Source organism: Mesorhizobium album (genome assembly GCF_033977205.1).
Taxonomy (GTDB): Bacteria; Pseudomonadota; Alphaproteobacteria; order Rhizobiales; family Rhizobiaceae; genus Mesorhizobium; species Mesorhizobium album.
This window is the reverse complement of the sequence record NZ_JAVIIW010000006.1, coordinates 1-108,427: the sequence shown is the minus strand read 5'-3', so window position 1 is coordinate 108,427 and position 108,427 is coordinate 1. Positions and strand designations below refer to the sequence as shown.

Genomic DNA, 108,427 nt, shown 5'->3' with positions numbered 1-108,427 from the left:
CTTCTTCGGCAGCATAGCGCTGACGATCCTGCCGCCGATCTTCGGCCAGAAGATCGGCCCCGGCCGCTATCGCTGGCTCGGCATGACCTTCGAGCCGGGCCGCCGGTCCTCCGGCGGTGGCGGCTGGTCGTCGGGTGGCGGAGGTTGGTCCTCCGGCGGCGGTGGCGGCGGATTCTCCGGCGGTGGGGGATCGTCGGGCGGCGGCGGCTCTTCGGGAAGCTGGTGAGGGACTATGGCGACGCGACCGATCAGCCCTGAGGATCATGAGCGCATCGCCGATGCGATCCGTAGCGCCGAGGCAAAGACCGACGGCGAAATCTACTGCGTTGTGGCGCAATCCAGCGACCGCTATTTCTTTGCGGCCGCTTTCCTGGCGACGATCGGCATGCTCGTCGCCAGCCTCGTCGTCGCTTACGGGCTGGAGACGTGGTGGCTGACCATACGGCTGCCGCATTTCGTTCTGGCCGAGCTGCTGGCACTGGCATCTGTGCTTGCCCTGCTGCGGCTGTGGCCGGGCCTGCGCATCCATTTTGTGCCAAGACGGCTGCGCTACCAAGCGGCGCATGCCAATGCGCTGAGGCAGTTTCTCGCCCGCAACGTCCACCGCACCCAGGCCCGCACAGGTGTGCTGATCTTCGTCTCGATCGCCGAGCGCTATGCCGAGGTGGTCGCCGACAGCGGCATAGATGCCAAGGTCGGCCAGCATGTCTGGGACGGCGTGGTGCGGGACCTGACCCGGCACGCCGGCGACGATCGCCTCGCCGACGGTTTCGTCAAGGCGATCGAATCGGTCGGCGCGGTGCTTGCCGAACACTTCCCCGTTACCGCCGGCGACATCAACGAGCTGGACGACCACCTCGTCGAAATCTGAGAAAACCTGGCTCGCGGTTGCGCATGTTCGGCTGTGCGAAAGCCCGGCCGCGACAGTGCGGACTCTTTGCAAGCGTGCGAAGCGGGTCTATGGTTAACAAATCATGAACACGCTGACGATCGACATCCGGAAAGCCGACCTTCGCGACGCAAACGCCATCGCCGAGGTGCACCAGGAGGCATGGCGCGGCGCCTATTCGGGCATCATTCCGCACCGCACCCTGACGGCCATGATCAACCGCCGCGGTCCCGACTGGTGGGCGAACGCGATTCGCAAGGCGGCAACCGTTCTGGTGATTGAGATCGGCGGCACGATTGCCGGCTATGCCACGATCGGCAAGAACCGCGCCCGCGAGCTCAGGCAACAGGGAGAGATCTACGAGCTTTACCTGCGCCCGGAATATCAGGGCATCGGGCTCGGCAGCCGGCTGTTCAAGGCGGCGCGGACGCGCCTTGCAGACCACGGGCTCAGAGGCCTGGTGGTGTGGGCGCTGGAAGACAATTACAATGCGCTCGCTTTCTATGCCGGCAATGGCGGCCGCGACGTCGCCGAAGGCGTTGAGGTCTTCGAGCAGAAGGCGCTGAAGAAGGTTGCCTTCGTCTGGGAATGACGGGCGCCGCCTAAGGCGCGTCGCGGTGACTCGCCTTAGGTCTTTGTTTGATGCATGTCGTTCTCCCAAAACCGCTGCGCTTTTTTTGGGCGACATGCATCAGGTTACAATCCATCACAAACTGTGCGCTTCCACTAGCGCTCAGCACCATTCGCCGCATTGCACCATGACGCGTGTCCCGCTATCGGTCTCGCAAGATTGAGAGGGATTTGAGCCATGCGTATCGAAGCCGTGCCCACCGGAAAGAACCCGCCCGAGGACATCAACGTCATCATCGAGGTGCCGATCGGCGGCGAGCCGATCAAGTACGAGATGGACAAGGAGGCCGGCACGCTGTTCGTCGACCGCTTCCTCCACACCTCGATGCGCTACCCCGGCAATTACGGCTTCGTGCCGCACACTTTGTCGGGCGACGGCGACCCGATCGACGTGCTGGTCTGCAACACGCGCGCGCTGGTGCCGGGCTGCGTTATCAATGTACGGCCGATCGGCGTCTTGATCATGGAAGACAATGCCGGCCAGGACGAGAAGGTGATCGCGGTGCCCTCGCCGAAGCTGACGCTGCGCTACGAGAACGTCACCGAATACACGCACCTGCCCGAAATCACCCGCCAGCAGGTGCAGCATTTCTTCGAGCACTACAAGGACCTCGAGCCCGGCAAATGGGTCAAGATCGAGGGCTGGCACGATTCCAAATATGCCAAGAAGATGATCGTCGACGCGATCGCGCGGGCCAAGGCAGCCAAATAGGCTAATTGTCCACCCGGCCGAAGTCGGGGACGTTGCCGATCACCTCGCGCTTGTCCTTGCCGCAGGCGAAACCCTTCGCCTTCTCGTCGGCGAGCTTGCGCGCCAGGTCGTTGGCCTGAGGATTGCCGGTGGCCAGCACAAGGCCGACAGTGCAGCCTTCATGTTCCTCCGGCTGCGCCACCTTGGCGACGACCAGCACCTCGGTCGGCTTGTTCTCGTCTTCGGGATTGCTGACCGAGCGGCGATGGATCACGGCGAAGGGGATGGCGACATCGCCTTTCGTCTCGATGCGCCACTCGACCTTGGGTCCTGAGGAATTGAGGGCGGAGAAGCTTTCCCACACCGCGGTCATGTCGTCGGGGGGAAAACCGTAATAGACGGATTCGCGGGCATCGTCGTAGCCGACCAGCACCGGGTAGCCGCGATAGCCGGAGCAGGCGAGGCTCGCCCAGTCGCCGTCGCCTTCTTGCGCCTGCGCATAGGTTACGCAGTCCTTCTTCCAATCGAGATCGGTGTAGGCGCTGGAAATGTCGCCGGCATGCGCCGCCTGGCAAAAGCCGGCGAAGGCAAGCGGGATCAGAAGCGCACGCATGGCGACCGTCTCCGGTGGAAGGCGCCTGAGCGTACCGTCAATCCCTATTTCTTCAAGCTGGCTTCGATCAGGAGGTCGGCATTGCGGGCGACCGATGCCGCCGGGCCGCCGAGGCCGAAGAGCTGGCCGCTGATATAGGCGCCCTCGATGAGGAGCAGCAGGCCGTCGCCGAGCGTGTCCGAGTCTGCGGCACCCATCGCCGCCGCCATGGCGCGCAGGCGCCGGCGCAGCTCCTGCTTGTTGGCCTCGCTGACGACGCGCGCCGGATGACCGTGTTCGGGATATTCGACCGCCGCATTGGTCATGCCGCAGCCGCGATAGTCCGGCCTCTGCGTGCGTCTGCCGACGCGGGTGAGGAAGGCGATGATCTGGGCGCGCGGGTCACCCGGATGCGCGTCGACGGCTTGGTCGAAACGCTCCCAGAATTCGCGGTCGTATTGGCGCAGATACGAGGCCGCGAGCTCGTCCTTCGACGGAAAGCTGCGGTAGAGGCTGGGCTTGGTGACGCCGGCGCGCTTGACGATCTCGTCGACGCCAATCGCCCGGATGCCCTCGCGATAGAACAGGTCGCGCGCCACACCGAGGATCTTGTCGGCAGCCTTGCGCGCCGGCGCGGCGGGAGCCTCGTTCGTCGACGCTTCAATTTTATTGTCCGATGGCATTCAACAAACTCGCTTGACAATGTTACTGACCGGTACGTATGTATGGGACCATCCATTTGCAACGTACCGGTCAGTAACATGATAGCCCAGTCCCGCCCGTTTGGCCAGCGCTACGCTTTTGTCGTCGTCGCCGTCATCTTCTTCTGCCTGCTGATCGCCGCGGGACTGCGTTCCGCGCCCTCCGTCATGATGCTGCCGCTGGAGGCGAGCTTCGGCTGGCGCCGCGACGTGATCTCGATGGCCGCCGGCGTCGGCATCCTGCTTTATGGCCTCACCGGTCCGTTTGCCGCCGCACTGATGGAGCGCATCGGGCTCCGCCGCACGCTGCTTGCCGCGCTGCTCATCATGTCGGGCTCGACCGCGTTCAGCCTGCTGATGACCGAGCCGTGGCATCTCTTCATCACCTGGGGCGTGTTTTCCGGCATCGGCTCGGGCGCGGTGGCGAGCGTGCTTGGCGCCACGATCGTCAATCGCTGGTTCAAGACCAATCGCGGCCTGATGATGGGTCTGATGTCGGCTTCGAGCGCCACGGGCATGCTGGTGTTCCTGCCGCTGATCGCCTCGCTGGCGCAGGCCGGCGGCTGGAAGCCGGTGGCGATCGCGGTGGCGATCGCAACCGCAGCGCTCGCGCCGATCGTCTTCCTGCTGGTTCCGGAGCGCCCGGCCTCCATCGGCCAGGTGCGTTACGGCGCCGACGCCGACGACGTGCCGCCGGTGTCGCCCGCCTCGCAGGGCAATTTCCTGACGCATACGCTCAACACGCTGCGCCGGGCAGCCGGTACCCGGGTGTTCTGGTATCTCTTCGCCACCTTCTTCGTCTGCGGCTTCACCACCAACGGTCTGGTCGGCACGCATCTCATCGCCTTCTGCGGCGACATGGGCATCGGCGAGGTGCAGGCGGCCGGACTGCTCTCCATGATGGGCGTCTTCGACCTGATCGGCACGACGCTGTCGGGCTGGCTCACCGACCGCTTCGATCCGCGCAAGCTGCTTGGCGTCTATTACGCCGTGCGCGGCCTGTCGCTGATCTACCTGCCCTATTCCGGCTTCTCGGCGGTCAGCCTGATCATCTTCGCCGTGCTCTACGGGCTCGACTGGATCGCCACCGTGCCGCCGACGCTGAGGCTCGCCAACGAAGCCTTCGGCGACCGCAGCGGGCCGATCGTGTTCGGCTGGATCGTCGCCGGCCACCAGGTGGGCGCGGCGGCGGCGGCTGCCTTCGGCGGCACCATGCGCGAACTGCAGGGCAATTACGAGCTGGCCTTCCTGATCGCCGGCATGACGGGCATTGCCGCGGCCTGCATCTCGCTGCTCATCAACACCAGCCGGCCGGCGTTCGATCCGGAGCCGCAGGCGGCTTGAGCGGTTTCTTCCCCTCTCCCCCTCACATGAGAGGAGAAGGGGGAGCTTGCCACGGGTCCTTCACCCGCGGCCAGATCGGCCGGTTCAGCTTCTTGTAATCCGTGACCGCGGGATTGCTCGGATACGAGCTCGGCGCTGTGACATAGATGATCTCGGCGGCGATCGGCGCGAAGCCGGCGTAGAAATGGTTGGTCGACTTGACCAGCAGGATGTCCTTGGCCAGCGGATCGATGCCGATATTGGAAAAGATGTCCGGCTCGAAGGTCTGCGTGCGGTTGGTGTTGAGGATGACATCGACCTCGGTGCCTTCGATACGGACCACTGCTGACGGCCCCAAGGTCACCCGGCTCGGCCCAAAACTTTGCCAGCCTTCGCTGACGGCCTTCAGCACCGTGACGCGCGCATCGATCGGCTCTCCGGCCTGCGGTCCAGCCTTGCCGCCGAAGCGCAGATCGATGACCGCGCCCTCGCCGGCGGCATGACAGAATGTCACCGCGATCGGATCCCAGATGGTGGCGACGCCGACTTTGCTGATGCCGCGCTTAAGCAACTCGCGCAGCACGATGGTGCCGTCGCCCGGCACGCCGCCGCCCGGATTGTCCCAGATGTCGGCGATCACCGCCGGCTTGTCCTTGTGCCCGGCGCGCACGGCAAGCGCCCGCTCGATGCCGGCCGAGGCGGACAGCATCGTCATCGCCGTCTTTTCGCGTAAGTCATAGAGCTCGCGCCCCAGCGTCTCGGCGAGCCGGTCGCCCTTTTCCTTGTCGTTGTCGGTGATGACCAGCATGCGTGTGCCCATCTCTGGCACGTCGGCGGCCATGAAGCCGTGGATGACCGAGACCGACAGCACGCCGTCCTTGCCGTGCAGCGCTTTGATTTTGTCGACAAACGAACGCATCGGCTCGCGGCTGGTGGGCAGCACCTGGATCATGCGGCAGTCGAAGGTCGAGATGACCGGCTTGATCTCGCCGCGCGCCGCCGCCAGGCCGAGCTCGACGACATGCTCGCCGCGCTCGTAGAAATCGGTGTGCGGGAATTCGAGGAAATAGGCCATGATGTCGGACGCCGCCACGCGCTTCGGCGTCAAATGGCTGTGCGGATCGAACTCCGAAGCGATCACCACCTTCGGCCCCACGATGCTGCGCACGCGCTCCAGCAGATCCCCTTCGCAATCGTCGTAGCCTTGCGCCACCATCGCGCCATGCAGGCCGAGGATCACAGCCTCGACCGGCAGCGCTTCCCTTAGCTGGCCAAGAATCTCGTCGCGCAGCGCCTCAAAAGTCTGCCGTTGCACCAGGCCGCCCGGTTCCGCCCAGGTGGCGGTACCTTCGATGACGGTCAGGCCCTCGGCTGCGGCGTGCCGGCGCAGCGCCACGATCGGCGAAGAGCACAACGTCGGCGTCTCCGGATGCTTGCCGGGGCCCGCATAGAAGGCCATCTCGAACGAGGCCCGGTCGGTCGGCACCGGCGAGAAGGTGTTGGTTTCCGTCGCCAGCGAGGCGGTGAAGATGCGCATGAAACCTCCGTTTTTGGGGAAATTGTTTTGTTTTTCGCAGTTCCGGAGGGAATTCCGCGACGCACTTTCCTGGAATTGCTATTTGACGGCCCCAAGCGCCAGCCCGCGGACAAGGTAGCGCTGCAGCCAGATGAAGAGGATCGCCACCGGCAGGGTCGCAAGCAGCGTAGCCGCCATGACATGGTGCCATTCGATCGTATAGCGGCCGGCAACCAGCGAGAAAACCTGGATCGGCAGCGTGTAGCTTTCCTGGCTGCGCAGCATGGTGAGCGCCACCACGAACTCGTTCCAGGCGTTGATGAAGGTGAAGATCGCCGTCACCGCGATCGCCGGCAGGCAGAGCGGCAGGAATACCTTGCGCAGCGTCAGCCAGCGGCCGGCGCCCTCCATCCAGGCCGCCTCCTCGAGATCGCGCGGAATGGTGTCGAAATAGCTCTGCAGCATCCAGACTGTGAAGGCGACGTTGAAGGCCATGTAGATGAAACCGAGCGCCGTGGTGCTCTCGACCAGGCCCCAGGCGGCCATCAGCCGGAACAGGCCGAGCACCAGCACGATCGGCGAGATCATCTGCGAGATCAGCAGGAATTGGCGGAACGCGCCGTAACCGCCGAAGCGGAAGCGCGACATGGCATAGGCCGCCGGCACCGAGATCAAGATGGCGCCGATTGTCGCCAACGCCGAGACGTAGAGCGAGTTGACGAGCGCCTGGCCGAAGCCGGTCGCCACCCACATGTCGGCAAAGTTCGACCAGCGGAACTCGCTCGGCCACCAGGTCGGCGAGAGCACTTCCGGCCGCGGCTTGACCGCGGTGAGGAACATCACCGCGAAGGGAAAGATCGTCACCACGATCAATGGCGCAAGCAGCAGCCAGGCGATGATCGTGCGTCTCAGCTTGCCGTTTTTCATACGCGCTGCTCCCGCATGGCGAGCCGCACATAGATCATGGTGAAGATGAGCAGGATGACGAACATCACCAGTGACACCGCGGAAGCCTCGCCCAGTTTGCCGATGCGGAAGGCGAGCTTGTAGAGATGCGTGACCAGGATGTCGGTGGAGTTCGCCGGCCCGCCCTGCGTCATCACCCAGATGATCGGGAAGGAGTTGAAGACGTAGATAGTGTTGAGCACGATCGCGATGTTGATGAAGGGTTTTAGGAGCGGAAAGGTGATCTCGCGGAACTGCTGGAACGGCATTGCGCCTTCGAGCGCCGCCGCCTCATAGAGATCGTCGGGGATGGACGACAGGCCGCCGAGGAAAATCGTGGTGGTGAACGGCACCGTCACCAGGATGCCGATCAGCACCTGCATCGGGAAAGCAGTTTCGGCGCTTGCCAGCCACTGGATATTCTGGCTGATCAGACCGAGCTTCATCAGCGCCGAGTTCAGCATGCCGCTTTCGCCGTTGAGCGCCCAGCGCCAGACCACCGCCGTCATGGTCAGCGACACCGCCCAGGGCAGCATGATGATGACGCGGGCAAGCCCGCGGCCGTAGAAGTCCGTATTGAGGATGATCGCCACCGGGATCGACAGAAGCAGCGCGCCGCCGACCACCAGCACGGTCCAGAGGCCGGTGCGCCACAGCGCCGCGACAAAATCCGGATCGGCGGCAAGCGCCGAAAAATTGGCCAGGCCGCTGAAGTCGCGCAGCTGGCCAAAGCGATTCACATCATGCGTCGAGATCTGGACAAGGTCCCAGACCGGCCAGAAGATCACCACCGCCGCCAGGAACAGGCTGGGAAGCGTCAGCAGATAGGGCAGGATCCGGCTTTGCATCGGCTGGCTTGTACCGTGTTGCGGATAAATATCAGTGGCAGTGGCATCGGTGCTCAAGGCACGTCCCCGCATTTGAATTCCTCGCCAGCGTTTGCGCTGCCCCTCACCTGCCTGCCGGCATCCTCTCCCCGTATAGTGACGGGGAGAGGGACGCAGTCGCCGCCGATTTCGCCAATCGCCAACGTGGCAGGAAATGCGCCAGCGTTGCGGCCAGCCCCTTTCTCCTCGTCACTATACGGGGAGAAATGCCCGGCAGGGCAATCAGGGGCGGCGCCGACATCGACGATTTGTCCTTTGTCCGGAGAGATTGCTCTGTCGGTCTTTGCCATTGCCGCGGAGAACCGCTGCATACCTTTTTAATAGATGTGGCGCGTTAATGGATGTGGCGCGCCCCGACGGGGTGGGGCGCGCCACGGGGCGCAGGGAGTGACGCCCTATTTCTTCAGCACCCCATTGGCCTTGGCCGCGGCATCCTTCAGAGCGGCTTCCGGCTCGGCGCTGCCGAGATAGATCTTCTGCATGGCATCCGAAGTGATCTGGGCGATCTCTTCCCAGCCCGGGATGACCAGCGCGAAGCGCGCGTCTGGCAGCAATGCGGTGAAGGCGGCGAGGTCGGCGTTGTTGACGTAATAGTCCATCTTCGCCTCTTCCTTGTTCACCGGCAGGAAGCCTTCGCCTTGCGTGAACTTGGCGCGCTGCTCCTTGGTGAACAGGAAGTCGAGCAGCTTCCAGGCCTCGTCCTTGTTCTTGGAGTTCTTGAACATGATGATGGAGTCGGTGACGCCATAGGTGCCGCGCGCGCCCGTCGGTCCGGCCGGGATGGCGGCGACGCCGTATTTCAGCTTCGGCGCCTCTTCCTTGATCTGGTTGGACAGGAACGGCGCGGTGATCATCATGCCGACCTTGCCCTGCTTGAACAGGTTCTGCACGTCCTCGCGGTTGTTGGAGGTCACACCGGGTTCCGTCAGGCCCTCGTCGATCATCGACTTGTAGAGCTTGGCGGCCTCAAGCGCGCCGGGCGTGCCGAGACCGGATGTGCCGTCCTTGTTCAGGATCTCGGTGCCGAAGGACCACATCGCGTAATAGTAATAGACGTCGGTCTCGATCTCCTTGCCCTGCATGCCGAAGCCGAAGGCGCCCTGCGCCTTGATCTTGCGCGCATCCTCCTGCAGCTCGGTCCAGGTGGCCGGCGGCTTGGCGATGCCGGCCTTCTCGAACAGCTCCTTGTTGTAATACATGGCGCGCGCCGAGGCGGCGATCGGCAGGCCGTAGGTGTGGCCGCTCATCACCGACGGCTGCAGGAAGGTGTCGATGAAGCGGTCCTTGAACTCGGGGGTGATGTAGCTGTCGAGCGGCTCGGCAACATCCTGCTGCACGAAGTCGATCAGCCAGCGCGTGCCGATGATCGAAAGGTCGGCATTGGTGCCGGCGGTGATGTCGGTGGTGAGCTTCTGCAACAGCACATCCCACGGCACCACCTCATATTTGATGGTGATGCCCGGATTGGCGGCCTCGAATTCCTTCTTCACCTCCTCGAAATAGGGGCCGGTCTTGGCGCTGTATTCGGCGACGGTGACCCGCACCTCGCCCGCATCGGCCGGTGCGGCAAGCGCCAGCATGCTCATTCCGGCCAACAGGCCGACAGTCCATTTCGCAAGGCTCATCTGATCTCTCCCATTGATGCGCATTCGCGCCTGGCCCCGGTGGGCTCAGGATTATGTGACTTTCCTACATTATCCATCATTTTGCGCCACGCAAGCAGTTTATCATGTTGCTTAATTACATTTCGTTGGGTAGCGTACCGTCACCTGTCTGACATTGCGGAGGAGCGCGCGCCGTGGTTTCAAAGGCCGATTTCGAGGGCAAGACGGTCATCGTCACCGGCGCCGGCGGCGGCCTCGGCTCGGCGATCGTGGCGCTTCTGGCCGAGCGTGGCGCGCGTGTCGTCGGCTGCGACCAGTCGGCCGAAGCGCTGGCGAGCCCCCTGATCGCATCGCGCCACGTCTTCAACCTGCTCGACCGGGTTTCGATCGAAGCAGCGATCCCGGCCCTGCTCGACAAGGACGGCGTCCCCGACATCCTGATCAACAATGCCGGCTGGACCCGCGCCGAGACGATTGAGGCGCTGACGGCGGACAAAATAGAGCAGGAGCTCGACCTCAACCTGACCGGGGTGATGAATTTCGCCGATCCGCTGATCAAGGCGATGGCCGGGCGCGGCTCGGGCAGCGTCGTCTTCATCTCCTCCGTCAACGCCATCGCGCATTTCGGCAATCCGGCTTACGCCGCGGCCAAGGCCGGCATCAACGCCTATGCCAAGGCGATTGCCGTCGAGCTCGGCCGCAGCGGCGTGCGCGCCAATGTCGTCTGCCCGGGCTCGATCCGCACCGCCGCCTGGGACCATCGCCTGGCCAAGGATCCCGAAATCCTCGGCCGATTGAAGCGGCTCTATCCGCTGGGACGCATCGTCGATGCGTCGGAAGTGGCCGAAGCTGTGGCTTTCCTTGCCTCCGACCGCGCTTCCGGCATAACTGGCGCGGTGGTGCCGGTGGACGCCGGACTGACGGCCGGCTACCTGCCTTTCATCGACGACATATTGGGAGCGTGACCATGACCGATGTCCTGTTTCGCAACCTGTCGAAATCCTTCGGCCAGCACCGCATTCTCGAGGACATCAACCTCGAGATCAAAAGCGGCGAGTTCGTCGTGCTGGTCGGCCCGTCGGGCTGCGGCAAGTCCACGTTACTGCGCATGCTGGCGGGGCTCGAGACAATCACCTCCGGCGACCTTATCATCGGCGGCACGCGCGCCAACGACCTGCCGCCGCAGAAGCGCAACATCGCCATGGTGTTCCAGTCCTATGCGCTGTTCCCGCATCTGAAGGCTTCCGAAAATATCGGCTTCGGCCCGAAGATCCGAGGCGAAAGCCGCGCGGCGATCGACGACAAGGTGAAGAAGGCCTCCGGCGTGCTCAACCTCTTCTCCTATCTCGACCGCTATCCGAGGCAATTGTCCGGCGGCCAGCGCCAGCGCGTCGCCATGGGCCGCGCTATCGTGCGTGAGCCTTCGGTCTTCCTCTTCGACGAGCCGCTCTCCAATCTCGACGCCCAGCTTCGCGTGCAGATGCGCACCGAGATCAAGGCGCTGCATCAGCGGCTGAAGTCGACCATCGTCTACGTCACCCACGACCAGATCGAGGCCATGACGATGGCCGACCGCATCGTGGTGATGGACCGCGGCCGCATCCAGCAGGTCGGGCAGCCACTGGAGCTTTATGATAAGCCGGCAAACAAGTTCGTCGCCAGCTTCATCGGCTCGCCGTCGATGAGCTTCGTTTCCGGCGCGCTGAAGACCGCGGACGGCAAATCGTGGTTCGAGACCACGGGCGGCGGCCGGCTGGCGCTTGACGGCAAGGATTCCTCGCGCGGCGACACGGTCGAGGCCGGCATCCGCCCCGAGCATTTCATCATCGGCGCAGCGGACGACGCGATCGCTATCGACGTCGACGTGGTGGAGCCGACCGGCTCCGAAACCCATGTCTATGGCTCGGTCGGCGGCGACACGGTGCGGGCCGTATTCCGCGACCGGCTGCGAGTGAAGCCCGGCGACCGGCTGCCGGTGACCGTCGAGGCGCGCAACATCCACCTCTTCGACAAGGCGACGGGCCTGCCGCTGTGAACGAGCAGACATGAAGACAGCAAGATGAAGACGCCAGCCGACATCATCACCCGCCTGCAATTGATCTCGCAGGACGGCACCAAGTCGGACCGCCGGCTGGCGGGCTTGGTACTTTCCGACCTCGATTTCGCCTCCAAGGCAGCGATCTCGGAGATTGCCGCGCGCGTCGGCGTCAGCGAGCCGACGGTGACCCGCTTCTGCCGCAATCTCGGCTGCGAGGGCCTGCGCGATTTCAAGTTCTATCTGGCGCAGGCGATCGCCATCGGCGGCCAGTATCTGTCACCGGAGCCGCTGAGCCGCGATGCGCGCGAGCAGCGCATCGCTTCCGCCATCACCGAGGCGGCGATCGCCGCCATCCAGCGCGCCAGCGAAAACCTCGACATGAGCGTGCTGGTGAGTGTGGCCGCCCGCATCGCCGGTTCCGGCAATATCCTCTGCATCGGCTCCGGCGGCATCTCCTCGATGATGGCGACCGAGATGCAGAACCGGCTGTTCCGGCTGGGCCTCTCGGCGCTTGCCCAGACCGACGGCCAGCTGCAGCGCATGTATGCCGCCGTCGCGACGCCGGAAACCACACTGGTCGCCTTCTCGGTCTCCGGCTTCGCGCGTTCGGTGATCGAGGCGGTCGAGGTCGCGCAGCAATATGGCGCGGCGACCGTCGCCATCACCGCGCCGGACTCAGGCCTGGCCAAGGTCGCCGATACGGTGATCCTGCTGCAACCTTTCGAGGACGGCAACATCTACAAGCCGACCTCGTCGCGCTACGCGCTGCTTGCCATCCTCGACATGATCGCCACCGCGGTGGCCGAATCGCGCGGGCCGAAAGTGCTGGAGAACCTGCGCCGCATCAAGCAGAGCGTGAACACGCTGAAGGTTGATGATCCGAAGCTGCCGCTGGGCGATTGAGCATTTCGCGCCCATGCAGTCGCCAGCCGACTCCGTCGACCATCTTGTCTTTCAATATTAGCTGAGTCTAATGTGAGTTGAGGGTTGATTGGAGGACGATCATGCCGGGTAAAACAGCCTCATTCCCAATGCCGGATGGCGTGTTCAACGCGCTACCTGACCAGGCTAAAGGCCACCTGCCGCCAGCCGCCTTCGATGCGGCCCTTGCAGCGGTAGTTCCGGATCATCCTGCCGCCGGCGATCACTTTGCGCCTCATGCGGACGTCACTCTACCGGCCGATGCGACGAGCGCAATTGACCAACACGGCGCCCACATTCCCGGCTTCGTGACAGACTGGTTGCTATAACCAGCCAGACCTAGCGGTTTTTCTCGTCAGTGCCCGCCGCGCCTCAGGCGGCGGAGCGTAGTCATCTGCGGTCCGCCTCGGCATTTTGCCATAGCGGGGTCTGCCAAATAGCGCCCTCCCGCAAACGGGGGAGGTGAGCCGGCGATAGTCTAATGGATGCGATCTCAGCTGCCGGAAAGTGCCTCGACACTTTTCGCCAACTCAACCGCATCGCCCCGGATACGCAGCGTCTTCAGCCGCGCCGTCCCCCCGGCAATGACTGAAACGGCTGACGACGGAACACGCAGCGCCTTTGCGATCATCCTTTCCAGCGCCGTGTTGGCGGCGCCGTTCTCCGGCACGGCGCGCACACGCGCCTTGAGGTGGCTGCGCCCGTCGGCGGCCGTCTCGACGCCGTCGATCCGGTCCAACGCGGCTTTCGGCGTCAGCCGCACGAAAAGGTCGATGCCGTCGCTGCGCGGGCGAAACGGCGCGCTCATCGACTGGGCTCAGACGACCAGCGACAGCACGGTCGTCAGCAGGAACTGCCGGATGAAGAAGATAATCAAAAGAAGGATGATCGGCGAGATGTCGATGCCGCCAAGATCGGGCATGAAACGGCGGATCGGCCTGAGCGCCGGCTCGGTCAGCCGGTAGAGCATGTTGGCGACGGTGTCGACGAACTGGTTGCGCGAGTTGACGACGTTGAAGGCATAGAGCCAGGAAAAGATCGCCGAGGCGATGATGATCCACCAGTAGAGGTCGAGCGCCATGACGATGGTTTGAATGAGGGCGATCATGCCGGTCTCCAAATTGTCGCCGACATGTAGCCATTGCGCGCCGAACCGGCAAGGCCCGCCGGTCTCGGAGCATCGCGTCAGGCCAACCGTTTCGCCTTGACAGCAAACGACCGCGACCGATAAAAGCCGATCCGCTGGAACGGGGCTGTAGCTCAGCTGGGAGAGCGCATCGTTCGCAATGATGAGGTCAGGGGTTCGATCCCCCTCAGCTCCACCAGCCGAATTTTTTGCGAGCCGCCGCCGTGCCGGCTCCGCCCGCCGCTGCGAACACCCTTGCATCTCAGGATGGCCCGGAAATCACTTTTGTTTTCCGCCGCATAAGATTCGGTGCGCCAACGGCGCCAACTCTCCCCTGCTGACAATCGGTCCAGACTCCTCGGCGGCAAGACGTTCTTGAACTGTGACTTTGCCAAGTCCGAATGGCGGGATGCGCCAGCTCCGGAGGCCAGGAGCGGAGCGATCATGAATTTTCGCTGAATGGAGCCTTCAGCCTCCGTTCCGGGCCACCCTCCTACAAAGGGATCGTCAACTGCGGTCCCCTGCCGCATCGAAGGAGAAGTCCCATGACCCGTTCATCAATCATCACCGCAGCCCTTGCCGCCGTCGTCGGCTTCGCGACCATCGCGCCCGCCCTGGCCAACGACGTGAACATCGAACAATATGGCTGGCGCAATTCCGCAGGCGGCGCCCAGCATGGCTACCGCAACCGCATCCATTTCCACCAGGATGGCCGCTTCAACAGCGCGATCGGCCAGCAATATGGCCATCGCAACCTGTCGGTGATCGGTCAGCAGGGCGTCAACAACTACGGCGCGACCTATCAGTACGGCAACCGCAACGCCGCGGGCATTGGCCAGTTCGGCTCGAACCACACCGCGATCCTGACGCAGGACGGCAACGGCAACATCGCCGCCGGCGTTCAGGTCGGCCACGGATGCAACGCCGACGTCGGCCAGGGCGGCAGCGGCAATGTCGCCGCCTTCGTTCAGGACTGCCCCTGAACCGTGGACGGCCGGCAACGGTGTTGCCGGCCGCCATCCTGACAAGGCGAGGAGATCACCCATGACTAGACTGGACAAGCGAAAGACAGTGGCATCGGCCACGCTCCTGGCCGTGATCGCCGCCGGCGCCGCCGGCGCGACGGCCGGCAAGGATGGCTCGAGTTCCGGGCCGCTGCGATGCGAAATACGAGATACGATTGAAGGAGACGCCATCCTTATTGAGCCCATCGTATATGCCGACAAGGGCACCAACGGCACCTACACGGTCAGCGTCTCCGGCGGCGGCACGTCCGGCTCCGCCAACATCCGGCAGGGCGGCGCCTTCGAAGCCCGTGCAGGCAATCCGGCGTCACTCGGCCGGATGAGCCTGGGAGCGAATGGCGCTGCCTACGAGGTCAAGCTGAAAGTGACCGCCGGCGGGACTAGCGTCAGCTGCGTCAAGCAGGTGCCCGGCGCGACTTGAGCGCCGGCTGTCCCGGCCGATCGAAAGGAGGGCCCCGGGCGACCGGGGCCCTCCTTCATTTCCGGGAAGGCTGACCGCCCCAGTCTTGAACGGCTGCTGAACGACCCCTTCCGTCACGGTTCAGCTTCGCTGTGCAATTGTGGCTCATCAAATGATCGAAGCCACAAGGAGAGGCATCATGAACCGCCAGATCGCAAAGCTCGTCCACGCCACCGCGCTCGCCGCGGCCATCGGCTTGCCCCTTGTTGCCGTACCGGCAAAGGCGGGCGGTTCGATCGGGTTTTATTACTCGCCTCGGACGACCCGCGACGCGCGTGCGCTCGATCTCGGCCTGCGCGCCTTTTCGGTCTATCGCGGACTGCGCAACGGTGCCCACATCCGGCAGCTCGGACGAAACAACCGCGCCGGCATAGGTCAGGACGGTGCCGGCAACCTCGGCATAATTCGACAGGAGGGCAGCGGACATTCCGCTACCTTGCGGCAGGACGGCAACGACAATTCCTACGGCATTTTCCAGTTCGGCAGAAACACCGACGCCAACGTCGCGCAGGCTGGCAACGGGCAAAGCGGAGCGGCCGTGCTGTTCGGCTGGTAGGCGTGAAACCGCGGGTTGCGGATACGGGGACGGCCGTCCGGCCACGTATCCGCAACCGATGATCGGTTACAGCCCGCGAGGCCTGCAAGCGGCCCCCGCAAAACGCAGGCAGCTTTTTCGGCCTCAGAGAGCCTCAATTGTCCCAATCATCCCAATTGTCTTCATCCTGCGGCGGATCGTTGGGAATGACCCGGATAACCGGCCGCGGACGCTGATAGCGCCAGTAATACTCGTCCGGCTGCGGTTCATAGGTGCGGTAGATCTGCCGGTAGTGGTGCTTGGGCTTCCAATACATATGCTTCTTGTGCGGCCGCACGCAGTAGCCGTCCTCGGTCAGGTACGCGCATGTCACATGCGCTTCTTGAACCAGACCGTCTCTGTCCGGCATAGCGATTATTGGCGCCGCCTGCACCGCAAACGTCGGCGCCAGCATGGCCCCGGCAAGGGCAAGAACAGACAATTTCATCGACCTCTCCATAGTCTCCAGGTTCGGGCCGGAAGAACCCCCGGATTGGGGACGATTTGGGGCGGCCGGTGATCACTTTGATTTTCCGCCGCACATATAAGCGTTAGATCATGTTCTCATGCCGGCATGCTCAAAGCCTTGCCCTTCAGGCCTGAAGCTTTCCACGCCATCCCCGCGAAACAGACGGCGCATGAGACCGCAGGCCATTCCTTCCAAAGGCCGCAAGAATATGGGTGCTCCCGCGAGGCCTCGGCTGACCCCACTCACCTAGAGACGGCCGTCGCCTTATGACCGCGTTGGCGCGCATAGGCCACGCAGGCATCAACCGTGCTGACACAGAGCGCGTCGCGGCTGTTCGGCAGATTGTTGTCGCCCGCATAGGCGACCTCGGCGACATGCCCGCCGACCATGCGAATCTGCGTGTTGCAATAGCCGCCAGGCGCGACATTGACGGATCCGCCGACGGCGGGGATGGCGCCCACGCCCAAAGTCGGCACCGCGATATTGAGATTACCGCGCTGCACGGTGCGCTGATAGGTCCAGATCTGGCTGGATGGGCCCACGTCGGCCGTCGCGGTCGGAAAGCCGGCGCACATGCGAATATCGGCCTCGCTGAGGCCGACCATCTCCTTGCGGGCGGCGGCAGTGGTGGCATCCTCTTGCGCGACCCGCGACGTATCGTCGGGGATGACGCAGGAAGACAGGATTGAGACGCCCGCGGGCAGAAGAAGGGCGAGCTTTCGAATACGGAAAGATGTCATGCCGACTGTCGGATTTCGCGAGCCCCAGACGCCCTTCTCACAGCTAGGCAACCAGGCGATCGAGTCAACCGGACGGCGCTCACGAAAACTTCAGACCGCGGCATTGCCAGGCAAATTCACACCACCCGGAAATAGCTCGTCATGCCGGTCTTCTGGTGCTCGATGATATGGCAGTGGAGCAGCCAAATGCCGGGATTGTCGGCGACGAAGCCGAGTTGAACCTTCTCGTCGGGCTGGATGAGATAGGTGTCGGAGACGACCGGCAGGACCTGGCGCGTCGAGGACGACAGCACCTTGAAGCTCATGCCGTGCAGGTGGATCGGGTGCGCGTGCGGGGTGAGGTTTTCCATGTCGATGACGTAGCTCTTGCCGAGCTTGAGCTCGGCCAGCGGCGTGGTCGGGTCCGGCGTGTCACCCGGCCACGGCACCTTGTTGATGGCCCAGAAACTGTAGCCGAGCGAGCCGCAGATGCTGTCCACCGCGACGTTCTCCGCCGTGGCGCTGAGCGCCAGCGGAATGTGCTGCGCACCGGCGAAGTCCACCACCGCGACCGGATTGGCCTCCAGATCGCCAAGGTCGCGAAGATCGCGCTTGAGCGACTTCCCGACCGAACGCAGCGTCGTGAGAATCTTGGGCTTGGTGCCCCGCACGTCCCGCAGACTGACGATCGCGCCTTCGTCGTCGGGCATGCGGATGGCAAGCTCCAGCCGTTGGCCGGGTCCGAGTTGCAAGGCGTCGGGCGCGAAGCGCTGCGGCACCGGATTGCCGTCAAGCGCGATGACCGCAGCCTCCGCGCCGTCGACGCGGAAGGCATAGATGCGGGTGACGTCGGTGATGGCGGCCCTCAGCCGCACCAGGCCGCCGGCCGGCGCGTCATATTGCGGCTGGTCAAGCCAGTTGGCGGTGCGCACGGTGCCATAGGTGCCGGCTCTCGCCGCATCGCGCGGCCGGAACTGTTCGATGAACTGGCCGTCGTCGCCGAGCCGCCAGTCGCGCAGGTTGATCACCACTTCGGAATCGAATTGCGGATCGCTCGGGTTCTCCACCACGATCACGCCGGTCAGCCCGTGGCCCATCTGCTCCAGCGTGTTGCAGTGCGGGTGGTACCAGAAGGTGCCGGCGTCGGGCGGCGTGAAGGCGTAATCGAAATGGTCGCCCTGATAGACATAGGGCTGGATCAGAAACGGCACGCCGTCCATCTTGTTCGGAACGCGCATGCCATGCCAATGGATCGTCGTCGGATCGTCGATGCCGTTGATCAGCCGGGCCGCGAACGGCTCGCCCTTTCTCATCCTGACGACCGGCGGCATGCCGGCCTCGCCATAGGTGAGCACGTTCTTGGTCGGCGCGCCCGCCATCAGCTCAGCCTGAATGCTGGCGGTCCTCAGCACCATTGGATCGGGCACGGGTGCGGCCAGCCCGGCCAGCTTGCCGACAGTCGAGGCACCGATGCCGGCGAGGCCAGCGGCAGCGGTGGCTTTGAGAAGATTGCGTCTCGTGAGTACCGTCATCTAGCTTCCAGCGGGCAAGTATCCCCGGGGCAGTTCACAATAGGGTGAGCCCCTCAGGCGCCTATCACCATCCGTCTTCGCAGCCTAGTCCCGCAGGCTGAAGACGAATGGCGCCGTGCGGGTGACGCGCTGGCCGAGCTCCGCCGGCGGCGCCGGCACCGACGCGCCTTGCAGCGCGCCGAGCGCTGCGCGATCGAGATCCGCATCACCCGATGACCGGGCCAGCCTGGCGGAAACCACCCTGCCGGAGGTATCCACCGTGAAAGTCACGTTGGGCGTGCCTTCGGCCCGCCTGGATTTCGCCGCGCTCGGGTAGCGTGTGTGACGCCTGATCCATGCCTGCAGGCTGGCATTCCACCGCGACGGGGCGATGCTGGATCGCGGCGCCGCGTCGGAAGATTGCGGCGCCGCTGCCTTTGCTCCGGCCTTGGCATCGATGCTCGCGGTCGTCACTGCTTTGGGCGGCTCGGCCCTTTCCTTCCTTGGCCGCTGCTTCGGCTTCTCGACCGGTTTTTTTTCGGCCTTCTTCTTGGCCTCGACGGGCTTGTTCGCCTTGACATCCGTCTCAACCGGCTTTGGCTGCGGAATGACGACGTCAGGCGCAATCGCTTCGACAGGGTCAGGAACGACCTCGTCCAGCTGGGGTTGCTCGCTGAGCGCCGGCACGGTCGGCTGCGCTGGCGCGGCCTGCTCGACTGCTTCTGCCTTGTCGGCGTCGACCGATTGTTCGGTGACAGGCTCGGCCTTTCCCACAACCGGCGCCGGGTCGGTCGCCGGTTTCACTTCACTGACGGTTTCCGTCTCCTCGACCGTGTCCGGCCGGTCGGGCGTCACAGTGTCCAGCATGACTGCTTCTTCCGGCACGGCAGGCGCGATCACCAGCGGCGCCATCTCGACCGCGAGCGCCGGCGGCCGGCCGCCGCCCGGCGCCTCGGAGAAGCTGAGGTTCTGCACCGCATAGGCGACCGCCACATGCCCGGCGAAGACAATCGCGGCTGCACCCGCCCACAAACCGCCATCACGCAGGCCGAAGCGCGGCTGGCGGATTCCGGACATGACAGCGGCCGCCGTCACTGGCCCGTGCTCCCGCCTGTCGATGTCGAGGCGCTTCCGCCGGGGGTCGGGGCTGCGCCTGCGGGAGCCGCGCCGCCGGCGCCCGATGCCGTCTCGAGGCCGACCAGCGCGACCTTGAGATAGCCGGCCACGCGCAGCAGGTTCATCACCTCCATCAGATCGCCGTAGCCCACCGTCTTGTCGGCGCGCAGGAAGACGGGCGCCTGTTTGTCGCCCTTGCTGCGGCTGTCGAGCACCGCGGCTAAAAACGGACGCGGCACACTGTCATTGCCGATCGCCAGGGTCAGGTCGGCTTTCAGCGTCAGGAACAGCGGCGTCTCCGGCCGCGGCGCCGGCGTCGCCGTCGATCCCGGCAAATCGACATTGACATCGACGGTCGCAAGCGGAGCCGCGACCATGAAGATGATCAGCAGCACCAAGATGACGTCGATGAACGGCGTGACATTGATCTCGTGGCTTTCCTCGAGATCGTCGCCAGCCGTTTCGCAAATCCGCGCCGCCATGGCGTGCTACTCCGCCGCCATTGCCGTTGCCGGCGGCACCGTGCGGAAGTCGAGATCGCGGCTGACCAGCCGCTCGACGCCCGCCGAGGCATCGGCGAGGATTTGTTTGTAGCCGGCTATCGATCGCGCGAAGACGTTGTAGATGACCACCGCCGGGATTGCCGCCACCAGGCCCATCGCGGTGGCGAGCAGCGCTTCGGCGATGCCCGGCGCCACCACCGCCAGGTTGGTGGTCTGCGCCTGCGAGATGCCGATGAAGGCGTTCATGATGCCCCAGACGGTGCCGAACAGGCCGACGAAGGGCGCCGTCGAGCCGATGGTCGCCAGCAGGCCGGTGCCGCGCGACATGCTCCGCGCCGCCGCCGCCTCGATGCGCGAGAGCCTGGAAGCGACGCGCTCCTTCAGGCCATCGCCCGACGCATGATCGAGCGCGCCGGCCGACAGCGCGCGCTCTTCCTCCGCCGCCCGCACCAGCAGCACACCGGGGCCGTTGCTGTGGCCAAGCGCACGGCCGGCCTGCATCAGCGTCGCGGCATTGCCGATGGCAACCGCCGCCCGGCGCGCACTCAGCTTGCCGCCGAGGATCTCCAGCGATTTCGCGAGCCAGATCGTCCAGGTGACCAGCGAGGCGAAGGCAAGCCCGACCATCACCACCTTCACCACGATATCGGCATTCATGAACATGCCCCAGGGCGAGAGGTCATGCGGCAACGTGAGCGCAATGGCCGAATGGGGCTCGCCGCCGGCCGACGCGTTCTCGGCCGGCTGCACGCCCGGGTCCGCCGGTGGATTGGCGGAGGAAACGGCGGGCGCTTGCACAGCCGGTGTCGCCGACGGCTGCGCCGGCGCCTGTGCGGCCGGCGCCGCCGATTGCTCTTGCGCCATGGCAGTTCCGGTTGAAAGGATGGGGCCGGCCGAAAGAATGAGGGATGCGGCCAGCACCGCAGAGAGAGAGTTCCGGGACATGGCTCGTCCTCGCTTCATCATTGCACGTAACCGATGGGCTGGCCGCTGACGGGGTGCCTGAGCACGCCCATCTCGACGCCGAAGAAGCTCAAACGATACCGGCCCGAGCAGCGTGCGCTCGCCGACGGCAAAGCGCACCGCCTCGACATGGAAGGCTGTCTGGGCAACGGTTCCAGTCAACATCCGTCTCCAAGCGACCGCAGCCTGGGCTGTCGCCGAGCGGCCATTGACGGCCTGACTATGAAACATGAGTTTCATAGTCAACTATAAAGATGACTTGATCGATCAACAAATCGCCATGACGGCTGGAGCGCTGTGCGCTCTGGACGACTGCGCCGTCGCTGAGCCACCATGCTGGCCGGCAACCGAGGCAGCAGACGATGATCAAGGCGACACCTTTCGACTTCCCATATGACGGCCGGCTGATGCCGCAACACACAGCGCTGCTCGTCATCGACCTGCAGGAGGATTTCCTGTCGCCGACGGGCTACTTCGCCAGGAAAGGCTACGACCCGTCGCCGCTCAGGGCGATCCTGCCGGCGGTGAACCGGCTGATCGCAGCCGCCCGCGCCGCCGGCCTCGCAATCGTCCACACCAGGCAAGGCTACCGCGCCGACATGGCGGACATGACGCCTTACGAGAAATGGCGCCGCAAGCGGGCGGGACTGGACGGCACCGACATCCTGCTGCGCTCCAGCCCGGGCTTCCAGATCGTCGCCGACATAGAAGTCAGGCCCGAGGACATCGTCGTCGACAAGACCTGCAACGGCGCCTTCACCTATACGGATCTGGAACTGGTGCTGCGGGCACGGGGAATCACGCATCTCCTGTTCACCGGCTGCGCCACCGATGTCTGCGTGCACACCACCTTGCGCGAGGCCTGCGACCGCAATTTCCAGTGCCTGACGATCGCGGACGCCTGCGCTAGCGGCGACCGAAAGGCGCACGAAGCCACGCTCTACATGGTGACGGTCGAGGATGGCGTCTTCGGCGCGTTGGCGGACTCGCAGGCCGTCATCGCAGCGCTGTCGCGGCTCGCGAGCGAGACGCGCTAAGCCTTAGCGGATTCTTCCCTCAGAACGGGGAGCGCGCGGCCCGCGGCGGATTCGAGGCGAAGGCGCCCGGTTGGGGTATCTCGACTTCGCGCCGCGCCAGCGAATTCGAGATCAGCGTGATCGTCTCGCGCCCGATCCGAGCGATGTCGCTGGGGCGGTCGATGCCGCTGATCATGAATTCCTCGATGCCCAGGGCGGCATAGGGCAGCAGCGAGAGCGCAGCCTGCGCCGGCGGCCCGGCAACCTCGACCACCCGGTGGTCGGCGGCGTCCGGCCAGCCCTCGGAGCGAAGACGCACGGGCAGCGCAAAGCGCAGTTTGCCGGCCCGGCCGTGTTCGGCGGCGGCACTGCGCACGCGCTGCATCAGCTGCGCAACCTCATCCGGCGAGCCAGCAGCCAGCTCGAAGACATCGGCGTGCCGGCCGGCGACCTTCAGCGCCGTGCCGGACTGGCCGCCGAGGCGGATGGTGAGGTCGGCGCCATGCGGGCCTTTGCGCGGCACATAACCGCCCCTCACGCTGTAGAAGGCGCCCTCGTGATCGAAGGGCTTGTCGTTCGACCACAGCCGCTTCAAGAGCACCAGATATTCGTCGATGCGCTGCCAGACCACGCTGTGGCCGACCGGTCGCGCCTCGGCATCGCTGTCCTCCAGCGGCTCGCTCAGCATTCTGAGCGACAGGCGGCCGCCGCTCTTGGCGTCGAGCGCGGCGAGCTGCCGTGCCGCCACCGTCGGCTCGATGACGCCGGCCCAATGCGTCAACACGACTTCCAGCGACACCGTGCGGTCGAGCGTCTGCGCGGCGATGTCCATATTGGTGAGCAGGCCGGCCGGATCGTCGACGACCAGCTTGCGGAAACCCGCATCCTCGATCAGCGACAGCTTGGTCGCGGTCTCGGCGAAATCATAGAAGAAGCTGCCATTGGCAGGCTTACCGGGAACATGCGTGAACTCGATCGGCATCGCCATCTCCTCCATCACGTTGGGTTGCCCCGCTCTGAAAACCCGCGAACAAATCCTGCGCGGACGCGCGACAGCGCCCGGCGCTTGGCCAGTCATCTGCTCCGTCTACTCAACTCAGATTGTTTGGCAGCGGGGCCTTGGTCCCGATGCGGTCATGGCCCGATCGTCAGGCCCAATTGTCACGGAATGAGACCCAGCACCACCGCGCCCGTGAACACGAATGCCAGCGCGAAAACGAGATAGGCGAAGGTGCCGCCATAGGCGGGCCTCCAGCTCTGGTCGGCGGTCAGCCTTTGGCCCTTGCGCTGAGCGTTCTGCATGTAGGTCATGGTCGAGCCTCCGTCTCGGCCATTAATCTATAAAGTTAGTAGACTTTGTCGATTGCTATTTTTGCGAAATTTTTGGAACAACGTTCTCAGATTCCGCCCCAAGGTGGTTTTTCTTACCATAAAAAAGGATGGCCGACCGTCAGCGCATGAGGCGCCGGCCTCCGGTCGTGAACTTGGAGTCGGTCAATCGGAGCGGTTTCCGAGGCCAAAAAGCCCTGGTTCGGCAGAGCTTGGCCATCCCGAATGTCAAGGGATAGCATCGGCCCAGAGCAATGACCCTTAGGAGAAAGACATGGCTGGAAGGCTGGCGGGCAAGGTCGCCATCATCTCGGGCGGCGCGACGGGCATGGGCGGAGCGGCTTCCGAGCTGTTCGCCGCCGAAGGCGCCAAGGTGGCGATCATCGATCGCAACGGCGAGGCGGCCGGCAAGACCGCCGCGGCGATCCGGGCGCGCGGCCACATCGCCGAGCATTTCGTGGCCGATGTCTCGGACGAGGCTCAGGTCGAAGCCGCGGTTAAGGCAGCGACGGCCAAACTCGGCCCGGTCACCGTGCTGTTCAACCACGCCGGCACCATCGTGATAAAGCCCTTCCTGGAAACGACGCTCAAGGAATGGGACTGGCTGCACGCCGTCAACGTCCGCTCGATGTTCCTGATGACGCGCGCCGTGCTTCCCAGCATGATCGCCGCCGGCGGCGGCTCGATCGTCTGCACCTCGTCGATCTCGGCGGTAGCAGCGACGCCGAACGAAGTGCTCTATGACACCACCAAAGGCGCCTGCCACATGTTCGCCCGCGCCATCGCGGTCGAGTTCCGCGACCGCAACATCCGCTGCAACGCCGTCTGCCCCGGCTTCATCCGCACGCCGCACGGCCTGCGCGAGGTAGCCGACCTCGGCAAGCTCGGTGTCGATGTCTCCGACGCCGCCATGGCCGCGCAGCAGGGCCGCATCGGCGAGCCCGAAGAGGTGGCAAAAGCCGCGCTCTTCCTGGCGAGCGACGAATCAAGCTTCGTCAACGGCGCGCATCTGTTTGTGGACAACGCGTTTACGGCGATCTGAGGCATCCCAAGATCCAGCTTCTTCGTCGCAGGGACAGCTTGGCGTCCTTCCCCCGTCGATCGGCGGAGAGGTGTCGAGCGCAGCTCGACGGAGTGGGGGTCGACCCTTGGCGCGGTGCAGGAAGATTCTTGCACCTTGGGTCCTCTTTCAATATCCGTTGGCGACGGTTGCCAGGTGGTTCCCCCACTCCGTCGCTGCTTCGCAGCGCCACCTCTCCCCCCTCCGGAGGGAGAGGAAAGGATACCAAGTCCTACTCCTACCGCTCTTCCCTCCGGAACGGCTTCAGCAGCGCCGACGGCGCGACCGCGTTGCGCGACATGATCGCCATGGCGATGATGGTGAAGATGAAGGGCAGCATCAGGAACGCTTCGTAGGGGATGTGGCCGAGCCCGCTGGCCTGCATCCTGAGCTGCAGCGCATCGACGAAGGCGAAAAGCAGCGCGGCACCCGCCGAGCGCCAAGGGTCCCAGCGGCCGAACACGACCAGCGCGATCGCCACCCAGCCGCGGCCTGAGACCACGCCGAAGGTGAAGGCGTTGAACTGCGCCATGGTGAGGAAGGCGCCGGCGAGGCCCATCAGCGCGCCGCCGAGCATCACCGCCTGAAAGCGCGTAGCGATCACGCCGACGCCGGCCGAGTCGGCAGCACGTGGGTTCTCGCCAACCATGCGTACCGACAGCCCCCAGGGCGTGCGGTAGAGCACGAAGGCTGCGAGCGGAATGGCGACGATCGCAAGATAGACCAGCGTGAACTGGTTGAATACCGCCGGTCCCAGGACCGGAATGTCCGACAGCAGCGGGATCGGCACCGGCTTGAAGCCGTCGATGCTCGGCGGCACCGACTGCTGGCCGAAGATCAGCCGGTAGAGGAAATAGGCAAGGCCGGATGAGAACAGCGTCACGCCGATGCCGCAGACATGCTGGCTCAAGCCCAGGGCTACCGTGAACAGCGCATGCAAGGCGCCCATCAGCGCGCCGACGAGCACGGCGACCAGCACGCCGAGCCACAGGCTGCCACTCAAGCTGGCGGCGGTGAAGCCGGCCATCGCCGACAAGAGCATGATGCCTTCGATGCCGAGATTGAGCACGCCGGCGCGCTCGGAAAACATTTCGCCGAGCGTGGCGAAAGCGAGCGGCGTGGCGATGCGGATGATGGCGGCGAGGAAGCCGACCTGAAAAATCTGCTCGAACACCGCGCTCATGCGGACGCTCCGACGCGGCGGATGCGGTAGGCGGTGAAGAGCAGCGCCACCAGCATGGCAAGCAGCGCCGTGCCCTGGATGACGTCGCTTAAGAAAGCCGGCACGCCGGTCGCCCGCGACATCGCCTCGGCGCCGGTCATGACGGCGGCAAGGAAGAGCGCCGCCGGCACCGCGCCGAGCGGGTTGAGCCTGGCCAGCATCGCCACGACGATGCCGGAATAGCCATAACCCGGCGAGATGTCGCTCATCACCTGGAAGTGCACGCCGCCGACCTCGCCGACGCCTGCCAGTCCCGCCAGCGCGCCGGAAAGCAGCGCGGTGGAAAGCAGCACGCGCTGCACATTGATGCCGCCATAACGCGCGGCCTCCGGGTTCTCGCCGGTGACGCGGATGCGGAAGCCGAGCGTAGTGCGCGCGATCAGGAACCAGATCAAGGGTGCTGCGATCAGCGCCACCACGACGCCGATATGCAGCCGCGTGCCTTCGATCAGCACCGGAAAATTGGCCGAATCCTCGATCGGCGGCGAGATCGGATAGCCGCTGAACGTATCCTTCCACGGTCCCTCGATCAGCGCCATCAGCGCGTAATAGATGACCGAGTTGAGCAGCAGCGAGCTCACCACGTCATCGACCTTGAACTTGACCCTGAGCGTCGCCGGCACCAGCGCGACGATGGCGCCGGCGGCGGCACCCACCAGTGCCATCAGCAACATGGCGAGGTAACCCGGCATCGGGATCGCGCCGACGGCACAGCTCGCCACCGCACCGGCCAACAGCTGGCCCTCGGCGCCGATGTTCCAGAATCTTGCCCGGAAGGCGATCGCCACCGCAAGGCCGGTGAAGATCATCGGCGCGGCGCGCACCAGCGTCTCGGTGATGGCGTAGCTGTCGCCAAGCGAGGCCGAGAGCATCACGCCATAGGCCTCGGCCACACCGGCGCCGGCAATCGCAATCAGGCCGCTGCACAGGATAAGCGCGACTGCAATGGCCAGCAGCGGCAGCGCGAGATTGAACCAGGCGGGCGTCGACGTGCGGGCTTCGAGACGAAACATCAGGCGTGTCCCTCTGCGCCGGTCATCATCAGGCCGAGCCTTGCGACCGTGGCATCCGCGCCGGAAAGCGTGCCGACGATACGGCCCTCATACATCACCGCGATGCGGTCGGAGAGCATCAGCAATTCCTCGAGATCCTCACTGATCACGACGATGCCGCAGCCCTTGCCGCGCATGTCGAGAAACTTCTCGTGGATGAAGCGGGCAGCACCTATGTCGAGGCCGCGCGTCGGCTGCGAGACGATCAGCACTTTTGGGTCGAAAGCCAGTTCGCGCGCCAAAAGCGCCTTCTGCAGATTGCCGCCGGAAAGCGCGCCGGCGCGCACCATCGGCCCGGGACAGCGTATGTCAAAGGCTTTGATCTGCGCCTCAGTGAAGGCGCGGATGGCGGCCGGATTGAGCAGCCCCTTGCGGCTGAAGGCTTCGATGCCGATACGCGGCAGCACCATGGAATCGGCGAGCGGCAGGTTGGTCACCAGCCCGGTCGTCATCCGGTCTTCCGGAATGCGGCCGAGGCCGAGCGCCTGCAGCTCGCGCGGCGAGAATTGCGCCACCTTTTTGCCGGCTATCGTCATCGCGCCGGCACTGGGCGACAGCATGCCTGAGATCACGTCGGCGAGCGCCCGCTGGCCGTTGCCGGAGACGCCGGCAATGCCCAGGATCTCGCCCGCGCGGACGAAAAGCGACACCTCGCGCAGCGGCATGCCGGCATGACCGGAGGTGGAAATGCCGTCGAGCGTCAGCACGGAGGCGCCTGGCGTCGAAGCCTCTTTGGTCGGCGGCACGATTTCGTGGCCGCACATCAGCTTCGCCATTTCGGCCGATGTCGTTTCTGCCGGATGGTCGACGCGGCCGGCGACCTTGCCGTGCCGCAGCACCACGCAGCGATGCGTGAGCGCCCTCACCTCATTGAGCTTGTGCGAGATGAAGATGATGCCGAGCCCTTGCGCCGCCATCGAGCGCAGGGCAGCGAACAGGCCATCGACCTCGCTCGGCGCCAGCACCGCCGTCGGCTCGTCGAGGATCAAGAGCCTTGCGCCGCGAAACAGCGCCTTGATGATCTCCAGCCGCTGCTGCTCGCCGACCGACAGCGCCGAGACCGGCAGGTCGGGATCGAGGCTCAAACCATGCCGGCGGCCGATCTCCTTCAGCCGCGCCAGCCCGCCGGCGCGGTCGATCCGGCCAGACTTGCCGGGAATGCCGATCAGAAGGTTTTCCAGCACCGTGAGGCGCGGCGCCAGATGGAAATGCTGGTGCACCATGCCGATGCCGGCGGCCAAGGCATCGGCGGAATTGTGGATGGCGACCGGCTTGCCCTCGACCAGGAGGTCGCCCGCGTCCGGCGCGTAAGCGCCGAACAGCACGTTCATCAGCGTCGTCTTGCCGGCGCCATTCTCGCCGAGCAGGCCGAGGATCTCGCCGGGTGCTACGCTAAGGTCCACGGCCTCGTTCGCCTTGACGGCGCCGAAGCTCTTGGTGATGCCGCGCATTTCGATCAGAGGGGCGGACAAGGGTGCTCCTGAGGGGTTGGCTTTGGCTTGGCTCGACTTGGACGGGCGTGCCCGTCACACCCCCCTCTGGCCTGCCGGCCATCTCCCCCTCAACGGGGGAGATTGGATGTCACGTCGGTCTTCGCCAATTTTCCGCCGATCATACCGATCATAATAGGGCTGCCGGCGAAGCTGCCGATCTCCCCCCTTGAGGGGGAGATGCCCGGCAGGGCAGAAGGGGGTGGCTGGGCGCCAACCCAAGCCATAAAGCGATCAATCCGAAACCGGCGTGTTCTCGTCGACGTCGACGCGGAAATTGCCTTCGAGGATCTCGGCCTTCTTCTTCTCGACCAGCGCCTTGACCTCGGCGGGCAGCGTGTTGTCGAACTTGTGGTAGGGCGCGAGATAGGAGCCGCCCTTGGCCATGCGCGCGAAGTCACCGTAGTCCTGCGCGGTGAAGACGCCGGCCTTGACCAGCTTGATCGCCTGCTCGACCGTCGGGTACATGTCCCACACCGGGCCGGTGATGACCGTGTCGGGGCCGAGGCTCGACTGGTCGGACATGTTGGAGATGGCGTAGATCTTCTTCTCGACCGCCGCCTCGATGACGCCAAAGCGCTCGGCATAGATGACATCGACGCCGGCATCGATCTGCGCCACCGCTGCTTCCTTGGCCTTCGGCGGATCGAAGAAGGAGCCGATGAAGGCGACCTTCTTCTTGACGTTCGGGTTGACCTCCTTGGCGCCGGCAAAGAAGGCGTTGACCAGCCGATTGACTTCCGGAATGCCCATCGCCGCGACGGCGCCGACCGTGCCCGACTTCGACATCTTGCCGGCGATCATGCCGGAGAGATAGGCCGGCTCATGGATCCAGTTGTCGAAGACGCCGAAATTGGGTTCGGCCGGACCGGCGCCGGAGCCGAACAGGAAGGCAGTCTTCGGGAACTGCTTGGCGGTCTTTCGCGATTCGCGCTCGGCGGCGAAGGCGTCGCCCAGCACTAGCTGGTAGCCGCCCTGCGCATATTCGCGCATGACGCGGCTGAAGTCGGCGGTCTGCACCTTTTCCGACCATTTGTAGTCGATGCCCAGCTCCTTCTCGGCCTTCTGCAGCGCGACATGGATCTGGTTGTCCCAAGGCTCCTCGATCGGCGTGGCGAAGATCGCCGCCACCTTCAGCTTCTTGTCCTTGGCGAAGGCAACATTCGGCAGCGCGGCCGCCGCCAAACCCAGCGCGCCGAGTTCCAGCACGTTGCGCCGCGACAGGCCGGCGCGTTGCGTTTTGCTATGATCGTTTTCCATTGAAATTCCCCTCGGTTCGACGGCCGTGTCGAGCCGGCCGTTCATAAAATGTCGGACGAGGGACTATGGAACGGCGCCCGACTTTTGTCCACATGGTCAAATTTGGTGGGATGGCAGAGGGCGGTCCTCTCCTTCGTCATCCTATGGCGAAGCAAGGAGCGAAGCGACGCGGCGTAGACCATAGGATCCATGCCGTGACTGCTGAGCGCCGCGACGGCGCAGAACGAGTGACGGCTGTGCTAGCGCTTGTTCTGGACCGTCGCAGTCTCGGTTTGACGTAACGGCATGGATTCCATAGGTCTACGCTTCGCTTCGCCCTGGAATGACAAAGTAAAGGACGTCGACCCAGCACTATCCGCCCACTCTCTCCCACGAACCCGTCTCGGCAAACCTTCTCAGCACCGGCGCCGGCTCGAAGATCGCCCGGCCGGTTTGCCGATACCAATACTCCAGCCGCTCGACGATCCTGCCCCCGCCTTCGAGCCCGGCCCAGAACATCGGTCCGCCCTTGCCGACCGGGAAGCCGTAACCATTAGCCCAGACGACATCGATATCGGACGCCCGCGCCGCGATCCCCTCTTCGAGGATCTTCGCGCCCTCGTTGACCAGCGGATAGAGTGTGCGTTCGATGATCTCGTCGGCGCCGATCACACGCGGCGCGATGCCGCGTTCGGCCGCCTTGGCGCGGATCAGCGCCTCGACGTCCGGATCGGCAACCGACTCGCGCGAGCCGCTTTCGTAACGATACCAGCCGCGCCCGGACTTCTGGCCGAAGCGGCCTTGCTCGCACAGCGTATCGGCAATCACGGCCTTCTGGCCGCGCGCCTTGCGGTTGCGCCAGCCGATATCGAGGCCGGCGAGGTCGCCCATCTGGAACGGTCCCATCGGCCAGCCGAAATCGGTGAAAGCCTTGTCGACCTGGCCGGGCGTCGCGCCTTCGAGCAGCAGGAATTCGTTCTCAGCGCCTCGCGCGGCCAGCATGCGGTTGCCGACGAAGCCGTGGCAGACGCCGACGACGACCGCCACCTTGCCGATGCGCCGCGCCAGATCGGCGACCGTCGCCAACGCATCGGGTGCCGTCTTTTCGGCGCGCACGATCTCCAGCAACTTCATGACATTGGCCGGCGAGAAGAAATGCATGCCGAGCACGTCCTGCGGCCGCGAGATCGAGGCGGCGATGGCGTTCACGTCGAGATAGGACGTGTTGGTGGCGAGGATGGCGCCGGGCTTGGCGACTGCGTCGAGCCTGCCGAACACCTCTTTCTTCACCGCCATGTCCTCGAACACGGCCTCGATAATCAGGTCGCATTCGGCGAGATCGGCGTAATCGGTGCTGCCCTTGAACAGGCTAAGCCGCTGCTGCTTCGCCGCCTCGCTCAGCGAGCCCCGACCGACTGAAACAGCGTAGTTCTTCTCGATCGTCGCCAGCCCGCGCTGCAATGCCTCCTCGCTCGTTTCCAGCAAGGTCACCGGAAAGCCGCCATTGGCGAAGGCCATGGCGATGCCGCCGCCCATCGTGCCGGCGCCGATGATGCCGACGCGGCCGATCTTCCGCTTCTGCAGATCCTCGCCGGGCACCTTCGCCGCTTCGCGCTCGGCGAAGAACAGATGCCGCTGCGCGCGCGACTGATCGCCGGAGACGAGTTGCTGGAAGAGCTGGCGCTCGGTGGCCAGCGCCTGACCGAAAGGCAACGTGATCGCATTGCGCACAGCCTCGGCACAGGCAAGCGGCGCCTCAAGCCCGCGCGCTTTCTTGGCGAGGTCAGCCGCCTGCGCGTCGAAAGCGGCAAGGTCGCTTTCGACAAGACGGTCGTTGCGGTCGCGCACCGGCACGAACGGCCCACCGTTGGCGGCCATTTCGCCGGCGAAATGAACCGCCTCGACCAACAGATCGCCATCGAAAACCGCATCCACGAGGCCAGCGGCCTTCGCCTCGCCAGCCGAAATCGGCGTTCCCGAGACGATCATGCCCAGCGCTTTCGCAGCACCAACGAGGCGGGGCAGACGCACCGTGCCGCCGCCGCCCGGCAGCAGGCCGAGTTTTACTTCGGGCAGGCCGAGCTTGGCGCCCTGATCGGCAACGCGGAAATGGCAGCCGAGCGCCAGTTCCAGCCCGCCGGCAAGCGCCGTGCCGTGGATGGCAGCGATCGTCGGCTTAGCGATGGTCTCCAGCAAGGCGATGATGGCGCGCAGCTCCGGCTGCTCGACCGGCTTGCCGAATTCGGTGATGTCGGCGCCGGCAACAAAAGTCCGCCCAGCGCAGACAACAACGATCGCCTTAGCGGAGGGATGGTCGCGCAGTGCGACCAGCGCTTCGTAAAGCGGCTTGCGGACATGGGAGCTCAGTGCATTGACCGGCGGATTGTCGATCGTGACCACCGCCACACCGTTCTCGTTCGCGACGTCGACGAAATTGGACAAGCGGAACCTCCCGAGACCGGTTGCGATCGAGAGGGCTTTACTAGGTCGCGCCGCGAATGGGAACCGGATGGTGGGCTGGCACAATGGTTGTCGGCGGAGGCGGAGCGGCCATGTGCTGGAACGACTTCCGGCTCAAATGCGCAAAAATGGAAACGCTGCGATCCTTCACACCCCCCTCTGCCCTGCCAGAGGGGGGTGCTGTCCCTCCAACCTCTCTTAGCGCTGCGCCACTACGACTACCGCAGCGCCCTTTCCCCACCCGCCGCTGTAATGACCCCGACGATGATCAGCCCGGTCAGCACCAGCCGCACGCCGGCGCTGACGCCGAAGGTGTTGAGCATGGTGAGCAAAAGCACCAGGAAAAGGCCGGCGCCCCAGACGCCCGGCACATTGGCCTTGCCGCCCGCGACCGAGGTGCCGCCGATGACGACGACCGCGATCGAGGCGAGCAGATATTCGTTGCCGATGTCGACATTGGCGCCGCGGAAATAGCCGGCGAGCAGCGCCCCGTCGATGCCGCCCAGCGCGCCGCACAGCGTGTAGGTAAGGAAGCGGATGCGGCCGACACTGACGCCGGCGAGCCAGGCGGCGCGGATATTCTGGCCGATCGCCAGCACCGAGCGGCCATAGATCATGCGCTGCAGCGCAAGTGCCGCACCAATGGTGAACAGCACCGTCAGCATCGCCAGCAGCGGTATGCCGAGGATCTGCCAGTTGGTGAAATCGGCAAAGCCGGGCGGCGGCTTGATCTGCAGGCCGCGGCCGTAGCTGATGTCCACCGACTGGATGATGAAGCTTGCCGACAGCGTCGCGATGATCGGCGGGATGCGGAGCGCCCAGATCAGCAGGTAGTTGACGGCGCCGATCGCCGCGCCGCAGGCGAGCGCGGCCAGCAGCCCGACGAGGATCATGGAATCGCTGCCGCCCATGACCTTCATCGCCACAGCACTTGCCAGCCCGATATTGGCCGGCAGCGACAGGTCGACATTGCCAGGCCCCAGCGTGATGACGAACATCTGGCCGACGCCGACGATGACGGTGAAGACGGCGAGCGAAAGTGCCGCCGTGACCATGCCGCCGGCGCCGTAGCCGCCGGTGAAGGCGACGGTCGCCACCCACACGACAAGCGCGCCGACGAAGGACCAGAGCCAGGGTTTTTCGAGCACCATGCGCAGCGAGGCCATCGCTCACCTTTCCCTGCGGCTGATCAGCACCCGCGCCGCCAATACGATGATCAGGATCGCGCCATTGGCGGCCACCTGCCAGTCGGGCGGGATGTGCATGAAGGTCAGAAGCGGCGAGGCGGCGAGCGCCAGCGTCAGCGCGCCGATGACCGCGCCGATCGGCGACACGCGGCCGCCGACGAACTCGCCGCCGCCCAGAATGACGCCGGCGATCGACAGCAGCGTGTAGCCGTTGCCGATATTGGCATCGGCCGAGGTGGTAATGCCGATCAGCGCCATGCCGGAGAGCACGCCGAACAGGCCGGTCAGCGCGAACAGCACGATCTTGGTCCGGAGCAGCGACCAGCCGGCGCGCCTGAGCGCCGCGGCATTGCCGCCGGAGCCGCGCAGGATGACGCCGTAGGAGGTGCGCATGAGACCGAAATGCACCGCCGCCGCGATGAGCAGCGCGGCGAGGATCGGGAACGGGATGTAGGGCGGCTTGAAGGACATGATCGCCAGCAGCCAGTCGGGCGCCTTGCCGCCGGGCTTCGGCAGGATGAGGATGGCAAGCCCCTGCCAGACGAAGCTCATGCCGAGCGTCACCACGATCGAAGGCAGGTTGCGCAGATGGATCAGCGCGCCGAGCAGCGCGTAGACCGCGATCGCGCCGAGCAGCACCGCGATGCCGATAAGCGGCGCATCCCTGAGCCAGGTCGCGGTGACGCAGCCGACGAAGCCGACGAAGGTGCCGATCGACAGGTCCAGCTCGTTGCCGGCGATGACGAACATCTGCGCGATCGTCGCCAGCGCGATCGGGATTGCTAGGTTGAGCATCAGGTTGAAGCCGAAATAGCTGATGGCGCGCGGATTAAGCCAGGCAATCGCCATGAGCACCAGCGCCAGCGACAGCGCCGGCAACAGGCTGCGCAGCATGCGCGCCCTGGCGGCGTTGCCACGCGGCGAAGCTTTCGGAACTGTGCCGGGAGCGAGCGCGGTCATCTCAGGCCGCATCGCCGAACGAGGACTGGATGATCTTTTCCTCCGTCAGCTCGTCGCGCCTGAGATTGGCGACGATCCGCCCGTTCTTGAAGACATAGACATGGTCGCAATTGTCGAGCTCTTCGGTTTCGGTGGTGTACCAGAGGAAGGTGCGGCCCTTGGCGGCCTCCTCGCGCACGAGGTCGTAGACTTCGAGCTTGGTGCCGATATCGACGCCGCGCATCGGGTCGTCCATCAGCACGATCTCGGCATCGGAGCCGAGCGCGCGGGCAAACAGCGCCTTCTGCTGGTTGCCGCCGGAAAGCGAATAGATGTTGTTGTTCATGTCCGGCGTGCGGATGCCGATCTTCTTCTTCCAGAATTCGGCGAGTTCCGCCTCGCGCTGCGGCGAGATCAACAGGCCGTTGCGCAGGCGCTGAAGCGATCGGATGCCGATGTTCTGGGCGATCGACCATTGCGCGAAGATGCCGTCCGACTGGCGGTCGCCGGCGACCAGTGCCACCGGCGCCGTCACCTCGACGCCGGCCTTGGCGCGGGAGGCGGCTGAGAAGATCGCCAGCAGCAGGTCCGTCTGGCCATGGCCGGCCAGCCCGGCAAGGCCGATGATCTCGCCCGCGCGGGCGACAAGTTCCTTGCCATCCTGTTGTCGTGCCGGACGCGCCCGCACCCTAAGCGCACCGGCCTCGGCTTTCCGCGTCTCTTTAACGGTCCGCTGATGGCCTTCGGTGCCGCCCATCGCGGCGACCAGCTTGTCGCGGTCGAAAGCGCTGGCGGCATCGGCCGCGACCACCTTGCCGTCGCGCATCACCACGATGCGGTCGGCATTCTGCAGCACCTCGCCCAGCACATGCGAGATCAGGATGCAGCTGCCGCCGGCGGCGACGAAGCGGCGCACGAAAGCGAGCAACTGCCCGGCCGTGTGCGCGTCGAGCGACGAGGTCGGCTCGTCGAGGATGACCAGATGCAGCGGCTCGCGGGTCAGCGTGAAGGCGCGCGCCACCTCGACCATCTGCCGCCTCCCGATCGACAGGTCGCCGGCAATGTCGTCGGCCGAAATACCGTGGTCCGGAAAGATCTCGTCGAGCTTGGCCTGGATGAGATCGGCGGCCTTGCGCCGCCAGCCGAAACCGGCGAGCGAGGGATGGTTGATGCGCGTGTTCTCGGCGACGCTGAGGTTGGGGCAGAGCGACAGTTCCTGGAACACGCAGCGTATGCCGAGTTCGAGCGCGCGTGCCACGGAATAGGCGGCTTCCTGATTGCCGCGCACGGCGATCTGTCCGCCATCGGGCCGCAGCGTGCCCGCCACCATATGCATGAGCGTCGACTTGCCGGCACCGTTGTGCCCGACCAGCCCGACGCATTCGCCGGTGCCGACATGGAAGTCGACGCCGTTGAGCGCACGGACGGCGCCGAAGTGCTTTTCGGCGCCGTCCAGTCTGACGATATCTGCAATAGCCTGAAGCATCCTCAACGATATCCGGTTGGCGATGCGGCTGGCAATGTCGCGCCGCTATTGCTTGATGTTGGCCTTGATGGCCGCGGTGGCCTCTTCCTGGGTGTATTCGTGGGTGGCGACGCCGCCTTCCTTGATCTTTGGCAGCGCGGCCTCGAAATCGTCCTGGGTGAAGGCGAGATAGGGCACCAGGAGGTCGTGCGGAATGTCCTTGCGGCCGTCGAGCACCTGCTGCGCCACCCAGAAGGCGAGCGTCGACACACCAGGCGCGATCGAGGCCGACCAGGTCTTGTAGCCGTCCTTTTCCTTCTGCTCCTTCCACCACTTCAGCTCGTCCTGGCGGTTGCCCATGATGATGGTCGGGCGCGGCTTGTTGGCGGCGGCGAAGGCCTGCGCGGCGCCATAGCCGTCACCGCCCTGGTCGACGATGCCGACGACATCCGGCAGCGATGGCAGGATGGTCGCCACCGCTTTCTGCGCCGTGGTCTGGTCCCAGTCACCGGTCACCGAGCCGACGATCTTGAACTCGGGATGGGCGGCGACGCCTTCAAGGATGCCGGCATGGATAGCGTCGTCGATCGAGGTGCCGGCCAGCCCGCGGATCTCGAGCAGGTTGCCGCCCTTCGGCTGGAACTTGGCCATCTGCTCGACTTCCTGCTTGCCCATGTCCTTGAAGTCGACGACGACGCGGTAGGCGCAGGGCTCGGTGACGATGCCGTCGAAGGAGACGACCACGATGCCGGCGTCGCAGGCTTGCTTGATGGCGCCGTTGAGCGCATCCGGCGAAGCGGCGTTGATGACGATCGCGTCATAGCCCTGCAGGATCAGGTTCTGCACCTGCGCGGCCTGGGTCGGCACTTCCTTGTCAGCGGTGGTGAAGACATCCGCCGCGGCGACCACCTTGTCCTCGACCGCCTTCTTGGTGACGATGCCATAGCTGTCGAGCATCGCCTGGCGCCACGAATTGCCGGCATAATTGTTGGAGAAGGCGATCTTCTTGCCGCTCGTGTCGGCAAGTGCCGTGCCCGAGGCGAGCATGGCGGCAAAGGCGCTCAGGACCAGTAGTTTCTTCATGTCATTATCCTCCCAGATGTGTTGACTGCTGCACTTCCATCGGCCTTGCGGGCCGGCTTCACTCCAATCCGATCCGAGCCTGCTCGCTCAAAACAGTCTCAGTCCCGGCACCCTGACCCTCAGCCGGTAAAGCGACGTCGAGGCGGCAATATAGAGGCTCCTCAGATCGTCGTCGCCGAAGGTGAAATTGGCACAAAATTCCGGCGTCGCAATGACGCCGAGAAGGTCGCCGGAAGCGTCGAAGACATGGATGCCGCCGGGCCCGGTGCAATAGAGATTGCCCCGGCTGTCGATCTTCATCCCGTCCGGAGAACCCGGCGCATCGCCTTCCGTCACCGCCCACACCGCGCCGCCATTGAGATCGCCGTTCGCCTCCACGCCGAACACCCTGATGTGGCCGCGCTCGGTGTCGTTGACGAAGAGCCGCGATTCATCAAGCGAGAAGCAGAGCCCGTTGGGCTGCGCGAAATCGTCGGCGACGAGCGTCAGCCGAGCGCCGTCGCCGTCGATCCGGTAGACACCCTGGTGAGGCAGCTCCTGCGGCCTCGGCACGCCGTAGAATTCCGCCCGGCCGTAGGTCGGATCGGTGAAATAGACCGAGCCCCCGGTGGCAACGACGATGTCGTTCGGACTGTTGAGCTGCATCCCCCGGTAATGGGTGGCGAGAACCGTCGTCGTGCCGTTCGGCTCGGCTCGGGTGACGCGGCTGGTGGCGTGCTCGCAGGTCACCAGTCGCCCCTGCCGGTCGAGCGTGTTGCCATTGGCCATCTGGCTCGGTTCGCGAAACAGTTCGATCTCGCCCGAGGCGCTGCGCCGGTACATGCGGCTTTGCGGAATGTCGGAAAAGACCAGCCATTTCTCGTAAGGGTGCCATACCGGCCCCTCGATGAAGCCGTAGCCCGTGGCGAGCCGCTCCATCGCCGCATTGCCGACGACGTCGCCAAAGCCGGAATGATGGGCGCGCGCCGGGATCGACATCACGAACCCTTCGGCTCGCGCACGGGCTTGCCGGCGACGAACCAATCGCTGCCCGGAACATCCTCGATCACCACCCAGATGGCTTCCTTGGGCAGTTCGGCGACTTCGCTGATCGCTTCCGTGACGCGGCGGGAGATCTCGTTCTTGCGGGTTTGCGAATGACCCTCGAGTATCCGTATGCTGACGAACGGCATGGCGCTTCCCCGGGATTCTTGTCTTCTTGTTCTTGTCAGACAAAAGCGTAGTCGGGATGGAAATCGGGCGATAGCGGCCTAAGCGCAGCACCGACTGTGGTTTTGCACAGTCGGTGCCGGCAACACTGCTGCAGCGGGAGAACGAGAGATGGCAGAGCGACGCGGGGGGCCGATCGTGCGAATTGCGGAACTGGAGATCGACGCCTCCCAGGTCGATAGCTTCAGGACCTTGCTTGCCGAAGAGATCGAGGCCTCCGTGCAGAGCGAGCCCGGCGTGTTGTTCCTCCACGCGGTCTCGATAAAGGGTGCGGCCGAAATGGTGCGCGTGATCGAATGCTACGCCGATCAGTCCGCCTACCAAGCCCACCTGACCGCGCCGCACTTTCTCAAGTACAAGGCGCAGACGGCTGATATGGTCAGGTCGCTTCGGCTGATCGAAACCGAGCCGATCGCTCTGAGGGCCAAGAGCAATCAGAATCCTAGCTGAGCCTGTTCGCCCATTGCGGGACTTACTGCTGCTGCAACGGCGCGGCCTGCGCGAGCCAGGCGTCGAGCTGTTCCTGCTCGCGCCGCAGCGCGTCGATGTTGATCAGGCCGCGCGCCATGGCGAGATAGATCGCGCGGGTGCGCGAATTGAAGACCGACGCTTCGCCGGCGCCCTCCTCCGGCGGCACGATGCCGAGCTTGTCGTAGACATGCTTGATGCGGCTCTGCGCGCCGCGGATCGACAGGCCGCGCCGCGCCGCGATCGCCCGGTCGGTGAGGCCGAGCGCGATGTCGATCAGGCTTTCATACTCGCCGTCGGTGATGCCCTCGAACCGGTCCTGGACCCGATGCTGGATGCCGCGGATCTCTCGGTCGATGATGCAGTGCCCCTCGCGGAACACGCCGCGCAGCGCCGAGCGCATGCCTTCTTCCGTCGCCGATTTCAGCACATAGCCATAGACCGATCCCGGCGGCACGATGCGCGCCACGCCTCGCACATAGGCTTCGTCGGCGAAGTTCGACCAGAACAGGATATGCGTGCCGGCGCGCCGGCTCCAGATGGCGCGGGCCACCTCGATGCCGGTCGCCTTGGGCAGCTGCAGGTCGAGCACGACATGCGGCGGCTCCCGCTCGGTCGCAAGGTTGATGGCGTCCTCGCCGTCGCCGGCCTCGATCACCTCCACGTCACCCGGCCACAATTGCTCGACGGTGCGCCGCGCGAAGGTGCGGTGCAGGCCGTCATTTTCCGCGATCATGACCAGCATCACACCACCTCCGCCACCGGCCGGCCTTCGGCCGTGACACTGCGCGTCGAGGCCTTGTCTCCCAGGGGCTCGCGGTCGATCTCGACGACGACCCGGGTGCCGCCCTTGCGGCTCGCCGGCTCGAAACGCAGCCGCGCCCCGACAAGGGCTGCCCGCGTATGCATATGGCCGATGCCCCCTTGAGCGGCGGGGTCGACCGCGCCGCAGCCGTGGCCGTCATCGGTGACGGTCACGCTGAATGTGCTTGGCGTGGAAGCCAACTGGACCTCGATGCGGCTCGGCCCGGCATGGCGCACCGCATTGTTGATGGCTTCCTGGACGATCCGGTAGAGCGCAGTGCGCAGCGTTTCCGACAGGCTGTCGGCGCTGCCGTCGCTGGTATCGGCGATGCGTACCGCGATCGGCGGCTTGGCTCTCGCGACGCTGCGGTTGAGATGCGCCTCGACCGCGTCGCGCAGGCCGAACAGCTCCAGGACGCTCGGCCGCATGTCGTCGACGATGTGGCGCAGCTCCGCCAGGCAGCCCGCCACCTCCTGCTCGAGATCGGCAAGCTGGGCCGTTCGCGCCACGCCCCGGCTGCGGAAGGCCGAGACCTGGCGCGCGATGCGGGCGAGGTCGGCGAGAGTCTGGTCGTGCAGGTCCATCGCCATGCGGCGGCGCTCGCGCTCCATGCCTTCGGTCAGTTGCGAGGCACCGACCCTCAGCAGCTCCGCCCGGTTGCGCGCCTCGCTTTCGGCCAGCATGGCGCGGCGCGCCTCCTCGGTCTGGATCAGCGCGAAAATATAGGGCGCAATGAGGTCGGCGCATTGCTGGGCGATCTCGACATCCGCCTGCGTGAAGCAGCCGGCCTCGTGCCGGCTGATGTTGAGCGCGCCGATGACGCTGCCGCGCGCTCTCAGCGGCACGATGATGCGGCTGCGCAGCTTGGCGGCGAAGATCGGCCCGTCGAACGCTCCCTCGAAGTGAAAGCGGTCGTCGACAAGCGCGTTGCCGGACAACAGATAAGGCGTCTCGCCCCGCAGCACGCGCCGGATCGGACTGCCCTCGACCGGATGCTGCGCCAGATCGCTCCAGCTGGTGTGGAAGCCGGCCTCGTAGCAGGCATGCATGCGCCCATCGAGCGAAAGCACCGCCAGATCGATATGGTCGTGCGGGATGAGCGTGCCGATCTCGATCGCCGTCGCCCGGAATGCCGAGCCCGGATCGATATGCCCGGCGAGCGCCCGCGAGATCGCGAGCAGCCGGTCGATCAGCTGGGGAGATACCTCCGACATGTCTCCTCCCTTGCCGCCTGACGGATGCGCGGAAAGGTGCGCAGCACCCGCTGTACGCGCGGCTCCAAGTTCCGTTTTCCAGCAGTCCTCCCTGCTCGTGAAATAGTAGTGAGCGCTTGACGGTGCCGCTGTCAACGATGGCTCGCGTAGCGTCAGGGCAATCAACTTCGGGTGCGGCGATTGAAAAGCCGCCGGTACCTGGTCTAGGAACGAGGGCAGGAGGCCGATCGATGGCAACGACGTCCACTGTTGCTCATGGCGCTCCGGGGATTCCGGCGCGCTGGACGTCAAGCGCCAAGAGCGGCGTCGGCACTGCGCTTTCGGCGAAAAGCCCGCTCTGGTTCACCATCAGTCACGCCATTCTGAACGAGATCTATTATCCGACCTGCGGCCGGGATCGACGATCGGCTGCACTTTTTTCTGGCCTGAAGCCAGCCGTTGGGAGAATGTCGACTTCACCGTCGGCGTCGATCCTGTGAATGGCGCGTAAGATTTTCTTTCCTCCAGCTGTTAGGATCACACCATGCAGATCGGAATGATGGGACTGGGCAGGATGGGCGCCAACATGGTGCGGCGCCTGATGCGCGACGGCCATGAATGCGTCGTCTACGACATCAACTCCGCAAGCGTCGCCGGCATGGTCAAGGATGGCGCCATCGGCGCCGCCTCGCTGGAGGAGTTCGTCCTCAAGCTTGCCAAGCCGCGCTGCGCCTGGCTGATGCTGCCGGCCGCGATCACCGGCAGGATCGTCGACCAGGTGGCGGCGCTGATGGAGCCGGGCGACATCATCATCGACGGCGGCAATTCCTACTATCACGACGCCGTCGACCAGGCGGCGAAGCTGGCGACCAAGGGTATCAGCTTTGTCGATGTCGGAACCAGCGGCGGCGTGTGGGGGCTGGAGCGCGGCTACTGCCTGATGATCGGCGGGCCTGATGAGGCCGTCCAGATCCTCGATCCGGTCTTTGCCTCCCTGGCGCCCGGCGCCGATCCGGGCAGCAATCCGCCCAAGGATGCCGGAACCGCACCTTACGGCTATCTGCATTGCGGGCCGAGCGGCGCCGGCCATTTCGTCAAGATGGTGCACAACGGCATCGAATACGGCGTCATGGCCGCCTATGCCGAAGGCATCAACATCCTGAAATCGGCCAATGCCGGCAAACGCGACCGGATGGCGGACGCCGAGACCAGCCCGCTGGAAAACCCGCAATACTACCAGTTCGACATCGACCTCGCCCAGGTGACCGAGGTCTGGCGGCACGGCAGCGTCATCGGCTCCTGGCTGCTCGACCTCACCGCCGGCGCTCTGAAGAACGACCCCGCACTCGCCCAGTTCGGCGGCCGCGTCTCCGATTCCGGCGAAGGCCGCTGGACGCTGAAGGCGGCGATCGACACCGGCGTTCCGGCGCCGGTGCTCTCCTCGGCGCTGTTCGACCGCTTCTCCTCGCAAGGCGAATCTGCATTCGCCGACAAGCTTTTGTCCGCCATGCGCTATGCCTTCGGCGGCCATATCGAGAAACCGAAGGCGTGAGAGCGGGAGAGACAGGATGAACCAGGAGAGGTCCGACACGCTGGTGCTTTTCGGGGCGACCGGCGACCTGGCCCACAAGAAGATCTTCCCGGCGCTCTACCACATGGTCGCCAAGGGGACGCTGACCGAGCCGGTGATCGGCGTCGCCTTCGAGCCCTGGGACATCGGCATGCTGGTGGACCGCGCCCGTGACGGCGTCGTCAATGCGCTGGGCGCCGTCGACGACAAGGTGTTCGCCAAGCTCGCCTCGCTGCTGCGCTATGTCAGCGGCGACTATCGCGACCCGGCCACATTCGAGAAGCTGAAGACGGCGCTCGGCTCGGCGCAGCGGCCGCTGCATTACATGGCCGTGCCGCCCACGATGTTCGAGATCGTCGTGCAGGGTCTGGAGCACTCCGGCACCGCGCGCGGCGCGCGGCTGATGGTGGAAAAACCCTTCGGCCACGACCTGCAGTCGGCGCGCTGGCTGAACCGGGTGCTGCATCTGGTGTTCGATGAACGCTCGATCTTCCGCATCGACCATTACCTCGGCAAGGAAGCGATCCAGAACCTGCTCTATTTCCGCTTCGCCAACTCCTTCCTCGAGCCGATCTGGAACCGCAATTTCGTCGAGAGCGTGCAGATCACCATGGCCGAGGATTTCGGCGTCGAAGGACGCGGCCGCTTCTACGACGACGTCGGCTGCATCCGCGACGTCATCGAGAATCATCTGCTCAACATCCTTTTGCTGCTCGCCATGGAGCCGCCGGTCGGCCGCTCGGCCGACGACCTGATCGACGAGAAAGTGCAGGTGCTTCGCGCCATCCGGACCCTGACCAAGGACGATGTCGTGCGCGGGCAGTTCGACGGCTATCTGGCGGAACCGGGCGTGCGGCCGAACTCCCCGGTCGAGACCTTCGCCGCGGTGCGTTTCTTCGTCGACACCTGGCGCTGGCAGGACGTGCCCTTCTTCATCCGCGCCGGCAAGAACATGCCGGTGCACGCCACCGAAGTGATCGTGCGGCTGAAGCGGCCGCCGCTCGACGTCTTCGACCCGATCAAGCCGGACGACGCCAACTATGTTCGTTTCCGCATCGATCCGCAGGTGGCGATCTCGATCGGCGCGCAGCGCAAGGTGCCTGGCGACGACATGATCGGCGAGCAGGTGGAACTGACGGCGCTCGACGACACGAAGGGCGATATGCCGCCCTATGAGCGGCTGATCGGCGACGCCATGAACGGCAACGGCCAGCTCTTCACCCGGCAGGATGCGGCCGAGCTTGCCTGGCGCATTGTCGGCCCGGTGCTTGGCGACACCGCCTCGCCGCAGATCTATGCGCCGAAAACCTGGGGACCTGTCGAGGCCATGGAGGGCTTCGGCCCGCCCAATGGCTGGATCAACCCGACGAAATAATCTGGAGGCAACGGGATGGCGAAAGCGGCAAAGCCGGCTGCGGCGAAGGGTGAGCAGATCGTGCTCGCCATCGACGTCGGCGGCTCTCGCGTGAAGATCCTCACCAGCGCCGGCGGCGAGGTGCGCCGGGCCGAGTCCGGTCCGGACCTGACACCTGAGCAGATGGTCGCCTCGGTAAAGAAGCTGGCGGAGGGCCTGAACTACGATGTCATTTCGATGGGCTATCCGGGCCCGGTCAGGGACAACAAGCCTTCGCTTGATCCCTTCAATCTCGGCAAGGGCTGGAACGGCTACGATTTCGCCGCCGCCTTCGGCAAGCCGGTCAAGGTCGTCAACGACGCGCTGCTGCAGGCGATCGGCAGCTATGAGGGCGGCCGCATGCTCTTCCTCGGCCTGGGCACGGGTTTGGGTGCCGCGATGATCCTCGACAATGTCGGGCAGCCGCTGGAGCTTGCCCACCTTCCCTACAAGAAAGGCTTCAGCTTCGAGGATTATGTCGGCGAGCGCGGCCTAGCAAAGCACGGCAAGAAAAAATGGCGCAAATACGTTTTCGATGTCGTAAACAGGCTTCGCGCCGCCTTGCAGCCGGACTATGTGGTTATCGGCGGCGGCAATGTCGACAAGCTCGATGAATTGCCTGAAAAATCCAGACGAGGGGACAACACTCGCGCCTTCGAAGGCGGATTTCGACTGTGGCGCGACAAGGCGCTGATCGTCTGATATTGTTACATTTCAGTATAGTTGTTCAAAATAACGTGTAACCGCGCGACTGATCGTTGCGCTGGCCAGATTTGCCGACTAGGAATTCGCCGGCCTGCGGCACCGCGCATCATCCCGAGCGCGAAGGACGCGGCAGCGCTCTATTACAATCCCGATTTTCGCGGCCATGCGGCATAGAGGAGGAATGACGTGGACGAGGACACCAACACAGCCAAGGAAGCCGACCTGCTGGAGCTTACCGCTCACATCGTGTCGGCTTATGTGGCGAAGAACCGGCTGCCCGCTTCGGGCCTGGGCGAGCTCATCGCCAGCGTGGCCTCCTCGATCGGCGGGCTCAACCGGCCGCCGGCGCCGCCGGCATCCCCGCTCACGCCTGCCGTCAATCCTCGGCGTTCGGTGACGCCGGACTACATCATCTGCCTCGAGGACGGGAAGAAGTTCAAATCGCTAAAGCGCCATATCGGCGTGCATTTCGGGCTGACCCCGGAAGCCTACCGCGCCAAATGGGGCCTGCCCGTGGACTATCCGATGGTCGCCCCCAATTATGCCGCCTCGCGCTCCGAGCTCGCCAAGTCGATCGGTCTCGGCCGCAAGGCGGAAGCCGCGCCAGTGAAGCCCGCCAGGGGGCGGAAGGCCAAGGCGCCGGCCTGAGACGCCCCTGTCTGCACCAACGGTTTGCGAAGCCTGCCGGCGAATCCGCCTTGGCAGGCTTCCTGCTTTTATGGCTTGGATACACCTGATTGGGAGAGCACGGCCATGAACTACGCCAGGATGGTGATCGAGAAAGAGGCGCCGGAAGAATACGGCTACGACCGCATCCGCTACAACCTCTCCGAAAGCTCGATCGCCGACCAGAAACTCTCCGACATCGGTCTTACGCTGCCCGACCTCACCTTGTTCTATGGCGAGCATCGCGGCGAAAAGGAATTGCGCGCGTTGATCGCAGCACAAGACGAAGGCCTCTCGCCTGACGACGTGCTGGTGACCGCGGGTGCCGCCGGCGCGCTGTTCATCATCGCCACCTCGCTGCTCTCGGCCAACGATCATCTGGTCGTCGTGCGGCCGAACTACGCCACCAACATCGAGACGCCGAGGACGATCGGCTGCGCCATCAGCTATGTCGATCTCGACTTCGACGAGAGCTTCGCGGTCGATGTCGAACGCATCGCCGCGGCCGCGCGGCCGAACACCAGGCTGATCAGCGTCACCTGCCCGCACAACCCGACCGGCATGATGATGACGCGCAGCGATCTCGACGCGCTGATTGCGCTCGCTGAGCGCCGCCGCTGCCGGCTGCTGGTCGACGAGACCTATCGCGACCTCTCCTATGGCGAGCGGCTGCCTTCGGCGGCGTCGCTCAGCCCGGCCGCCATCAGCGTCTCCTCGCTGTCCAAGGCCTTCGGCATTCCAGGCATCCGCATCGGCTGGCTGGTCACCCGGGACAGGGAGCTGCAGGAAACCTTCCTCGCCGCCAAGGAGCAGATCGGCATCTGCGGCAGCGTCATCGACGAGGCGATCGCGCGCGCCATGCTCGAGCGCCGCGACGCCTTCCTCAAGTCGCTGCTGCCGGACATGGCGAGACGGCGCGACATCGTCCAGGCTTGGATCGACGGCGAGCCGCTGGTCGACTGGGTGCGGCCGCAAGGCGGCGTGGTCGGCTTTCCGAGGCTGAATGTCGATGCCGGCTTCGACCTCGACCGGTTCTACACCAGGCTTCTGGAAGAGCATGGCACGTATGTCGGCCCCGGCCACTGGTTCGAGATGCCGAAGCGTTTCTTCCGCGTCGGCTTCGGCTGGCCGAAGGAAGCGGAGCTGCGCGGAGGGCTGGAAGCGATCTCCGCGGCGTTGAGGGGCTAAACTTCTTCCATCGCGAACGATAATTCCGGATTTCTGTCATCCAGCGCCGATTTTCTGCGCGCGCGGCAGGACGAACTGGGCTAAAGGGGTTCTGGCCGGACCAGCGCCCGCCGTGGAAGTGCCCCGCCGGCCAACGCCAAAACGGGGCCCTTGGACCATGACCGCCGAAGCAACTTCACCTGAACAGCGCTACGCCGCTTTCCGCCACCGGCCGTTCCTGAGCTACTGGACGGCGCGTTTCCTCACCACCTTCGCGACCATGATCGTGTCCGTCGCGGTCGGCTGGCAGATCTACGACCTGACGCGCGATCCTTTCGATCTCGGCATCGTCGGCATCGTCCAGTTCCTGCCGTCGCTGCTCCTGGTGCTGGTCACCGGCGTCGTCGCCGACCGCTTCGGCCGCCGTCTGATCATGACCTTGGCGTCACTGGTCGAGGGCGGCTGCGCGCTCGCTCTCCTGCTGCTGACCTTGCGCGGCCTGACCAGCCCGCTGCCGATCTTCGCCGTGCTTGTCCTGTTCGGCATAGCGCGTGCCTTCTACGGGCCGGCATCGTCCTCGCTGTTCGCCAACCTGGTGCCGCAGGAGGATTTCGCCAACGCGATTGCCTGGAATTCCTCCGCCTGGCAGACGGCGACCATCGTCGGCCCGCTCGCCGGCGGCCTGCTCTACGGCCTTTCGGCGGAGATCGCCTATGCCACGGCGGCGATCCTGATGCTTATCGCCGCGCTGCTCGTCTTCACCATTCCCAAGCCCGCTCAGCAGACGGCAACCGACAAGCCGACGATGCAGACCTTGTTTGCCGGCTTCGGCTATATCTGGAGCGAGAAGATCGTGCTCGGCGCGATCTCGCTCGACCTCTTTGCCGTGCTTCTGTCGGGCGCCTCGGCGCTGCTGCCGGTCTATGCGCGCGACATCCTGGAGCTTGGCCCCTGGGGCCTCGGCCTGCTGCGCTCCGCGCCGTCCATCGGCGCCATCTGCGTTGCGGTATGGCTCGCAGGTCACCCGCTCCGCGACCATGCCGGCGTGATCATGCTCGGCGCCGCTGCGTCTTTCGGCGCCTTCACGGTGCTGTTCGGCGTCTCGACCATCACCTGGCTGTCGATCGCGGCGCTTGCCTTGCTCGGCGCCACTGACATGTTCAGCGTCTATATCCGCGAGACGCTGATCCAGCTCTGGACGCCGGACGAGGTGCGCGGCCGCGTCAACGCCGTCAACCAGGTCTTCGTCGGCGCCTCCAACGAGGTCGGCGAGTTCCGCGCCGGCACCATGGCGGCGCTGATCGGCACCGTGCCTGCGGTGGTTGTCGGCGGCATCGGCGCCGTCGCGGTCGCGGGGCTCTGGGCTTACCTGTTCCCGGCGCTGCGGCGGGTGCGGCACCTCAACAGCAGGAACTGAAAGCGTGTCGCGCTGACGGTGGGGTGTCGCCAAATGAAAAAGGCGGCCGAAGCCGCCTTTCCAAAACAGTCTGTCCCGAAGGACCGGTTCGGGAGCCTTATTCGGCCGACGCGGACTCGGCGGCCTTTTTCTCGGCGGCGTCCTGTGCGGCCTTCTCGACGGCCAGCGCCTCGGCGGCGGCGACCTTCTCGGCCTCGATGCGGGCGCGCTCGGCGTTGAGCGCATCACGCTCCTCGTCGTTCAGCTTGCGGGCGCGCACGCCGGTGTTTTCCGAAATGCGGGCCGACTTGCCGCGACGGTCGCGCAGGTAATAGAGCTTGGCGCGGCGCACCTTGCCGCGGCGGACGATCTCGACGCCCTCGACCATCGGCGAGTAGACCGGGAAGACGCGCTCGACGCCTTCGCCGTAGGAAATCTTGCGGACGGTGAAATTCTCCTGGAAGCCGGATCCGGAGCGGGCGATGACGACGCCCTCATAGGCCTGGACGCGGGTGCGGCTGCCTTCGGTGACACGCACCTGGACGCGCACGGTGTCGCCGGGCTGAAATTCGGGCAGCTTGCGCTTGGCTTCGATCTTGGCGGCCTGCTCGGCCTCGAGCTGACGGATGAGGTCCATCTCAAATATCCACTTCTTGTTCTTCCGACAGCCAGAGCGTCCTCGACTCGCCTTGCAGTTCCATTGACCGCTCGGCTATGCCCTTTGCGTTAAGCATCGGACAGGGACGGCTACACCGCCATTGTTGACGGGTCCAGAAGACCGTTCTTCCGGTTCGGGCGGCCACATACAGCTATTTCGGCGTTTTGTCACGCCTTTGAGGTGTATTTTTTGCGCCTATGGTACCATCCAATTACCGCCGTGCCGGGTTGCGCGAGCCCCGCAAGCTTTCTAAGCCGGGAAAAGTATCTGTCCCGGGCCTTCCCTCAATGACGTTCTTCGATGCCGTCCTGCTCTTCCTCGCGGGTTTTGCCTCGGGCGCCGCTAACGCGGTTGCCGGCGGCGGCACCTTCCTCACCTTCGGCGCCATGACGCTGGTCGGTCTGCCGCCGATCGTCGCCAACGCCACCTCCTCGGTGACGCAGCTGCCGGGCTACATCACCTCGACGCTCGCCTATTGGACCGATATCCGGCATTTCTGGCGCGGCGCCCTGCTGCTTTGCCTGATCTCAGCGCTCGGCGCCCTGGCAGGCTCGCTCATCCTGCTCGCGCTCTCCAACCCATCCTTCCGCGCCCTTGTGCCCTGGCTGCTTATTGCCGCCACCGCCCTGTTTGCCGCCGGGCCATGGCTGAAGCCGGCGGCGGGACCGGAGCACCAGGCCTCGGTCGGCTCGCTCGCCGGTTCGATCGCTCAGTTCGCGACCGCGGTCTATGGCGGCTTCTTCGGCGCCGGAATGGGCGTCATGATGCTGGCGACCCTCGGGATGACGCAGTCCGGCGACTATCATCGCCTGAACGCCTTGAAGAACATGCTGTCCATCGTGATCGCGATCGTCGCCATCCTGGTTTTCGTTTCCGGAGGCGTGGTCGCCTGGCCACAGGCGATGGTCATGATCCCGGGCGTCGCGCTTGGCGGCTATGCCGGCGTGTGGATCGCCAAGCGAGTGCCGCAAGGGGTGGTGCGCAGCTTTGTCGTCGCCGTCGGCCTGTTCCTGGCCTTTTACTACTTCAACAAGGGGTGAGTCGCGAGCAGATCCGGCCGCCGTTCCCGGGTCAGCTTCTCCGCCTGGGCGCGCCGCCACTCGGCGATCTTCTTGTGATTGCCGGAGGTCAGCACCTCTGGAATCTGCCGGCCCTCGAACTCCTGCGGCCGCGTGTAATGCGGATGTTCGAGCAGGCCATTCTCAAAACTCTCTTCCTCGCCGGAGACGGCATTGCCCATGACGCCGGGCAGGAGCCGCACCACGGCGTCGAGCAGCACCAGCGCCGCCGGCTCCCCGCCCGACAGAATGAAATCGCCGATCGAGACTTCCTCCAGGCCGCGCGCCTCGATCAGCCGCTGGTCGACGCCTTCGAAGCGGCCGCACAGGATGACGGCGCCCGGTCCGGCGGCGAGGTCCCGCACGCGGGCTTGCGTCAGCGGCAGGCCGCGCGGGCTCATCAGCAGGCGAGGGCGCGGATCGCCCGGCGGCGAGGCGTGATCGATGGCCTTGGCCAGCACGTCGGCGCGCATCACCATGCCGGCGCCGCCGCCTGCCGGCGTGTCGTCGACCGTGCGGTGCTTGTCGGTGGCAAAATCGCGGATCTGGATCGCTTCCAGCGACCATGTGCCGGCCTCCAGCGCCCGGCCGGCGAGCGACAGGCCGAGCGCGCCCGGAAACATTTCGGGATAAAGCGTCAGCACCGAGGCGGCAAAGCTCACCGGTTGCCCCCGGCATCCTTCGGTCCGCGTGGCCGTCCCTTCGGGTCGAAGCCGGAATGGCCCGCAGCCTCGCCCTCCTCTTCATCGACCAGCCCCGCCGCCAGCGGATCGACCTGGACGAAACCGTCGGCGATCGACACATGCGGCACCGCGGCCTGGGTGAACGGGATCAGCACGCCCTTGCGGCCGGCGAGCGTGACATCGAGTATGTCGCCGCCGCCGAAATTGTGCACGGCGACAATCCGGCCGATGGCCCCGGTATCGTCCCTGACCTCCAGGCCGATGAGGTCGGCGTGATAAAACTCGTCCTCCTCGCCGTCATCCGGCAGCATCGAACGATCGACGAACAGCTCGGTGCCGGCAAGCGCCTCGGCGGCGTTGCGGTCGTTGACGCCCTTGAAGCGCACGACCACGACCGTGCCGGCCGGCCTGATGTCGAGGATCTGGAAGGTGCGGCCGTCCTTGGTATGGAGCGGCCCGTAATCGGCGAGCGCCAGCGGGTCGCCGGTGAAGGTCTTCACCCGCAATTCGCCCTTGATGCCGTGCGCGGCGCCGATCACGGCCATCTGAACGGGGTTCTCGAGCTTCGACATCGGCAGCGTTTTCCTTTGCCTTGCTCTAACCCTCCCCGGCCGCCATTTCAATGACGCGCTCTTCACCGCTTCCTAACCTGCCGAGCGGAAAATGCCGGCATGCAGGAATTTCTCATCCCGGCGAAGCCCGACCTTCAAGCGGCGCGCGAGACCTGGCTGAAGATGCTAGCGCGCGAGCGCCGGCTGTCGCCGGAGACGGTCGAAGCCTATGAGCGCGACACGCGCCAGTTCCTGCATTTCCTGACCGGACATTGCGGCGGCCCGCCGGGCATCTCCGACATCGCCGACCTGCGGCCGGCCGATCTGCGCGGCTTCCTCGCCGCACGCCGCAACGCCGGCGCCGGCGCACGCACGCTGGGTCGCGGGCTTGCCGGCATCCGCTCGCTGCTGCGCTTTCTGGAAAAGCGCGGCCTAGTCAACGCCGCCGGCGCGGCAGCGCTTCGCGCGCCGCGCCAGCCGAAGTCGCTGCCCAAGCCACTGACGGCGAGCGATGCAAAACAGGTCGTGGCCGTGGAAGGCCAGCTGGCGGAAGAACCCTGGATCGCCGCCCGCAATGCCGCCGTGCTGACGCTGCTCTACGGCTCCGGGCTGCGCATCTCGGAAGCGCTGGGCCTCGCCGGCGCCGATCTCGCCATGGAGGCCGACACCGTGCTGCGCGTCACTGGCAAGGGCGGCAAGACGCGGCTGGTGCCGTTGCTGCCGGTGGCGCTGAGGGCGGTTGCCGAATACCGGCGGCTGTGCCCCTTCCACATAGACCCCAAGGGCCTGTTGTTTCGCGGTGCGCGCGGCGGCCCGCTCAACCCGGCGATCGTCCAGCGCGAGATGGCGAAGCTGCGCTCGGCGCTCAACCTGCCGGACACTGCCACGCCGCACGCCTTGCGTCATTCCTTCGCCACGCATCTGCTCGGTCGCGGCGGCGACCTGCGCACCATCCAGGAGCTGCTCGGTCACGCCAGCCTGTCGACAACCCAAGTCTATACCGGCGTCGACACCGCAAGGCTGCTCGACATCTACGAACGGGCGCATCCGCGGGCGTGAAGCATCTGGGGTTCTGCGAAGCCTGCGGACTTCGTCATACCAGGGCGAAGCAGGAGCGAAGCTCCGTCGCGGAGACCCTGGTATCCATGCCGTGACCTCGCGCGAAGAGCGCAGCGGAGAAGAATTCTGCACCGTAGCATCGCTCACAAGTAATGGCATGGATCCTATGGTCTGCGCCGCGTCGCTTCGCTCCTTGCTCCGCCATAGGATGACGACACGATGGGCTTCAGCCAATCGTCAAACATTCCATCCGACAGCTCAAACGAATTGCCACCACACTGGAAACAATTTCATCCCCCAATTAACGGTTTTGCCGCTTTTGATCGCTAAGACGCTTTCTCATGAAACGCGTCATCGCCATCGCCGACCGCGCGGCTCTTGTCTCGTTGAAGCTGCTTGCAGCGCTCAACGTGCTGTTTTTCCTGTCGTTCCTCCTTGTCCTGCTCTTGGCGGGCAGGGCGCATGCCGAGGTTCCCGCCTGCGGCGGAACCGATCTGCTGGCAAGCCTCGAGAAGAGCGATCCTGCCGCCTTCAAGAAGGTCGAGACCGAGGCGGCCGCGGTCCCAAACGGCAGAGGCCTGCTGTGGAAGCTGGAGAAATCAGGCGAAAAGCCGTCCTATCTCTTCGGCACCATGCACATCACCGATGCGCGCGTCACCACGCTGCCGGCCGCGGCCCGGAAAGCCTATGACGGCGCCGACACCATCATCATCGAAACGACGGACGCACTCGACAAGGCCAAGATGATGGCCGCCATGGCCGCCGAGCCCGGCCTGATGATGTTCACCGACAACACCACGCTGTCATCGCTGCTCTCGCCCGAGGACGCGGCGGTGCTGAACAAGGGGCTCGACGCGCGCGGCATTCCGCCCCTCACCGTCGCCAAGATGAAGCCATGGATCCTGTCGGCCATGGTGGCGCTGCCGGCCTGCGAGGTGGCGCGCCAGGCCGCCGGCGCGCCGGTGCTGGATGTCAAGCTCGCCTCCGAGGCCAAAGCGTCCGGAAAGGATGTCGAGGGACTGGAAACCGCCGCCGACCAATTGCGCGCCATGGCCTCGCTGCCGCTCGCCTACCACATGAAAGGGCTGGTGGAGACCTTGAAGCTTGGCGACAAGGTGAACGATGTCAACGAGACCATGATCGTGCTCTACCAGCGCGGCGAGGTCGGCATGTTCTGGCCGCTGTTCCGCACCGTGCTGCCCGATGCCGAAAACGATAAGGCCGGCTATGCCGCCTTCGAGCAGACCATGATCACCAGCCGCAACAAGGTCATGGTGGAGCATGCCGGGCCGATTCTGGCCAAGGGTAATGCCTTCATGGCGGTCGGCGCCCTCCATTTGCCCGGTCCTGACGGGCTGGTCGAAGATTTCCGCAAGGCGGGGTATATTGTTACCGCCGTCAACTGAGTCGTCTGGCGGCTGGGGAGCGGAAAATGCCGGTTTTTCAGCGCTTTCCGCGTGCCCGCGTGAAACCCAATTCAGGGTTGCGCGTTGATGGCTGTTGATTGAAGCCTTTCATTCCAAGGAGGACACGATTCATGGCGAATCCTAACGACCCCTTCACCCCTCCGAGCACGCCTCCCTCGCGGGGCGGCGGTGGCAGCGGGTGGCTGATCGCCCTTGTTGTCATTATCCTGGCCATTGTTGCGTATTATGTTTTTGGCAGAACCGGCGGCGAAAAGGCCCCGGCGCCCGCCGAGCCGCCGGCCGCTACCACGCCGGCCCCGGCGCCCGCACCGGCAACTCCGGCTCCTGCGCCGGCACCTGCAACGCCTGCTCCGGCTCCCGCGCCTGCGCCAACTCCGGCACCTGCCCCGGCCCCCTCGCCGTCCCCGGCTCCGGCTCAGTAATCAGGCCCAGCCTAACGATGAACGGCCCGCTGAAAGGCGGGCCGTTTTGTTGTGCGCCAGAGACATCGCCACGCCTTTATCGCCTTGGGCATAACGACGCGAAGCGGAGGTCCATGCCGCGACCCATCAGCGTCGCGGCGGTGGAGAACTTTGAAACGTCGGCGGGACAGCGACCCCCTGTCCTGCCGCGTTCCTCGACCGAGGGCGCTCGGCCAATATCGCCTAAATATGGATCGGCTTGAAGAACGTGGCCAGCGCCGCTTCCTTCACCGCTTCCGACATCGTCGGATGCGCATGGCAGGTACGGGCGAGGTCTTCCGATGAGCCGCCGAATTCCATCAGCACCGCCGCCTCGTGGATCATCTCGCCGGCGCCGAAGCCGACGATATGGACGCCGAGCACGCGGTCGCTTGCCTTGTCGGCCAGGATCTTCACGAAGCCGTCGGTGTGCAGCATGGCGCGCGCGCGGCCATTGGCGCTGAACGGGAATTTCCCGGCCTTGTAGTCGATGCCGGCCTTCTTCAGCTCCTCCTCGGTCTTGCCGACGGAGGCGATTTCCGGACTGGTATAGACGACGCTCGGGATCACGTCATAGTTCACATGGCCGGCCTGGCCGGCGATCGTCTCGGCCACCGCCACGCCCTCGTCCTCGGCCTTGTGCGCCAGCATCGGTCCGGCGATGACATCGCCGATGGCATAGATGCCGGGCACGTTGGTCCTCAAATGCCCGTCGGTCTTGACCCGGCCGCGCTCGTCGACTTCGACGCCCGCTTCCTTCAGCCCAAGACTGTCGGCATAGGGGCGCCGGCCGGTGGCCACCAGCACCACGTCCGCCTCGATCGTTTCCGCGGCACCGCCCCTGACCGGCTCGAAAGTGATGCTGGCGCCCTTCTTCGACGTGGCGACACCGGTGACCTTGGCCCCTAACTTGAAGTCGAAACCCTGCTTGGAAAGCAGCCGCTGGAACTGTTTTGAGACCTCGCCGTCCATGCCGCCGAGGATGGTGTCGAGGAACTCGACGACCGTGACCTTGGCGCCGAGCCGCGCCCAGACCGAGCCGAGCTCCAGCCCGATGACGCCGCCGCCGACCACCACGAGATGGCCGGGCACCTTGGCCAGCGACAGCGCGCCGGTGGACGACACGATCACCTTCTCGTCGAAATCGACCTTGACGCCCGGAATGCCGGCGACGTCGGAGCCGGTGGCAATCACGATGTTCTTCGTCTCGATCTCCTCGACCTTGCCGTCCTCGCCGATGACCGACACCTTGCCGGCGCCGATCACCTTGCCGGTGCCGCGAAAGGAATCGATCTTGTTCTTCTTGAACAGGAAGGCGACGCCACTGACGTTCGACGCCACCGTTGCATCCTTATGCGCCAGCATCTTCTTCAGATTGAGCTTCGGCGCGCCGACCTCGACCCCCAACATATCGAAGGTATGGCCGGCTTCGGCGAACATCTCGGAGGCGTGGAGCAGGGCCTTCGACGGGATGCAGCCGATGTTGAGGCAGGTGCCGCCGAAGGTGGCGTTCTTCTCGACCACCGCCGTCTTCAGGCCGAGCTGCGCCGCCTTGATGGCGCAGACATAGCCGCCCGGTCCCGATCCGATGATTACGACGTCATAAGCCATGAGACTGTCCTTCTTATCCGGCCTTCAGCGGCCGCCGCTCACATTGAGGATCGCGCCCGTTATATAGGAGGCCGTGTCCGACAGAAGATAGAGAACCGCGCTTGCGACCTCATCGGCCGTGCCCGCCCTTTTCATCGGCAGCATATCCTGCATCCGCGCCACACGGTCCGGCTGGCCGCCGGAGGCATGGATCTCGGTCTCGGTGATGCCGGGGCTGACCGCGTTGACGCGGATGCTTTCCAGCACCACCTCGCGCGCCAGCCCGATGGTTAAGGTATCGATCGCGCCCTTGGAGGCGGCGTAGTCGACATATTCGCCGGGCGAGCCCAGCCCGGAGGCTGCGGAAGAAATATTGACGATGGCGCCGCCCTTGCCGCCATGCCGGGTCGACATGCGCTTCACCGCCTCGCGGGCGCAGAGGAAGGAGCCGACGACGTTGATGCGCATCATGCGCTCGAGCCGCGCCGCGCTCATTTCGTCGACACGCGCCTTGACGTCGACGATGCCTGCATTGTTGACGAAGGCGTCGAGCCGGCCGAGGGCCCGGTCCACAGCCTCGAACATCGCCACCACATCGGCCTCGCTACCGACGTCGCCCTTGACCGCGAAGGCCTCGCCGCCGGCGGCTTCGAGTTCTGCGACCAGCGCATCGGCCGCAGCCTGGTTGGAGACATAATTGACCGCCACCTGGTAGCCGGCCTGGCTTGCCTGCCGGCAGATGGCGGCGCCGATGCCGCGGCTGCCGCCGGTGACCAGCAGCGTCTTCTTGTCCGCGCTCATTCCTGGCAGCCTTTCAGGGCAAAGACGTCCCACGGCACTTTGGAGAAGCCGGCGGGACCGTAAGCGGCCGACATTTGGAGCGACGGCCCGAGATCGGGAAAGATCAGGCTTTTCGGCGCATCGGCGCCCTCGGCCGGCAGCAGTCCGATGTTGCCCTTCTCATCGGCACTGTAGATCACGCCTTCCCAGACTGTGCAGGCGGCAAGCTCCTCGCCGGTGACGTCGCCGGTCGGGCATTTGTACATCAGCGAGCCGTGCGGGCGCGAGGCGGAGCCCTCAGTCCACATGGCGATGCCGTCGAGCACGGTATTGTTGTCGAGGATCATGCGGAAGGTGTTGGTGATCGTCGCCGAAGTGCCGGTCCGGGTGAAATCGATCTCGGCCCCGCTCTGCGCCTCGCCATAGACCGCGAGCTGGATCGGACAGGCGGCATTGGCTGTCCCCGCGACTACAGCCGCGCCGATGGCTATCGATGCAGCCGACACGCTCTCTGACAGGAAGGAACGGATCGCCACTGTTATCTATCCACCCTGAACGCTCTCATCGAGGATGAATACCGAAGACAAGAAGTAGTCTATCTCGAAGACAATGTTTTTATCGCCATCGATGGGAATGGTGCTCACTTCGTACTTAAGCGTCAGGCGGCGAAATCCTTCCGTCAGCTCGATATAAATGTAGCGCTCATTGCCGCCGCCAATTGCCCACTTGAATTCGCTTTTGTTTAGGAACTGCAATGCCTTGGGCAGAGTGTGTATGGCTATCGGTTTGCTACCGGCAAAAATTACCGGATGTCGGCCCAGATCGACGTCCAGATGGCCGTGCCAAGTCGCCATCATTCCACTTGCCTGTAGTATTCCGACAATGGGGTTGACGCTAATAGACCTCAACCGAAAGTCAGGGCTGAAAAAGAACTCGCAATTCGTGCCGTAGATACACCAAGCCGACGTGGTATCCTCGCGGCGATAGTGATCGTCGGCCCGCAGATCTTCTGGATCTATCAGGCATCGAATTGCTTCACGGCTGCTTACGCCAAGTTCGATCGGCCCCGCCCGACCTGTCGTCAGAAGTTCGAACAGATCAAATGGCTCGACAGGCTCGGCCATTCCGGATCACTCACAGATCCAGCACCAGCCGCTCGGGGTCCTCCAGGCTTTCCTTGACACGCACCAGGAAGGTCACGGCTTCCTTGCCGTCGACGATGCGGTGGTCGTAGCTGAGCGCCAGATACATCATCGGACGGATGACGATCTGGCCACCGACCACCATCGGCCGCTCCTGGATCTTGTGCATGCCGAGGATGCCGGACTGCGGTGCATTGAGGATCGGCGTCGACATCAGCGAGCCATAGACGCCGCCATTGGAGATGGTGAAGGTGCCGCCTTGCATGTCGGCGACGGAGAGCTTGCCGTCGCGCGCGGCGAGGCCGAGCCGGCCGATCTCCTTCTCGATCTCGGCGATGGACATCTGGTCGGCGTTGCGCACCACCGGAACCACCAGTCCCTTGTCCGTGCCGACGGCGACGCCGACATGCGCGAAATTCTTGTAGATGATGTCGGTGCCGTCGATCTCGGCATTGACCGCCGGGATCTCTTTTAGCGCATGCGTTACCGCCTTGGTGAAGAAGCCCATGAAGCCGAGCTTCACGCCATGCTTCTTCTCGAACACGTCCTTGTATTTGGCCCTCAGCGCCATCACCGCGCTCATGTCCACCTCGTTGAACGTGGTGAGCATGGCGGCGGTCGACTGCGCCTCCTTGAGGCGGCGCGCGATCGTCTGGCGCAGCTTCGTCATGCGCACGCGCTCCTCGCGCGAAGCATCGTCCGGCGCGGACGGGGCGCGGGCCGCCACGGGCGCAGGAGCGGGTGCCGCCTTCAGCGTCTCGGCCGGCTGCGAGGGCGCGCCCTTGGCGATGGCGTCGAGCACGTCGCCCTTCAGCACCTGGCCGCGCTTGCCCGACCCGGAGAGCTGTTCGACCGAGAGATTGTGCTCCGCCATCAGCTTGGCCGCGGCCGGCGCCGGCGGCATGGTGCGCGGCTCGATCGGACCGTTGTCGCCGGCGATCTTGGCGGTCTCGGCCGATGCCTGCTTGACCGTGGACGCAGCGTCCGGGCTCGAAGCCTGCGCTACCGCTTGCGGCTTGGTCGCGGGCGCGGCCGCCTGGCCGCCGGCGGCAATGGAGCCGAGCAGCGCGCCGACATTGACCGTTTCGCCTTCCTTGACCGTGATCTCGGAGAGCGTTCCGGCGCTGGCGGCAGGCACTTCCACCGTCACCTTGTCGGTTTCGAGCTCGACCAGCGGCTCGTCGGCGGCGATCGCGTCGCCGACCTTCTTGAACCACTTGCCGACGGTCGCCTCGGTGACGGATTCGCCGAGTGTGGGGACGCGGATTTCGGTAGCCATTGTGCCTGTCCGTTTGTCTCTTCTTGAGGTCTGTTTCGTCCGGTCTGCCTACTCGCCGAGCGCGTCGTCGAGCAAGGCGGCGAGCTGGCTGAGATGCTTCGACATCAACCCGGTCGCCGGCGAGGCCGAAGCCGGCCGGCCGGTGTAGCGCACCCGCTGATGCTTGGCGTCGATATGCGCCAGCACCCATTCGAGATAGGGGTCGATGAACGACCAGGCGCCCATGTTCTTGGGCTCCTCCTGGCACCACACCATCTCCGCGTTGCGGAAGCGCGACAGCTCGGTGATCAGCGCCTTGGCCGGGAACGGGTAGAGCTGCTCGACGCGCAGCAGATAGATGTCGTTGATGCCGCGCTTCTCGCGCTCCTCGTAAAGGTCGTAATAGACCTTGCCCGAGCAGAGCACGACGCGGCGGATCTTGGAGTCCTTCACCAGCTTGATCGGCTGGTCGGCCAAGAGCTGCGCGTCGTCCCACAACAGCCGGTGGAACGAGCTTTCGCCCGCCATTTCCGACACCGCCGACACCGCCCGCTTGTGGCGCAGCAGCGATTTCGGCGTCATCAGGATCAGCGGCTTGCGGAAGTCGCGCTTCAACTGCCGGCGCAGGATGTGGAAATAGTTTGCCGGCGTGGTGACGTTCGCCACCTGCATGTTGTCCTCGGCGCAGAGCTGCAGGAAGCGTTCAAGGCGCGCCGACGAGTGCTCCGGTCCCTGGCCCTCATAGCCATGCGGCAGCAGGCAGACCAGGCCCGACATTCTCAGCCACTTGCGCTCGCCGCTGGAGATGAACTGGTCGAACACCACCTGGGCGCCGTTGGCGAAATCGCCGAACTGCGCTTCCCAGAGAGTCAGCGCCTTCGGTTCGGCCAGGCTGTAGCCGTATTCGAAGCCGAGCACCGCCTCCTCCGACAGCATCGAGTTGATGACCTCGTAGCCGGCTTGCGCCGCCGACAGGTTGTTGAGCGGAATGTAGCGGGTCTCGTCGCGCTGGTCGTAGAGCACGGAATGGCGCTGCGAGAAGGTGCCGCGCTCCGAATCCTGACCCGAGAGCCGGATCGGATTGCCGTCGAGCAGGATCGCGCCGAAGGCCAGCGCCTCGGCCGTCGACCAGTCGATGCCCTCGCCGGACTCGATCGCCTGGCGACGGTTCTCGAGGAAGCGCAGGATCGTCTTGTGCGCCTCGAAATCCTTCGGCACCTCGGTTAGCTTCTTGCCGATTTCCTTCAGCGTGCGCACTGGTACGGCGGTCTTGCCGCGCCGCTGTTCGTCCTGGTTGTCGGCCGTGCGCAGGCCCGACCACGCGCCGTCCAGCCAGTCGGCCTTGTTCGGCTTGTAGGACTGGCCGACTTCGAATTCGGCCTCGAGATGCGCGCGCCAATCGGCCCGCATCTTGTCGACCTCGGCCTGGGTGACGTGGCCTTCGGCGATCAGCCGGTCGGCATAGATCTGCACCGTCGTCTTGTGACTGCGGATGCTGCGGTACATGATCGGCTGGGTGAAGGACGGCTCGTCGCCCTCATTGTGGCCGAAGCGGCGGTAGCAGAACATGTCCACCACCACCGGCTTGTGGAACTTCATGCGGAATTCGGTTGCCACCTTGGCGGCATGCACCACGGCTTCCGGGTCGTCGCCGTTGACGTGGAAGATCGGCGCCTCGATCATCTTGGCCACATCCGACGGATAGGGCGAAGAGCGCGAGAAGCGCGGGTTGGTGGTGAAACCGATCTGGTTGTTGATGATGAAATGCAGCGTGCCGGCGACGCGATGGCCGCGCAGGCCGGAGAGCCCGAACATTTCGGCGATCACGCCCTGGCCGGCAAAGGCGGCGTCGCCATGCAGCAGCAGCGGCATCACCTTGGCGCGCTCCGCCAACGGCACGATCTCGCCGCGCTCGCGGCCGGCGAGCTGGTCCTGCTTGGCGCGCGCCTTGCCCATCACGACAGGGTCGACGATTTCCAGATGCGAGGGGTTGGCGGTCAGCGACAGATGCACCTTGTTGCCGTCGAACTCGCGGTCCGACGAGGCACCGAGATGGTACTTCACGTCGCCCGAGCCCTCGACATCGTCCGGCGCGGCCGAGCCGCCCTTGAATTCGTGGAAGATGGCGCGGTGCGGCTTGGCCATCACCTGGGAGAGCACGTTGAGGCGGCCGCGATGCGCCATACCGAGCACGACCTCCTTCAGGCCGAGCTGGCCGCCGCGCTTGATGATCTGCTCCAGCGCCGGGATGAGCGACTCGCCGCCGTCGAGGCCGAAGCGCTTGGTGCCCTTGTACTTGACGTCGATATATTGCTCGAAGCCCTCGGCCTCGATCAGCTTGGCCAGGATCGCCTTCTTGCCGGTGGCGGTGAAGGTGATCTCCTTGTCGGCGCCTTCGATGCGCGCCTGGATCCAGGCCTTCTCCTCGGGGTCGGAGATGTGCATGAACTCGACGCCGAGCGTCGAGCAATAGGTGCGGGCGAGGATGTCCAGCATCTGCCGGATGGTGCCGAATTCGAGCCCGAGCACATTGTCGAGAAAGATCGGCCGGTCGTAATCGGCCTCGCTGAAGCCGTAATTCTCCGGCGACAGCTCGTTATAGTCCTCGAGCGGATTGGCGATGCCCAGCGGATCGAGTTTGGCGTGCAGGTGACCACGCATGCGGTAGGCTCGGATCATCATGATGGCGCGCACGGAATCGCGCGTCGCCTGATGCACGTCGAAATCGGAAAGGACAGCGCCGTTGACGACCGCCTTCTCCTTCACCTTCTTTTCGATGTGCTTTTCGACAAGGCCCCAATTGCCGTCGAGTGCCGAGACCAGCTCGCCATCGGCCTGCAGCGGCCAGGAAGGCTTTGCCCAGGAGGCGCCTTTGGCGTTCTTGCGGACATCGCCGGCGTCGTCCTTCAGCGTCGCGAAGAAATTCCGCCATTCTGGATCGACGGAGGCCGGATCGTCCTCATAGGCGGCATAGAGCGCGTCGATGTAATCGGCATTGCCGCCATAGAGGAACGAGGTGAGCGAGAATTGGTCGTTGGCCTGATCTTGTCTTGCCATTTTCGTCTGCGGAGCCTGGCTCCGTCTCCTGTTCGGAGGGGAGTAAGGGAATAGGGGAGTAGGGCAGTAGGGAAAGTGGCAATCGTCGCCGCAGGTCCCGTTCTTCCTATTCCCTTACTCCCCTACTGCCCTACTCCCTTACTGCCTTAACCCTTGATCGCCTCGACCAGCGTCGTGCCCAGCCGAGCCGGCGATGGCGAAACCTTGATGCCGGCCGATTCCATCGCCGCGATCTTGTCTTCCGCGCCGCCCTTGCCGCCGGAGATCACCGCGCCGGCATGACCCATGGTGCGGCCGGCCGGCGCGGTGCGCCCGGCGATGAAACCTGCCATCGGCTTCTTGCGGCCGCGCTTGGCCTCGTCCTTGAGGAACTGCGCGGCGTCTTCCTCGGCCGAGCCGCCGATCTCGCCGATCATGATGATCGACTTGGTCGCGTCGTCGGCGAGGAACATCTCGAGCACGTCGATGAACTCCGTGCCCTTGACCGGGTCGCCGCCGATGCCGACAGCGGTGGTCTGGCCGAGGCCGACATTGCTGGTCTGGAAGACCGCCTCATAGGTAAGCGTTCCCGAGCGGGAAACAACGCCGACCGAACCCTTGCGGAAAATGTTGCCGGGCATGATGCCGATCTTGCATTCGTCAGGCGTCAGCACGCCCGGGCAGTTCGGGCCGATCAGCCGCGACTTGGAGCGATCGAGCCGCGCCTTGACCTTGACCATGTCCATCACCGGGATGCCTTCGGTGATGCAGACAATCAGCGGGATCTCGGCCTCGATCGCCTCGAGGATGGCTTCGGCCGCACCCGCCGGCGGCACATAGACGACGGAGGCGTTGGCGCCGGTCTTTTCCTTGCCCTCGGCGACGGTGGCGAAGATCGGCAAGGTCTCACCCTTGGCGCCGGTCCAGGTCTCGCCGCCCTTCTTCGGATGGATGCCGCCAACCATCTTGGTGCCGTGATAGGCCAGCGCCTGTTCGGTGTGGAAGGTGCCGGTCTTGCCGGTCAGGCCTTGGACCAGCACCTTGGTGTTCTTGTCGACGAGAATGGACATGGGTGGGAATGCCTCTGAATTCAGCGATTACAAGAAGGGATTGACGGCTCGGACCGAGCCATAAACCTGGTTGTGGTTGAGATCTTCGGTGTAGAAAATCGGCGCGCCGAGATACGATGCCGCCGCGAGAAGCGCGGCGTCGTAATAGTGAATTCCGTAGCGCCGCGCGACGTCCAATCCCGCGCGGACATAGGTTTCGTCGACGGGCGCCAACGGGCAGGTTCCGAGGAAGACCAGCCATTGGTCGAGCAAATCATCGCCGACAAGGGATTTCCCTCGCGCCACGGCGACGAATTCGGCCAAAGTTTGCCCCGACAAGCCAAACACGGTCCCCGAGATAAGGTCTTCTGCGATTGCTGCCCGGCGCGGATCACGATTTTTCTCCGAAGCCGCGTAGATCAGGACGTTCGTGTCGAGAAAGCAATCGATCTTCCCGGTCGGCATAGGCGTCCCTTCGATCCCACTTGTAGGGAGTGTCGGCGCTGTCGCTGCGTTTCGCCGCCTCGTCCATGAGCCGCTTCATCCCCGCCTTGGCCCAGGCAATCCTGTCTTCCTGCTCGACCTCATGTTCAAGCAGCGAGCGGATAAGGGCGTTGAGCGTCGTCTTGCGACGCCCGGCGAGGCCGCGCGCCCGTTCGAGCAGAGCTTCGTCCATGGCCAGAGTGACGTTCTTCATCGTCCGTCTCCACATAAACACACAGGAGTAATATGTGCGATTATGTGTAACCCTTCAACCGTCTTGCCTGCGATCTCCATCGGTTCAGCCTTTCTCCAAAGGAAAAACGCGCCGGTAGAGGCCGCTCACCATGTCTTGCCAGGCATCGCCGCCAGTGGGCTTGAACTGAAGTTTCATGCGGTAGGCGTCAGCGCCGTCTAGACTATAAGTCACGCGAGCCGAGCCGCGCGGCGACGACCGCTCGAGGACCAGTTCGTCACCATGCCAAACGCCGGTGGCCGGCGCGGCTGGCACGAAACCCATCGAGTCGAACTGATGCATGGTCCACACACCGTTCGCCTGGTCGAAGCCGAAGACGCTGCGCGCGGCGAACGACACCGTGCCCTCGCGCTTCTGGCGGTAGCGCTGCACCACGAACAGCCCGCCGAATTCGGCTTCGGCAAGCACCTCGGCCTCAGCCGTGCCGGCATCGGTCCATTGCGTGGCCGCGACGTCTTCCTCGCCACGCCAGGCGCCCACCAGCGCCTGCAGGCGCTGATGTTCGGCCGAGAGCGTGAAGGAGGGCGCCGCGTTCATTGGTCAGAGCCGCTTGAGATCGGTGACGGTGAGGTCGCTCTTGGCATTGCCGGTGTTGAGCGTCGTCGCCGGCTCGAACATCAGCACCACCGGTTCCGGGGTCAGCGAGCGCGGCCGGTGCTCGACGCCGCGCGGCACGACGATGAAATCGCCCTCGCCGAGCTCGACCGGCCCATCGCGGAAATCGATGGCAATGCGGCCGCGCAGCACCAGGAAGGCTTCGTCCTCATTGTCATGCGCATGCCAGTCGAAGACCTCGCCGAACTTGGCGACCTTCGCTTGCGCGTCGTTGACATCGCCGGCGATATGCGGATCGAAGACCTTGGCGATCTTCGCATCCGCCGCCTCGACCAGGTTGATCTTGCGCGGAGGCATCCGCTCTAGCCCTTCACCGCCTTGACGATCTTCTTGGCCGCGTCGTCGAGGTCGTCGGCCGAGACGACGTTCAAGCCGCTGTCGTTGATGATCTTCTTGCCGAGCTCGGCATTGGTGCCTTCGAGCCGCACCACCAGCGGCACTTTCAGCCCGACTTCCTTGACCGCCGCGATCACGCCCTCGGCGATGACATCGCATTTCATGATGCCGCCGAAGATGTTGATCAGGATGCCTTCGACGGCCGGGTCCTTGGTGATGATCTTGAACGCCGCCGTCACCTTCTCCTTGGACGCGCCGCCGCCGACATCGAGGAAGTTGGCCGGCTCGGCGCCATAGAGCTTGATGATGTCCATCGTCGCCATGGCCAGCCCTGCGCCGTTGACCATGCAGCCGATATTGCCGTCGAGCGCGACATAGGCGAGGTCGTATTTCGACGCCTCGATCTCCTTCTCGTCCTCTTCGGTGGTGTCGCGCAGCTCCATCACATCCGGGTGGCGGAACAGCGCGTTGTTGTCGAACGACACTTTCGCGTCGAGCACGCGCAGGTGCCCGTCCCTCATGACGATCAGCGGGTTGACCTCGAGCAGGCTCATGTCCTTCTCGACGAAGGCCTTGTAGAGCGCCGGGAACAGCGTGGCGCCGTCCTTGGCGGCATCGCCGTCAAGCTTCAGCGCGGCGTTGATCTTCGTCACGTCGTCCGCCGTCACGCCCTTGTCCGGGTCGATGGCGACGGTGAGGATCTTTTCCGGCGTGTCGTGCGCGACCGCCTCAATGTCCATGCCGCCCTCGGTCGAGACGACGAAGGCGATGCGCCCGACCGAACGATCGACCAGGATCGACAGATAGAGCTCGCGCTCGATGTCGGCGCCATCCTCGATATAGAGGCGGTTGACCTGCTTGCCGGCCGGACCCGTCTGCTTGGTGACCAGCGTATGGCCGAGCATTTCCTTGGCGTTGGCGGCGACCTCGGCCGGCGACTTCGCCAGGCGCACGCCGCCCTTGGCGTCCGGGGCGAGTTCCTTGAACTTGCCCTTGCCGCGGCCGCCGGCATGGATCTGGCTCTTCACCACATAGAGCGGGCCGGGCAGCGCCTTGGCGGCGGCTTCAGCCTCGCTGGCGTTGAACACCGGCGCGCCTTCGGCGACCGGAGCGCCGAAGGTCTTCAGCAGTGCCTTGGCCTGATACTCATGGATGTTCATGCGCTTGGTCTCCGGGGAGCGGCGATTACTTGCCGGCGAGTTGCGGGGCGATCTTGACGCAGGCTTCGGTGAGGCCCTGCACGGCCGCCACCGAATTGTCGAACATCTTCTGCTCGGCCTTGGAGAGGTCGATCTCGATGACGCGCTCGACGCCGCCGGCGCCGATCACCACCGGCACGCCGACATAGGTGTTCTTGACGCCGTACTGGCCCGACAGATGCGCCGCGCAGGGCAGCACGCGCTTCTTGTCCTTGAGGTAGGATTCGGCCATGGCGATCGCCGAGGCCGCCGGCGCGTAATAGGCCGAGCCTGTCTTCAAGAGGCCGACGATCTCGGCGCCGCCGTCGCGGGTGCGCTGCACGATCTGGTCGAGCTTCTCCTTCGAGGTCCAGCCCATCTTGACGAGGTCGGGCAGCGGAATGCCGGACACCGTCGAATAGCGGATCATCGGCACCATGCTATCGCCGTGGCCGCCGAGCACGAAGGCGGTGACATCCTCGACCGAGACCTTGAACTCTTCCGCCAGGAAATAGCGGAAGCGGGCGCTGTCCAGCACGCCGGCCATGCCGACGACATGGCTGGTCGGCAGGCCGGAGAACTTCTGCAGCGCCCAGACCATGGCGTCGAGCGGGTTGGTGATGCAGACGACGAAGGCCTTCGGCGCGTATTTCTTCAGGCCGGCGCCGACCTGCTCCATGACCTTGAGGTTGATGCCGAGCAGGTCGTCGCGGCTCATGCCCGGCTTGCGCGGCACGCCGGCGGTGACGATGCAAACATCCGCGCCCTCGATGCCGGCATAGTCGTTGACGCCGGTCAGCCTGGCGTCGAACCCGTCGACAGGCGACGACTGGGCGATGTCGAGACCTTTGCCTTGCGGGATGCCCTCGGCGATATCGAACAGCACCACGTCGCCGAGATCCTTGAGGCCGATCATATGGGCGAGCGTGCCGCCGATCATGCCCGAGCCGATGAGCGCTATCTTGTTGCGTGCCATGTCAGGATGGTTTCCCTTTGTGTGTGACCGTGCCTCAAAATCCCTTGCAGGCTTGATGACGGCGTCGAGGAGGCTGGAGTGCTGCGAGAACCCGCGAGATTTCGCCGCACCCAATAGCTCCGGCGCAGAAGAAATTCAAACGATTATTTTGAGCCTAGTGTTTTCAATCGGTTAGATGGTTTGGGAATTACGTAAACGTCAAAGTTCGTGAGCCGACTGAGGAGAATTTACACAATGAACGTCGAAATCAGAAGGCTCCATCCCGGCGATGACGCCCTTGTGATTTAGGCGGCGCGCTATCCAGAGGGGGCGCGAAGTATCGCTGCTTACGATTTTGACTGCGATAGCTGCCTGTTGCTACGCCCGCGCCTGCCGCGCTTCCGCCGCCCCGACCTGCCGCCGTTCGGCCCAGCCGTCCAGCCAGTCGCGGCTCTGCATCTCGATTAGCCGCGAGGCGGTGCGCTCGAACTCGAACACCTCGTTGCCGCGTTTGGCGGTGTAGAGCTCGAAGGGCTGGGCGGCCGCGCTCATCACCAGCCGCATGCGGTGATCGTAAAGCGTGTCGATGAGAAGGATGAAGCGCTTGGCCTCGTTGCGCTTGCCTTCGCCGAGCACCGGCACATGGTCGATGAAGATGGTCGAGAAGCGGTTGGCGATCGCCAGGTAATCGCGCGCCCCGTGCGGCCTTTCGCAAAGCTCGGCAAAGGAAAAGCGCGCGGCATCGCCGGCGGCGCGCGGCACGACGATATGGCGCCCTTTGAGCGTGATGGTCACCTCCGCCGTTGGCATTTCTTGCGTTATCGCCTTCCAGGCTTCGTCGAGCGCGCGGTCGGCCGCCTCGTCGGCCGGCGTGACATAGACCGGCAGGCGGTTGAGCTTTTCCTGCCGGTAGTCCTTTTCTGCATCCAGCGTCAGCACTTCGGCATTGCGTTCGAGCAGGCCGATGAAGGGCAGGAAGAGCTGCCGGTTGAGACCATCCCGATAGAGCTTCTCCGGCGCGACGTTCGAGGTGGCGACCAGCACGACGCCATTGGAAAACAGCGCCGAGAACAGGCGCGACAATATCATCGCGTCGGCGATGTCGGTGACGGAAAACTCATCGAAGCACAGCACCCAGGCCTCGTCGGCCAGCATCCGCGCTACCGGCGGGATCGGGTCGTCTTCCTTGACGTCGCCGTTCTTGCGCGCCGCCCGGTGCTTCTGGATACGGTCCTGCACGTCGGCCATGAAATCGTTGAAGTGGACGCGGCGCTTGCGCCTGACCGGCAAGAGCTCGAAGAACATGTCCATCAGCATGGTCTTGCCGCGCCCGACGGCGCCATGGACGTAGAGCCCCTTGACCGGCTCCAGGGTTTGCCTTTTGCGCGCGAACAGCCAGCCCAGCGCGCTCGATTTCTGCGCCAGCCTTTTTGCGGAGATCTCGTCGGTCAGCCGGTCGAGCGCGGCGACGACACGCTCCTGCGCCGGATCGCGTCCGACCGCGCCGGTCTCGACCAGATGATCGTAGCGCTGCCTGACGGTCACATGGGTCTGGAGGCCGTCACGCAGATGCATAGGTCACGTCGTTCTCGTGCAATTCCGGGAAAAGCGGCTTTGCGTCCGGAATTGCGTACAACAATAAGGAAGGGTCCGCTTTACCTTGTAAGCGAGATCGCCTGGCCGTTGGAAGTCTGGCCGTCGAACTTTTCGCCGCCGGACGAATAGAGCCTGGCCAGCGCGCCGCCGTTTTCGTCGTAAAGCGTCAGCTGCTTGCCGGCGACGTTCCACGACTTGATGCCGTCGATCGGGGCAGGGCAGTGCAGCGGCCCGGCGCGATAGCCGGCGCCGAACTTGGTCTGCGGCGTCGCCACCTTGCAGCCCTGGCCGCCGACATTGACGTTCCAGACACCGGCGACGCTGGCCGCGGTGAGATCCGCGGCGCCCGCTGGCGCCGAGCCGTCCGGCGGCAGCGAGGCGACCTGAGCGTTCTTCGGCGCGGTCGGGAATTGCGACGGATCGGTGGTGCCGGGCGCCGCCGGCGGCGGCAGCTGGTTCTGCGTCACCGTGCCGGAAGGCGCCGGCGTGAGCGGCGCCGGCTGCTGGTCGTCCATCGACGAGAAGCGCGAGGTCGAGCAGCCGCTCGCGACGAGCACGGCCAGCGATACGGCCACAAGGCCGGTCTTCGAAAAGGGGCCTGTCTTCGAAAAATTCATTCAAACCTCCGTCGGACCCGGCCGGGGGGAGCCGTCCGCGCAAATGTCCCCGCCATCAAAAGGGCGATGGTGGCAGAATTTCAACCCGATATGGTTAAAATAGGGTTTTTGGCGCCGGTGTTGCAAATTTATCGCGAGGTGTCCGTCGCCCGGCCCAGGCCGGGAGGCAGGGTCGTAAGCTCTTGAAATTTCAGGCTTGCAGCCGTGCGCTGGGCACGAAGACATAGCTGTCCGGGCCGACGACATAGCATTCGCGCAGGCCATGCGGCTTGTCGATCGAGCCGGCCAGGACGATGTGGCCGAGCGCTGCGGCCCTTTTCTCCACCGCGTCGGGATCGGCGCCGTAGAGGCGCAATTCGATGCCGGCGCCGCGCGTTTCGGCGCCGGCAGTCACGCCGGTCATCGGATTATCGAGATAGGAATGATCGGCATGCAGCATGAAGATCGAGCCCAGCAGCTCGATCGCCGCGAAATCCTCGTCGGCATAGATGATCTGCGCGCCGAGCACATCGCGGCAGAAGGCCTCCATCGCCGCCATGTCGGTGACCAAAAGGTTGACGCCCAGCCCGCGCGGCAGCGAGCGGCCGAAATCCTCGGCCTTCATCCATGGTGTCTTGGTCCGCTTCTTCACCACGGGGCGCTATCCCTCCACATCGCCGACCATCGGCATGATCCCGAAAAGTTGCAGACTTTTCGGAGAAGATCATGCTTCAAAAACAAAACCCTGGAGTGTGATGACGGTTCAAGGAATTGCCATCGCACTCTAGACGAAGCCGGCTTCGCGCCCTTGGCATTCGCCAGCAAAATTCTTGCGCCAGGCAGGCACGTCCTTATTTCAGGGAAAAGCTTGGAGCGTGGGAGAAACGATGGCCGCGGGAAAGAGAGCAGCCAACCGCTACTACAGGGGCCCGGCCAGCGACCATTTCGACGGCGCCTTGTTCTTCAATCCCGGGGGCAAGCTGCCCGGCCGCTTCGCCGATCTCCTCAGATGGCAATTGAGTGGCGGACGCTCGAAATGGCCGGCGGCCTTTCCGAGCCCTTTTCCGCAAGCAAAACCAGACGAGAGGATCAAAGGCGCTGCGTTGCGGCTCACCATGGTCGGCCACGCCTCGCTGCTCATCCAGACCGCCGGGCTGAACATCCTGACCGATCCGGTCTGGTCGGAGCGCGCCTCGCCTTTCGCCTTCGCCGGTCCGAAACGGATCAATGCGCCGGGCATCGCTTTTTCCGACCTGCCCCCGATCGACCTCGTGCTGGTCAGTCACAACCACTACGACCATCTCGACCTTGTGACGCTGAGGCGGCTGAAGCAAAGCCACAGCCCGTTGGTGGTCACGCCGCTCGGCAACGACACCATCATCGGCAATGCCGTGCCCGGGATGCGGCTGGCGGCCCATGACTGGGGCGACCGTGCCGCGGTCGACGACCGCGCCGTCATCCACATCGAGCCGGTGCATCATTGGTCGGCGCGCGGCGGGCGCGACCGCCGCATGGCGCTGTGGGCAGGCTTCGTGATCGAGACGGCGGGCGGCAAGGTCTACTTCGCCGGCGACACAGGCTTCCATGGCGGCGCCAATTACCGGCTGATGGCCGACAAGCATGGCGGCTTCCGCCTGGCCATCCTGCCGATCGGCGCCTACGAGCCGCGCTGGTTCATGGCGCCGCAGCACCAGAACCCGGAGGAAGCCGTGCAAGGCATGAGGCTATGCAACGCAGCTCATGCCGCCGGCTGCCACTGGGGCACCTTCCAGCTCACCGACGAGCCGATAGAAGAGCCGGAGCAAAGACTGGCTGCGGCATTGGCCGCCGAAGGCATTTCGCGGCAGCGTTTCCGCGCGATGCGCCGGGCGAAGTGTGGGATCTGCCGGAAGCCTAGCCCGCCGGACAGCGGAACCCGCGCGGCCCAAGGCGCGTTGCTTCCTTGACGCAACTCGGCAGGGAGCCGGTTCCATGATCAGGTGGATCATCATTCTTCTGATTGTCGCCGCGGCAGCGAGCCTGCTCGGCATGCCGGCGCTTGCCGGAGCCGCAGCGCTGGCCGCACGCATCCTTATCGGCATCGTGCTTATCCTTTTCCTGCTGATCCTGCTCGGCGTCTTCGCGGTCACGTAAACCCGCGCCGGACTGGTAATTGCCGCCCGTTTCCGCCATATAGCGCCAAACGGACATGGAAATGACGGGAAAGATGGCAGGCACTGCCCCCTTCGCCAAGATGAACGGCATCGGCAACGAGATCATCGTTGCCGACATGCGCGGCCGTGCCGATCACGTGACCGCGGCCGCCGCGATCGCGCTCAATGCCGATGCCGCGACGAAGTTCGACCAGATCATGGCGATCCACGATGCAAGGACCGCCGGCACCGCCTACTATGTCGACATCCTGAATTCCGACGGCACCGGCGCGCAGGCCTGCGGCAACGGCATGCGCTGCGTGGTGCAGGCTTTAGCCGCCGAGACCGGCCTGAAGACCTTCACCTTCGAGACCCGCGCCGGCATCCTCAATGCCGAGGAGCATGCCGACGGCTCGATCTCGGTCGACATGGGCAAGCCGCGTTTCGGCTGGCAGGAGATCCCGCTCGCCGAGGAGTTCCGCGACACCCGCATGATCGAATTGCAGATCGGCCCGATCGACGCGCCGGTGCTGCATTCGCCTTCGGTCGTCTCGATGGGCAACCCGCACGCCATCTTCTGGGTCGACCGCGACGTCTGGTCCTACGACCTCGACCGCTTCGGCCCGCTGCTCGAAAACCATCCGATCTTCCCCGAGCGGGCCAACATCACCATAGCCCAGGTGACCTCGCCGCAAACCATGGTCATCCGCACCTGGGAGCGCGGCGCGGGTCTCACAAAGGCCTGCGGCTCGGCCGCTTGCGCCTCTGTGGTTGCTGCGGCGCGCACCAAGCGTACCGGCCGCAGCGTGACGCTGATCACGCCAGGCGGCGGCGAGCTGCATGTCGAGTGGCGCGACGACGATCACGTCATCCTGACCGGCGCCGCCGAATGGGAATTTTCCGGCAGCTTCGACCCCTCGACCGGCGCCTGGGCCCGCGACACCGAAAGCGCCGCGTGATGTCCGCTCTCGCCAAAGGTGTCGACGTCGTCACGTTCGGCTGCCGCCTCAACACCTATGAATCCGAGGTGATGCGGCGCGAGGCCGAAAGCGGCGGCCTCGGCACGCTGGAAGGCGGCGCCGTCATCTTCAACACCTGCGCCGTCACCGCCGAAGCGGTGCGCCAGGCCAAGCAGGCGATCCGCAAGGCCCGCCGCGAGAACCCTGCGGCGCGCATCATCGTCACCGGCTGCGCCGCCCAGACCGGGCCGCAGAACTTTGCCGCCATGGACGAGGTCGACCTCGTGCTCGGCAATGAGGAGAAGCTCAGGGCGAACTCCTACCGCGCGCTGCCCGATTTCGGCGTCAACGACACCGAGAAGGCGCGCGTCAACGACATCTTCTCGGTGCGCGAAACGGCCTCTCATATGGTTGATGCCATCGAGGGGCGGGCGCGCGCCTTCGTGCAGGTGCAGAACGGTTGCGACCACCGCTGCACCTTCTGCATCATCCCTTACGGCCGCGGTAATTCGCGCTCCGTGCCGATGGGCGCCGTGGTCGAGCAGATCAAGCGGCTCGCCGGCAACGGCTATGCCGAGATCGTGCTGAGCGGTGTCGACATGACCAGCTTTGGCGCCGACCTGCCCGGCAGCCCGAAGCTCGGCAAGCTGGTGAAGACGATCCTGCGCCAGGTGCCTGGCGTGAAGCGGCTCAGGCTGTCGTCGATCGATTCGATCGAAGCCGACGACGACCTGCTCGACGCGATCGCCACCGAGCCGAGGCTGATGCCGCATCTGCATCTATCGCTGCAGTCGGGCGACGACATGATCCTGAAGCGCATGAAGCGCCGGCATTTGCGCGACCAGTCGATCCGCTTCTGCGAGGATGTGCGCAAGCTTCGGCCCGGCATCGTCTTCGGTGCCGACATCATCGCCGGCTTCCCGACGGAGACCGAGGCGATGTTCGAGAATTCGGAGAAAATTGTCGAGGAATGCGGCCTGACGCATCTCCACGTCTTTCCCTTCAGCCCACGCGAGGGCACGCCCGCCGCGCGCATGCCTCAGGTCCGCCGCGAGCTGGTCAAGCAGCGCGCCGCAAGGCTGCGCGCCGCCGGCGAGACCGCCTATCGCCGCCATCTCGCGGCCCTTGCCGGTACGCGCCAGTCGATCCTGGTCGAGCGCGACGGGCTCGGCCGCACCGAAGGTTTTACGCTCGCCGCGATCGCCTTTGGACAGCCGGGCGAGATTGTCGAGGCGGTTGTCACCGGCCATGACGGCGCCCGTCTGATCGCTGCACCCCTTGCCGCCCAAGCCGCCTGAGACTGCGAGAAGCATGGCTGGTTTCTTCAAGAAGATATTTTCGTTCGGCAGGAAAGAGGTCGTCGAGGAGCGTGTCGACGAGACCGCGCCCCTGCCGCCGATCAAATGGGACGCCCTGGAGGCGCTGAAGCCGGAAGCCGAAGAGCCGCCGAAGCGCGAGGAGGCGCCACCTGCGGCAGAAGCCACGCCGGTTCCTCCGCCTGCAGGGGCCGAGCCGGAGACTCAACCGGCGCCCGAAGAACCGAAGCCCGAGCCTGCCCCGGCCATCCCGCCGGCGCCGGAGCCCGTCGTTCCCTCCGAGCCGGAACCGCTGCCCGGGCCCAAGCCGGAAGAAGAACCGCAACCGGCTCCGGGAACACCCGAACCGCCGGCGCCGGAAGAAGTGCCGGTGCCGCCGGCAGAGCCCGAGCCCACACCGAGCCCCGCGCCCGAACCGAAGCCGCAGGAAGTGCCGCCACCCGCGCCGAGCGAGCCGGATATCGTGCCGTCGCGGCCGGAGAGGCAGCCGGAACCGGCGCCTGTCGAAGTGCCGATCCCGCCGAGCGAGATTCCGGCTGAGGCGCCGGTGCCTCCCGAAATCCCGCCATCGACACCGTCTCCGGCGCAACCTACCTCCGAGGTCAGCGCCGCCCCTCATCCGCCTGCCGGCACCTTCTCCCCGTCTCTAGACGGGGAGAAGGAAGAAGCTCCGATGCCTGAGCCCCCCTCTCCCCGTCCTTCACGGCGAGAGGGTAAGGGAGAGGGGCAGCGCCAACCTGCGCAGGATTTGGCGCCAGCGGAGCCTGCTTCGTCGGCGGAGATCTCGCCACCCATTCGCCAGCCTTCGCCGGTAGAGACCCAGCCGATCCCTGCCGAGGTCGCGCCCGAGCTGCAGCCGGTCCCGCAACCCGCTCCGGAGCCGAAGCCCTCCGTCGGCAAGGTGACGGTCACCAAAAAAGTTGAGCAGAAGGCCGAGCCGCAAAAGGCGCCGGAGCCGGCGCCGAGGCGCTCCTGGTTCCAGCGCATGCGGGACGGGCTTGCCCGTTCCTCGCGCGAGCTCACCGGCAACATCGCCGGCGTCTTCACCAAGCGTAAGCTGGACGAGGACACGCTGCAGGACCTGGAAGACGTGCTGATCCGCGCCGATCTCGGCGTCGAGACGGCGCTGCGCGTCACCGATTCACTTGCTTCCAGCCGCTACGGCAAAGATGTTTCCGATTCGGAAGTCCGCTCGGTCATGGCGGCAGAAGTGGAAAAGGTGCTGACGCCGGTCGCCAAACCGCTTGAGCTCGACCTCAGCTACAAGCCGCATGTCATCCTGGTCGTCGGCGTCAACGGCACCGGCAAGACCACGACCATCGGCAAGCTGGCGGCCAAGCTGACCGACGGCGGGCTTTCGGTGATGCTCGCCGCCGGCGACACCTTCCGCGCCGCCGCGATCGAGCAGCTGAAGATCTGGGGCGAACGCACGAAATCGCCGGTAGTCGCCACCAAGCTCGGCGCCGATGCCGCCGGCCTCGCCTACGACGCCTTCGGGAAGGCGAAGGAGGCCGGCTCCGACGTTTTGATCATCGACACGGCCGGCCGCCTGCAGAACAAGACCGAGCTGATGGCGGAGCTGGAAAAGATCGTGCGCGTTCTAGGCAAGCTCGATCCGGAAGCGCCACACACGGTGCTGCAGACGGTCGACGCCACCACCGGGCAGAATGCGCTGAGCCAGGTTGAGATCTTCCGCAACGTCGCCGGCGTCAACGGCCTGGTGATGACCAAGCTGGACGGCACGGCGCGCGGCGGTATTCTGGTGGCGATCGCCGCCAAGCACAGATTGCCGGTCTATTTCATCGGCGTCGGCGAGCAGGTCGACGACCTCGAACCGTTTTCCGCCAGCGAATTCGCCCGGGCGATCGCCGGCGTCGCCTGAACAAGGCGTGATCTGCCCGAAACCGCCTGCTTTTCGGCCAGATCATGCGCAAGAAGGACTTTTATGAACATCCTCGAACGCGACCCGTCCGACCCGCGCCGCAAGCCGCTCAATCCCGGCTTGAAGTTCCTGCTGGAGCTCGGACCCGGCCTGGTGTTCTTCTTCACCACGATCCGCGGTGAATGGCTGGCAGGGAAGTTCCCCATCCTCGCCCATCTTGGCGAACCGATCCTGATCGCCACCGCATTTTTTATGGTCGCGACGGCCTTGTCGCTCAGCGCGTCCTGGGCGCTGACCCGTGCCCTGCCGCTCATGCCGCTGGTCTCGGCGATCGTCGTGTTCGTGTTCGGCGCGCTCGCCCTGTACCTGCAGGACAAGACCTTTGCCTTCATGAAGCCGACGATCATCAACTCCCTGTTCGGCGTCGCGCTGCTCGGCGGGCTGGCCTTCGGCAGGTCGCTGCTTGGCTATGTCTTCGATTCGGCCTTCCAGCTCGACGCGGAAGGCTGGCGCAAGCTGACCTTCCGGTGGGGGCTGTTCTTCCTGTTCCTGGCCGTGCTCAACGAGATCGTCTGGCGCAATTTCTCCGAGGCAACCTGGCTGTATTTCAAGGTCTGGGGCACGATTCCCATTACCTTGCTCTTCACCTTCAGCCAGATGCCGCTGATCATGCGCCATTCGCTCGAAGAAAAAGCCAAGGAAGAGAACAACGAGAGCAATTCCAGGAAAAGTGTGTAGCGGTCTTCCGTCCGGAATTGCGTCAAAGCAACAGAGCGGCTCGGCGTTTCCGTGAAACGGTGAACCGCGAAGGGGGCCGGATGGAATTCCTCACCACGCGCGACGAGCTGAGGACAATCTACAAGACACCCCGCCCGACCGACGGCTCGATCCGCAAGGAGCTCGGGGCGCTCGACGGCCACTGCCGCTCCTTCATCGGCAAGACCCCTTCGTGCTGATTGACTCCTCCGACGGCGCCGGCAATGCCGATGTGACGCCTAGCGCATGACCCCGAAAATCGAAATCGATTTTCGGAAAGGATCATGCGCCAACTCAAAAGTGTTACAGCGTCCTTTGCGCGTCCAAAGGACGCGCGGCGCTGTAATGGCGACAAGCCCGGCTTCACCGCCATCCTCGACAACAGCACCATCGCCATTCCCGACCGTCCAGGCAACAACCGGCTGGACACGCTGGAAAACATCATCCGCAATCCTTCGGTCGGGCTGCTCTTCCTCATTCCCGGCATGAACGAGACGCTGCGCGTCAACGGCGACGCCCGCATCACCGTGGACGCCGGCCTGCGCGAGCGCCTGGCCGTCGACGGCAAGGAGCCGCAAAGCGTCATCGTGGTAACGGTCAAGGCCACATACATGCATTGCGCCAAGGCCTTCATGCGCTCCGAGCTGTGGAAGCCCGAGACCTGGTACGACCGCGCGAGCCTGCCGACGCTAGGTCAGATCATCCGCGATCAGCTGGCGCTGGCGGAAAGCGCCGGCGAGATCGACCGCGAGCTGGACGAGGATTACAGACAAGCCATGTGGTAGGCTCGGCTGGACACGATTCGTCCGAACCGGCCCTCCTCACCGTGCTGAACATCCTCGCCATCTCCGGCAGCCTGCGCGCCGCCTCGACCAATTCGGCCCTGATCGCCGCGCTCGCCGCCAACGCGCCTGCGGATTGCCACGTCACCATTTACGACGGGCATGGCCGGTTGCCGATCTTCAATCCGGACGACGAGGGCGAGCGCACGCCGCACGAAGCCGCCGGCCTGATCGACGCCGTCACCCGCGCCGACGGCGTCATCGTCTCCTGTCCGGAATATGCGCATGGCGTGCCGGGCGGCCTGAAGAACGCGCTCGACTGGCAGGTGTCGCGCGATGCGGCGGTCGGCAAGCCGGCGATGCTTGTGCATGCCTCGTCGCGCTCGCTCTATGCCCGCGCAGCACTTGCCGAGATCATGCGCACCATGTCGTTCGCACTTTACGAAGAGGCTCCGCTTGAGATCGCGTTGCTCGGCAAGAAGCCGGTGGAGACGGAGGCGATCCTGGCGGAGGCGGCAAACGTGTTAGCGATGCGACACGCGGTCCAGGCCTTCGCTGACTTCATCCACGCCGGCTGAGCGGTTGCCATCACCCGCCGCCGAGTTCCTTCGCACCCCCTCTGGCCTGCCGGCCATCTCCCCCGCAAGGGGGGAGATTGGCAGCTCCGCCGCCGGCGTTCTCCTTTCTGCATCGAAGATTGGCGAAGGTCGAGGCGACATCCGATCTCCCCCCTTGCGGGGGAGATGCCCGGCAGGGCAGAGGGGGGTGCTGTCCCGCCAGCATCTCGCATCTTGAGGTTCGCCTGACCTCGCGCGATCCGCACGCGGCGTGGGCGACGATCACAGCTTCAAAAAGTCTTCGCCCCGTTCACCATCAGCCGCACCATGTAGAGCGAGGTGGTGCCGGCGATGTAGAGGCAGTTGCGCTTGGCGCCGCCGAACACGCAATTGGCAACCACCTCCGGCACCTTGACCTTGCCGATCAGCGTGCCGTCAGGGTCGTAGCAATGGATGCCGTCGGCGGCACTTGTCCAGATGCGTCCGGCCTCGTCGAGCCGGAAGCCGTCGAACAGGCCGGCCGTGCAGTCGGCGAACACCTTGCCGCCAGAGACGTTCTTGCCGCCCTCGCCGACATCGAACACACGTATATGCGCCGGGTTCTCAGCGCCGTGCGTGCGGCCGGTGTCGGCGACATAGAGCAGGCTTTCGTCGGGCGAGAAGGCGAGCCCGTTCGGCCTGACCATGTCGGTAATGACGGCCTCGACCTCGCCCGTGCCCGGATCGACGCGGTAGACGTGGCAGGCGCCGATCTCGCTCTCGGCCTTGTCGCCCTCATAGTCGCTGTCGATGCCGTAGCTCGGGTCGGTGAACCAGATCGAGCCGTCGGACTTCACCACCACGTCGTTGGGCGAGTTCAGCCGCTTGCCGCGCCATTTGTCGGCTATGGTGGCGATGGAGCCGTCATGCTCGGTGCGGCTGACGCGGCGGCCCGAATGCTCGCAGGTCACCAGCCGCCCCTGCCGGTCGACCGTGTTGCCGTTGGAATTGCCGGAGGGCTGGCGGAAGACGCTGACGCTGCCGTCGGTCTCGTCATAGCGAAGCATGCGGTTGTTGGGGATGTCGGACCACACGAGATAGCGGCCGGCCGCGAACCAGGCCGGGCCTTCCGCCCATCGGCATCCGGTGAACAGCTTCTCCACCTGCGCATTGTCGTTGAACAGGCGCGCAAAGCGCGGATCGAGAATTTCATAGTAGTCGGCGGCCGCCATGCTTTTCCTCCCGGCACTCACGTGTCGCGCGATCAAGCCAGCCGGCGAGCAATCTGGCAAGATCGACGATAACGCTTCACCGCATCTTGTGTGTCGTCGAGGCGGCTGCGGGCCGACATGCGGGGTAACCGCCGGTTAACCGGCTATGCGCTGGCTGCAATGGTGCATTGCAACATCTCGTTTTTGCAATGCACCATTCCTATGTCATGCTCACAATCGATCAGGGAGGAACAACCGGCCGCGTGAATGCGGCAGAGAAGGAAACCTCGTCATGATCTTCGACAACCTCGTCTCCCGCGCTCGCACCAACATCGCCAAGCGCCGCCAGTACAACCGTCTCGTCGCCGAAATCAAGAACCTGTCGAGCCGCGATCTCGCCGATCTGCGCGCCGACCGCTCCGAGATGCTCTACCAGGTCCACAAGCAGATCTACGGCTGAGTCTGTCGGCGACCGACTTCTCGCATTCGTCGTCCTAGGGTCCGCACCGCCTCGCTTCCGCCCAGGGAACGACGAATTCGCCCTTGGTCATCGCGTCGAGCTCTACTCCGTGAACCGCGGCGCCAGCTTCTCGATGCGGGCGATCATCTGCTGGAATTCTTCCAGGATGCGCTCGTGCAGCTGCAGCGCGAGCTCCGGATACTCCTCCAGGATGCGGCGGAACATCTTGCGGCTGAGCCGGATCACTTCCGAATCGACCGCGGCCGAGGCGCTGGTCAGCCTGTTGGTGTCGGCGATCAGCGCCAGTTCGCTGAGCATGGTGCCCGGGCCCGCCGTGCCGATCGGGACGCGCTCGCCGCCCTGCTCGCGATACAGCGCGATCAAGCCGCTGACCACGATATAGGCTGAGTCAGCCACATCGTCCTCGCGGTAAAGCTTGTGGTCGGCCTGCAAAAAAGTGGTCTCTGCGCCGAAGGCGAGCAGGCGCAATTGTTCTTGCGTGAAGCCCTGAAAAAGCTCCACGGCGGACAGGATGCGGATGTCGTCATCCAGCGCCATGCTCTAGCTGTGTCCCCGAGCGGTCAGTCCAGTCCCTCCTTTGGAGCGCCGCATCCCCTCGGGAGCGCACACGCCAACCTTCCAATCACGCATCGTGCGATGCGTCCAGCGAGCCGATCCATCACCCTCCAGCACCAGGACCGTACCCGAAGCGGTCCCGCCCGACCGCTCATCAGATCATGAAATGTTTAAGGAACCAGCTTGTAGCCGCCGCTTTCTGTCACAAGAATTTCGGCATTGGAAGGATCGCGCTCGATCTTCTGGCGCAGCCGGTAGACATGCGTCTCCAGCGTATGGGTGGTGACGCCGGAATTGTAGCCCCATACCTCTTCCAAGAGCACGTCGCGCGTTACCACCTTCTGGTCGGCGCGATAGAGATATTTGATGATCGAGGCTTCCTTTTCGGTCAGCCGCACCTTGGCGCCGCGCGGATCGATCAAGAGCTTCTGGCTCGGCTTGAACGTGTAGGGGCCGACCGAGAAGGTGGCATCCTCGCTCTGCTCATGCTGGCGCAGCTGCGCGCGGATGCGCGCCAAGAGCACGGCGAAGCGGAAGGGCTTGGTGACGTAGTCGTTGGCGCCGGCTTCGAGGCCCAGGATCGTGTCGGAATCGGTGTCGTGGCCGGTCAGCATGATGATCGGCGCCTTGTAGCCGCCCTTGCGCAGGATCTTCACCGCCTCGCGGCCGTCCATGTCGGGCAAGCCGACATCCATGATCAGCAGATCGACCAAGCCACTGCGCGCCGCGGCGACGCCTTTTGCCGCGGTGGATTCCTGCTGAACGTCGAATTCCTCATAGAGGGCCAGTTGCTCGACGAGCGTGGCTCGCAGGTCGTCGTCGTCGTCAACGATCAGAATGGTGCGTGATGTCATGGATCAATCCGTTGTTTTAAAAAGAATATTCAGTTGACCTCCCCCCATTTATGCGGAAGCTCACCGGCGCAACAGCCGATCACAGTGATTTGTTCCGTGCCACAATCATACAAGAAAAAACGCGCGCGCAATGAGGCAGGCGCATTTTTGCCGAAAAGCCTGCAGGTTCTGATTGTGCGTGCGAGACCAGGCAACCCTGCGCAGGGGTTCCTGCAAGCCGGCAAGACGGTGTTTCCTTGCGCGCTCGGTCGCAGCGGCATCTCCGCCAGCAAGCGCGAGGGCGACGGCGCGACGCCGCTTGCCGCAATGCGGATTCTTTCAGGTTATTTTCGGAACGACCAATTTCCCGGCGGGCGCCGGACCAGGCTTCCCATGGCGCCGATCGGTCCGGATCTCGGCTGGTGTGAGGTGCCAGAGGACCGCAACTACAACCGGCCGGTGAAGATCCCATACGGCGCCAGCCATGAACGGATGCGGCGCGCCGACCGGCTCTACGATGTGTGCCTGGTGCTCGACTGGAACATCGCGCCGCGCCGGCGCGGGCGCGGCAGCGCGATCTTCTTCCACCTTGCCCGCGCAGGCTTCACGCCGACGCAAGGCTGCGTGGCGGTCACGGCGCGCACCATGGCAAGGCTGCTGCCGCTGCTGTCGGACCGGACGGTGGTGAAAGTGGTGAGGTAGGGGAGTAGGCAGTAGGCAGTAGGTGTCTCTTTCCCTATTGCCTATTCCCTACTGCCTTTTCCTCGGATCCTGCCAACCCGAACCCAACAGCCCGATCATGCGAAGCTCTCGGTCCATCGCCCGGCTGACGTTCCGGCGCTCGGCGCCGATGTCGCGCAACTGGCTGTCGGAGAGATCCTCGACGGATTCATGGGGAAGCCGGGCGGCGACCCGCGCCTGACGCAGCCAGTCGATTGCGGCGCGCAGCCAAAGCGTGATGACGGAGCGGGATTTCAGGGCGGTGTTGGACTTGAGAACGATCTCAGACATGGCTCTATCCGTGTTCTCCGGACATCAAATCCGGTTTTATGGTGTTTCGATATCGCGATCATGCCGGATTGAAAACCAAACGAGAAACGAGTAGTTCTTTTCTGATTGTCAAGTTTTATTTGGAGATCGAATGGCCCGCCTGCTGCCCGGAACACGCGCGCTGAGGACCTTCGAGGCGGCGGCCAGGCACCTCAATTTCACCCGCGCCGCCGACGAGCTCGGCCTGACGCCGGCGGCGGTCAGCCATCAGATCAAGGAGATCGAGGATCAGCTCGACCTGGTGCTGTTCACGCGTACCAGCCGCACCATCCGGCTGACCGAAGCGGGCAACATTCTGTTCGAGGCCTCGATCGACGCGCTCGACCTGCTCAATCAGGCGGTGTCGCGGGCGCGCAAGATGACGCGCGGCACCTCGCTGCTGAAGGTGACGCTCGACGCGCAGTTCGCGACGAAGTGGCTGATGCGCCGCGTGGACGGTTTCCGCCGGCAGAAGCCGGGCATCGAGCTGCGCTTCGATATCACCTATGAGGTCAGGGACTTCGAACGGGACGATGTCGATATCGGCATCCGTTTCGGCAGCGGCAAATATCCGGGGCTCTGCGCGCACCGGCTGTTCGAGAACATCATCATCCCGGTGTGCAGCCCGGCGCTGCTCGCGTCAGGCCCGCCGCTGAGGGAGCCGCGCGACCTCTTCCACCATACGCTGGCGCATATCGAATGGTCGCGGCAGGGCGTGACATGGCCGAACTGGCGCATGTGGATGCAGGCGGCCGGCGTCGACGATTTCGACGACAGCCGCACCCTCGTTTTCGGATCGGCGACCGACGCCACGCAGGCGGCGCTCGACGGCCATGCCGTAGCGCTGGCCGACTTCGCCATGGTGGCCAACGATCTTTCGCAGGGGCGGCTGATCCGGCCCTTTGAGCTCGGCATCAAGGTCGCGCCGGAATTCGCCTATTTCCTGGTTTACCCCGAGGCCATGAAGGACGACGCGCGGATCGTCGCCTTTCGCGAATGGCTTCTCTATGAGGTGGCGAAAGACGCGGACGCGGGGTAGCGACGCTCCAAACCGCTGTTAGAGCGGTTCACCCGTTTCACGGAAACGGTAAACCGCTCTATCTCTTTGTTTTGACGCAATTCCGGACGGAAAACCGTTTCACACTTTTCCTGGAATTGGTCTAAAGCGCGTCGCGTTGAAACGGAGTCGGGCGACGCGCTTTACGTCCTTGTTTTGATGCATGTCGTTCTCCCAAAACCGCTGCACACTTTTGGGCGACATGCATTAGCCTGCCGGCGCTGCCGGCGCGCCAAACCAGCCGATCACCGCGCCGATGATGATGAGGACGCCCAGCCAATGGCCGGCATCGATCAGCGTCAGGTCCCAGCCGAAGCCTTCGTAGCGGTGGTTGACCGAAAGCGTGGTTGCGACGAAGCCAAGCCAGAGCACGAAGCCGAAAATCACCCCGGCGAGCGGATTGGGCTCGCCGCCGGTCAAGGCGCCGACCACCAGCGTCATGACAAGCGCCATGACGAGTTCGGCGACGAAGCTGACGATGAACGGAACGGCTGAGCGCTTCATGGTTGCCGGGTCGAGCTTTGCCGCCTTCAGCCAGGGCTTGCTCAAGCCCATGTACCAGGCGGCGCCGAACAGCCACGCCATGACGGCGGCGACGATCACCGCCAGCCAGTTCACCGTTGAAAAATCCATGATTCCTTCCCCTCCAGGCCGATGCGTGATGGAACGCCCGTTCGGCGATGGCGTCAAGAAGAGCACATTCGCTCAGGCCGACCCGGCAGGCATGCGCTGGTTCGACCGAATGTTGCTCCAGCGCCATACGGTGGTGCGCTTGACCTCCGCATCCTCCAGCGCACGCGTCACCGGCACTTGGTAGACGGCCAAAGACTGCAGCCCTTTCTTCGGCAGATAGGCGCGGCCGGGATCCCCGACCAGGATATCCGCGCCCCGCGCCTTGAGGGTCGCGAACCACGGCACCAGCCTGTCCGCCAACGGTTTGTCGTAGAAGACGTCGCCGGCGAGCACGACGTCCCAGCCGCCATCCGTATCGATGCAGTCCGCATCCAGGAAGTCGGCCTTCACGCCATTGGCTTCCAGGTTGAGGGCAATCACAGTCGCGCAGAAGGGGTCGATATCGGCCGCGACCACTTGCGCAGCGCCGGCCTTCGAGGCTGCGATGGCGACCATGCCGGAACCGGAGGCAAAATCGAGCACGCTTTTTCCCCGCACGGTCGCCGGATGGTCGAGCACATAGCGGGCGAGGCCCTGGCCGCCGGCCCAGGCGAAGGCCCAGAATGGCGGCGGCAGACCGATCTCGGCCAGCTCCTCCTCGGTGCGCAGCCACAAATCATGCGCCTCGTCGGCCAGATGCAGCAGCACTTCCGGCACATGCGGCGGCGCCATCAGCGCCGTGTTGTCGAGGATGAATGTCTTCGCGCTTTTGGGCGTGAGCCTGGTCACGGGGCCGGGTCGAGGCCGGCCATGCGGCAGACCTCTTTCCATTCGGCCGGCGTCACCGGCTGCACGGAAAGCCGGCCGAGACGGACCAGCGCCATGTCGGCAAGCTTCGGATTGCCCTTGACCTGCTCCAGCGTCACCGGCTTCGGCACGTCCTTATAGGCGCGGATGTCGACGCATTCCCAGCGCGGATCGTCGGTGGTGGTGTCGGGGTGGGCGAGCGCGCAGACCTCGGCGATGCCGACGATATCGAGTCCCTCGTTGGAATGGTAGAAGAAGCCGAGATCGCCGATCTGCATGGCCTTCATGTTGTTGCGCGCTGCGTAGTTGCGCACGCCGTCCCACTGCGTGCCGGCCTTGCCTTTAGCCTTCAGCGCCTCGAAGGAAAAGACCGAGGGTTCGGACTTGAACAGCCAGTAGTTCATCTCAGTTGTCCCCTTGCCATTGTCGGTTCGCCACGACGCTGCATTCCCGTTGCCTCCACCCTTACCCTCTCCCCGTCCTTGGGGCGAGAGGGCGGATAGGCGGCTGCACGGCGAAGCATCATGCGCCGGCGGGCTTCTGGAAGACCCAGTTCCATGCACGGATTTCCACGCTTTCGAACAAGCCGGCCTTGGCATAAGGGTCGGCGGCCGCCAGGGCTTGCGCGCCGGCCATGTCGGGAGCGTCGATCATCACCAGGCTTCCGTCGGGCTTGCCGTCGGCATTGAGGAAGGGGCCGGCAAAAGCAAGTTTCCCTTCGCCGATCAGGCCTTCCAGGAACGCCGCATGCGCCGGCCGCGTGTCGATACGCAGCTGCAGGCTGCCGGGCTTGTCCTTGCAAATCAACGCAAACAGCATGTCCAAAAACTCCGATGGTTCAGATGTCGGTTTCGGTCTTGAGCGGCCGCGTCATCAGCGCCGTTACGGCTTCGCCGATGGTCAACTTGCCGTCGAGTATGGCGGCGACGGCGGAAATGATCGGCGCGTCGACGCCGCGCTCGGCGGCGATGCGGGCGGCAATGCCTGCCGTCGGCACGCCTTCGGCAAGCGGAAGGCCGGCAAGCGGCTTGCCCTGGCCGAGCGCCAGCCCATAGGCGAAATTGCGCGACTGCGCCGAGGAGCAGGTGAGCAGAAGGTCGCCGAGGCCGGAAAGCCCCATCAGCGTCTCCGGCCGGGCGCCGAAGGTGGCGCCGATGCGGCGCAGCTCGACGAAGCCGCGCGTCACCATGGCGGCCTGGGCGCTGGCGCCAAGCCCGGCGCCGGCGATCGCGCCGGCGGCGATGGCGAAGACATTCTTCAGCGCGCCGCCGATCTCGACGCCGATCAGGTCGTCACTAGAGTAACAGCGCAGGTTCTCGGCCGAGAAGCGGGCGGCAAGTCCGGCCGCCAGATCTCCGCTCCGCGCGGCAACGACCACCGCCGTCGGCAGGCCTCGGGCGACATCGCTGGCAAAGCTCGGGCCGGAAAGCGCCGCGACCGGATTGCCGGACAGGCTTTCCTCGACGATCGCCGACAGCAATGCGCCGGTGCCGCGCTCGATGCCCTTGGCGCAAAGCACGAGCGGCACGCCGGGCGGCACATGGCCGGCGGCTGTGGCCAGCACCGCGCGCAGCGATTGCGCCGGCGTCACCGCCAGCACGCAGTCGGCGCCGCTGAGCGCGGCGCCGATATCGCTCGTGGCGACGATGCCGGGCTCGATCGCGATGCCGGGCAGGTAGCGCGGATTCTCGCCGCGATCGATGGCGGCCACGGTCTCATTGTCGCGCGCGTAAAGCCGCACGAAATGGCCGGCACGCAGCATGGCCAGCGCCAGCGCCGTGCCCCAGGCGCCGCCGCCCAGCACCGCAACACGCCATCCGCTCGCGGGCCGCTTGCTGGTCGTGCTTTTCCCGGTCATGTTTTTCTTGGTCATGCCTTGGCACCGCGCCGGCCTGAGCCGACCAAAGGGGCTGAAATACTGTCCAGCGGCCAGCGCGAGCGCGGCGCGAAGTCGGCGGCATTCTCGCCGGCCATGCCGGCGCGCAGCCGCTCGATGCCGGCCCAGGCGATCATCGCCGCATTGTCGGTGCAGAGCTTTTGCGGCGGCGCCACGAATGCGAAGCCGGCTTTGGAACAGCGCGCCTCCAATGTCGCCTTGATCGTGCGGTTGGCGGCGACGCCGCCGGCGACGACCAGCGCAGGCTTTGCCTTGTCGGGAAATTCCTTGCGGAAACGGGCGAGCGCTCGCGCGACACGGTCTCCCAGCGCATCCGCCACCGCCGCCTGGAAGGAGGCACAGATGTCGGCGACGTCCTGGTCGCTCAGCGGCGCGATCACCGTCGCCGCCTGGCGCACGGCGGTCTTCAGGCCGGAGAAGGAGAAATCCGGCTGCGCCGAGCCCTTCATCGGGCGCGGGAAGGCAAAGCGGCTGGCATCGCCCTTGGCTGCGGCCTTCTCGACATTCGGTCCGCCCGGATAGGGCAGCCCGAGCATCTTGGCCGTCTTGTCGAAGGCTTCGCCCAACGCATCGTCGATGGTCGTCGCCCAGCGCTGATAGTCGCCGACGCCGCGCACAGCGACGATCTGGGTATGGCCGCCGGAGACGAGCAGAAGCAGATAGGGGAAGTCGAGCCCATCCGTCAGCCTTGCGGTAAGCGCATGGCCTTCGAGGTGGTTGATGGCAATCAGCGGCTTGTTGGCGGCGGCCGCGATGGCCTTGGCGGTCATCAAGCCTACGATCAGCCCGCCGACGAGCCCTGGCCCCGCCGTCGCGGCAACCGCATCGACCTCGTCGAGCGATACGGCCGAATCGGTCAGCGCTGCCTCGACGATGCCGTCCAGCGCCTCGACATGGGCGCGCGCCGCGATCTCGGGCACGACGCCGCCGAAAGCGGCATGTTCCTCGATCTGGCTGAGCACGACATTGGAGAGGATTTCGGGCGCAGAGCCGCCGTCCAACGCCACAATGCTGGCAGCCGTCTCATCGCAGCTCGTCTCAATGCCCAGAACGCGGATCAATTCGTCGCTGCCCTCGAAGATTGTGTCTCCGGCTTTTCCTAGATAGGACAAAGCCCTGTAAAGTCTCGCTTGCCGGGGGTTATCACGGACCGCGCGCCATGCAAACAACCTTGAAAATCGGAACACGCGGCAGCCCGCTGGCGCTGGCCCAGGCGCACGAGACGCAGGCGCGGCTGATGCAGGCGCACGGCCTGCCGGAGCAAGCGTTCGAGCTGGTGGTCATCTCGACCAGCGGCGACCGCATCCAGGACCGCCCGCTGTCGGAAGCCGGCGGCAAGGGGCTGTTCACCAAGGAGATCGAGGAAGCCCTGCTCGACCGCCGCATCGACATCGCCGTGCATTCGTCCAAGGACATGCCGACCGTGCTGCCCGACGGGCTGGAACTCTCGGCCTTCCTGCCGCGCGAGGATGCGCGCGACGCCTTCATCGGCAAGACGGCGAGGCGAATCGCCGACCTGCCTCATGGCGCTCGGGTTGGGTCGTCGTCGCTCAGGCGCCAGGCGCTGATCCGCCGGATGCGGCCGGATCTCGACGTGGTAATGTTCCGCGGCAATGTGCAGACCCGTCTGCGCAAGCTGGACGAAGGCGTCGCCGACGGCACCATCCTCGCTTATGCCGGGCTGAAGCGGCTCGGGCTTGAGAATGTCATTACCGACCTGATGCCGCTGGATGTCTTCCCGCCGGCGCCGGGGCAGGGCGCGATCGGCATCGAAAGCCGGATCGGCGACCGCGAAGTTGAAAAAATGCTGGCGGCCATCCACGATGTGCCGACCGGCCAGGCGCTGGCCTGCGAGCGCGCCTTCCTTGCCGCGCTCGACGGCTCCTGCCGCACGCCGATCGCCGGCCATGCGACGATATCGGGCGGAAAACTGTCTTTCGCCGGCCTGATCATCTCGCCGGACGGCACCGAATCGCATGAAATCAAGCTGGACGGCCGGGCTGAGGATGCGGCGAAAATAGGCGCGGAGGCCGCGCGGGCGGTGCGCGCCAGGGCCGGCGCCAAATTCTTCGACGGCTGGGCCTGACATGCTCCGCGTCCTGGTGACGAGGCCGGAACCGGGCGCCTCCCGCACGGCGCGGCGGCTCGAAGCCCAGGGATTTCAACCCATTCTGCTGCCGCTGACCGAAACGATCGCTTTGCCACTCGATCGGAGCGCCGTCCCCCAAGCCGCCGCGGTCGCCGTCACCAGCGCCAATGCGGTGCGCCATGCGCCGAAGGAACTGGTCGCGGCGCTTGCCGCCCTGCCGTGCCATGCGGTCGGCAGGAGAACGGCCGAAGCCTGCCGCGCCGCAGGGTTTGTCTCCGTCGCTGAAGGCCCGGGCGATGCCGGGGCATTGGCTGACGCGATCGGCCGGGAGCTTGCAGGCAAGGAGATCGTCTATCTTTGCGGCCGCGTGCGCTTTCCGGTCTTCGAGGAGCGTCTCGCGGCAGCCGCCGTGCGGGTCCATGCGATCGAGACTTACGACACCGTTCGGCTGAACCTTGGCGACGAGGAGATCGCGGCGCGCCTTTCCAAAAAGCCTGTCGATGCAGCGCTGGTCTACTCCGCCGAGGCGGCGGCCGCGCTGAGCGCGCTGGTCCGCCAGGCCGCCTTGCGCGGCCTCTTCGACAAGGCGGCGTTCCTGGCGCTGTCCGCGCGTGTCGCCAAGGCGCTGGACGGTATCGACGGACAAAAGATCAGGATTGCCTCGCAACCCGATGAAGTGGCGCTGCTGGCGCTTTTGTCGCTGCCGCTTTGAGCCGCGTCATCACACCGCCCCTTTTCACCGCTTGGTGATGTGCTAGAGCATCCCTGAGCTCTAGACCTTTCGAACCATCCTCAAGCCAATTTGCGGAGCCCAAGCATGGTCAAGACGCCGAAGACGCGACATTCGAAGAGTCGCCGCGAGCCGGTGACGATCGAACTCGAGCCCGGCGCCGTCTCGCGAATCAGCGACGAAGATGCCGCCAAGACTGAGACGCATACGGCCGAGACCGACGAGGCGAGGGCGGAGGAAGCCGCCGTCGCTTCGCAGCTGGAGGTTCCCGAAGAGCCGATGCATGCCGAGCAGACCGACATCGAGCCGTGGGAATACGCCGACGCGGCGCAGGCTGGGGCCGACGCGGCTGAGGCCAAGAGCAAGGACGAGGCGGACGCGCCCTATCCCAATGGTTCTGAGGCCCCAAAGAGCCAGTCCACGGGCTTCGACTATAATTTCGAGGATGCATCGGCGGCCAAGACCGGTTCCGCCGCTTCGACGCCGAAGCCGAGCGAAACCCGCAACGACGAAAGCGGCTCGCCGGCCTCCCGGCGCTCCGGCGTCAACACCATTGCCGCCGGCCTCATCGGCGGTGTGGTTGCGCTTGCCGCCGCAGGCCTGCTGCAGGCGGTCGGGTTGCTTGGTTCCCCGTCCTCGGGCGGCACGTCGCTCGACAGCGTCAATGGCGAGATCGCTTCGCTCAAGGGTGAAATCGCGGCTCTCAGGCAAACGAGCGACGCCGGCGCCTCGGCCAAGCTCGATGGCCTGTCGTCGGCGCTGGAGCAGGTGAAGTCGGATGTGGCGGCGCTGAAATCGTCGGCCGGGCAAAGCGGCGACGGCACCGCGCTCAAGGCACTCAACGACAAGGTCGGCCAGATCGAGACGGCGGTCGGCGATCTGCAGAAGGCCGGAAGTGCCGCTCCGGTCGATCTCGGCCCGCTCAACGAGAAGCTCGCCGGGCTCGACGCGCTGGTGAAATCGGCAGCCGACGCGGCAAAGGCCGCGGATGGCCGGATCGCGGCGCTGGAGCAATCGGTGCAGCAGCTCTCCGGCAAGGTCGAGGCGCAGGCCTCGCAGCCCAAGATCGCGCTCGCCATCGCCGCCTCGGCGCTGAAGGCGGCGCTCGATCGCGGCGCGCCCTTCGCCACCGAGCTCGACACTTTCGCGGCGATCGCGCCGGACGCGCCGGAGATCGCGGTGCTGCGGTCCTATGCCGAGAAAGGCGTGCCGACGCGCGCAACGATCGCCTCGGAAGCCGATGCGGCGGCCAACGCCATGGTCGAGGCAGCGACGCCGGTCGACAAGAATGCCGGCTTCTTCCAGAGCCTGGTGTCGAGCGCGAAATCGTTGGTCCAGGTGCGGCCGGTCGGCACCATCGAGGGCAAGGGCGCGCCGGAAACCGTGGCGCGCATGGAAGTGGCGGTCAACCAGGGCGACTATGCCAAGGCGCTCAGCGAATATGACACGCTGCCCAACGCCGCGAAGTCCGCCGGCGCTGAGTTTGCCGGCAAACTGAAGGCGCGGCTCGAGGTCGAGAAGCAGATCGAAGCGCTGATCGCCGGCGCGACGAAGGCGTGAGGACCATCCGATGATCCGCATCCTCATCTTCCTTGCCGTCGTCTTCGCGCTGGGGCTGGGCTTCGCCTGGCTGGCCGATCGCCCGGGCGAAATGATCGTCACCTTCAACGGTTACCAGTATCAGGTCACGCTGATGGTGGCGGCGGTGGCGATCGTTGCCGTGGTCGCCGCGGTGATGATCCTCTGGTGGCTGCTCAAGTCGCTGTGGAACAGCCCCTATACGATCTCGCGCTATTTCAGGGTGCGCCGACGCGACCGCGGCTACCAGGCGCTGTCGACCGGCATGATCGCGGCCGGTGCCGGCGATGGCGCGCTTGCCCGCAAGAAGACCAAGGAGGCGGTGAAGCTGATCAGCTCCGACCAGGAGCCGCTGATCCACCTGCTCGACGCGCAGGCCTCGCTGCTCGAAGGCGATCATGAGGGCGCACGCGAGAAATTCGAGCGCATGCTCGACGATCCGGAGATGCGCCTGCTCGGCCTGCGTGGGCTCTATCTCGAAGCCGAGCGGCTGGGCGACCGCAACGCCGCGCGCCACTATGCCGGCCGCGCCGCGGCGGTGGCGCCGCAGCTGGCCTGGGCGGCGGAATCGACGCTCGAGGAGCTGACCGAGCGGGGCGAATGGGACGGCGCGCTGAAGCTGGTCGAGGCGCAGAAGTCGACCAGGCAGATCGAGCGCGACGCCGCCAACCGCCGCCGCGCCGTGCTGCTCACCGCCAAGGCGCAGGCGCTGGTCGACAGCGATCCGAATGGTGCCCGAACCGCGGCGCTCGAAGCCAACAAGCTGGCGCCCGATTTCGCGCCGTCAGCAGTCATCGCTGCCAATCTTCTTTTCCGGCAAAACGACGTGCGCAAGGGCTCCAAGATTCTCGAGACCGCCTGGCGGGCCGAGCCGCATCCCGACATCGCCGAGCTTTACACCCATGCAAGGCCGGGCGATGCCGTGCTCGATCGCCTCACCCGGGCGAAGAAGCTGCAGGAGATGAAGAAGAACCACGCCGAATCCTCGCTTGCCGTGGCGCGCGCCGCGCTCGACGCGCAGGATTTCGCCACCGCCAGGCGCGAGGCGGAGGCGGCGATCCGCATGGACCGCCGTGAGGGCGCCTATCTGCTTCTGGCCGATATCGAGGAGGCCGAGACCGGCGACCAGGGCAAGGTCCGGCAGTTGCTGTCGAAGGCCGTGCGTGCGCCGCGCGATCCGGCCTGGGTCGCCGACGGCGTCGTTTCGGAGCGCTGGGTGCCGGTTTCGCCGGTCACCGGCAAGCTCGACGCGTTTACCTGGCGCGCACCAATGGAGCGGCTCGGACAGCTGATCGAAAGCGATGCGGACGTCGCGGTGCCGGCAATCCCTGCCTCGGCTTCGGCCGTACCGGCCGAGAAAGCGATCGAAATTGTCGCCGATCGCCCGGCAGAAAGGCCAGCGCCGGAGACTTCGAACGGCGGCGAGAAGGACATGGCGGCTGCCGAGCTGGTGACCGATGCCGATACCGCCGGCCAGGCTGCGGAGCTGCCGCGGTTGCCGGACGATCCCGGCGTCGCGCCGGAAGACGAGGCGGATAAATCGCCGCGCCGGTTTCGTTTGTTTTGAGGCCGGTCTTGGCGGACAGGGAAAAGGTGTCGATGTTCGAGCGCGTATTGTCCTTCCTGAGGGATTTGCCTGCCGCCGGCGCGAGCAAACCGAGCGCCGACGACCCTCGTGTGGCAGCTTCCGCCCTGCTCTACCATGTCATGAACGCCGACGGCGTGCGCCAGGACATCGAATGGGAGCGCTTCAAGGAGATCCTCGCCGAGACCTATTCGATCAGCGGCGATGAGCTCGACGCGCTGGCCGCCGCCGGCGAGCGCGCCGACAATGAGGCGATCGACCTCTACGCCTTCACCAGCGTGCTCAAGCGCCATCTCGATGCCGAGGCACGCAAGGCCTTTATCGGCCTGATGTGGGAGATCGTCTATGCCGACGGCGAGTTGCACGAGCTCGAGGACAACACCGTCTGGCGCGTCGCCGAATTGATCGGCGTCGAGCGCCAGGACCGCATCGAGGCGCGCCGCAAGGCGGCCGCCGAAGTGCCGGGCGCAAGCGGAACCTCGAGCGACGAATAGAGGACCATTCTCCTTCCATGCCACCCAGACCGCGGCCGAGACCCAAGATCCTGATCGTGCTGCATCAGGAGACTTCGAGCCCCGGCCGCGTCGGCCATATGCTTCTGGAAGAAGGTTTTGATCTCGACGTCCGCCGGCCGCCGCTCGGCGACGAATTGCCCTGCACCCTCGACCACCATGCCGGCGCGGTCGTCTTCGGCGGGCCGATGAGCGCCAATGACGGGGACGAGTTCGTCCGCCGCGAGACCGACTGGCTCGAAATCCCGCTCAAGGAAAACCGGCCCTTCCTCGGCATCTGCCTCGGCGCGCAGATGCTTGCCAACCATCTCGGCGGCAAGGTCGAGGGCCATGGCGAGGGGCTGGTCGAGATCGGCTGGTATCCGCTGAAGGCAACGGAAGCCGGCAGGAAGCTGCTGCATTGGCCGGAGATGGTCTACCAGTTCCACCGCGAGGGCTTTTCGCTGCCGAAGGACGCAACGCTGCTGGCGACGGCCGAAACCTATCCCAACCAGGCCTTCCGCTATGGCGAGAATGCCTGGGGCATTCAGTTCCACGGCGAGCTGACCAGGCTGATGATGCAGCGCTGGGTGGTGCGGGGAGCGCATCGCTTCGAGCTGCCCGGCGCCCAGCCTGGCCGCGATCATCTCGGCGGCCGGCTGATCTGGGACATGCACCTCAAGCGCTGGCTCGGCGAATTCCTGCAGCTGATCTTCGGCAAGCCGGCCGTTGGATAGCCGCTGGCTCACCTGACACGGAAATTTGACATGTCCGACAGCGCTGCGTTGGCAGACTGTGGAGATGGCAGAGGCGCTTGTCACTTTTGTCATGGGCCGGAGCAAGGTGCGAAGCGACGCAGCGAGGCCCGAGGATGACGAAGCAAATGTCTTGACATCGATTTATCTTGTGTCCTAAATAATCGTGCACAAGGCAAATGGAGACAAAAATGTCAGCACTCTACACCGCCCAGGCTCGCGTCGTCGGTGGCCGCGCGGGCCGTGCCGAAACCAGCGACGGTTTGCTCAAACTCGATCTGGCGATGCCGAAGGAGCTTGGCGGGCAGGGTGGCGCCACCAATCCCGAGCAGCTTTTCGCCGCCGGCTATGCCGCCTGCTTCGAAAGCGCGATCCGCTTCGTGGCGCGCAAGAAGAAGCTGCCGCTCGAGGATGCTTCGGTGACGGCAACCGTCAGCCTCTATCCCAACGACCAGGGCGGCTTCAGGCTCGGCGTCGCGCTGGCGGCGAAGACGAAAGGCCTTGATCAGGCGGGCGCCGAAGCGCTTGTATCGGAAGCGCACCAGGTCTGTCCCTATTCCAACGCCATCCGGGGCAATATCGACGTGGCGCTTTCCACGGTGGCGCTTGCGGCAAAGGCGGCATGACGACGAAGATCGAAACCAGACCCGGCTATGTCCCGGCGGATGCCTCCGCCGGGACGATTCCCGTTCCGCGCCTCGACCAGCAGCTATGCTTCGCGCTTTATTCGGCAAGCGGGCTGATGACCAGGCTCTACCGGCCGCTGCTCGACCCGCTCGGCCTCACCTATCCGCAATATCTGGCGATGCTGGCGCTGTGGCAGCGCTCGCCCATGACGGTCGGCGAGCTTGGCGAGGCGCTGGGTCTCGATTCGGCGACGCTGACGCCGCTGATCAAGCGGATGGAGGCGGGCGGCCTGGTCACCCGTCGTCGAGACAGTGCGGACGAGCGCCGGGTGCTAGTCGAGCCGACCGCCAGGGGTGAGGCGCTGCGCGCCAACATGAAGGATGTCCAGGCGGCGCTTGCCTGCAGCATGCCGCTGGAGCGAGCCGAGCTCAAAGCCCTGCATGGCACGCTCACGCGGCTGGTCGCCGGGCTGCGCGAAGCCACGGGCGATCGGGACTGATTGCGCAAGAACCGTTCTCGAAATCATTTCCCGGAAGCATTGAAATCCATGCCGACGCTTAACGTCGCAGTTGATCGGCTTGCAAGGCGCTTGCGGCAAGCTAAAGTCGGCGCCTGATTTGTCCTGGCGCGCGGGGATCGTGCGGCCAATCACGTTCGGGGAGTTTGTCATGATCAAGTCGAAACTGCTGCTGGCCGCCATGGTGGCCTGCCTTCTCGCGCCTGTTGCTGCGCGCGCTGATACGCTGCCCGATCTCGGCGGCAAAAAGGTTGTGGTGGTGACGGAGAACGCCTATCCGCCGCTGCAGTTCATCGACAAGAAGACCGGCAAGCAGATCGGCTGGGAATATGACGCAATGGACGAGATCGCCAAGCGGCTCAACTTCAAGGTCGAGTATCAGAACACCTCCTGGGACGCGATGATCCAGGCGGTTTCCGACAACCAGTACAACATCGGGATGACCGGCATCACCATCAAGGAAGAGCGCAAGGCGAAGGTCGACTTTTCCGACCCCTATATGCGCTCGGAACAGTTCATGCTGGTGCGCGGCGATGAAAGCCGCTTCACCGACGCCAAGAGCTTCGCCGCCTTCAAGGACGGGCTGATCGGCGCGCAGGCCGGCACAACGCCCTTCTACACCGCCGTCTACAGCGTGCTCGACGGCAACGAGCAGAACCCGCGGATAAAACTGTTCGAGACCTTCGGCGCCAGCGTGCAGGCGCTGAAGTCCGGCGACGTGGATGTGGTGCTCACCGACGGCACCGCCGGCAAGGGCTATGTCGACGCCTCCGAAGGCAAGCTGAAGCTGATCGGCGGACCGCTCGGCAGCGAGGACTTCGGCTTCATCTTCCCGAAGGGCTCCGACCTGGTGAAGCCGGTCAACGCCGCGATCGCCGCGCTCAAGGCCGACGGCACGCTCGAGGCGCTGAACAAGAAGTGGTTCCTCGACTACAAGATGGGGCAGTAGGCTCCTGTTGTCGGAAGTAGTGCGCAACAGCTACGGGCGGAAAGCCGCGAAAGCCTCATTCCTTCCCACCCCCCTCTGTCCTGCCGGGCATCTCCCCCGCAAGGGGGGAGATTGGCAGCTTTGGCCTCGCCACCAATTCTGCGACGTCGAAGATTGGCGAAAGCCAACGCGACGTCTGATCTCCCCCCTTGCGGGGGAGATGCCCGGCAGGGCAGAGGGGGGTGTGCCGGAACGCGGCCTCCGCAACTATCTTGCCGGTATCGCCTGATGCCGGCTGCATCCACCTCTACCGCCAAATCCGAATTTCCCTGGTGGCTGGCCGCGGCAGCCATCCTTGCGCTTGCTGCGGCGCTGGCCATCGCCGGGAGCGACCTCTATGCCGAGGTCTTCGCCACCGTCGCCAAGGGCATCGGCATCACTGTCTTCGTCACCGTCGTCGCTTTCGCGTTGGCCTCGGTGCTTGGGCTCGGCATCGCGCTGATGGCCCTGTCCGGATCGCAATGGCTGCGGCAGGTCGCCCGCTTCTATGTCGAGATCATCCGCGGCGTGCCGATCCTGGTGCTCTTGTTCTGGATCGCCTTTGCCGGCGCGCCGGCTTTCGTCGCGGCCTGGAACGCGCTGACGGCGCCGCTGCAGAGCACCGGCTGGCTCGGCGAGCTCCTGGTGCGCGACGTCTCGCTGTTGTGGCGCGCAATCATGGCGCTGACCATTGGTTATTCCGCCTTCATATCCGAGGTGTTTCGGGCCGGCATCCAGTCGGTCGCGAAGGGCCAGATCGAAGCCGCCAAAGCGCTCGGCCTGACGCGCGTGCAGCGTTTCCGGCTGATCGTCTTCCCGCAGGCGATCCGCACCATCCTGCCGCCGCTCGGCAATGATTTCGTCGCCATGGTCAAGGATTCCTCGCTGGTCTCGGTGCTCGGCGTCGCCGACATCACCCAGATCGGCAAGGTCTATGCCGCCGGCTCCTTCCGCTTCTTCGAGACCTATTCGATCGTCGCCTATATCTATCTCATCCTGACCGTCGGCCTGTCGCTGGCGCTGCGGGCGCTGGAGAAACGGCTGCGCCGGCAGAACGAGGAATAGCCGTCGAGCAAAGAGCGCGCTAGGCTCCTTGGGTTGGCAACGTCCAGGAGTTGATCCATGAATTTCGACAAGGCCAATGCGGCGCTGGACTCCGTCTATTCGGCCGAGACGCCGGAGGCGCTGGCCAAGGCTTATGCCGAATGGGCGGCGACCTATGACAGCGAGACCGCCTCGCTCGGCTACCTGCTGCCCTTCCTCATCACCGCCTGGGTGGCGCGCCATGTGCCGCCCGGCGAAGGCCCGCTTCTAGACGCCGGCTGCGGCACCGGACTGTCGGGGCCGTCGCTCAAGGCACTGGGCTATGGCGACATCGCCGGTCTCGACCTTTCCGACGACATGCTGAAGATCGCCGGAAGCCGCCAAGCCTATAGCGAGCTGAGAAAGGCGATGCTCGGCGGCCCGCTGCCCTGGCCGGACGGCCATTTCCGCGCCTTCTTCTCGACCGGCGTCTTCACCATCGGCCACGCGCCGGCCGCCGGCCTGCATGAGCTGGTGCGCATCACGAAGAGCGGCGGCCATGCCATCTTCACCGTGCGCGACCAAGTGTTCGAAAGCGGCGGCTTCCAATCCGTGTTCGACGAATTGGAGCAGGCGAGAAAATGGCGCCTGACCGAGCAAAGCCCATGGTTCCGCTGCTATGCGATCGGCGATCCGGAAGCACTGGTGAAGACTTTCGTGTTCGAGGTGGTTTGAGCGCGGCAAGCTTGGCCAGTTTCCTCGCCCCCGCGAAGGCGGGGGAGAGGTGGCCCGGCGAAGCCGGGACGGAGCGGGGGGCGACATCCGCGACGCCAAAGCCGCTAGCGGTCAAAGCTCAGCGAAGTCCGTTGGGCCGTGACTTCCTTCCAACGCCGCGCAGACCCCTCTCCGTCCCGGCTCCGCCGGGCCACCTCTCCCCACTTCGTGGGGCGAGGAACCAGGTCTCCGCCGCAATTGCCGAAAGGCCAAAACATTGCTATCTACCCCACCATGGAAAAGCTTTTCAGCGATCCGGCCTATAAGGGTTTCGTGCTGCAGGACAGGAAGCGCCTGCCGTCGCGATTTGCCGCGCGGGTCTGCGGCGCGCTCACCAGCCGACTTGGCTGAGGCCGACTGACCAAGTCGCTTCGCCGGTTCCAAGTCCCGGCCAGCCTTTCCCATTTTCATATCGACGGATTTACGCACATGAGCGCACCGCGCACCCTCTACGACAAGATCTTCGACGACCATGTCGTCGACCGCCAGGACGACGGCACCTGCCTGCTCTATATCGACCGCCACCTCGTTCACGAGGTGACCAGCCCGCAGGCCTTCGAAGGCCTGCGCATGAGCGGTCGCCAGGTTCGCCACCCGGAAAAGACGCTGGCTGTGGTCGACCACAACGTGCCGACCTCGCCCGAGCGCAAGTTCGGCATCAAGAACGAGGAGAGCCGCATCCAGGTCGAGGCGCTGGCCAAGAACGCCAAGGATTTCGGCATCGAGTACTATTCCGAGAACGATGTCCGCCAGGGCATCGTCCACATCATTGGGCCGGAGCAGGGCTTCACGCTCCCCGGCATGACCATCGTCTGCGGCGACAGCCACACCTCGACGCATGGCGCGTTCGGCGCGCTGGCGCACGGCATCGGCACGTCGGAGGTCGAACATGTGCTGGCGACGCAAACGCTGATCCAGCGCAAGGCCAAGAACATGCTGGTGCGCGTCGACGGCCATCTTCCGGAAGGCGTCACTGCCAAGGACATCATCCTCGCCATCATCGGCGAGATCGGCACCGCCGGCGGCACCGGCTATGTCATCGAATATGCCGGCGAGGCGATCCGCTCGCTGTCGATGGAAGGCCGCATGACGATCTGCAACATGTCGATCGAGGGCGGGGCGCGGGCCGGCCTGATCGCGCCGGACGAGACGACCTTCGCCTATGTCAAGGACAAGCCGCGCGCGCCGAAGGGCGCTGCCTGGGATGCGGCGCTTGCCTATTGGAAGACGCTGCATTCCGACGAAGGCGCGCATTTCGACAAGGTCGTCGTGCTCGACGCGCAGAAGCTGCCGCCGATCGTCTCCTGGGGCTCCTCGCCCGAGGATGTCGTCTCGGTGCAGGGCGTGGTGCCAAATCCGCAAGAGATCGCCGATGAGAACAAGCGCTCCTCGAAGCTGCGCGCGCTCGACTATATGGGGCTGACGCCGGGAACCAGGATCACCGACATCGCGCTCGACCGCGTCTTCATCGGCTCCTGCACCAACGGCCGCATCGAGGACCTGCGCGCCGCCGCCAAGGTGGTCGAGGGCAAGAAGGTCAATCCGCGCGTCAACGCGATGATCGTGCCGGGCTCCGGCCTGGTCAAGGAACAGGCCGAGGCCGAGGGTCTCGACAAGATCTTCGTCGCCGCGGGCTTCGACTGGCGCGAGCCGGGCTGCTCGATGTGCCTTGCCATGAACGACGACCGGCTGAAGCCGCATGAGCGCTGCGCCTCGACCTCGAACCGCAATTTCGAGGGTCGCCAGGGTTTTAAAGGCCGCACCCATCTGGTCTCGCCGGCCATGGCGGCGGCGGCGGCGATCGCCGGCCATTTCGTCGACATCCGCGACTGGAAGTAACGGCCAGCCTGAAAAGCGGGAAAGGCCGGAAATCGGCGCAAGCGCTGGGGATTAGCTGAAGCCTCCCCAACCTCGTCATCCCAGGGCGAAGCAGGAGCGTAAGCTCCGTCGCGGAGACCCTGGGATCCATGCCGTTACCTTGATCGACGGGTGCAGCGGAGCAGAAATCTGCACCGTTGCAGTGCCTTGACGTTACGGCATGATCCTTGGGTCTGCGCTGCGTCGCTTCGCTCCTTGCTTCGCCCGAGGATGACGACGGGGTGGGCGTTTCGGCCAATCTCCAAGGTATGCGACCTGCCAACGCAGCATATCGACCGGTCGAAATTTCTGCGCCAGGGAACTTATCTCTCTTCCCTTCGAACGATCCGATGGAACTCCTCGCGCCGGCCGGGCTCGTCGACAGCAACCACCAGCGCCAGCTTTCGTTCGTCGAAAATCCTGAACCACTCGTCCCATTCGACCAGCTCGTAGCCGCCGGCGTTGAATGGCCGCTCCGGCCGGTCGTTGTCCTCATAGGCGTTCTGGCCAAACACCAAGCGCAGCATGGGCTGCGTTCCGGCCTCGGGCGAGACGTCGACAACGGCCGGAAATCCGGCCCGCGCCGCCGCCCAGGAACGGATCGCATCGTGATCGGTCAGGGTGATTGTGTCGGCCATCGGCGTTCTCCTGATTTTGTCTGAAAACGCCGGCCTCGGGCGGCCGTTCCGCGCTTCGGTCCCGTATCTGCGCGTTGTGACTTAACCGCTTGTTTGCGCTTCCGTACTAGCATCTCCCCCCGGGTAAAGTTGGGGAGAGTCGCAGTCTTTTGGACACCGGTCTGCTCATAGCGCTGCTCAATCCGACGATAGCGCTGGCGCTTGGCGCTGCGTTTCTCGTGCTGTGGTTCCATCAGCGCCATCGTCCTTATCTGGCGGTGCTGGCGGCGAGCTACTGCCTGTCGGCGCCGGGCTTCCTGCTGCAATATTTCACGCTTCCCGTCGGCATCGTGCTGACCAAGCTGATCTCCAACCTATGCTTCACGATGGCCGGCTGCTGCCTCTCCGGCGCGGTCGTCGCGCGCTACGGCCGGCGCGTGCCCTATATCGGCATCGGCATCATGGCCGGCGGCGGGCTCGCCGCCTTCTCGTGGTTCATGTTCGTCCAACCGGATCTCACCTGGCGCGTGCTGGCCATGAATTTCGGCTTCGGCGCCTTGAGCCTGCTCGTCGCCGCCGAACTCAAGACAGTGCGCAACAACGGGCCGATCGAAAAGATCCTGTTCGTGCTGTCGCTGCTGTCCGGGCTGAATTTTGTCGCGCGCACGCTGATCGTCGTCATCGCGCATGGGCCGTTCACAAGCTATGACGGCTTCTACGGCTCGTCCTACTGGACGACGGCGCTGCTCTCGCATGCGCTTTTGTCGCTCTTGATCGCGCTCTGCCTGTTCACGGCGGCGGCGCTCGACGTGATGAAGGCCTTGAAGGCCGAGACCCATACCGACCCGCTATCAGGCCTTCTCAACCGCCGCGGCTTCGAGGAACGGGCAACACTTCTGCTCGATCAATGCGCCAAGGCAGGATTTCCGGTTGCGCTGGTGCTTGCCGATCTCGATCACTTCAAGGCGCTCAATGACCAGCACGGGCATGAGGCAGGCGACAGGGTGATTGCCGATTTCGCCGCCAAGCTGCGTTTTGCCACGGGCACGCGGGGCGCTGCCGGCCGCATCGGCGGCGAGGAATTCGCCGTGCTTCTCTCGCTCAGCGATCTGGGCGCGGCCCGCCTGTTCGCGGAAGCGATCCGCACCTTCTATTCGGCCGGCACAGTCGACGGGCTTCCCCCCGGCACCAGGGTGACCGCGAGCTTCGGCGTCGCCGCCCGCACAGGCAATGAGGGGCTGGCGCCGCTGATGCGGCGCGCCGACGAGGCGCTCTACAAGGCCAAGAGGAACGGCCGTGACAGCGTCCGCCTCTCCTACGAGCGGCCCGAAACCGCCTTCGTACCCGAGCCGCTCAGCGTCGGCTGAGGATCGCCCGGATCCGGGGGCGACAGGCCAAGGCGCTCAGCGGCAGGGGCTGAGGTTGGGCATCTCGCCGTCGGAGAGTCCATACATATAGCTGCGGCCCTTCACGAAGACCGGCGGCTGGTAGCAGCCCGGCGCGCCGGCATCGTCCGATTGCTCGTAGATCACCCCCGGCTGGCCGGCGCCGGTGTAGTCGGAAAGCTGCTTCGCATGCCTGCCTTCGCCGACGATGATGCGCTTGTAGCCGGCGGCGCTGTCGATGACGAGATTGCCGAAGGAGTCGGCGTAGACGCGGTCGTGATGGCGCAAGCCGGCCTCTGCCGGCACGGCAATTGCGGAGGCGAGTGCCGCCACCGTGACGGCCGCGAGGCTTGCCCGCACTGAATTCGAACGCATGTCGCTCTCCCTGCAAAACGTCGTCCGAATCGGAAATTAACCCTTTCTTAACCTTTGTTAAGGGGCAGGGCGGTCTTCGGGGCCGGAACTTAATGAACATGGTTAATTTCGGCGGGCTGGCTCGACCCATCGCACGGTCCGGCCCAACCCGGCTGACTCAAGGTGACCTTGATCTTGGCGCGCCGCATGGCTAGCGTGCCGCGCACGAAAGGGGCAGCACATGACGTTCGGCCGCGCACTTCGGGTGTCGCTCGTTGTTCCGCTGCTTCTTGCGGCCACTGCCTGCGTGCCGCAGGACGGCGCACCCAAGGCAGCGAACACGGTATCACCCGTGGTGTCGCCGGCTCCTGCCAGGCAACCTGCGGCACCAGCTGCGCCTCCAGCACCGGCGACCAAGATCACCACCGACCTTACCGTGCCGCGATCCGGCACGAGCATGGCCACCTATAGATGCGGCAATGGCGGCATGATCACCATCCAAAATCTCGGCACGTCGCTGCGTGTGGTTGGGCCGGATGGCGGGTCCGAGGAGTTTGCGGCGTCGCCCGCCAACCAGAGCAGCCGCTACCAGGCGGCGACACATGACGCGATCGTGATCGACGGACGCGAGGCACTGGTGATGAAGAAGGGGTCGACGCCGCAGACCTGCACAAGATAGAAGCGGGATACCGCACTGCAGCGACGCTGCGCCGGCTTCGCATCGCTACAAATCGATTGAACCGGAATTGCCCCCTTTTCTCAGACTAAATGATGTTTCCAAAACGATTTTCCGGCTTTGACGCGGTGCAAAAAGAGCATTAGAAACCGGCTGTCCGAAGTCATAAATGAAAGCGGCGAATGCCGTATCCGTAACGGCTCCGGGACGCCGAACTGGGGGAGCCATGAGCAAATCACCAGCCACCCGCGCAGTTGCCAGACGTGAACGGCCGCTTTCGCCGCATCTGACGGTCTACCGGCCGCCGATCACGATGACGATGTCGATCATCCACCGCATCACCGGCGGCGCGCTCTATTTCGGCACCCTGCTGGTCGCGGCTTGGCTGATCGCGGCGGCGGGCTCGCAGGCCACCTTCGACTGGGTCAACTGGGCCTTCGGCTCCTGGCTCGGCCGGCTGGTCCTCTTCGGCTACACCTGGGCGCTGATGCACCACATGCTGGGCGGGCTGCGCCATCTCGTCTGGGACACGGGCGTGGGACTGGAAAAGCACACCGCCTCGAAGATCGCCTGGGCAACGCTCGCCGGCTCGATCGTGCTCACGCTGCTGATCTGGATCGCGGGCTACATGGCGCGGGGAGCTTTCTGATGAGCGCGAACAACACCGACATGCGCACGCCGCTAGCCAAGGTCCGCGGCCTGGGCTCAGCCCGCGAAGGTACGCAGCATTTCTGGCGTCAGCGGCTGACGGCGATCGCCAACATCCCGCTGATCCTCTTCTTCGTCGGTTTCCTGATCGCGGTCAACGGCCACGGCTATGCCGACGTGCGGGCTTCGCTCGCCAACCCGTTCGTGGCGCTGGTGCTGGCGCTGGTGCTGATCTCCGCGCTCTACCACATGCGGCTCGGCATGCAGGTCATCATCGAGGACTACGTGCATGGCGAAGGCATGAAGCTGGCACTGATCGCCCTCAACACATTCTTTTCGGTAGTGGTCGGCGTCGCCTCGCTCTTCGCCCTGCTCAAACTGGCATTCGGAGGCTGAAGTTTTGGCCAAGGACACGTCAACCGCCAACGCGGCTTCCGCCTACACGTTTGTCGACCACAAATTCGATGTGGTGATCGTCGGCGCCGGCGGCGCCGGCCTGCGCGCCACGCTCGGCATGGCCGAGCAGGGCCTGCGCACCGCCTGCATCACCAAGGTCTTCCCGACCCGCTCGCACACGGTGGCGGCGCAAGGCGGCATCGCCGCCTCGCTCGCCAATATGGGCCCCGACAACTGGCAGTGGCATCTCTTCGACACCGTCAAGGGGTCGGACTGGCTGGGCGACATCGACGCACAGGAATACATGGTGCGCGAGGCGCCAGCCGCGGTTTACGAACTCGAGCATTACGGCGTCCCGTTCTCGCGCACGGAAGAGGGCAAGATCTACCAGCGGCCATTCGGCGGCATGATGATGAATTTCGGCGAAGGCCCGCCGGTGCAGCGCACCTGCGCGGCCGCCGACCGCACCGGCCACGCTATGCTGCACACGCTCTATGGCCAGTCGCTGAAGAACAACGCTCAGTTCTTCATCGAGTATTTCGCGCTCGACCTGATCATGGAGCCGGACGGCACCTGCACTGGGGTCGTGGCCTGGAACCTCGATGACGGCACCATTCACCGCTTCTCGGCCAAGATGGTGGTGCTGGCGACCGGCGGCTATGGGCGCGCCTATTTCTCCGCTACCTCGGCGCATACCTGCACCGGCGACGGCGGCGGCATGGCCGCGCGCGCCGGGCTTGCGCTGCAGGATATGGAGTTCGTGCAGTTCCATCCGACCGGCATCTACGGCGCCGGCTGCCTGATCACCGAAGGCGCGCGCGGCGAAGGCGGCTATCTCGTCAATTCCGAAGGCGAGCGCTTCATGGAGCGCTATGCTCCGTCGGCCAAGGACCTTGCCTCGCGCGACGTGGTCTCGCGCTGTATGACGCTGGAGATCCGCGAAGGCCGCGGCGTCGGGCCGAAGAAGGATCACATCTTCCTGCATCTCGACCATCTCGACCCGGCCGTCCTGCATGAAAGGCTGCCGGGCATTTCGGAATCGGCAAAGATCTTCGCCGGCGTCGACCTGACCAAGGAGCCGATCCCGGTGCTGCCGACGGTGCACTACAATATGGGCGGCGTGCCGACCAATTATTGGGGCGAAGTGCTCAACCCGACGGCAAAGAACCCGGACCAAGTGTCGCCAGGGCTGATGGCTGTCGGCGAGGCCGCCTGCGCCTCCGTGCACGGCGCCAACCGGCTGGGCTCGAACTCACTGATCGATCTGGTGGTGTTCGGCCGCGCCGCGGCGCTGCGCGCCGGCCAGGTGATCGACCGCAAGTCGCCGATCCCCTCGCCCAACGCAGCCTCGGTCGAGAAGATAATGGATCGCTTCGACCGATTGCGCCATGCCAACGGCTCGACGCCGACGGCCGTGCTTCGCGAAAAGATGCAGAAGGCGATGCAGGAGGATGCGGCGGTGTTCCGCACCCAGGAATCGCTGGACAATGGCTGCAAGCGCGTCTCCGAAATCTGGGGCGAGCTCAAGGATTTCAAGGTGTTCGACCGCTCGATGATCTGGAACTCCGATCTCGTCGAGACGCTGGAGCTGGAGAATTTGATGGCCAACGCCATCACCACCGTCCATGGCGCGGCGGCACGCAAGGAGAGCCGCGGCGCGCATGCGCGGGAAGATTTCGCGGATCGCGACGACGCCAACTGGCGCAAACACACGCTGGCCCGCGTCAGCGAGGACGGCAAGGTGACGCTCACCTACCGGCCGGTGCACACCGACACGCTGCTGGCGGAGAAGGACGGCGGCATCAACCCGGCCAAGATCGCGCCGAAGGCCAGGGTATACTGACCATGGCATTGGCGGCCGCGGGATATTCCGGTACGCACCTTCCGGCCAAGCTCGGCCTGAAGGACGGCATGGTCGCCGCCTTCATCGCCCTGCCGCCGGAACTCGATGATCTCGCCGACGCAGTGGCGTTTGCCGGGGTCGACCGGCTTCCTGAATGGTCGTCGATCTGCGGCAACCAGAAATACGATGCCGTGCATGCCTTCACCCGGCAGCGCGCCGAGATCGAGGATGGCCTTGCCGGCATCGAGACGGCAATCAAGCGCGACGGCATGGTCTGGGTATCCTGGCCGAAGAAGGCATCGAAAGTGGCCACCGACGTCACCGAGGATGTGATCCGCACCCAAGCGCTCAAGCTTGACCTCGTCGACGTCAAGGTCGCCGCCGTGAACGAAATCTGGTCCGGGCTGAAGCTCGTCATCCGAAAGGATCGCAGATAATGGTCGAACTCACGCTTCCCAAGAATTCGCAGATCAAGCAGGGCAAGACCTGGCCGAAGCCGGAAGGCGCCACCAACCTGCGCGAATATCGCATCTACCGCTGGTCGCCGGACGATGACGAGAACCCGCGCATGGACACCTATTTTGTCGACATGGACGATTGCGGGCCGATGGTCCTCGATGCCCTGCTCTGGATCAAGAACAAGATCGACCCGACGCTGACGTTGCGCCGCTCCTGCCGCGAGGGTATTTGCGGCTCCTGCGCCATGAACATCGACGGCTCCAATACGCTTGCCTGCACCAAGGGCTGCGACGACATCTCCGGCGCGATCAAGGTCTATCCGTTGCCGCATATGCCGGTGATCAAGGACCTGGTGCCCGATCTCACCAATTTCTACGCCCAGCACGCCTCGATCGAGCCGTGGCTGAAGACGGTGTCGCCCGAGCCGGCCAAGGAATGGCTGCAAAGCCATGAGGACCGCGAGAAGCTCGACGGGCTCTATGAATGCATCTTGTGCGCCTGCTGCTCGACATCCTGCCCGAGCTACTGGTGGAACGGCGAGCGTTATCTCGGCCCGGCGACGCTGCTGCAGGCCTATCGCTGGCTGATCGATTCCCGCGACGAGGCGACAGGCGAACGGCTCGACAATCTGGAAGACCCGTTCCGGCTCTATCGCTGCCATACCATCATGAACTGCGCACAGACCTGCCCTAAGGGGCTGAACCCGGCCAAGGCGATTGCCGAGATCAAGAAGATGATGGTGGAGAGAAGGGTCTAATCCTGCAGGTTTGTGGCGATCTCGAACGCAGCGATCCGTCACACCCCCCTCTGTCCTGCCGGACATCTCCCCCGCAAGGGGGGAGATTGGCCGTCACCTCGGCTTTCGCTAATCTTCAACGTAGACTGGGCGACGGCGCTGAAGCTGCTGATCTCCCCCCTTGCGGGGGAGATGTCCGGCAGGACAGAGGGGGGTGCTGTCCCTCCGGCCAAAAAAGGATAGCCATTCCAATGACCGACCTCCCCGTTCTCTCCGCCGTCGAAGCCCGCGTCCTTGGCTGCCTCGTCGAGAAGAAGGAGCTGACGCCGGATGTCTATCCGCTGACGCTGAACGGCGCGCATGCCGCCGCCAACCAGAAGACGGCGCGCGAGCCGGTGATGGCGCTGGAGCTGACGGAGGTCAGGCGCGCTCTCTCCCAGCTCGAGCAGAAAGGTCTGGTGCGCCAGGCCTTCGCCTCGCGGGTCGAGCGCTACGAGCATCTGATGGCGCAGCGTTTTTCGCTGACCACGCCGCAGATCGCGATCGTGGGCCTCTTGCTCTTGCGCGGCGCGCAGACGGCGCACGAGCTTTTGGCGCGTTCGGAACGGATGGCGCGCTTTGGATCGATCGAAGAGCTTCGCGACAATCTCGATCTGATGATCGGCCGCCGGCCGCCGCTCATCCAACTACTCGAACGAGCGCCCGGGCAGCGCGAGGAGCGCTATGTGCACCTGCTCAGCGGGCCGGTGGAAATAACGGCTGCGGCTGCAGCACCGTGGCAGGCGCCGGTATCATCCGACTCCGCCGATCTTGAAGCGCGGGTGCGGGCACTCGAGGAAGAGGTCGCTGCGCTGCGCGCGAAGATTGAGGCACTGGGCGGGTAAGGCCGCTAACGAAGGACCGCCGGCGGGACAGCGCCCCCCTCTGCCCTGCCGGGCATCTCCCCGACAGGGGCCGACAGGGGGGAGATCAGATGTCACGCCGGCTTTCGCCAATCGCCGACATTGAAAGAGGAGCGCCGGCGACCAAGCTGCAAATCTCCCCCTTGTGGGAGAGATGTCCGGCAGGACAGAGGGGCGCGCGAAGGATCGCGACCTTAGGCAAATACACCGCCCATCACCCCAATCTTGCGTCGAGCGAGACCTTGATGGCGCCGAGCGCCTTTGACACGGGGCATTCGGCCTTCGCCTTCTCGGCCAGCTCCTTGAACTTCGCGGCGTCGATGCCCGGTACCTTGCCGACCAGGGTGATGGCACTGCCGGTGATGCCGGTGCCGGGCACCAGTGTGACGACCGCCTTGGCATCGAGCTCGGCGGCGGGCGTGCCGTTTTCGGCGAGGAAGTGGGAGAGCTGCATGGCGTAGCAGCCGGCGTGCGCCGCCGCGATCAGTTCTTCCGGATTGGTGCCGGATCTGCCGCTCTCATCCTCGAAGCGCGCCTTGAAGGAATAGGGCGTGGCCTTCAGAACCCCGCTTTGCGTGTCGAGCGTGCCCCCGCCCTCCCTCAGATTGCCTTTCCAGACGGCGTTTGCGGTGCGGTCCATGAAGTCCTCCTTGTCGGGGTTTGCGTCGGCGGCGCCGGCGCTCTCCTGAACTATAGCGCGGGTGCGCCGGAAGACCATCCGTCCCGTCGGCCCGACGTCGCCAGCACCGGCGACCCCGCCAAAATTTCCGAAAAAAATGTCGTGGCAAAAATGTCGACTTCCCGGCCGCCGGACCGTCCTGCGAGCGGCCGCGAAGTTACGGCCGGTGAAGGTTCAGGATGGACAATCTGTTTTTCGCACTTTGGAAGCATCCCGGCCGAAGGGCGCAGCGACCGGAAGACTTCTGGTTCGATCTGCCGCCACTCGGCCTCGGCCGGCTGGTGGCGGCGGTAGCCATCATCGGGGTTGCGGCATGCCTGCTCGACCATGCGGCGGCCGTCAGAAGCAAGGCTGACAGCATCACCGTCGCCTCCTATGGTTCATCACAGAAAGGGAACTGACAATGAAATATGTCCTGCTGGTCTATGGCGAAGAGAAAGACCTTTTCGCGCTCACTCCGGAAAGGTCGGCCAAGCTCGATGCCGACTCGCTCGCCTATGACAGAGAACTCGACCGACAGGGAAAGCTGATCATCGCCCAGGCGCTGCAGCCGGTGAAGCTGTCGAAATCGCTGCGCCGGCGCAAGGGCAAGCGGCTGGTTACCGACGGCCCGTTCGCCGAAACCAAGGAGCAATTGCTGGGCTTCGTGATGGTCGAAGCGGCCGACCTCGACGAGGCGCTGGAGATTGCCAATGGCATTCCGCTTGCCGAACTCGGCACCGTCGAGGTCAGGGCGATCTACGACATACCAGGGTCATAACCGCCGGCCATGATGGTTGCGGCACGGTTGAAGCTGCCCTCCTTGAAAAGCATCTTCAGGGTTTCTTCGCCGGCTGCAACTGTCGCGTGTTGAAGCGATGCTGTTCTTCTCCTATCGTTGCCGGGATTTCGGGGGAATTCGGCATGCCTTTCCTGATCGCAATACTTGGACTGCTCGGCGCGGCGGCCATCTGGTGGTATCGGCTGAAGGCGATGAACGAGGCGGCGAACGAGGTCGCCGATGTCATCGGACGCGTGCAAGGCAATATCCGCCGCAAGAAGCTGCGCAAGCAGGCCGCGCTCTCGCCCCTGACGGCGATCGACGATCCGGTCGTGGCCGCCGCGACGCTGATTACCGCGATCGTTTCGGAACATGGTCCGATCCTGCCGCAGCGCGAGGCTCTCCTTCGTGAGGTGATCGCGCAGATTGCCGCCAGCCAGAAGAAGACCGACGAGGCGGTCGTCTATGCCAAATGGGCCGCCTCGCAGATCGACGACACGACAATCGTCATCGACAAGCTGGCGCCGTTCCTGCGCGAGCGCCTGGATCCGAACGAGCGTGACGATCTGCTCAGGATGCTGAACCGCGTCGCGCAAGGCGGTGAGCAGAGCCTCAGGATCGCCGACCAGCGAATGTTACGGTTGCGACAGAAGCTGGGTTTCGAGGTGAATTGAGTTTCTTCGGCACAGTGACGGCTTGCAGATCTGTGAATCGCCGCAAACGTTCGGAACTGGCTGAGGCCTCCCGGCGTCGTCATCCCAGGGCGAAGCAGGAGCGAAGCTCCATCGCGGAGACCCTGGGATCCATGCCGTGACCTTAACCGTAGAGCGCTGCGGAGCAGAATTCTGCGCCGTTGCAACGCTTTGAGCTCACGGCATGGATCCTTGGGTCTTCGCTCCGCTTCGCGTCGCTACGCCCAAGGATTGTTTGAGAAGGATCGGGTAGTTTGGCGGCCGGGGCTGCGGCCCATCACAGCCAGCAGTCCCGGCGGCAGGCGACCGTCCTAAGGTTCGGGCAGCACCCGACGTCATCATGGTCCCTGCCGTCTTTGTCCGCCATCGCTTGGAGAGTTGA

At 64.9% G+C, this 108,427-nt stretch carries 118 protein-coding genes, 1 tRNA gene and 3 pseudogenes (1 of these 122 cut by a window edge); 61 read left to right on the top strand and 61 right to left on the bottom strand.

Annotated elements, in window-relative coordinates; translation table 11 throughout:
• From RFN28_RS07360 to ppa, 4 genes are all read left to right on the top strand, one after another.
• A protein-coding gene (locus tag RFN28_RS07360) for a TPM domain-containing protein (protein WP_320286706.1) crosses the window boundary here: on the top strand, positions 1–226 show its 3' end. The gene continues 584 nt to the left of window position 1, outside the view; only the last 226 of its 810 coding nucleotides appear in the window; its start codon lies beyond the left edge, outside the window; the stop codon is at positions 224–226.
• Positions 227–232: 6 nt separating this feature from the next.
• The gene (locus RFN28_RS07355; protein ID WP_320286705.1) at positions 233–871 is read left to right on the top strand and encodes a TPM domain-containing protein; all 639 of its coding nucleotides are present in this window, start codon (positions 233–235) and stop codon (positions 869–871) included.
• A gap of 103 nt (positions 872–974) precedes the next feature.
• Positions 975–1,481 carry a GNAT family N-acetyltransferase gene (locus RFN28_RS07350; protein ID WP_320286704.1) on the top strand — a complete coding sequence of 169 codons (507 nt, stop codon included), beginning with the start codon at positions 975–977 and terminating at the stop codon, positions 1,479–1,481.
• A gap of 216 nt (positions 1,482–1,697) precedes the next feature.
• A complete protein-coding gene (ppa, locus tag RFN28_RS07345; protein WP_320286703.1) occupies positions 1,698–2,231 on the top strand; it encodes an inorganic diphosphatase in 534 nt (177 codons plus the stop codon).
• A 1-nt stretch (position 2,232) separates the two neighbouring features.
• On the opposite strand, the gene RFN28_RS07340 is transcribed toward ppa, so the two are convergent.
• A complete protein-coding gene (locus RFN28_RS07340; RefSeq protein WP_320286702.1) occupies positions 2,233–2,823 on the bottom strand; it encodes a hypothetical protein in 591 nt (196 codons plus the stop codon).
• 44 nt (positions 2,824–2,867) lie between these two features.
• On the bottom strand, positions 2,868–3,485 hold the full coding sequence (locus RFN28_RS07335; protein ID WP_320286701.1) for a TetR/AcrR family transcriptional regulator: 618 nt from the start codon (positions 3,483–3,485) through the stop codon (positions 2,868–2,870).
• A 78-nt stretch (positions 3,486–3,563) separates the two neighbouring features.
• On the opposite strand from RFN28_RS07335, the gene RFN28_RS07330 reads away from it, so the two are divergent.
• A complete protein-coding gene (locus RFN28_RS07330) occupies positions 3,564–4,847 on the top strand; it encodes an MFS transporter (RefSeq protein ID WP_320286700.1) in 1,284 nt (427 codons plus the stop codon).
• Between the two features lie 22 nt (positions 4,848–4,869).
• Here the strand turns inward: RFN28_RS07330 and RFN28_RS07325 are convergent, their stop codons facing one another.
• The 4 genes from RFN28_RS07325 to RFN28_RS07310 form a co-directional block, all read right to left on the bottom strand.
• Positions 4,870–6,363, bottom strand: coding sequence for a M81 family metallopeptidase (locus tag RFN28_RS07325; RefSeq protein WP_320286699.1), 1,494 nt, complete (start codon positions 6,361–6,363; stop codon positions 4,870–4,872).
• Positions 6,364–6,441: 78 nt separating this feature from the next.
• Entirely contained in the window at positions 6,442–7,269 is an 828-nt protein-coding gene (locus RFN28_RS07320) for a carbohydrate ABC transporter permease (RefSeq protein WP_320286698.1), read from the bottom strand.
• Positions 7,266–8,135 carry a carbohydrate ABC transporter permease gene (locus RFN28_RS07315; protein ID WP_320286697.1) on the bottom strand — a complete coding sequence of 290 codons (870 nt, stop codon included), beginning with the start codon at positions 8,133–8,135 and terminating at the stop codon, positions 7,266–7,268. Before RFN28_RS07315 ends, RFN28_RS07320 begins: the two co-directional genes overlap by 4 nt.
• Positions 8,136–8,569: 434 nt before the next feature.
• Positions 8,570–9,799, bottom strand: a complete 1,230-nt coding sequence (locus RFN28_RS07310) for an ABC transporter substrate-binding protein (RefSeq protein WP_320286696.1) — start codon at positions 9,797–9,799, stop codon at positions 8,570–8,572.
• Positions 9,800–9,972: 173 nt separating this feature from the next.
• On the opposite strand from RFN28_RS07310, the gene RFN28_RS07305 reads away from it, so the two are divergent.
• From RFN28_RS07305 to RFN28_RS07290, 4 genes are all read left to right on the top strand, one after another.
• Complete coding sequence (locus RFN28_RS07305; RefSeq protein ID WP_320286695.1) at positions 9,973–10,743, top strand: SDR family NAD(P)-dependent oxidoreductase; 771 nt, start codon at positions 9,973–9,975, stop codon at positions 10,741–10,743.
• A 2-nt stretch (positions 10,744–10,745) separates the two neighbouring features.
• Positions 10,746–11,813 carry an ABC transporter ATP-binding protein gene (locus RFN28_RS07300; protein ID WP_320286694.1) on the top strand — a complete coding sequence of 356 codons (1,068 nt, stop codon included), beginning with the start codon at positions 10,746–10,748 and terminating at the stop codon, positions 11,811–11,813.
• Between the two features lie 24 nt (positions 11,814–11,837).
• The gene (locus tag RFN28_RS07295; protein ID WP_320286693.1) at positions 11,838–12,719 is read left to right on the top strand and encodes a MurR/RpiR family transcriptional regulator; all 882 of its coding nucleotides are present in this window, start codon (positions 11,838–11,840) and stop codon (positions 12,717–12,719) included.
• Positions 12,720–12,820: 101 nt separating this feature from the next.
• The gene (locus RFN28_RS07290) at positions 12,821–13,066 is read left to right on the top strand and encodes a hypothetical protein (RefSeq protein ID WP_320286692.1); all 246 of its coding nucleotides are present in this window, start codon (positions 12,821–12,823) and stop codon (positions 13,064–13,066) included.
• Between the two features lie 164 nt (positions 13,067–13,230).
• Here the strand turns inward: RFN28_RS07290 and RFN28_RS07285 are convergent, their stop codons facing one another.
• Positions 13,231–13,545 (bottom strand): DUF167 family protein, encoded by a 315-nt coding sequence (locus tag RFN28_RS07285; protein ID WP_320286691.1) that lies wholly within the window; start codon positions 13,543–13,545, stop codon positions 13,231–13,233.
• Positions 13,546–13,554: 9 nt separating this feature from the next.
• Complete coding sequence (locus RFN28_RS07280; protein WP_320286690.1) at positions 13,555–13,845, bottom strand: YggT family protein; 291 nt, start codon at positions 13,843–13,845, stop codon at positions 13,555–13,557.
• A gap of 141 nt (positions 13,846–13,986) precedes the next feature.
• Between RFN28_RS07280 and RFN28_RS07275 the strand changes: the two genes are divergently transcribed.
• The 4 genes from RFN28_RS07275 to RFN28_RS07260 all read left to right on the top strand — a co-directional run bounded on the left by RFN28_RS07275 (position 13,987) and on the right by RFN28_RS07260 (position 15,904).
• Positions 13,987–14,062: transfer RNA gene (locus RFN28_RS07275), tRNA-Ala, on the top strand.
• A 346-nt stretch (positions 14,063–14,408) separates the two neighbouring features.
• Positions 14,409–14,846: a curlin gene (locus RFN28_RS07270; protein WP_320286689.1), complete on the top strand. Its 438-nt coding sequence runs from the start codon at positions 14,409–14,411 to the stop codon at positions 14,844–14,846.
• Positions 14,847–14,907: 61 nt separating this feature from the next.
• Positions 14,908–15,309 carry a curli-like amyloid fiber formation chaperone CsgH gene (csgH, locus tag RFN28_RS07265; protein WP_320286688.1) on the top strand — a complete coding sequence of 134 codons (402 nt, stop codon included), beginning with the start codon at positions 14,908–14,910 and terminating at the stop codon, positions 15,307–15,309.
• Between the two features lie 178 nt (positions 15,310–15,487).
• Positions 15,488–15,904 carry a curlin gene (locus RFN28_RS07260; RefSeq protein ID WP_320286687.1) on the top strand — a complete coding sequence of 139 codons (417 nt, stop codon included), beginning with the start codon at positions 15,488–15,490 and terminating at the stop codon, positions 15,902–15,904.
• Between the two features lie 133 nt (positions 15,905–16,037).
• On the opposite strand, the gene RFN28_RS07255 is transcribed toward RFN28_RS07260, so the two are convergent.
• The 6 genes from RFN28_RS07255 to exbB form a co-directional block, all read right to left on the bottom strand.
• Positions 16,038–16,370 carry a hypothetical protein gene (locus RFN28_RS07255; RefSeq protein ID WP_320286686.1) on the bottom strand — a complete coding sequence of 111 codons (333 nt, stop codon included), beginning with the start codon at positions 16,368–16,370 and terminating at the stop codon, positions 16,038–16,040.
• Between the two features lie 263 nt (positions 16,371–16,633).
• Positions 16,634–17,131 carry a hypothetical protein gene (locus tag RFN28_RS07250; protein ID WP_320286685.1) on the bottom strand — a complete coding sequence of 166 codons (498 nt, stop codon included), beginning with the start codon at positions 17,129–17,131 and terminating at the stop codon, positions 16,634–16,636.
• A 116-nt stretch (positions 17,132–17,247) separates the two neighbouring features.
• On the bottom strand, positions 17,248–18,642 hold the full coding sequence (locus RFN28_RS07245) for a multicopper oxidase family protein (RefSeq protein ID WP_320286684.1): 1,395 nt from the start codon (positions 18,640–18,642) through the stop codon (positions 17,248–17,250).
• Positions 18,643–18,726: 84 nt separating this feature from the next.
• Positions 18,727–19,716 (bottom strand): energy transducer TonB family protein, encoded by a 990-nt coding sequence (locus RFN28_RS07240; RefSeq protein WP_320286683.1) that lies wholly within the window; start codon positions 19,714–19,716, stop codon positions 18,727–18,729.
• The gene (exbD, locus tag RFN28_RS07235; protein ID WP_320286682.1) at positions 19,713–20,219 is read right to left on the bottom strand and encodes a TonB system transport protein ExbD; all 507 of its coding nucleotides are present in this window, start codon (positions 20,217–20,219) and stop codon (positions 19,713–19,715) included. Before exbD ends, RFN28_RS07240 begins: the two co-directional genes overlap by 4 nt.
• Positions 20,220–20,225: 6 nt before the next feature.
• Positions 20,226–21,185, bottom strand: coding sequence for a tonB-system energizer ExbB (gene exbB / locus RFN28_RS07230; RefSeq protein WP_320286681.1), 960 nt, complete (start codon positions 21,183–21,185; stop codon positions 20,226–20,228).
• A gap of 380 nt (positions 21,186–21,565) precedes the next feature.
• Between exbB and RFN28_RS07225 the strand changes: the two genes are divergently transcribed.
• Positions 21,566–22,240 carry a cysteine hydrolase family protein gene (locus RFN28_RS07225; protein ID WP_320286680.1) on the top strand — a complete coding sequence of 225 codons (675 nt, stop codon included), beginning with the start codon at positions 21,566–21,568 and terminating at the stop codon, positions 22,238–22,240.
• Positions 22,241–22,259: 19 nt separating this feature from the next.
• On the opposite strand, the gene RFN28_RS07220 is transcribed toward RFN28_RS07225, so the two are convergent.
• Positions 22,260–23,201 (bottom strand): LLM class flavin-dependent oxidoreductase, encoded by a 942-nt coding sequence (locus tag RFN28_RS07220; protein ID WP_320286679.1) that lies wholly within the window; start codon positions 23,199–23,201, stop codon positions 22,260–22,262.
• Between the two features lie 179 nt (positions 23,202–23,380).
• Complete coding sequence (locus tag RFN28_RS07215; RefSeq protein ID WP_320286678.1) at positions 23,381–23,530, bottom strand: hypothetical protein; 150 nt, start codon at positions 23,528–23,530, stop codon at positions 23,381–23,383.
• A gap of 292 nt (positions 23,531–23,822) precedes the next feature.
• Here RFN28_RS07215 and RFN28_RS07210 point away from each other — a divergent pair, with 292 nt between their 5' ends.
• Complete coding sequence (locus tag RFN28_RS07210; RefSeq protein ID WP_320286677.1) at positions 23,823–24,590, top strand: SDR family NAD(P)-dependent oxidoreductase; 768 nt, start codon at positions 23,823–23,825, stop codon at positions 24,588–24,590.
• A 256-nt stretch (positions 24,591–24,846) separates the two neighbouring features.
• On the opposite strand, the gene RFN28_RS07205 is transcribed toward RFN28_RS07210, so the two are convergent.
• From RFN28_RS07205 to RFN28_RS07155, 11 genes are all read right to left on the bottom strand, one after another.
• On the bottom strand, positions 24,847–25,791 hold the full coding sequence (locus RFN28_RS07205) for an ABC transporter permease (protein WP_320286676.1): 945 nt from the start codon (positions 25,789–25,791) through the stop codon (positions 24,847–24,849).
• On the bottom strand, positions 25,788–26,843 hold the full coding sequence (locus RFN28_RS07200; protein WP_320286675.1) for an ABC transporter permease: 1,056 nt from the start codon (positions 26,841–26,843) through the stop codon (positions 25,788–25,790). The genes RFN28_RS07205 and RFN28_RS07200 overlap by 4 nt, the downstream gene beginning before the upstream one ends.
• Positions 26,843–28,354 (bottom strand): ABC transporter ATP-binding protein, encoded by a 1,512-nt coding sequence (locus RFN28_RS07195; RefSeq protein ID WP_320286674.1) that lies wholly within the window; start codon positions 28,352–28,354, stop codon positions 26,843–26,845. Before RFN28_RS07195 ends, RFN28_RS07200 begins: the two co-directional genes overlap by 1 nt.
• A 252-nt stretch (positions 28,355–28,606) precedes the next feature.
• Positions 28,607–29,632, bottom strand: a complete 1,026-nt coding sequence (locus RFN28_RS07190) for a BMP family protein (protein WP_320286673.1) — start codon at positions 29,630–29,632, stop codon at positions 28,607–28,609.
• 351 nt (positions 29,633–29,983) lie between these two features.
• Complete coding sequence (locus RFN28_RS07185; RefSeq protein WP_320286672.1) at positions 29,984–32,053, bottom strand: 3-hydroxyacyl-CoA dehydrogenase NAD-binding domain-containing protein; 2,070 nt, start codon at positions 32,051–32,053, stop codon at positions 29,984–29,986.
• A gap of 236 nt (positions 32,054–32,289) precedes the next feature.
• Positions 32,290–33,237, bottom strand: a complete 948-nt coding sequence (locus RFN28_RS07180; protein ID WP_320286671.1) for an ABC transporter permease — start codon at positions 33,235–33,237, stop codon at positions 32,290–32,292.
• Between the two features lie 3 nt (positions 33,238–33,240).
• Positions 33,241–34,218 carry an ABC transporter permease gene (locus tag RFN28_RS07175; RefSeq protein ID WP_320286670.1) on the bottom strand — a complete coding sequence of 326 codons (978 nt, stop codon included), beginning with the start codon at positions 34,216–34,218 and terminating at the stop codon, positions 33,241–33,243.
• Between the two features lies 1 nt (position 34,219).
• The gene (locus tag RFN28_RS07170; protein ID WP_320286669.1) at positions 34,220–35,683 is read right to left on the bottom strand and encodes a sugar ABC transporter ATP-binding protein; all 1,464 of its coding nucleotides are present in this window, start codon (positions 35,681–35,683) and stop codon (positions 34,220–34,222) included.
• Positions 35,684–35,728: 45 nt separating this feature from the next.
• Positions 35,729–36,745, bottom strand: coding sequence for an ABC transporter substrate-binding protein (locus RFN28_RS07165; protein ID WP_040974555.1), 1,017 nt, complete (start codon positions 36,743–36,745; stop codon positions 35,729–35,731).
• 87 nt (positions 36,746–36,832) lie between these two features.
• A complete protein-coding gene (locus RFN28_RS07160) occupies positions 36,833–37,723 on the bottom strand; it encodes an SMP-30/gluconolactonase/LRE family protein (protein ID WP_320286668.1) in 891 nt (296 codons plus the stop codon).
• Positions 37,723–37,917: a tautomerase family protein gene (locus tag RFN28_RS07155; RefSeq protein ID WP_320286667.1), complete on the bottom strand. Its 195-nt coding sequence runs from the start codon at positions 37,915–37,917 to the stop codon at positions 37,723–37,725. The genes RFN28_RS07160 and RFN28_RS07155 overlap by 1 nt, the downstream gene beginning before the upstream one ends.
• A gap of 148 nt (positions 37,918–38,065) precedes the next feature.
• On the opposite strand from RFN28_RS07155, the gene RFN28_RS07150 reads away from it, so the two are divergent.
• Positions 38,066–38,404: a putative quinol monooxygenase gene (locus RFN28_RS07150; protein WP_320286666.1), complete on the top strand. Its 339-nt coding sequence runs from the start codon at positions 38,066–38,068 to the stop codon at positions 38,402–38,404.
• 22 nt (positions 38,405–38,426) lie between these two features.
• Here RFN28_RS07150 and RFN28_RS07145 read toward each other — a convergent pair whose 3' ends face one another.
• Both RFN28_RS07145 and RFN28_RS07140 read right to left on the bottom strand, forming a co-directional pair.
• The gene (locus RFN28_RS07145) at positions 38,427–39,167 is read right to left on the bottom strand and encodes a response regulator transcription factor (protein ID WP_320286665.1); all 741 of its coding nucleotides are present in this window, start codon (positions 39,165–39,167) and stop codon (positions 38,427–38,429) included.
• The gene (locus tag RFN28_RS07140; protein WP_320286664.1) at positions 39,167–40,441 is read right to left on the bottom strand and encodes a GAF domain-containing sensor histidine kinase; all 1,275 of its coding nucleotides are present in this window, start codon (positions 40,439–40,441) and stop codon (positions 39,167–39,169) included. Before RFN28_RS07140 ends, RFN28_RS07145 begins: the two co-directional genes overlap by 1 nt.
• A gap of 230 nt (positions 40,442–40,671) precedes the next feature.
• Between RFN28_RS07140 and RFN28_RS07135 the strand changes: the two are divergent.
• The 7 genes and pseudogenes from RFN28_RS07135 to RFN28_RS07105 form a co-directional block, all read left to right on the top strand.
• Positions 40,672–40,839, top strand: a pseudogene (locus tag RFN28_RS07135) (hypothetical protein); the annotation flags it as partial.
• A 125-nt stretch (positions 40,840–40,964) separates the two neighbouring features.
• Positions 40,965–41,972 carry a phosphogluconate dehydrogenase (NAD(+)-dependent, decarboxylating) gene (gene gnd / locus RFN28_RS07130; RefSeq protein ID WP_320286663.1) on the top strand — a complete coding sequence of 336 codons (1,008 nt, stop codon included), beginning with the start codon at positions 40,965–40,967 and terminating at the stop codon, positions 41,970–41,972.
• A 16-nt stretch (positions 41,973–41,988) separates the two neighbouring features.
• Positions 41,989–43,365: a glucose-6-phosphate dehydrogenase gene (gene zwf, locus RFN28_RS07125; RefSeq protein WP_320286662.1), complete on the top strand. Its 1,377-nt coding sequence runs from the start codon at positions 41,989–41,991 to the stop codon at positions 43,363–43,365.
• 15 nt (positions 43,366–43,380) lie between these two features.
• Positions 43,381–44,085 carry an ROK family protein gene (locus RFN28_RS07120; protein WP_320286661.1) on the top strand — a complete coding sequence of 235 codons (705 nt, stop codon included), beginning with the start codon at positions 43,381–43,383 and terminating at the stop codon, positions 44,083–44,085.
• A 189-nt stretch (positions 44,086–44,274) separates the two neighbouring features.
• On the top strand, positions 44,275–44,736 hold the full coding sequence (locus tag RFN28_RS07115) for a Ros/MucR family transcriptional regulator (protein WP_320286660.1): 462 nt from the start codon (positions 44,275–44,277) through the stop codon (positions 44,734–44,736).
• A 105-nt stretch (positions 44,737–44,841) separates the two neighbouring features.
• The gene (locus RFN28_RS07110) at positions 44,842–45,942 is read left to right on the top strand and encodes a pyridoxal phosphate-dependent aminotransferase (RefSeq protein WP_320286659.1); all 1,101 of its coding nucleotides are present in this window, start codon (positions 44,842–44,844) and stop codon (positions 45,940–45,942) included.
• 157 nt (positions 45,943–46,099) lie between these two features.
• The gene (locus RFN28_RS07105) at positions 46,100–47,338 is read left to right on the top strand and encodes an MFS transporter (protein ID WP_320286658.1); all 1,239 of its coding nucleotides are present in this window, start codon (positions 46,100–46,102) and stop codon (positions 47,336–47,338) included.
• A gap of 97 nt (positions 47,339–47,435) precedes the next feature.
• Here the strand turns inward: RFN28_RS07105 and rplS are convergent, their stop codons facing one another.
• Positions 47,436–47,954 carry a 50S ribosomal protein L19 gene (gene rplS, locus RFN28_RS07100; protein ID WP_278077800.1) on the bottom strand — a complete coding sequence of 173 codons (519 nt, stop codon included), beginning with the start codon at positions 47,952–47,954 and terminating at the stop codon, positions 47,436–47,438.
• 308 nt (positions 47,955–48,262) lie between these two features.
• Between rplS and RFN28_RS07095 the strand changes: the two genes are divergently transcribed.
• Positions 48,263–49,015, top strand: coding sequence for a sulfite exporter TauE/SafE family protein (locus RFN28_RS07095; protein ID WP_320286657.1), 753 nt, complete (start codon positions 48,263–48,265; stop codon positions 49,013–49,015).
• Here the strand turns inward: RFN28_RS07095 and trmD are convergent.
• The gene (gene trmD / locus RFN28_RS07090; RefSeq protein WP_320286656.1) at positions 48,997–49,695 is read right to left on the bottom strand and encodes a tRNA (guanosine(37)-N1)-methyltransferase TrmD; all 699 of its coding nucleotides are present in this window, start codon (positions 49,693–49,695) and stop codon (positions 48,997–48,999) included. The two genes, RFN28_RS07095 and trmD, sit on opposite strands and share 19 nt — an antisense overlap.
• The gene (gene rimM, locus RFN28_RS07085) at positions 49,692–50,288 is read right to left on the bottom strand and encodes a ribosome maturation factor RimM (protein WP_320286655.1); all 597 of its coding nucleotides are present in this window, start codon (positions 50,286–50,288) and stop codon (positions 49,692–49,694) included. The genes trmD and rimM overlap by 4 nt, the downstream gene beginning before the upstream one ends.
• Positions 50,289–50,387: 99 nt before the next feature.
• Here rimM and RFN28_RS07080 point away from each other — a divergent pair, with 99 nt between their 5' ends.
• Positions 50,388–51,326 carry a tyrosine recombinase XerC gene (locus RFN28_RS07080; RefSeq protein WP_320286654.1) on the top strand — a complete coding sequence of 313 codons (939 nt, stop codon included), beginning with the start codon at positions 50,388–50,390 and terminating at the stop codon, positions 51,324–51,326.
• Positions 51,327–51,667: 341 nt separating this feature from the next.
• Positions 51,668–52,732, top strand: coding sequence for a TraB/GumN family protein (locus RFN28_RS07075; RefSeq protein WP_320286653.1), 1,065 nt, complete (start codon positions 51,668–51,670; stop codon positions 52,730–52,732).
• A gap of 665 nt (positions 52,733–53,397) precedes the next feature.
• Here the strand turns inward: RFN28_RS07075 and lpdA are convergent.
• The 16 genes from lpdA to RFN28_RS06995 all read right to left on the bottom strand — a co-directional run bounded on the left by lpdA (position 53,398) and on the right by RFN28_RS06995 (position 68,715).
• On the bottom strand, positions 53,398–54,804 hold the full coding sequence (gene lpdA, locus RFN28_RS07070; protein WP_320286652.1) for a dihydrolipoyl dehydrogenase: 1,407 nt from the start codon (positions 54,802–54,804) through the stop codon (positions 53,398–53,400).
• 24 nt (positions 54,805–54,828) lie between these two features.
• Complete coding sequence (locus RFN28_RS07065; protein ID WP_320286651.1) at positions 54,829–55,584, bottom strand: SDR family oxidoreductase; 756 nt, start codon at positions 55,582–55,584, stop codon at positions 54,829–54,831.
• Entirely contained in the window at positions 55,581–56,081 is a 501-nt protein-coding gene (locus tag RFN28_RS07060; RefSeq protein ID WP_430677486.1) for a hypothetical protein, read from the bottom strand. Before RFN28_RS07060 ends, RFN28_RS07065 begins: the two co-directional genes overlap by 4 nt.
• A 24-nt stretch (positions 56,082–56,105) precedes the next feature.
• Positions 56,106–56,687, bottom strand: a complete 582-nt coding sequence (locus tag RFN28_RS07055; protein ID WP_320286650.1) for a hypothetical protein — start codon at positions 56,685–56,687, stop codon at positions 56,106–56,108.
• A 10-nt stretch (positions 56,688–56,697) separates the two neighbouring features.
• Positions 56,698–57,984: a 2-oxoglutarate dehydrogenase complex dihydrolipoyllysine-residue succinyltransferase gene (gene odhB, locus RFN28_RS07050; RefSeq protein ID WP_320286649.1), complete on the bottom strand. Its 1,287-nt coding sequence runs from the start codon at positions 57,982–57,984 to the stop codon at positions 56,698–56,700.
• Between the two features lie 48 nt (positions 57,985–58,032).
• Positions 58,033–61,020, bottom strand: coding sequence for a 2-oxoglutarate dehydrogenase E1 component (locus RFN28_RS07045; protein ID WP_320286648.1), 2,988 nt, complete (start codon positions 61,018–61,020; stop codon positions 58,033–58,035).
• Between the two features lie 146 nt (positions 61,021–61,166).
• Positions 61,167–62,069, bottom strand: coding sequence for a succinate--CoA ligase subunit alpha (sucD, locus tag RFN28_RS07040; RefSeq protein WP_320286647.1), 903 nt, complete (start codon positions 62,067–62,069; stop codon positions 61,167–61,169).
• A 27-nt stretch (positions 62,070–62,096) separates the two neighbouring features.
• Positions 62,097–62,513 carry a PIN domain-containing protein gene (locus RFN28_RS07035; protein ID WP_320286646.1) on the bottom strand — a complete coding sequence of 139 codons (417 nt, stop codon included), beginning with the start codon at positions 62,511–62,513 and terminating at the stop codon, positions 62,097–62,099.
• Positions 62,440–62,745 (bottom strand): hypothetical protein, encoded by a 306-nt coding sequence (locus tag RFN28_RS07030; RefSeq protein WP_320286645.1) that lies wholly within the window; start codon positions 62,743–62,745, stop codon positions 62,440–62,442. The genes RFN28_RS07035 and RFN28_RS07030 overlap by 74 nt, the downstream gene beginning before the upstream one ends.
• A gap of 84 nt (positions 62,746–62,829) precedes the next feature.
• Positions 62,830–63,321: a DUF1579 family protein gene (locus tag RFN28_RS07025; protein ID WP_320286644.1), complete on the bottom strand. Its 492-nt coding sequence runs from the start codon at positions 63,319–63,321 to the stop codon at positions 62,830–62,832.
• A 3-nt stretch (positions 63,322–63,324) separates the two neighbouring features.
• A complete protein-coding gene (locus RFN28_RS07020; protein WP_320286643.1) occupies positions 63,325–63,696 on the bottom strand; it encodes a cupin domain-containing protein in 372 nt (123 codons plus the stop codon).
• A gap of 5 nt (positions 63,697–63,701) precedes the next feature.
• Positions 63,702–64,895, bottom strand: coding sequence for an ADP-forming succinate--CoA ligase subunit beta (gene sucC, locus RFN28_RS07015; protein WP_320286642.1), 1,194 nt, complete (start codon positions 64,893–64,895; stop codon positions 63,702–63,704).
• A gap of 25 nt (positions 64,896–64,920) precedes the next feature.
• Positions 64,921–65,889: a malate dehydrogenase gene (gene mdh / locus RFN28_RS07010; RefSeq protein ID WP_040974597.1), complete on the bottom strand. Its 969-nt coding sequence runs from the start codon at positions 65,887–65,889 to the stop codon at positions 64,921–64,923.
• A 357-nt stretch (positions 65,890–66,246) separates the two neighbouring features.
• Positions 66,247–67,443 carry a cell division protein ZapE gene (zapE, locus tag RFN28_RS07005; RefSeq protein ID WP_320286641.1) on the bottom strand — a complete coding sequence of 399 codons (1,197 nt, stop codon included), beginning with the start codon at positions 67,441–67,443 and terminating at the stop codon, positions 66,247–66,249.
• 80 nt (positions 67,444–67,523) lie between these two features.
• Entirely contained in the window at positions 67,524–68,081 is a 558-nt protein-coding gene (locus RFN28_RS07000; protein WP_320286640.1) for a protease inhibitor Inh/omp19 family protein, read from the bottom strand.
• A 190-nt stretch (positions 68,082–68,271) separates the two neighbouring features.
• A complete protein-coding gene (locus tag RFN28_RS06995; protein ID WP_320286639.1) occupies positions 68,272–68,715 on the bottom strand; it encodes a VOC family protein in 444 nt (147 codons plus the stop codon).
• A 232-nt stretch (positions 68,716–68,947) separates the two neighbouring features.
• On the opposite strand from RFN28_RS06995, the pseudogene RFN28_RS06990 reads away from it, so the two are divergent.
• From RFN28_RS06990 to RFN28_RS06950, 9 genes and pseudogenes are all read left to right on the top strand, one after another.
• Positions 68,948–69,957, top strand: a pseudogene (locus tag RFN28_RS06990) (MBL fold metallo-hydrolase).
• A gap of 74 nt (positions 69,958–70,031) precedes the next feature.
• Positions 70,032–70,193: a DUF1328 domain-containing protein gene (locus RFN28_RS06985; protein ID WP_320286638.1), complete on the top strand. Its 162-nt coding sequence runs from the start codon at positions 70,032–70,034 to the stop codon at positions 70,191–70,193.
• A gap of 73 nt (positions 70,194–70,266) precedes the next feature.
• Positions 70,267–71,151 carry a diaminopimelate epimerase gene (dapF, locus tag RFN28_RS06980; protein ID WP_320286799.1) on the top strand — a complete coding sequence of 295 codons (885 nt, stop codon included), beginning with the start codon at positions 70,267–70,269 and terminating at the stop codon, positions 71,149–71,151.
• The gene (gene mtaB, locus RFN28_RS06975) at positions 71,151–72,449 is read left to right on the top strand and encodes a tRNA (N(6)-L-threonylcarbamoyladenosine(37)-C(2))-methylthiotransferase MtaB (protein ID WP_320286637.1); all 1,299 of its coding nucleotides are present in this window, start codon (positions 71,151–71,153) and stop codon (positions 72,447–72,449) included. The genes dapF and mtaB overlap by 1 nt, the downstream gene beginning before the upstream one ends.
• 13 nt (positions 72,450–72,462) lie before the next feature.
• Positions 72,463–74,349: a signal recognition particle-docking protein FtsY gene (gene ftsY, locus RFN28_RS06970; protein ID WP_320286636.1), complete on the top strand. Its 1,887-nt coding sequence runs from the start codon at positions 72,463–72,465 to the stop codon at positions 74,347–74,349.
• A gap of 63 nt (positions 74,350–74,412) precedes the next feature.
• Positions 74,413–75,087 (top strand): septation protein A, encoded by a 675-nt coding sequence (locus RFN28_RS06965; RefSeq protein ID WP_320286635.1) that lies wholly within the window; start codon positions 74,413–74,415, stop codon positions 75,085–75,087.
• An 80-nt stretch (positions 75,088–75,167) separates the two neighbouring features.
• Positions 75,168–75,346: pseudogene (locus RFN28_RS06960) on the top strand (pyridoxamine 5'-phosphate oxidase family protein); the annotation flags it as partial.
• Positions 75,347–75,389: 43 nt separating this feature from the next.
• A complete protein-coding gene (locus tag RFN28_RS06955; protein WP_320286634.1) occupies positions 75,390–75,890 on the top strand; it encodes an MSMEG_1061 family FMN-dependent PPOX-type flavoprotein in 501 nt (166 codons plus the stop codon).
• 41 nt (positions 75,891–75,931) lie between these two features.
• The gene (locus tag RFN28_RS06950) at positions 75,932–76,465 is read left to right on the top strand and encodes an NADPH-dependent FMN reductase (RefSeq protein WP_320286798.1); all 534 of its coding nucleotides are present in this window, start codon (positions 75,932–75,934) and stop codon (positions 76,463–76,465) included.
• Positions 76,466–76,734: 269 nt separating this feature from the next.
• Here RFN28_RS06950 and RFN28_RS06945 read toward each other — a convergent pair whose 3' ends face one another.
• Positions 76,735–77,655: an SMP-30/gluconolactonase/LRE family protein gene (locus RFN28_RS06945; RefSeq protein WP_320286633.1), complete on the bottom strand. Its 921-nt coding sequence runs from the start codon at positions 77,653–77,655 to the stop codon at positions 76,735–76,737.
• Positions 77,656–77,926: 271 nt separating this feature from the next.
• Here RFN28_RS06945 and RFN28_RS06940 point away from each other — a divergent pair, with 271 nt between their 5' ends.
• Complete coding sequence (locus RFN28_RS06940) at positions 77,927–78,094, top strand: hypothetical protein (RefSeq protein ID WP_320286632.1); 168 nt, start codon at positions 77,927–77,929, stop codon at positions 78,092–78,094.
• Between the two features lie 102 nt (positions 78,095–78,196).
• On the opposite strand, the gene RFN28_RS06935 is transcribed toward RFN28_RS06940, so the two are convergent.
• Positions 78,197–78,652 (bottom strand): cyclic nucleotide-binding domain-containing protein, encoded by a 456-nt coding sequence (locus RFN28_RS06935; protein WP_320286631.1) that lies wholly within the window; start codon positions 78,650–78,652, stop codon positions 78,197–78,199.
• Positions 78,653–78,840: 188 nt separating this feature from the next.
• On the bottom strand, positions 78,841–79,524 hold the full coding sequence (locus RFN28_RS06930; protein ID WP_140539166.1) for a response regulator transcription factor: 684 nt from the start codon (positions 79,522–79,524) through the stop codon (positions 78,841–78,843).
• Positions 79,525–79,698: 174 nt separating this feature from the next.
• On the opposite strand from RFN28_RS06930, the gene RFN28_RS06925 reads away from it, so the two are divergent.
• A complete protein-coding gene (locus RFN28_RS06925; protein WP_320286630.1) occupies positions 79,699–80,205 on the top strand; it encodes a L,D-transpeptidase family protein in 507 nt (168 codons plus the stop codon).
• Between the two features lie 48 nt (positions 80,206–80,253).
• Here the strand turns inward: RFN28_RS06925 and RFN28_RS06920 are convergent, their stop codons facing one another.
• The gene (locus RFN28_RS06920; RefSeq protein WP_320286629.1) at positions 80,254–80,514 is read right to left on the bottom strand and encodes a hypothetical protein; all 261 of its coding nucleotides are present in this window, start codon (positions 80,512–80,514) and stop codon (positions 80,254–80,256) included.
• A 130-nt stretch (positions 80,515–80,644) separates the two neighbouring features.
• Here RFN28_RS06920 and gcvA point away from each other — a divergent pair, with 130 nt between their 5' ends.
• Positions 80,645–81,571 carry a transcriptional regulator GcvA gene (gene gcvA, locus RFN28_RS06915; RefSeq protein ID WP_320286628.1) on the top strand — a complete coding sequence of 309 codons (927 nt, stop codon included), beginning with the start codon at positions 80,645–80,647 and terminating at the stop codon, positions 81,569–81,571.
• A gap of 225 nt (positions 81,572–81,796) precedes the next feature.
• Here the strand turns inward: gcvA and RFN28_RS06910 are convergent, their stop codons facing one another.
• From RFN28_RS06910 to tsaD, 6 genes are all read right to left on the bottom strand, one after another.
• A complete protein-coding gene (locus tag RFN28_RS06910) occupies positions 81,797–82,222 on the bottom strand; it encodes a DUF1761 domain-containing protein (RefSeq protein WP_320286627.1) in 426 nt (141 codons plus the stop codon).
• 72 nt (positions 82,223–82,294) lie between these two features.
• Positions 82,295–83,032 carry a class I SAM-dependent methyltransferase gene (locus RFN28_RS06905; RefSeq protein WP_320286626.1) on the bottom strand — a complete coding sequence of 246 codons (738 nt, stop codon included), beginning with the start codon at positions 83,030–83,032 and terminating at the stop codon, positions 82,295–82,297.
• Positions 82,987–83,412 carry an EVE domain-containing protein gene (locus tag RFN28_RS06900; RefSeq protein ID WP_320286625.1) on the bottom strand — a complete coding sequence of 142 codons (426 nt, stop codon included), beginning with the start codon at positions 83,410–83,412 and terminating at the stop codon, positions 82,987–82,989. The genes RFN28_RS06905 and RFN28_RS06900 overlap by 46 nt, the downstream gene beginning before the upstream one ends.
• Positions 83,413–83,530: 118 nt before the next feature.
• On the bottom strand, positions 83,531–83,827 hold the full coding sequence (locus RFN28_RS06895) for a YciI-like protein (protein ID WP_320286624.1): 297 nt from the start codon (positions 83,825–83,827) through the stop codon (positions 83,531–83,533).
• Between the two features lie 19 nt (positions 83,828–83,846).
• Positions 83,847–84,881: an NAD(P)H-dependent glycerol-3-phosphate dehydrogenase gene (locus RFN28_RS06890; RefSeq protein WP_430677416.1), complete on the bottom strand. Its 1,035-nt coding sequence runs from the start codon at positions 84,879–84,881 to the stop codon at positions 83,847–83,849.
• Positions 84,878–85,963, bottom strand: coding sequence for a tRNA (adenosine(37)-N6)-threonylcarbamoyltransferase complex transferase subunit TsaD (gene tsaD, locus RFN28_RS06885; RefSeq protein ID WP_320286796.1), 1,086 nt, complete (start codon positions 85,961–85,963; stop codon positions 84,878–84,880). The genes RFN28_RS06890 and tsaD overlap by 4 nt, the downstream gene beginning before the upstream one ends.
• Before the next feature lie 101 nt (positions 85,964–86,064).
• Here tsaD and hemC point away from each other — a divergent pair, with 101 nt between their 5' ends.
• The 12 genes from hemC (at position 86,065) to leuC (ending at position 97,880) form a co-directional block, all read left to right on the top strand.
• Positions 86,065–86,991 (top strand): hydroxymethylbilane synthase, encoded by a 927-nt coding sequence (gene hemC, locus RFN28_RS06880; protein ID WP_320286623.1) that lies wholly within the window; start codon positions 86,065–86,067, stop codon positions 86,989–86,991.
• Between the two features lies 1 nt (position 86,992).
• Positions 86,993–87,706, top strand: a complete 714-nt coding sequence (locus RFN28_RS06875) for a uroporphyrinogen-III synthase (RefSeq protein ID WP_320286622.1) — start codon at positions 86,993–86,995, stop codon at positions 87,704–87,706.
• Positions 87,707–87,811: 105 nt separating this feature from the next.
• Positions 87,812–89,284, top strand: coding sequence for a COG4223 family protein (locus RFN28_RS06870; protein WP_320286621.1), 1,473 nt, complete (start codon positions 87,812–87,814; stop codon positions 89,282–89,284).
• Positions 89,285–89,294: 10 nt separating this feature from the next.
• A complete protein-coding gene (locus RFN28_RS06865) occupies positions 89,295–90,869 on the top strand; it encodes a heme biosynthesis protein HemY (protein WP_320286620.1) in 1,575 nt (524 codons plus the stop codon).
• 32 nt (positions 90,870–90,901) lie between these two features.
• The gene (locus tag RFN28_RS06860; RefSeq protein WP_320286795.1) at positions 90,902–91,381 is read left to right on the top strand and encodes a tellurite resistance TerB family protein; all 480 of its coding nucleotides are present in this window, start codon (positions 90,902–90,904) and stop codon (positions 91,379–91,381) included.
• Between the two features lie 17 nt (positions 91,382–91,398).
• Positions 91,399–92,115: a glutamine amidotransferase gene (locus RFN28_RS06855; RefSeq protein ID WP_320286619.1), complete on the top strand. Its 717-nt coding sequence runs from the start codon at positions 91,399–91,401 to the stop codon at positions 92,113–92,115.
• A gap of 209 nt (positions 92,116–92,324) precedes the next feature.
• A complete protein-coding gene (locus tag RFN28_RS06850; protein WP_320286618.1) occupies positions 92,325–92,759 on the top strand; it encodes an organic hydroperoxide resistance protein in 435 nt (144 codons plus the stop codon).
• Positions 92,756–93,259: a MarR family winged helix-turn-helix transcriptional regulator gene (locus RFN28_RS06845; protein WP_320286617.1), complete on the top strand. Its 504-nt coding sequence runs from the start codon at positions 92,756–92,758 to the stop codon at positions 93,257–93,259. The genes RFN28_RS06850 and RFN28_RS06845 overlap by 4 nt, the downstream gene beginning before the upstream one ends.
• A gap of 169 nt (positions 93,260–93,428) precedes the next feature.
• A complete protein-coding gene (locus RFN28_RS06840; RefSeq protein ID WP_320286616.1) occupies positions 93,429–94,226 on the top strand; it encodes a transporter substrate-binding domain-containing protein in 798 nt (265 codons plus the stop codon).
• A 267-nt stretch (positions 94,227–94,493) separates the two neighbouring features.
• Positions 94,494–95,309, top strand: a complete 816-nt coding sequence (locus tag RFN28_RS06835; protein ID WP_320286615.1) for an amino acid ABC transporter permease — start codon at positions 94,494–94,496, stop codon at positions 95,307–95,309.
• A gap of 57 nt (positions 95,310–95,366) precedes the next feature.
• Complete coding sequence (locus RFN28_RS06830; RefSeq protein WP_320286614.1) at positions 95,367–96,002, top strand: class I SAM-dependent DNA methyltransferase; 636 nt, start codon at positions 95,367–95,369, stop codon at positions 96,000–96,002.
• 468 nt (positions 96,003–96,470) lie between these two features.
• Positions 96,471–97,880: a 3-isopropylmalate dehydratase large subunit gene (leuC, locus tag RFN28_RS06825; protein WP_320286613.1), complete on the top strand. Its 1,410-nt coding sequence runs from the start codon at positions 96,471–96,473 to the stop codon at positions 97,878–97,880.
• A 341-nt stretch (positions 97,881–98,221) separates the two neighbouring features.
• Here the strand turns inward: leuC and RFN28_RS06820 are convergent, their stop codons facing one another.
• Positions 98,222–98,536 carry a hypothetical protein gene (locus tag RFN28_RS06820; protein ID WP_320286612.1) on the bottom strand — a complete coding sequence of 105 codons (315 nt, stop codon included), beginning with the start codon at positions 98,534–98,536 and terminating at the stop codon, positions 98,222–98,224.
• Positions 98,537–98,685: 149 nt separating this feature from the next.
• Between RFN28_RS06820 and RFN28_RS06815 the strand changes: the two genes are divergently transcribed.
• A complete protein-coding gene (locus tag RFN28_RS06815) occupies positions 98,686–99,882 on the top strand; it encodes a GGDEF domain-containing protein (RefSeq protein ID WP_320286611.1) in 1,197 nt (398 codons plus the stop codon).
• A 36-nt stretch (positions 99,883–99,918) separates the two neighbouring features.
• Here the strand turns inward: RFN28_RS06815 and RFN28_RS06810 are convergent, their stop codons facing one another.
• Positions 99,919–100,275, bottom strand: a complete 357-nt coding sequence (locus RFN28_RS06810; RefSeq protein WP_320286610.1) for a hypothetical protein — start codon at positions 100,273–100,275, stop codon at positions 99,919–99,921.
• Between the two features lie 220 nt (positions 100,276–100,495).
• Here RFN28_RS06810 and RFN28_RS06805 point away from each other — a divergent pair, with 220 nt between their 5' ends.
• The 7 genes from RFN28_RS06805 (at position 100,496) to RFN28_RS06775 (ending at position 105,896) form a co-directional block, all read left to right on the top strand.
• The gene (locus RFN28_RS06805) at positions 100,496–100,933 is read left to right on the top strand and encodes a hypothetical protein (protein WP_320286609.1); all 438 of its coding nucleotides are present in this window, start codon (positions 100,496–100,498) and stop codon (positions 100,931–100,933) included.
• Positions 100,934–101,156: 223 nt separating this feature from the next.
• Positions 101,157–101,579, top strand: coding sequence for a succinate dehydrogenase, cytochrome b556 subunit (sdhC, locus tag RFN28_RS06800; protein ID WP_320286608.1), 423 nt, complete (start codon positions 101,157–101,159; stop codon positions 101,577–101,579).
• The gene (gene sdhD, locus RFN28_RS06795) at positions 101,579–101,974 is read left to right on the top strand and encodes a succinate dehydrogenase, hydrophobic membrane anchor protein (protein ID WP_320286607.1); all 396 of its coding nucleotides are present in this window, start codon (positions 101,579–101,581) and stop codon (positions 101,972–101,974) included. Before sdhC ends, sdhD begins: the two co-directional genes overlap by 1 nt.
• 4 nt (positions 101,975–101,978) lie before the next feature.
• Entirely contained in the window at positions 101,979–103,817 is a 1,839-nt protein-coding gene (sdhA, locus tag RFN28_RS06790) for a succinate dehydrogenase flavoprotein subunit (protein ID WP_320286606.1), read from the top strand.
• A 2-nt stretch (positions 103,818–103,819) separates the two neighbouring features.
• Entirely contained in the window at positions 103,820–104,254 is a 435-nt protein-coding gene (locus RFN28_RS06785; protein ID WP_320286605.1) for a DUF3052 domain-containing protein, read from the top strand.
• Positions 104,254–105,033 carry a succinate dehydrogenase iron-sulfur subunit gene (locus RFN28_RS06780; protein WP_320286604.1) on the top strand — a complete coding sequence of 260 codons (780 nt, stop codon included), beginning with the start codon at positions 104,254–104,256 and terminating at the stop codon, positions 105,031–105,033. Before RFN28_RS06785 ends, RFN28_RS06780 begins: the two co-directional genes overlap by 1 nt.
• A gap of 230 nt (positions 105,034–105,263) precedes the next feature.
• Positions 105,264–105,896: a YceH family protein gene (locus RFN28_RS06775; RefSeq protein ID WP_320286603.1), complete on the top strand. Its 633-nt coding sequence runs from the start codon at positions 105,264–105,266 to the stop codon at positions 105,894–105,896.
• A 232-nt stretch (positions 105,897–106,128) separates the two neighbouring features.
• Here the strand turns inward: RFN28_RS06775 and RFN28_RS06770 are convergent, their stop codons facing one another.
• A complete protein-coding gene (locus RFN28_RS06770; RefSeq protein WP_320286602.1) occupies positions 106,129–106,554 on the bottom strand; it encodes an OsmC family protein in 426 nt (141 codons plus the stop codon).
• Positions 106,555–106,772: 218 nt separating this feature from the next.
• Here RFN28_RS06770 and RFN28_RS06765 point away from each other — a divergent pair, with 218 nt between their 5' ends.
• From RFN28_RS06765 to RFN28_RS06755, 3 genes are all read left to right on the top strand, one after another.
• Complete coding sequence (locus RFN28_RS06765; protein ID WP_320286601.1) at positions 106,773–106,994, top strand: hypothetical protein; 222 nt, start codon at positions 106,773–106,775, stop codon at positions 106,992–106,994.
• Between the two features lie 2 nt (positions 106,995–106,996).
• The gene (locus tag RFN28_RS06760) at positions 106,997–107,353 is read left to right on the top strand and encodes a YciI family protein (protein WP_320286600.1); all 357 of its coding nucleotides are present in this window, start codon (positions 106,997–106,999) and stop codon (positions 107,351–107,353) included.
• Positions 107,354–107,496: 143 nt separating this feature from the next.
• Complete coding sequence (locus RFN28_RS06755) at positions 107,497–108,027, top strand: hypothetical protein (RefSeq protein WP_320286599.1); 531 nt, start codon at positions 107,497–107,499, stop codon at positions 108,025–108,027.
• Positions 108,028–108,427: the final 400 nt, after the last annotated feature.

What these genes read in the sequence shown, in the direction of transcription:
- RFN28_RS07355 (WP_320286705.1), top strand. Translation starts at nt 233, where the DNA reads ATGGCGACGCGACCGATCAGCCCTGAGGATCATGAGCGCATCGCCGAT.
- RFN28_RS07350 (WP_320286704.1), top strand. Translation starts at nt 975, where the DNA reads ATGAACACGCTGACGATCGACATCCGGAAAGCCGACCTTCGCGACGCA.
- ppa (WP_320286703.1), top strand. Translation starts at nt 1,698, where the DNA reads ATGCGTATCGAAGCCGTGCCCACCGGAAAGAACCCGCCCGAGGACATC.
- RFN28_RS07340 (WP_320286702.1), bottom strand. Translation starts at nt 2,823, where the DNA reads ATGCGTGCGCTTCTGATCCCGCTTGCCTTCGCCGGCTTTTGCCAGGCG.
- RFN28_RS07335 (WP_320286701.1), bottom strand. Translation starts at nt 3,485, where the DNA reads ATGCCATCGGACAATAAAATTGAAGCGTCGACGAACGAGGCTCCCGCC.
- RFN28_RS07330 (WP_320286700.1), top strand. Translation starts at nt 3,564, where the DNA reads ATGATAGCCCAGTCCCGCCCGTTTGGCCAGCGCTACGCTTTTGTCGTC.
- RFN28_RS07325 (WP_320286699.1), bottom strand. Translation starts at nt 6,363, where the DNA reads ATGCGCATCTTCACCGCCTCGCTGGCGACGGAAACCAACACCTTCTCG.
- RFN28_RS07320 (WP_320286698.1), bottom strand. Translation starts at nt 7,269, where the DNA reads ATGAAAAACGGCAAGCTGAGACGCACGATCATCGCCTGGCTGCTGCTT.
- RFN28_RS07315 (WP_320286697.1), bottom strand. Translation starts at nt 8,135, where the DNA reads ATGCAAAGCCGGATCCTGCCCTATCTGCTGACGCTTCCCAGCCTGTTC.
- RFN28_RS07310 (WP_320286696.1), bottom strand. Translation starts at nt 9,799, where the DNA reads ATGAGCCTTGCGAAATGGACTGTCGGCCTGTTGGCCGGAATGAGCATG.
- RFN28_RS07300 (WP_320286694.1), top strand. Translation starts at nt 10,746, where the DNA reads ATGACCGATGTCCTGTTTCGCAACCTGTCGAAATCCTTCGGCCAGCAC.
- RFN28_RS07295 (WP_320286693.1), top strand. Translation starts at nt 11,838, where the DNA reads ATGAAGACGCCAGCCGACATCATCACCCGCCTGCAATTGATCTCGCAG.
- RFN28_RS07290 (WP_320286692.1), top strand. Translation starts at nt 12,821, where the DNA reads ATGCCGGGTAAAACAGCCTCATTCCCAATGCCGGATGGCGTGTTCAAC.
- RFN28_RS07285 (WP_320286691.1), bottom strand. Translation starts at nt 13,545, where the DNA reads ATGAGCGCGCCGTTTCGCCCGCGCAGCGACGGCATCGACCTTTTCGTG.
- RFN28_RS07280 (WP_320286690.1), bottom strand. Translation starts at nt 13,845, where the DNA reads ATGATCGCCCTCATTCAAACCATCGTCATGGCGCTCGACCTCTACTGG.
- RFN28_RS07270 (WP_320286689.1), top strand. Translation starts at nt 14,409, where the DNA reads ATGACCCGTTCATCAATCATCACCGCAGCCCTTGCCGCCGTCGTCGGC.
- csgH (WP_320286688.1), top strand. Translation starts at nt 14,908, where the DNA reads ATGACTAGACTGGACAAGCGAAAGACAGTGGCATCGGCCACGCTCCTG.
- RFN28_RS07260 (WP_320286687.1), top strand. Translation starts at nt 15,488, where the DNA reads ATGAACCGCCAGATCGCAAAGCTCGTCCACGCCACCGCGCTCGCCGCG.
- RFN28_RS07255 (WP_320286686.1), bottom strand. Translation starts at nt 16,370, where the DNA reads ATGAAATTGTCTGTTCTTGCCCTTGCCGGGGCCATGCTGGCGCCGACG.
- RFN28_RS07250 (WP_320286685.1), bottom strand. Translation starts at nt 17,131, where the DNA reads ATGACATCTTTCCGTATTCGAAAGCTCGCCCTTCTTCTGCCCGCGGGC.
- RFN28_RS07245 (WP_320286684.1), bottom strand. Translation starts at nt 18,642, where the DNA reads ATGACGGTACTCACGAGACGCAATCTTCTCAAAGCCACCGCTGCCGCT.
- exbD (WP_320286682.1), bottom strand. Translation starts at nt 20,219, where the DNA reads ATGGCGGCGCGGATTTGCGAAACGGCTGGCGACGATCTCGAGGAAAGC.
- exbB (WP_320286681.1), bottom strand. Translation starts at nt 21,185, where the DNA reads ATGTCCCGGAACTCTCTCTCTGCGGTGCTGGCCGCATCCCTCATTCTT.
- RFN28_RS07225 (WP_320286680.1), top strand. Translation starts at nt 21,566, where the DNA reads ATGATCAAGGCGACACCTTTCGACTTCCCATATGACGGCCGGCTGATG.
- RFN28_RS07220 (WP_320286679.1), bottom strand. Translation starts at nt 23,201, where the DNA reads ATGCCGATCGAGTTCACGCATGTTCCCGGTAAGCCTGCCAATGGCAGC.
- RFN28_RS07215 (WP_320286678.1), bottom strand. Translation starts at nt 23,530, where the DNA reads ATGACCTACATGCAGAACGCTCAGCGCAAGGGCCAAAGGCTGACCGCC.
- RFN28_RS07210 (WP_320286677.1), top strand. Translation starts at nt 23,823, where the DNA reads ATGGCTGGAAGGCTGGCGGGCAAGGTCGCCATCATCTCGGGCGGCGCG.
- RFN28_RS07205 (WP_320286676.1), bottom strand. Translation starts at nt 25,791, where the DNA reads ATGAGCGCGGTGTTCGAGCAGATTTTTCAGGTCGGCTTCCTCGCCGCC.
- RFN28_RS07200 (WP_320286675.1), bottom strand. Translation starts at nt 26,843, where the DNA reads ATGTTTCGTCTCGAAGCCCGCACGTCGACGCCCGCCTGGTTCAATCTC.
- RFN28_RS07190 (WP_320286673.1), bottom strand. Translation starts at nt 29,632, where the DNA reads ATGGAAAACGATCATAGCAAAACGCAACGCGCCGGCCTGTCGCGGCGC.
- RFN28_RS07180 (WP_320286671.1), bottom strand. Translation starts at nt 33,237, where the DNA reads ATGGCCTCGCTGCGCATGGTGCTCGAAAAACCCTGGCTCTGGTCCTTC.
- RFN28_RS07175 (WP_320286670.1), bottom strand. Translation starts at nt 34,218, where the DNA reads ATGACCGCGCTCGCTCCCGGCACAGTTCCGAAAGCTTCGCCGCGTGGC.
- RFN28_RS07170 (WP_320286669.1), bottom strand. Translation starts at nt 35,683, where the DNA reads ATGCTTCAGGCTATTGCAGATATCGTCAGACTGGACGGCGCCGAAAAG.
- RFN28_RS07165 (WP_040974555.1), bottom strand. Translation starts at nt 36,745, where the DNA reads ATGAAGAAACTACTGGTCCTGAGCGCCTTTGCCGCCATGCTCGCCTCG.
- RFN28_RS07160 (WP_320286668.1), bottom strand. Translation starts at nt 37,723, where the DNA reads ATGTCGATCCCGGCGCGCGCCCATCATTCCGGCTTTGGCGACGTCGTC.
- RFN28_RS07155 (WP_320286667.1), bottom strand. Translation starts at nt 37,917, where the DNA reads ATGCCGTTCGTCAGCATACGGATACTCGAGGGTCATTCGCAAACCCGC.
- RFN28_RS07150 (WP_320286666.1), top strand. Translation starts at nt 38,066, where the DNA reads ATGGCAGAGCGACGCGGGGGGCCGATCGTGCGAATTGCGGAACTGGAG.
- RFN28_RS07145 (WP_320286665.1), bottom strand. Translation starts at nt 39,167, where the DNA reads ATGCTGGTCATGATCGCGGAAAATGACGGCCTGCACCGCACCTTCGCG.
- RFN28_RS07140 (WP_320286664.1), bottom strand. Translation starts at nt 40,441, where the DNA reads ATGTCGGAGGTATCTCCCCAGCTGATCGACCGGCTGCTCGCGATCTCG.
- gnd (WP_320286663.1), top strand. Translation starts at nt 40,965, where the DNA reads ATGCAGATCGGAATGATGGGACTGGGCAGGATGGGCGCCAACATGGTG.
- zwf (WP_320286662.1), top strand. Translation starts at nt 41,989, where the DNA reads ATGAACCAGGAGAGGTCCGACACGCTGGTGCTTTTCGGGGCGACCGGC.
- RFN28_RS07120 (WP_320286661.1), top strand. Translation starts at nt 43,381, where the DNA reads ATGGCGAAAGCGGCAAAGCCGGCTGCGGCGAAGGGTGAGCAGATCGTG.
- RFN28_RS07110 (WP_320286659.1), top strand. Translation starts at nt 44,842, where the DNA reads ATGAACTACGCCAGGATGGTGATCGAGAAAGAGGCGCCGGAAGAATAC.
- RFN28_RS07105 (WP_320286658.1), top strand. Translation starts at nt 46,100, where the DNA reads ATGACCGCCGAAGCAACTTCACCTGAACAGCGCTACGCCGCTTTCCGC.
- rplS (WP_278077800.1), bottom strand. Translation starts at nt 47,954, where the DNA reads ATGGACCTCATCCGTCAGCTCGAGGCCGAGCAGGCCGCCAAGATCGAA.
- RFN28_RS07095 (WP_320286657.1), top strand. Translation starts at nt 48,263, where the DNA reads ATGACGTTCTTCGATGCCGTCCTGCTCTTCCTCGCGGGTTTTGCCTCG.
- rimM (WP_320286655.1), bottom strand. Translation starts at nt 50,288, where the DNA reads ATGTCGAAGCTCGAGAACCCCGTTCAGATGGCCGTGATCGGCGCCGCG.
- RFN28_RS07080 (WP_320286654.1), top strand. Translation starts at nt 50,388, where the DNA reads ATGCAGGAATTTCTCATCCCGGCGAAGCCCGACCTTCAAGCGGCGCGC.
- RFN28_RS07075 (WP_320286653.1), top strand. Translation starts at nt 51,668, where the DNA reads ATGAAACGCGTCATCGCCATCGCCGACCGCGCGGCTCTTGTCTCGTTG.
- lpdA (WP_320286652.1), bottom strand. Translation starts at nt 54,804, where the DNA reads ATGGCTTATGACGTCGTAATCATCGGATCGGGACCGGGCGGCTATGTC.
- RFN28_RS07065 (WP_320286651.1), bottom strand. Translation starts at nt 55,584, where the DNA reads ATGAGCGCGGACAAGAAGACGCTGCTGGTCACCGGCGGCAGCCGCGGC.
- RFN28_RS07055 (WP_320286650.1), bottom strand. Translation starts at nt 56,687, where the DNA reads ATGGCCGAGCCTGTCGAGCCATTTGATCTGTTCGAACTTCTGACGACA.
- odhB (WP_320286649.1), bottom strand. Translation starts at nt 57,984, where the DNA reads ATGGCTACCGAAATCCGCGTCCCCACACTCGGCGAATCCGTCACCGAG.
- RFN28_RS07045 (WP_320286648.1), bottom strand. Translation starts at nt 61,020, where the DNA reads ATGGCAAGACAAGATCAGGCCAACGACCAATTCTCGCTCACCTCGTTC.
- sucD (WP_320286647.1), bottom strand. Translation starts at nt 62,069, where the DNA reads ATGTCCATTCTCGTCGACAAGAACACCAAGGTGCTGGTCCAAGGCCTG.
- RFN28_RS07035 (WP_320286646.1), bottom strand. Translation starts at nt 62,513, where the DNA reads ATGCCGACCGGGAAGATCGATTGCTTTCTCGACACGAACGTCCTGATC.
- RFN28_RS07030 (WP_320286645.1), bottom strand. Translation starts at nt 62,745, where the DNA reads ATGAAGAACGTCACTCTGGCCATGGACGAAGCTCTGCTCGAACGGGCG.
- RFN28_RS07025 (WP_320286644.1), bottom strand. Translation starts at nt 63,321, where the DNA reads ATGAACGCGGCGCCCTCCTTCACGCTCTCGGCCGAACATCAGCGCCTG.
- RFN28_RS07020 (WP_320286643.1), bottom strand. Translation starts at nt 63,696, where the DNA reads ATGCCTCCGCGCAAGATCAACCTGGTCGAGGCGGCGGATGCGAAGATC.
- sucC (WP_320286642.1), bottom strand. Translation starts at nt 64,895, where the DNA reads ATGAACATCCATGAGTATCAGGCCAAGGCACTGCTGAAGACCTTCGGC.
- mdh (WP_040974597.1), bottom strand. Translation starts at nt 65,889, where the DNA reads ATGGCACGCAACAAGATAGCGCTCATCGGCTCGGGCATGATCGGCGGC.
- zapE (WP_320286641.1), bottom strand. Translation starts at nt 67,443, where the DNA reads ATGCATCTGCGTGACGGCCTCCAGACCCATGTGACCGTCAGGCAGCGC.
- RFN28_RS07000 (WP_320286640.1), bottom strand. Translation starts at nt 68,081, where the DNA reads ATGAATTTTTCGAAGACAGGCCCCTTTTCGAAGACCGGCCTTGTGGCC.
- RFN28_RS06985 (WP_320286638.1), top strand. Translation starts at nt 70,032, where the DNA reads ATGATCAGGTGGATCATCATTCTTCTGATTGTCGCCGCGGCAGCGAGC.
- dapF (WP_320286799.1), top strand. Translation starts at nt 70,267, where the DNA reads ATGGCAGGCACTGCCCCCTTCGCCAAGATGAACGGCATCGGCAACGAG.
- mtaB (WP_320286637.1), top strand. Translation starts at nt 71,151, where the DNA reads ATGTCCGCTCTCGCCAAAGGTGTCGACGTCGTCACGTTCGGCTGCCGC.
- ftsY (WP_320286636.1), top strand. Translation starts at nt 72,463, where the DNA reads ATGGCTGGTTTCTTCAAGAAGATATTTTCGTTCGGCAGGAAAGAGGTC.
- RFN28_RS06965 (WP_320286635.1), top strand. Translation starts at nt 74,413, where the DNA reads ATGAACATCCTCGAACGCGACCCGTCCGACCCGCGCCGCAAGCCGCTC.
- RFN28_RS06955 (WP_320286634.1), top strand. Translation starts at nt 75,390, where the DNA reads ATGCGCCAACTCAAAAGTGTTACAGCGTCCTTTGCGCGTCCAAAGGAC.
- RFN28_RS06945 (WP_320286633.1), bottom strand. Translation starts at nt 77,655, where the DNA reads ATGGCGGCCGCCGACTACTATGAAATTCTCGATCCGCGCTTTGCGCGC.
- RFN28_RS06940 (WP_320286632.1), top strand. Translation starts at nt 77,927, where the DNA reads ATGATCTTCGACAACCTCGTCTCCCGCGCTCGCACCAACATCGCCAAG.
- RFN28_RS06935 (WP_320286631.1), bottom strand. Translation starts at nt 78,652, where the DNA reads ATGGCGCTGGATGACGACATCCGCATCCTGTCCGCCGTGGAGCTTTTT.
- RFN28_RS06930 (WP_140539166.1), bottom strand. Translation starts at nt 79,524, where the DNA reads ATGACATCACGCACCATTCTGATCGTTGACGACGACGACGACCTGCGA.
- RFN28_RS06920 (WP_320286629.1), bottom strand. Translation starts at nt 80,514, where the DNA reads ATGTCTGAGATCGTTCTCAAGTCCAACACCGCCCTGAAATCCCGCTCC.
- gcvA (WP_320286628.1), top strand. Translation starts at nt 80,645, where the DNA reads ATGGCCCGCCTGCTGCCCGGAACACGCGCGCTGAGGACCTTCGAGGCG.
- RFN28_RS06910 (WP_320286627.1), bottom strand. Translation starts at nt 82,222, where the DNA reads ATGGATTTTTCAACGGTGAACTGGCTGGCGGTGATCGTCGCCGCCGTC.
- RFN28_RS06905 (WP_320286626.1), bottom strand. Translation starts at nt 83,032, where the DNA reads ATGGAAAGAGGTCTGCCGCATGGCCGGCCTCGACCCGGCCCCGTGACC.
- RFN28_RS06900 (WP_320286625.1), bottom strand. Translation starts at nt 83,412, where the DNA reads ATGAACTACTGGCTGTTCAAGTCCGAACCCTCGGTCTTTTCCTTCGAG.
- RFN28_RS06895 (WP_320286624.1), bottom strand. Translation starts at nt 83,827, where the DNA reads ATGCTGTTTGCGTTGATTTGCAAGGACAAGCCCGGCAGCCTGCAGCTG.
- RFN28_RS06890 (WP_430677416.1), bottom strand. Translation starts at nt 84,881, where the DNA reads ATGACCAAGAAAAACATGACCGGGAAAAGCACGACCAGCAAGCGGCCC.
- hemC (WP_320286623.1), top strand. Translation starts at nt 86,065, where the DNA reads ATGCAAACAACCTTGAAAATCGGAACACGCGGCAGCCCGCTGGCGCTG.
- RFN28_RS06875 (WP_320286622.1), top strand. Translation starts at nt 86,993, where the DNA reads ATGCTCCGCGTCCTGGTGACGAGGCCGGAACCGGGCGCCTCCCGCACG.
- RFN28_RS06870 (WP_320286621.1), top strand. Translation starts at nt 87,812, where the DNA reads ATGGTCAAGACGCCGAAGACGCGACATTCGAAGAGTCGCCGCGAGCCG.
- RFN28_RS06865 (WP_320286620.1), top strand. Translation starts at nt 89,295, where the DNA reads ATGATCCGCATCCTCATCTTCCTTGCCGTCGTCTTCGCGCTGGGGCTG.
- RFN28_RS06860 (WP_320286795.1), top strand. Translation starts at nt 90,902, where the DNA reads ATGTTCGAGCGCGTATTGTCCTTCCTGAGGGATTTGCCTGCCGCCGGC.
- RFN28_RS06855 (WP_320286619.1), top strand. Translation starts at nt 91,399, where the DNA reads ATGCCACCCAGACCGCGGCCGAGACCCAAGATCCTGATCGTGCTGCAT.
- RFN28_RS06850 (WP_320286618.1), top strand. Translation starts at nt 92,325, where the DNA reads ATGTCAGCACTCTACACCGCCCAGGCTCGCGTCGTCGGTGGCCGCGCG.
- RFN28_RS06845 (WP_320286617.1), top strand. Translation starts at nt 92,756, where the DNA reads ATGACGACGAAGATCGAAACCAGACCCGGCTATGTCCCGGCGGATGCC.
- RFN28_RS06840 (WP_320286616.1), top strand. Translation starts at nt 93,429, where the DNA reads ATGATCAAGTCGAAACTGCTGCTGGCCGCCATGGTGGCCTGCCTTCTC.
- RFN28_RS06835 (WP_320286615.1), top strand. Translation starts at nt 94,494, where the DNA reads ATGCCGGCTGCATCCACCTCTACCGCCAAATCCGAATTTCCCTGGTGG.
- RFN28_RS06830 (WP_320286614.1), top strand. Translation starts at nt 95,367, where the DNA reads ATGAATTTCGACAAGGCCAATGCGGCGCTGGACTCCGTCTATTCGGCC.
- leuC (WP_320286613.1), top strand. Translation starts at nt 96,471, where the DNA reads ATGAGCGCACCGCGCACCCTCTACGACAAGATCTTCGACGACCATGTC.
- RFN28_RS06820 (WP_320286612.1), bottom strand. Translation starts at nt 98,536, where the DNA reads ATGGCCGACACAATCACCCTGACCGATCACGATGCGATCCGTTCCTGG.
- RFN28_RS06810 (WP_320286610.1), bottom strand. Translation starts at nt 100,275, where the DNA reads ATGCGTTCGAATTCAGTGCGGGCAAGCCTCGCGGCCGTCACGGTGGCG.
- RFN28_RS06805 (WP_320286609.1), top strand. Translation starts at nt 100,496, where the DNA reads ATGACGTTCGGCCGCGCACTTCGGGTGTCGCTCGTTGTTCCGCTGCTT.
- sdhC (WP_320286608.1), top strand. Translation starts at nt 101,157, where the DNA reads ATGAGCAAATCACCAGCCACCCGCGCAGTTGCCAGACGTGAACGGCCG.
- sdhD (WP_320286607.1), top strand. Translation starts at nt 101,579, where the DNA reads ATGAGCGCGAACAACACCGACATGCGCACGCCGCTAGCCAAGGTCCGC.
- RFN28_RS06785 (WP_320286605.1), top strand. Translation starts at nt 103,820, where the DNA reads ATGGCATTGGCGGCCGCGGGATATTCCGGTACGCACCTTCCGGCCAAG.
- RFN28_RS06780 (WP_320286604.1), top strand. Translation starts at nt 104,254, where the DNA reads ATGGTCGAACTCACGCTTCCCAAGAATTCGCAGATCAAGCAGGGCAAG.
- RFN28_RS06775 (WP_320286603.1), top strand. Translation starts at nt 105,264, where the DNA reads ATGACCGACCTCCCCGTTCTCTCCGCCGTCGAAGCCCGCGTCCTTGGC.
- RFN28_RS06770 (WP_320286602.1), bottom strand. Translation starts at nt 106,554, where the DNA reads ATGGACCGCACCGCAAACGCCGTCTGGAAAGGCAATCTGAGGGAGGGC.
- RFN28_RS06765 (WP_320286601.1), top strand. Translation starts at nt 106,773, where the DNA reads ATGGACAATCTGTTTTTCGCACTTTGGAAGCATCCCGGCCGAAGGGCG.
- RFN28_RS06760 (WP_320286600.1), top strand. Translation starts at nt 106,997, where the DNA reads ATGAAATATGTCCTGCTGGTCTATGGCGAAGAGAAAGACCTTTTCGCG.
- RFN28_RS06755 (WP_320286599.1), top strand. Translation starts at nt 107,497, where the DNA reads ATGCCTTTCCTGATCGCAATACTTGGACTGCTCGGCGCGGCGGCCATC.